Raw genomic sequence first — 115343 nt, forward strand, 5'->3', positions numbered from 1 at the left:
CACCCGTTCGCCACTGATCAGACCAAGCAAGCTTGATCGTCACCGTTCGACTTGCATGTGTTAAGCACGCCGCCAGCGTTCGTCCTGAGCCAGGATCAAACTCTCCGTTGATGTTTGTTCAACCCACGAAGGGTAAAAATGATCCAGGCTGAGCCGAACAACCAGCAAAAATACTGATCGTCGTTGTCAACCAAAGAAATATAATCATCCAAGAAACCAGCCACCCGCACCCATGATGAGCACGAGCAACGCCGGCCCCTCGAGACGAGGTATTGGCATCGATTTTTGACACGCTGTTGAGTTCTCAAGCATCAGACACACACCATCAACCACACCCACCAACGCGGGCCCGGCCTCCGGGGCAACCCTTCAAACTTACCCGCTCGCTCGGTCTCGGTCAACTCGGGCGGCGCTCCGTGGAGCGGCTGCTCGAGCCCCACCGAACCGGGCTGGGGCGAGGCGGACGAACGACCATCGAGTGGCCGTGGACCCGCCTGACGTCAACCTCGGGACCGGCCAACTTCGCGATCGATTCACTCGACCGCCGTGGCGTCCGTTCCTCCCTGTCGGGCTGACGAAGAGAACAGTAGCCCGGGCCCCGCGAGAAACACAAATCCCGGCCCCCGCAGACGCAGAAACGGCCGGATCCCGTTGCACCACAACGGAATCCGGCCGTTCATCTGCCTTGAGAGCCCCAAAGGGGCGCTCGGGCACGCACGGAGGGGCGTCAGCCCGAGCGTCGCGCCGCCGCCAGGTTGCGCCGGCCCCGCTTGAGGACGGCCACCTCGCCGTGGAGGAAGTCCCCCTCGGTGAGCACGAGCTCGGGGTCGCTGACCTTGGCGTTGTTGAGCGAGGCTCCCCCGTCGGCGATCGCCCGACGGGCTGCATTGCGCGACTCGACCAGGCCGACCGCCACGAGCGCGTCGACGAACGACCCGCCGACCGCGACGTCGGCGCCCGGCAGCTCGGAGGTGGCGTCCTTGAGCGTCGAGGCGTCGAGGACGCCGAGGTCGCCCTTGCCGAAGAGCGCCTCCGAGGCCGCCTGCACCGACTCGGTGGCAGCCGGACCGTGGACGAGCGTCGTGACGTCGGCGGCCAGGGCACGCTGGGCCGCCCGCCGGAACGGCTGCTCGGCCACCTGCCGCTCGAGCTCGCCGATCTCCTCGCGGGAACGGTCGGACAACGCCTTGAGCATCCCGACGACCGAGGCGTCCTCGACGTTGAGGAAGTACTGGTAGAAGGCGTACGGGCTCGTCATGTCGGCGCTGAGCCACACCGCGTTGCCCTCCGACTTGCCGAACTTGCGCCCGGTCGAGTCGACGAGCAGCGGCGTCGCCAGGGCGTGCACCGACCGTCCCTCGGCCCGGTGCACGAGGTCGACGCCGGCCGTGATGTTGCCCCACTGGTCGCTGCCACCGATCTGGAGCACGCACCCCCGGTTGCGGAACAGCTCGAGGTAGTCGAGCGCCTGGAGCATCTGGTAGCTGAACTCGGTGTACGAGATGCCCTGGTCGCTCTCGAGGCGCCGCGCCACGGCCTCCTTGCGGATCATCTGGTTGACCCGGAAGTGCCGGCCGACGTCGCGCAGGAAGTCGATGGCGCTCATCGGCGCCGTCCAGTCGAGGTTGTTGACGAGCACGGCCGGGTTGTCGCCCTCGAAGTCGAGCAGCGGCCCCACGAGCTGCTGGATGCGCGCCACCGACGCCGCGATCGTGTCCTTGTCCTGCAGGACGCGCTCGGAGTCGGGCTTGGGGTCTCCGATGAGGCCGGTGGACCCGCCGACGAGGCAGATGACGCGGTGTCCCGCCGCCTGCATCCGCCGCATGACCGACAGCTGGACGAAGTTGCCGAAGTGCAGCGAGGGCGCGCTCGGGTCGAAGCCGCAATACAGCGTGATCGGCCCGTCGGCGAGTGCCTCGCGCAGCGCCGCCTCGTCGGTGGTCTGCGCCACCAGGCCGCGCCACTGCAGCTCGTCGAAGATGTCGGTCACGGGTATCGGTTCCTCTCGGTCGCCTGAGTCGGTGCGGGCCGGGTGCCCACGCGCACAGCCTGCCCTACGCCGACCGGCCTCGGCCAACGGGTTGCCGGTCGTCCCACATCACGGCCGACGCCGCCGCACCACGCCGGGTCGGTACGCCGACACCGTCGGCTCCCCCTCCAGCCAGAAGCGCCACGGGAACACGGCCCCGTCACCACCCGGTCCGCTGACGCCGACGCGCGGGCCCGTGCGCACGCGGGCGACGTCGGGGGGACCGTCGGGAGCGCGGACGACGAGGTCGACGGGGTCACCGACCGGGGGCCGGCAGAAGTCGCGACCAGTCTCGGACGCCCCGAGCGCCAGCACCTGCCCCAGCCGACCCGGGCCCCGGGCCCAGTCGCGCTCCCGCTGCCCGACGCGTCGCGCCGCGGCGACGTCGTGGCCGTCGACGACCTCCCCGCCACGCAGCAGCACGGCAGACGCGCTGCCCTCCTCGCCCGCGACGAGGTTGGCGCACCAGTGGTGGCCGTAGGTGAAGTACACGTAGAGGAACCCGGCGGGGCCGAACATGACCCGGGTGCGCGGCGTCGGGCCCCGGAAGGCGTGCGAGCCCGGGTCGACCTCACCGGCGTAGGCCTCGACCTCGGTGAGGCGCAGCGTCACGCCCCCGTGCGTGACGGTGCAGCCGAGCAGGTCGGGGGCGACCTCGAGGACGGGACGGGCGAAGAACGCGCGGGGCAGCCGCTCCCCCGCCGACGGGTCGGGCCCGTCGGCGGGCATCGGGGCGACGGCGTCGGTCACCCGTCAGACGCTAGCGGCCGTCCACTCGCGCGCGGCGGCGAGGCGCCCGCGTGCCGCCTCGAGCTGCTCGGCGACCCGGACCGGCGCGGTCCCGCCGGCGGCGTCGCGCGAGGCGAGCGAGCCCTCGACCGAGAGGACCGACCGGACGCCGGGCGTCAGGTGCTCGCTGATCGCCGCGAAGTCGTCGTCGGTGAGGTCCCACAGCTCGATGTCGCGCGACTCGCAGACCCGCACGCACTCCCCGGCCACCTCGTGGGCGACGCGGAACGGCACGCCCTCGCGGACGAGCCACTCGGCGACGTCGGTGGCGAGGGCGAAGCCCTGCGGCGCGAGCGAGGCCAGGCGCTCGGTGTGGAAGGTCAGGGTGGCGACCATCCCGGAGAACGCCGGCAGCAGCACCTCGAGGGTGTCGACCGCGTCGAAGACCGGTTCCTTGTCCTCCTGCAGGTCGCGGTTGTACGCGAGCGGCAGCGCCTTGAGCGTCGTCAGCAGCCCGGCGAGGTCGCCGACGAGACGGCCGGCCTTGCCGCGGGCCAGCTCGGCGACGTCGGGGTTCTTCTTCTGCGGCATGATGCTCGACCCGGTCGAGTACGAGTCGTGCAGCGTGACGAAGGAGAACTCCTTCGTCGCCCAGATGACGACTTCCTCGGCGATCCGGGAGACGTCGACGGCCGTCATGGCGGCGACGAAGGCGAACTCGGCGACGAAGTCGCGCGAGGCCGTGCCGTCGATGGAGTTCTCGACGGCGCGGCTGAAGCCGAGGTCGCGGGCGACGGCCTCGGGGTCGAGCCCGAGCGAGGAGCCGGCGAGCGCGCCGGACCCGTACGGCGAGGCGTCCGTGCGGGCGTCCCAGTCGCGGAGCCGGTCGACGTCGCGCAGCAGCGCCCACGCGTGGGCGAGCAGGTGGTGGCCGAGGAGCACAGGCTGGGCGTGCTGCAGGTGGGTGCGCCCCGGCATCGGCACCCCGTGGTGGCGCTCGGCCTGGGTCACGAGCGCGTCGACGACGTCGAGGACGAGGCCGCCGACGACGCGGGCGTGCTTGCGCAGGTACATCCGGAACAGCGTCGCGACCTGGTCGTTGCGGGAGCGGCCGGCTCGCAGGCGGCCACCGAGGTCGGGGCCGACGCGGTCGATGAGGCCGCGCTCGAGGGCCGTGTGGACGTCCTCGTCGTCCTCCGCCGGCACGAACGCCCCGCTCAGCACGTCGGCCTCGAGCCGGTCCAGGCCATCGAGCATCCCGGAGAGGTGCTCGTCGGACAGCAGCCCCGCCGTGGCGAGGACGCGGGCGTGGGCCCGGGAGCCGGCGATGTCGTGCGGCGCGAGCCGCCAGTCGAAGTGGGTGCTCTTGCTCAGGGCGGCGAGGGCCTGGTCGGGCCCGCCGCTGAACCGTCCGCCCCAGAGGCTGACGCGGCCCTCGCCGGCCTCGCCCTGCTCGACGCCGGGCTCCGGCGTGGTGGGGGTGGCGTCGGTCGGCATCGGGTCCTCCTGGAGGTGGCGGGGGTGCGGTGGGGACGTGCTGTGGGGACGTGCGGGGGCGTCACTCGCGGGTGCCGGCGAGCGCGAGGAGGCGGTCGGCGACCGCGACGGCGCGCTCGGGCCCGTCGGTGACGATCATGATCGTGTCGTCGCCGGCGATGGTGCCCACGACGTCGGGGTCGCGCGTCTGGTCGATGGCGGACGCGAGGTAGTTGGCCGCGCCGGGCGGCGTGCGCAGGACGACGAGCTGCCCGGCGGCCGTGGCCGACACGAGCAGCTCCTCGCACGTGCGGCGCAGGCGGGCCGACGCGGAGTCGCCGAGCGAGCCGACGGCGGCGACCTCCCCGCCCTCGCCCGGCACGGCGTAGACGAGCGCGCGGTCGCGGCGCACCTTGACGGCACCGACCTCGACGAGGTCGCGCGAGAGCGTCGCCTGGGTGACCTCGATGCCGTCGGCGACGAGGAGGTCGGCCAGCTCGCCCTGGCTGTGCACCGGGTGCTGGCCGAGCAGCTCGACGATGCGGCGCTGGCGCTGGGTGCGGCTCACGGCGTGCCCGCCCCGAGGTCGCGGGCGGCCGACAGGATCGCCGGCAGGTCGCCGAGGAAGCCCTGCAGCTCGGCTTCGGTGATGACGAGGGGCGGTGCGAGGCGCAGCGCCGTCGGCGTGACGGCGTTGACGATGTAGCCCGCCTCCCGCGCTGCCGCCATCGCGGCGGCCGACGGGACGCCGTCGAGCTCGATCGCGCGCAGCAGCCCACGACCGCGGGTGCCGCTGACCCCCGGCACGTCGAGGGTGTCGAGCAGGGCGCCGACGCGTCGGACGTTGCCGAGCAGGTCGTCGCGCTCGATGGTGTCGAGCACCGCGAGCCCGGCCGCGCACGCGAGCGGGTTGCCGCCGAAGGTCGTGCCGTGCTGGCCGGCCGAGAGCATCGTCGTGACGTCGGGGCCGAACGTCACGAGGGCCCCGATCGGCACGCCGCCGCCGAGGCCCTTGGCGAGCGTCATGGCGTCGGGGACGATGCCCGAGCGCTGGTGGGCGAACCAGTCGCCGGTGCGCCCGATGCCGCTCTGGATCTCGTCGAGCACGAGCAGCGCGCCGTGCGCGGACGTCAGCTCCCGGGCCAGGCGCAGGTAGTCGTCCGGCAGCTCGCGGACGCCCGCCTCGCCCTGGACGGGCTCGAGGACCACCGCGGCCGTCTGCTCGTCGACGACCGCGCGCAGGGCGTCGGCGTCGCCCGCGGGCACGAACACGACCTCGGGGATGAGCGGCTCGAAGGGTGCCCGGTAGGCCTCCTTGTGCGTCAGCGCGAGGGCGCCCGTGGACCGGCCGTGGAAGGCGCCCTCGAGGGCGACGATGCGGGTGCGACCGGTGCGGCGCGACAGCTTGATCGCCGCCTCGGTGGCCTCGGTGCCGGAGTTGGCGAAGAAGACGCCCGAGCCCGCGGGGGCCTTCGCGAGCGACAGGAGCCGCTCGGCGAGCAGGATCGCCGGCTCGGAGGTGAAGAAGTTGGACACGTGGATCGCCTGCTCGGCCTGCTTGGCCACGGCCTGCACGAGGGCAGGGTGGCCGTGCCCCAGGGCGTTGACGGCGATGCCCGAGAGCAGGTCGAGGTAGCGGTTGCCGTCGACGTCGGTGACCCAGCAGCCGTGGCCCGAGGCGAGGACGAGCTGCGGCGTGCCGAAGACCTGCACGAGCGAGCCGGCGTACCGGTCGAGCAGCTGCTGCCCTGTCGCGTGCGGGGCGGAGGTGCCGGTCGTCATGCGGGGCTCCCGTCGGCGTCGAAGGTCGGGCGGATGTCGGGCAGGACCATGGTGCCGATCCCCTCGTCGGTGAAGATCTCGAGCAGGATCGAGTGCGGTGCGCGCCCGTCGACGACGTGCGTCTGCGGGACGCCGCCCTCGACGGCGCGGATGCACGCCTCGAGCTTGGGGACCATCCCCGCGTCGACGCGGGTCAGCAGCTCGCGCGCGGCGGTGAGGTCGATCGTCGACAGCAGCGAGCTGCGGTCGGGCCAGGAGGCGTAGATGCCCTCGACGTCGGTGAGCACGACGAGCTTCTCGGCCTGCAGCGCCACGGCGATCGCGGCGGCGGCCGAGTCGGCGTTGACGTTGAGCACCTGGCCGTCGACGTCGAGGTCGGGGGCCACCGTCGAGACGACGGGGACGCGGCCGGCGTCGAGGATGTCGAGGATCGCCGACGGGTTGACGCTCTCGACGTCGCCGACGAGGCCGAGGTCGACCTCCTCGCCGTCGACGAGCGTGCTGCGGCGTCGGGCGCCGAGCAGCGACGCGTCCTCACCCGAGAGCCCCACGGCGATCGGGCCGTGCTGGTTGAGCAGCCCGACGAGCTCGCGGCCGACCTGGCCGGTGAGGACCATCCGGACGACGTCCATGACCTCGGGCGTCGTGACCCGCAGCCCGCCCCGGAACTCGCTCTCGAGGCCGACGCGGTCGAGCATCGCCTTGATCTGCGGCCCGCCGCCGTGGACGACGACGGGGCGCAGGCCGGCGTACCGCAGGAAGGCGACGTCCTCGGCGAAGGCCTTCTTCAGCCCCTCGTCGACCATCGCGTTGCCGCCGTACTTGACGACGACGAGCGCGCCGCGGAAGCGCTCGAGCCACGGCAGCGCCTCGACGAGCGTCGCGGCCTTGCTGGCGGCGACGCGGATCGAGGCGGCGTCGATGAGCCCGCGCAGGTTGCGCTGGGTCGGGTTGACGGGGCTGGTGCGGGTCATGTGCTGTAGGCCGAGTTCTCGTGGACGTAGTCGTGGGTCAGGTCGTTGGTCCAGACCGTCGCGGTCTCTGCGCCGGCGTGGAGGTCGACGAGCACGTGGACCTCGCGGGCGGTGAGGTCGACGAGCGAGCGGTCCTGGCCGACACCGCCCGCCCGGCACACCTGGACGCCGTTCATGGCGACGTCGAGGACGGCGGGGTCGAAGGCGGCGCGAGTGGTGCCGACGGCGGCGAGCACCCGGCCCCAGTTGGGGTCGTTGCCGAAGACGGCGCACTTGAAGAGGTTGTTGCGGGCCACGGCCCGGGCCACCTCGAGCGCGTCGTCGACCGACGCCGCGCCGCGCACCTCGATGGCAATGTCGTGGCTCGCGCCCTCGGCGTCGCCGATGAGCTGCCGGGCCAGGTCGGCGCTGACGGCGGTGAGCACGTCGGTCAGCTCGGCGGCCCCGACGCGGACGCCCGAGGCCCCCGAGGCGAGCACGACGACGGTGTCGTTCGTCGACATGCACGCGTCGGAGTCGATGCGGTCGAACGAGACGCTCGTCGCGGCGCGCAGGGCGGCGTCGAGCTCGGCGGGGTCGACCACGGCGTCGGTCGTGAGCACGACGAGCATCGTCGCGAGCGCGGGGGCGAGCATGCCGGCGCCCTTGGCCATCCCCGAGACGCTCCAGCCCTCCCCCGGGTACGTGGCGACCTTGCGGACGGTGTCGGTGGTCATGATCGCGACGGCAGCGTCCTCGTGGCCGTCGGGGCTCAGCGCGGTCGCCGCGGCGTCGACGCCGGCGAGCAGCCGGTCCATCGGGAGCAGCTCGCCGATGAGCCCGGTGGAGCAGACGACGACGTCGCCGGCCGACGTGCCGACGACCTCGGCGACGTGCTCGGCGGTGCGGTGCGTGTCGAGGAAGCCCTGCGCGCCGGTGCAGGCGTTGGCGCCACCGGAGTTGAGGACGACCGCGTCGACGCGCCGGTCGGCGACGACCTGGCGTGACCACGTGACCGGCGCCGCCTCGACCCGGTTGCTCGTGAAGACGGCGGCAGCGTGGTGGTCGGGCCCGTCGTTGACGACGAGCGCCACGTCGGGCCGGCCGCTGGCCTTGAGACCGGCGGTGACGCCGGCGGCGCGGAACCCCTTCGGCAGGCGGACGGCGGGCCGGGTGGACTCGGTGCTCACAGGGCTCACGGGGCTCACGGGGCCACCCCCGCGACCGGCAGGCCGAGGGTCTCGTCGAGACCGAGGGCGAGGTTGGCGCACTGGACGGCGGCCCCGGCCGTGCCCTTGGTGAGGTTGTCGACGGCCGAGACGACGACGACGCGGCCGAGCCGCTCGTCGATGGCGACCTGGACCAGGACGTTGTTGCTGCCGACGACGCTGCCGGTCGAGGGCCAGCTGCCCTCGGGCAGGACGTGGACGAAGGGCTCGGACGCGTAGGCCTTCTCCCACGCCTCGCGGACCGCGGCCGGGTCGGTGCCGGGCACGAGCCGGGCCGTGCACGTCGCGAGGATGCCGCGCGGCATCGGGGCGAGCGTCGGGGTGAACGAGACGGTCACCGGGGCACCGCCCGCGCGGCCCAGGTTCTGCTCGATCTCCGGGGTGTGCCGGTGCCCGCCGCCGACGCCGTAGGGCGACATCGCGCCCATGACCTCGGCGCCGAGCAGGTGGGGCTTGAGCGACTTGCCGGCGCCCGAGGTGCCGGACGCCGCGACGACGACGACGTCGTCGGGCTCGAGGATGCCGGCCGCGAAGCCGGGCGCGAGCGCGAGCGAGACGCCGGTCGGGTAGCACCCGGGCACCGCGATGCGCGTCGCACCGGCGAGCGCCTCGCGCTGCGTGCCGGTGGCGAGCGGGAGCTCGGGCAGGCCGTAGGGCCAGGACCCGGCGTGCGGCGTGTCGTAGAAGGTGGTCCACGCCTCGGCGGACTCGAGCCGGAAGTCGGCGCCGCAGTCGATGACGACGACGTCGTCACCGAGGGCCGCCGCGATGGCGGCCGAGTGGCCGTGCGGCAGGGCGAGGAAGACGACGTCGTGGCCCGCGAGGGTCTCGGCGGTGGTCGGCTCGAGGACCCGGTCCGCGAGCGGGGTCAGGTGCGGGTGAACGCCCCCGAGCCGTCCACCCGCACTGCTGGCCGCCGTGACGGCCCCGACCTCGATCTGCGGGTGGGCGAGCAGCAGCCGGAGGATCTCTCCTCCGGCGTAGCCGCTCGCTCCCGCCACTGCTGCCCTGGTCACGATGCATGACTATACACGCCTATGCATACTTCTGCATGGGGCGACCGGGTCGCGTCTCAGCGCTGGACGGCCCCCGTGGCTTCGGCGGCCGAGGCCACCGCGGCGTCGCGGAAGGCGTTGACCTCGTCGGTGGTCAGCGTCCGGTCGGCGGCCCGGAAGGTGAGCCGGTAGGCGAGGGACCGGTGCCCGGCCTCGACGCGCTCCCCCTCGTAGACGTCGAAGAGCGTGATCGACTCGAGCGCCTCGCCCGCCCCGGCCCGCAGGGCCCGCTCGACGTCGGCGGCGGCCACGTCGCTCGCGACGAGGAGCGCGACGTCGGTCAGGGCCGGCGGGAACGTCGAGAACGCGGTGGCCTGGACCGGCTCCTCGCTCGCGGCGATGAGCACGTCGACGTCGAACTCGGCCGCGACGGTGCGCGCCGGCAGCTCGAGGGCCGCGAGGGCCTTCGGGTGCAGCTCTCCCGCGTGGCCGACGAGGGTGCCGTCGGGCAGGCTGATGCGCGCGCACCGGCCCGGGTGCCACGGGGCGTGGTCGGCGTCGGCCGTGACGACGACCGGCACCGCGAGCGCCGCCGCGACGCCCTGGACCGCCGCGACCATGTCGCTCCAGTCGGCGGCGCGCCCGGGGCCCCACCAGCCGGCGGGCTCGGCTTGGCCGGTGGCCACGAGGGCCGCCCGGCGCGGCTGCGGCGGGACGGCGGCGTAGAGGTCCTCGAGCGTCGCGTCGTCGGGGCGCTGACCGACGCCGGGGACCGGGGCCTTGGCCAGCGGACCGCCTGGGCGGAACACGAGACCGACCTCGTAGAGCGCGACGTCCTTGTGGCCGCGGGCGACGTTGCGCCGCAGGACGTCGACGAGGCTGGCCAGCACCGTGGTGCGCAGCAGCGGACGCTCCTCCGACAGCGGGTTGGCGACCCGGACCGCCTGGCGGCGGTCGTCGTCGGCGGGCAGCCCGAGCTGGTCGGAGAGCTCCTCGGCGACGAACGGGTAGCTGAGCACCTCGGTGTAGCCCGCGCCGGCGAGGGCGTCGGCCACGAGCCGCCGGGTGCGCTGGGCGTGCGTCAGGCCGCGGCCCTGGGAGGGGGTCGGGATGACCGACGGGATGTTGTTGTACCCGTCGATCCGCGCGACCTCCTCGGCGTAGTCAGGCGCGTCGACGAGGTCGGGGCGCCACGACGGCGGCGTGACGAGGACGTGCCCGGCGTCGGTGCCGGTGCCCTGTTCGTCGACGGTGCAGCCGAGGTCGCGCAGGATCTGCAGGACGCGCTCACGCGGGTAGTCGATGCCGATGATGCGGCCCGGCTCGGTGACGTCGAGCAGGTAGGCCTGGCGGTCGGTGGTGGCGTCGAGGTCGGTGACGCCGGGGTCGACGGTGCCGCCGCCGAACTCGACGAGCAGGTCGACGGCGAGCTGGGCGGCCGCCGGGGTGACCTCGGGGTCGACACCGCGCTCGAAGCGCTTGGACGCCTCGGTGACGAGGCGGTGCCGGCGCGAGGAGCGCGCCACCGTCGTCGGGTCGAAGTGCGCCGCCTCGACGAGGACGTCGGTGGTGGCGTCGTCGACCTCGGAGGACGCGCCGCCCATGACACCGGCGATGGCGAGGGGTCGCTCACCGGAGTCGGTGATGAGGAGGTCCTCGGTGGACAGGGTGCGCTCGACGTCGTCGAGGGTGGTCAGCGACTCCCCCGCCCGCGCCCGGCGCACGACGATCGGGCCGTCGAGCTTGGCCAGGTCGTAGGCGTGCAGGGGCTGCCCGACGGCGAGCATGACGTAGTTCGTCACGTCGACGGCGAGGGAGATCGGGCGCATGCCCATCTGGGTCAGGCGCTTCTGCATCCACGACGGGGACGGACGCGTCGGGTCGATGCCGCGCACGACGCGCGCCACGAACCGGTCGCAGCCGATGACGCCCTCGAGCGGCTCGTCGTCCTCGACGCGGACCGGGTGGCCGGCCTCGTTGGCCGCCGGCACGTCGACGGCGGCGGGGTCGCGGAAGCCGCCGGCCGGGCTGCCCTGGCTGTGCCAGTACTCGCGGGCCAGGCCGCGGACCGAGAAGCAGTAGCCGCGGTCGGGCGTCACGTTCGTCTCGACGGTCTCCTCGGCGAGGCCGAGCAGGGCGATGGCGTCGTCGCCGGGGCGCACCTCGGCGGCCTTCTCGGCGCCGAGCAGGCGCTCGAGCACGATGATGCCGCTGTGGTCGTGGCCGATGCCGAGCTCGTCCTCGGCGCAGATCATGCCGTTGGACACATGGCCGTAGGTCTTGCGGGCGGCGATGTGGAAGCCGCCGGGCAGCGTCGCCCCGGGCAGCACGACGACGACGAGGTCGCCGACCGCGAAGTTGTCGGCACCGCAGACGATCTCCTGGGGCTTGCCCTCGGAGACCATCTGGCCGTTCTCGCCGACGTCGACGGTGCACCAGCGGATCGTCTTGCCGTTCTTCTGCGGCTCCTCGACGAACTCGAGGACGCGGCCGACGACGAGCGGGCCGGTGATGTCGCCGCCGTGGAGGTCCTCCTCCTCGAGGCCGACGCTCACGAGACCGGCCGCGACGTCGGCGCCGGTGGCGCCCGCGGGCAGGTCGGTGTACTCGGCGAGCCAGGTCAGTGGCATGCGCATCGGGTCAGGCCCCCATTCCGAACTGCTGCGAGAAGCGGACGTCGCCCTCGACCATCTCGTGCATCCCCTGCACCCCGTGGCGCAGCATGAGCGCGCGCTCGATGCCGAGGCCGAACGCGAAGCCGGAGTAGACGTCGGGGTCGATCCCGCACGTGCGCAGCACCTTGCGGTTGACCATGCCCGAGCCACCGAGCTCGATCCACCCCGAGCCGCCGCACGTGCGGCACTGCTCCGGCGTGCCCCACGTCTCGGCGCCGTGGCAGGCGAAGCAGAGGAAGTCGGTCTCCATGCTCGGCTCGGTGAACGGGAAGTAGTTGGCGCGCACCCGGGTGCGGGTGTCCTCGCCGAACATGATGCGCACGAACGCGTCGAGCGCGCCGCGCAGGTGGGCCATCGTCAGGCCCTTGTCGATGGCGAGGCACTCGATCTGGTGGAAGACCGGGGTGTGCGTGGCGTCGAGGTCGTCGGTGCGGAACACCTTGCCCGGCGCGACGATGTAGATCGGCGGCTCCTTCTCGAGCATCGTGCGGATCTGCACCGGGGAGGTCTGGGTGCGCAGCACGAGGCCGGAGTCGACCGGGTCGAGGAAGAAGGTGTCCTGCATCTGCCGGGCAGGGTGGTCCGGGCCGAGGTTGAGGGCGTCGAAGTTGAGCCACTCGCTCTCGAGCTCGGGGCCCTCGGCGACCTCCCAGCCCATCCCGACGAAGGCGTCGACGAGGCGCTGGGCCGTCAGCTCGATGGGGTGGCGCGACCCGAGGGGCCGGCGGTCGACCGGGACCGTGACGTCGACGCGCTCCTCGACGAGGATGCGCTCGTCGCGCTCGGCCTCGAGCTGCACCTGTCGCGCGGCGACGGCCTGGCCGACGCGTCCGCGCGCCTGGCCGACCCGCTTGCCGGCCTCGGCCTTGGCGCTCGGGGGCAGGGCGCCGATCTCGCGGTTGGCGAGGGCCAGGGCGCTTTTCTCGCCCTGGTGGGCGGTGCGCACGGCCTTGAGGTCGTCGAGGGAGGTGGCGGCCGCGATCGCGGCGAGGGCCTCCTCGACGGCGGCGTCGATCTGTGCCGGGTCGAGGGCGGAGACCTCGACCGGGTCGTAGTTCGTGTTGGGTCCGGACATCGGCGTGCGTGGCTGCTCTCGCTCGGGTGCGGGTCGGTTCTGGGCAGCCAGTCTAGGGGCGGCGTCGAACCGGTTTCCGCGGCGTCCCGCCGACCCGCCTGCTCGCGGCGTCAGGGGTCGACGACCGCCGGCAGGCCCGCGGGCAGGCGCACGACGAAGCGGGCGCCCCCGGCCTCGTTGTCGGAGACGTGGACCGTGCCGCCGTGCGCCTCGACGAGCCCGCGCACGACGTAGAGCCCCAGGCCGGTGCTCGCGTTCGACGGTCCGTGCCAGAACCGGCCGAACACCTTGTCGCGGTCCGCGGGCGCGATGCCGTCACCCTCGTCGTCGACGTGGACGACGACCGACTCGACGCCGGACGCCTCGCGCGACCCCTGGCGGGCGCCGTCGCGCTCGAGGGTCACGGTGACCGGGCCATCGCCGTGCTGGAGGGCGTTCTCGATGAGGTTGAAGAAGATCTGCTCGAGACGGTCGGTGTCGGCCCACATCTCCGGCAGCCCGCGGGCGCCGGCCACGGGCCCGAGCCGCAGGGCGACCGCGCCCGGCGCCCGACCCACCTCGTACCGGGCGACGTGACCGGCGAGCATCGCGTGCAGGTCGACGGGGCCGAGGCGCAGGTTGAGGCTGTCGGAGTCGAGGCGCGAGATGTCGAGCAGCTCGGTGATGAGCCGCGTCAGGCGCGTCGCGTCGGACTCGATGGTCTCGATCATGAGGCGCTTCTGGTCGTCGGTGAATCGGTCCCACCGCCGCAGCAGGCTGCTCGTGAAGCCGGTGACCGACGTCAGGGGCGCCCGCAGCTCGTGGGCGACGGTCGAGAGCACCGTCGCCTGCTCGCGCTCGGCGCGCTGGCGGGCCTCGGCGTCGCGCAGGCCGAGCATGATCCGTTCGACGCCGCCGTCGTCGCCGCGGACGTACCGGGCCGTGACGAGGACGTCCTGCCCCGCCGGCGCCACGAGCAGCTTCTCGCGGTGACCACGGCTCGAGGGGAGGCCGCCCCACGGGTCGGTGTGCTCCCACCACGCCCGGCCGTACTTGTCGGTGAAGGGCAGGCCCTCGTCGAGGGGGCGGCCGACGAGCTCCTCGGCCGTGCAGGTGAGGATGCGCGCCGCCTCGCCGTTGACGAAGCGGATGCGACGGTCGGGGCCGACGACGACGAGACCGTCGGGCAGCAGCTCGCCCATCATCGCCACGGGAGCCACGGCGTCCGCGGACCGGGGCAGGTGGTCGCCGGAACCGTCGACGCGGGTCATGGAGCGAGGATAGCCACGCCCCGGGGCGCCGCGCCTCGGCAGGGCGGGGCGAGCAGGTGGGTCAGCGCCCCGTCCGGCGTGCCTCGGCCGAGGCGTAGAGGCACACGGTCGCGGCCATGGCGAGGTTGAGCGACTCGGCGGCGCCGTAGATCGGGACCCGCACGACGTCGTCGCAGGCCTCGCGGATCTCCGCCGGCAGACCCCACGCCTCGTTGCCCATCACCCAGGCGTGCGTGCGGTGCAGGTCGGCGTCGTGCAGCAGCGTCGTGCCCGCGCCGTCGGCGGCGAGCAGCGCGACGCCGCGGGCGCGCAGGGCGGCGAGGATCTCCGGCACGGGCACGCCGACGACGACCGGCAGGTGCCAGAGCGAACCGACGGTCGAGCGGACCACCTTGGCGTTGTAGACGTCGACGCTGGCGTCGCTGACGACGACGGCGTCGGCCCCGGCGGCGTCGGCACCCCGGATGACGGTGCCGGCGTTGCCGGGGTCGCGCACGTTGGTCAGGACGCAGACGAACCCGCCCTCGGGGACGCGGTCGAGCGCGTCGTCGAGCGGGACGTCGACGGTCCGGCAGACGGCGGCCAGGCCCTGCGGGGACTCGGTGTCGCACATCGCGGCGAGCACCTCGGGGCTCACCGCGTGCACCCACAGGTCGGCCGCGCGGGCCGCGTCGAGGATGGCCGCGTGCCGCTGCGCCGCCTCGGGGGTCACGTAGACGTCGCGGACGGCGTCGGGCCGGTGGGCCACCGCCTCGCGGACCGCCTGGGGCCCTTCGGCCAGGAACTGGCCGGTGCGTTCACGCACGGAGCGCCGGGACAGCGCCCGTACCACCTTGACCCGATCGGATCGGGGGTTGGTCAGCACGGGGTGTCCCGGCGCTCGGGTGCGCTGCGGGGGACGCTCAGGCGGCGTCGCCGGCCTTGTCGGCCGCGGCGGGGACGTTGGCCCGCGAGAGCTCGACGAGGGTGGCGAAGGCCGGCGCGTCGTTGACGGCGAGGTCGGCGAGGATCTTGCGGTCGACCTCGACACCGGCGGCCTTGAGGCCCTGCATGAACCGGTTGTAGGTCATGCCGTTGGCGCGGGCCGCGGCGTTGATGCGCTGGATCCAGAGGCGACGGAAGTCACCCTTCTTGGCGCGACGGTCACGGTAGGCGTAGCCCAGCGAGTGGGTGACCTGCTCCTTGGCCTTGCGGTAGAGACGCGACCGCTGACCGCGGTAACCGCTCGCGCGCTCGAGAACGACGCGACGCTTCTTCTGGGCGTTGACCGCCCGCTTCACGCGTGCCACGTGAACACTCCTTCTTTACTGAAACACACTGAGGTGTTGCTGGCCTGACCGAGACGTCCCGGCTGCTCAGCGGATGCTGTGGGGGTCTCGGCTCACTTGCCGAGGAGCTTCTTGACCTTCTTGGCGTCCGGGGCGGAGACCTGGACGTCGTTCGCGATGGAACGCATCTTCTTGCTCGACTTGTGCTCGAGCAGGTGGCGGCCGCCGGCCTGCTCGCGCATGACCTTGCCCTTGCCGGTCAGGCGGAAGCGCTTCTTCGCACCGCTGTGCGTCTTCATCTTCGGCATGGTGGCCGATCTCCTTCGTGTTGCGTGCGTACGTGTGGCGTACGTCGTCCGTGGTCCGACGGGCTCGGGGAGCCCGCCGGGAGTCCGGACCGCCGGTCACTCGGCGGCGGCGGTCTCGGTGGTCTGTGCGGGGGTCTGCTCGGTCGCCTGCTCGCCGGCCTGCTCGGCCTGCGGGGCGACCTCACCCTCGGGGGCCCCCGGGGTGGTGGCACGGGCGCGGCGCTGCTCGGCGCGGGCCTCGGCCTTCTTCTTGGTCGGGCCGATCACCATGATCATGTTGCGGCCGTCCTGCTTCGGCGCCGACTCGACGTAGCCGAGCTCGGCGATGTCGTCGGCGAGACGCTCGAGCAGTCGGCGGCCGAGCTCGGGACGGCTCTGCTCGCGACCGCGGAACATGATCGTCACCTTGACCTTGTCACCGGCCTTGAGGAACCGCTCGACGTGCCCCTTCTTGGTGCCGTAGTCGTGCGGGTCGATCTTCGGACGGAGCTTGATCTCCTTGATGACCGTGTTGACCTGGTTCTTGCGGGCTTCCCGTGCCTTCATGGCGGCTTCGTACTTGAACTTGCCGAAGTCCATGAGCTTGGCGACCGGCGGCTTGGCCATGGGGGCCACCTCGACGAGGTCGAGGTTCGCCTCCTCGGCCAGACGCAGCGCGTCCTCGACGCGCACGATGCCGACCTGCTCACCGTTGGGGCCAACCAAACGCACTTCCGGGACCCGGATGCGCTCGTTGATGCGAGGCTCGCTGATGTGGTGCTCCTAAGTTCGATGACTGGTGTGACCTGCAGGAACTGCTCTGCCGGCGGGCGACCCGGAACGAGAAAAAGGCTCCTCGTGAGTGCACGAGGAGCCCTGGGTTGACGCGTTCGGGGACGTCACCGACACCGAACACGGCTCGTCGGCGCCCACCGCACTCACGTGCGGTGATGTTCCGTCGAGCAGACCGGGGACCCGGCGACCTGCTGGTCGACGCGGGTGGAAGCGAGCTTCTCTTGCACGTCGCCCGCGCTCCGGCCCGGGGGCTGAGGCGTGGACGACTGGTCAGTGCTCAAGGGTAGCAGCCGGAGCCCCGGGGACCGAATCGAGGCCGGGAGCGAGGGCTGCGGGCTCGAGCCGGGCGCCGCCACCGGGGCGGCCGCGCCGGCGTCCGCGGGGCGCGAGGGCCCCGGCGAGCGCGACGACGACCCCGATGGCCGAGACGACGAGGAAGCCCCACTGCCAGCCGCCGCGGTCGATGGCGAACCCGGCGATCGGGGCGCCCAGGGCGGACCCGGCCGTCATCGCCGACCCGTGCCAGCCCATCATCTCGCCACGGTGCCTCTCGGGAACGAGCCGGCTCAGCTGCTCGACGGTGGCCGTGACGGTGGGGGCGCAGAGCAGGCCGCACACGGTGACGAGCACGGCGAAGCTCGGCACGCCGGCGGCGAGGGCGACCGGTGCGGTGGTGGCCGCGAGCCCGGTGAGGAGCCAGAAGACGGAGATGGAGCGGTGCCAGGCGCCGTAGACGAGGCCGCCGACGAGGGAGCCCAGGCCCCAGAGGGCGAGCACCCAACCGATCGAGCCGGTGGCGCCGAAGCTGCGCAGCGCGGCGACGACCGACACGTCGGTGCCGGACAGCACGAGCGTCGAGCACGCCGCCGCGAGCAGCACGGCCGCGACCGGCAGGGTGACGAGCCCGTGGATCGCCCGGCGCGGCGCCGGCGCAGCGGTGTCGAGGTCCTCGGCGTCGGGCGCAGCGGTGGCGTCGGCGGCCTCGGCGGCCTCGGCGGCCTCGGCGGCCTCGGCGTCGGCTCCCCCGGCGGGGGCCGTCGTCAGTGGCGGGTTGACGAGCCACAGGACGAGCCCGGCGGCGACGGCGGCCATCTCGCAGACGAACAGCGCCCACCCGGTCTGCCAGGACGTCGCGAGCCAGACGCCGATCGCCGGCCCGGCCATGAACGACAGCTCGGTGGCCGAGGAGTCGAGCGACAGGGCGGTGCGCCGCTGCTCGCTCGGCACCGACCGGATGATGACCTGGCGCAGGATCGAGAACGTCGGCACGACGAAGAGGCCGGCGAGCGCCGCCAGCCCGATGAGCGGCGCGTAGCCGACCCAGGGCGCGATCGACCAGCAGACGACCTGGACGACGAGCGAGGGACCGACGGTGCGGCGCAGGCCGATCCGGTCGAGGAGCCGGCCGCGCCACGGGCCGGAGATCGCGACGGCGACCGTGGAGGCGGCCGAGACGAGGCCGGCCGCGCCGTAGCTGCGCCCGAGGCTGGTGACGACGTGCAGCGTCAGGATGACCCCACCGGCCCACATCGGCACGCGGATGAAGAAGCCGAGCAGCAGCGCGCGTCGGGTGTCGCGGTTCGCGAGCACCGGCCCGTACTTCCGGAGGTCCATGGACCAAGCCAACCACCCGCCGCCGACACGTCGCACCCGTGTTTCGCTCCCGCGTCCCGCGGCGCTCGGCAGGCTCGTGGGGCATTCCCTTGTGGGCGCCGGGCTGGAGGAGAAAGGTGGGGTCATGGCAAAGACGCCCGGCAGATCAGACCTTCCTGCGGCCCCCAGCCCCGCCTCGCCGCAGGACATCCGCAACGTCGTCCTCGTCGGCCCCGGCGGCGCCGGCAAGACGGCCCTCTTCGAGGCCCTGCTCGCGGCGCGCGTGCCGGGCCAGCGCACCGGCGGACCGGGGACCACGGACCACGTGCGCACGACGACCCTCACCACGGCCTCCTTCGACAGCGGGGGCGTCGCCCTCAACCTGCTCGACACCCCCGGCTACCCCGACTTCGTCGGCGAGCTCCGGGCCGGCCTGCGAGCGGCCGACGCGGCGGTGTTCGTCGTGTCCGGCGCCGACGACATCGACCGGCCGGTCTCGCTGCTCTGGCGCGAGTGCGCGGCGGTCGGCATGCCACGGGCCGTCGTCGTCACGCACCTCGACCAGCCGCGGGCCGACTTCGCCACGACCGTCGAGACGTGCCGCCGCACCTTCGGCGACGCCCGCGCCACGCACTGGCCGGTCCTCGAGGGCGGCGTGGTGACCGGCGTCGTCGGCCTGCTCACCGGCGAGACGTCGGACGAGCACGAGGAGGCCCGCAGCGCCCTCATCGAGTCGGTCATCGAGGAGTCCGAGGACGCGACGCTGCTCGACCGCTACCTCGAGGGCGAGACGCTCGACACCGCGTCGCTGCTCGCCGACCTGCGCACCGCGGTCGAGCTCGGCTCGTTCTTCCCGATCCTGCCGGTCTCGCCCCTCACCGGCGCCGGCGTCGAGGAGCTGCTCGGGATCATCGAGCGCGCCTTCCCCGACCCCACCGTGCACCCCCTGCCGATGGTGACCTCGCCGGCGGGCGGCCAGGTCTCCGGCGTCACCTGCGACCCCGACGCGCCCCTCGTGGCCGAGGTCGTCCGCACGACGACCGACCCGTACGTCGGGCGCCTCTCCCTCGTGCGCATCTTCTCCGGGACGCTCCGCGTCGACGACACCGTGCACGTCTCGGGCCACCTGGGCGACTTCGTCGGTCACGACGTGGCCGGCCACCCGGCGCACGACGACGACGAGCGCGTCGGGCCCCTCGCCTCGCCGTTCGGCGACGCCCACCGCCCGCGCGGCAACGCCATCGCCGGCGAGCTCGTGCTCGTCTCCAAGCTGACCCGGGCCGAGACCTCCGACACCCTCTCCTCCCCCGACCGCCCCGCGGTCGTCGCCCCGTGGCTGCTGCCCGAGCCGCAGCTGCCCGTCGCGATCCGCGCCGCCACGAAGTCCGACGAGGACAAGCTCGCCGGTGCGCTGCAGCGGATCGTCGCCGAGGACGTCACGGTGCGCCTCGACCACTCCGCCGAGACCGACCAGGTCGTCCTCTGGACGATGGGCCAGGCCCACGTCGACGACCTCATCGGCCGACTGGCCGACCGCTACGGCGTCACCGTCGAGGCCGAGCCGTACCGCACCGCGCTGCGCGAGACGTTCGTGCGCACCTGCTCGGTGCAGGGACGCCACGTCAAGCAGTCCGGCGGCCACGGGCAGTACGCCGTGTGCTCGATCAGGATCGAGCCGCTCCCCCGCGGCTCCGGCTTCGAGTTCGTCGACAAGGTCGTCGGCGGGTCGGTGCCGCGGCAGTTCATCCCGTCGGTCGAGAAGGGGGCCCGGCACCAGCTGGAGAAGGGGCTGCTCACCGGGCACCCGGTCGTCGACGTGCGGGTGACGCTCGTCGACGGCAAGGCGCACTCGGTCGACTCCTCCGACGTCGCGTTCCAGACCGCGGCCGCCCTCGCGCTGAAGGAGGCGGCCAACGAGTCGACGATGGCGCTGCTCGAGCCGATCGACCGCGTCGACATCACCATCGCCGACGAGTACCTCGGCGCCGTCATGTCCGACCTGCGGGGTCGACGCGGCCAGGTGCTCGGCACCGAGCCCGCCGACGCCGTCGGCGACGACGGCGGGTGGACCGTCGTGCACGCGGAGGTGCCGGCGGCCGAGCTGTCGCGCTACCCCATCGACCTGAGGTCGGTGTCGCACGGCACCGGCTCGTTCACGCGCGAGCCGGCGCGCCACGACCTCCTGCCGGCGGACAAGGCCAAGGACCTGCTCCGGGGCTGAGCCACGAACGCCCTCCGGGCCTGCCTCGCGAACGGGCACCGGGTCAGGAATCGAGAAGCGCCCCAGTCCTGCTCGTGTCTACCGTGGGATCGCCCCGGGCCGCCTACGCTCGGGGCGGGCCGCAGCGGCGGGCACCGATGAGCACCGACGAGCACGGACGACGACGGGGAGACACGATGGCCAAGGGCACGACGACCGACGAACGCATGACGGGAGCCGCGGCCGCGGGCGGGCACGCCGCCGACAGCCACGACCTCATCCGCGTCCAGGGCGCCCGCGAGAACAACCTCAAGGACGTCAGCGTCGAGATCCCGAAGCGACGCCTGACGGTGTTCACGGGCGTGTCGGGCTCGGGCAAGAGCTCGCTCGTGTTCAGCACCATCGCCGCCGAGTCGCAGCGGATGATCAACGAGACCTACAGCACCTTCGTGCAGGGCTTCATGCCCACGCTGGCCCGCCCCGAGGTCGACGTCATCGAGGGCATCACGACGGCGATCCTCGTGGACCAGGAGCGGATGGGCGCCAACGTCCGCTCGACGGTCGGCACCGCCACCGACGCGAACGCGATGCTCCGGGTCCTCTTCAGCCGCATCGGCGAGCCGTTCGTCGGCCCGCCCACCGCGTTCGCCTTCAACGTCCCGACGCGCAAGGCGAGCGGCATCATGACCTCGGACACCGGCGAGAAGCGCATCGCGCGCAACGTCGTGTACCTCGGTGGCATGTGCCCGCAGTGCGAGGGCCGGGGCAGCGTCTCCGACCTCGACCTCACGGCGATCGTCGACGAGAGCAAGTCGCTCGTCGAGGGCGCCATCCTCGTGCCGGGCTACACCGCCGACGGGTGGATGGTCGCGGCGTACAAGGTGGCGGTGCCGCCGGACGTGCCGATCAAGGACTTCACGCCGGAGCAGCGCGAGGACTTCCTCTACGCCGAGCCGCGCAAGGTCAAGGTCGAGAAGATCAACATCACCTACGAGGGGCTCATCCCCAAGATCCGCAAGTCGATGTTCAGCAAGGACGTCGACTCGCTCCAGCCGCACATCAAGGCCTTCGTCGAGCGCGCCGCCGTCTTCGCGCCGTGCTCGGCGTGCGAGGGCACCCGCCTCAACGAGGCCGCGCGCTCGTCGAAGATCAACGGCAAGGGCATCGCCGAGGTCTGCGCGATGCAGATCACCGACGCCGCCGAGTGGGTGCGCGGGGTCAAGGACACCTCCGTCGGGCCGCTCATCGGCAACCTGCTGCACCTGTTCGACTCGTTCGTCGAGATCGGGCTCGGCTACCTCTCGCTCGACCGGCCCGCGGGGACGCTCTCGGGCGGAGAGGCCCAGCGCACCAAGATGATCCGCCACCTCGGCTCGGCGCTGACCGACGTCACGTACGTCTTCGACGAGCCGACGATCGGCCTGCACCCGCACGACATCCAGCGGATGAACAACCTCCTGCTCGAGCTGCGCGACAAGGGCAACACCGTGCTCGTCGTCGAGCACAAGCCCGAGACGATCGTCATCGGCGACCACGTCGTCGACCTCGGCCCGGGCGCCGGCACCGGCGGCGGCACCATCTGCTTCGAGGGCGACGTCGCCGGGCTGGAGGCGTCCGACACCCTCACCGGGCGGCACCTGCACTACCGGGCGCAGCTCAAGGGCGACGTGCGAGAGGCCAAGGGCGCCATCGAGATCCGCGGGGCGTCCACCCACAACCTCAAGGACGTCGACGTCGACGTGCCACTCGGGGTGCTCTGCGTCGTCACCGGCGTCGCCGGGTCGGGCAAGAGCTCGCTGATCCACGGGTCGATGGCCGGCCGCGAGGAGGTCGTCGTCATCGACCAGGGCGCGATCAAGGGCTCGCGGCGCAGCAACCCGGCCACCTACACCGGGCTGCTCGAGCCGATCCGCAAGGCGTTCGCCAAGGCCAACGGCGTCAAGCCGGCGCTCTTCAGCGCGAACTCCGAGGGTGCCTGCGAGAGCTGCAACGGCAACGGGATGATCTACACCGAGCTCGGCTTCATGGAGACCGTCGCGACGCTGTGCGAGGAGTGCGGCGGCAAGCGGTTCCAGGCGTCGGTGCTCGAGCTGACCTTCGGCGGCCTCGACATCGCGCAGGTGCTCGACCTGCCGGTCGCGGAGGCGCACGCGTTCTTCGCCGAGGGAGAGGCGAAGACCCCGGCGGCCGCCTCGATCCTGCAGCGGATGGAGGACGTCGGCCTGGGCTACCTCAAGCTGGGCCAGCCGCTCAACACCCTCTCCGGCGGCGAGCGCCAGCGCCTCAAGCTCGCGATGCGGATGGGCGAGAAGGGCGGCGTGTACGTCCTCGACGAGCCGACGACCGGCCTGCACCTCGCCGACGTCGAGAACCTGCTCCGGCTGCTCGACCGCCTCGTCGACGCCGGCAAGTCGGTCGTGGTCATCGAGCACCACCAGGCGGTCATGGCGCACGCCGACTGGATCATCGACCTCGGTCCCGGCGCGGGGCACGACGGTGGCACGGTCGTCTTCGAGGGGACTCCCGCCGACCTCGTGGCCTCCCGCTCGACGCTCACCGGGCAGCACCTGGCCGACTACGTCGGCGCCTGAGGCGCCCCCTCGCCGACGCGTCGGCGCCAGGCTCCGGACGCACGAACGGCCGGCCGGGAAGCCCCGGTCGACCGTTCGTGCTGCAGCGTGACGACGCGCGCGCGTCGTCAGCTGGCCTGCGCGTGCCCGGCGTGCTCGTCGTGCCCGAGGACGACGTTGCGACCGGCGGCGCGGGCCCGACGCGCGTCGAGGTCGACCGGGCCGGTGGGCTCGGTGTGGCGGGCGGGCGCCGTCGAGCGGTCCGCGGCGGGGTCGGCCTGGCTGAGGTAGAGCAGGTCGGAGGAGATGCGGTCGAGGTCGCGGTCGGCCGCGGGCCGCAGCAGCCCGGCGAGGTGGCCGCGGCGGCGGGTGGCGGCCAGCGCGCGGAGCGAGGAGATCGAGGAGTGCAGGCGTGTCGTCATGCCTCCATGATCCAACTCTTGACTATTCAGCACAAGCGATGTTTCCTTCACGACCCTTAAGTATGACTGTATTGTGAAGACATGCTCGACACCCACCGCATCCGCGTCTTCCGGTCGGTCATGGCCAGCGGCTCGATCCAGGCCGCCGCCGACAATCTCGGCTTCACGCCCTCGGCCATCAGCCAGCAGATCTCGGCGCTGCAGAAGGAGACCGGCCTGACCCTCTTCGCCCGCGAGGGACGGGGCCTGACGCCCACCGCCGCAGCGCAGGCGCTCGTCGCGAACACGAACGAGCTGATGGGGCAGCTGACCCGCCTCGACGGCGTCATGGCCGACCTGCGCGAGGGGCGCTCGGACCGCCTGACGATCGGCTACTTCGCCTCGGCCGGCGCCGAGTGGATGCCGACCCTCGCGCGTCGCCTCACCACCGAGCTGCCCGACCTCACCCTCGAGCTCGTCCTCACCGAGGCGCCCGACCACCGCGGCCCGACGCCCGACCTCGACATCGTCGTCGACGTCGCCGGCGCCTCCGACCCGCAGGGCTCGCGACGCGTGCAGCTCGCCGTCGACCCGTACGTCGCCGTGCTGCCCGCCGACCACCCGCTCGCCGGCGAGGAGGAGGTCGGCCTCGCGCAGCTCGCGAGCGACACGTGGATCCGCAACGACCTGCCCAACACGGCCTGCTCGCGGATCCTGTCCAGCGCGTGCGAGGCCGCGGGCTTCCGGCCGCGCTTCGCGGTGCAGGCCCAGGACCACTACACGGCCATCGCGTTCGTCAAGGCGGGCGTCGGCATCACCGTCGTGCCGCAGCTGGCCGCACACGTCGTCCCGACCGAGGTCGCCGTGCTGCCGGTGGCCGCTCCCCGACCGGTCCGACGCATCGCCGCCGTCGTGCGCGACCCCGCCGGCAACGCGGCCGCGGGTCGTGCGGTCGAGCTGCTCCAGGAGCTCATCGGCTGACGGGACGCGCGAGGGCCCGACGCGTCGGTGCGACGCGCCGGGCCCTCGCCTGCTGCTCGGCCCGTCAGAGGCGGACGAGCATCTTGCCGGTGTTCTCGCCCCGGAGGACGCCGAGGAAGGCGTCGACGGCGTGGTCGATGCCGTCGACGAAGGTCTCGCGGGTCGTCAGCGTGCCGTCGGCGAGCCAGCCCGCGGCCTTCTGGGCGTACTCGCCCGCGAGGTCCCAGTGGTCGCCGACGAGGAAGCCGGTGAGGGTGCCGCGGGTCTGGATGAGGCGGGCGAGGTTGCGCGGCCCGGGGGCCGGCTCGGTGTTGTTGTAGACCGAGATCGCGCCGCAGACCGCGATGCGCCCGCCGAGTCGGAGCGATCCGATCGCGGCCTCGAGGTGGTCACCGCCCACGTTGTCGAAGTAGACGTCGATGCCCTCGGGGGCGGCCTCGCGCAGCAGGTCCGAGACGCGTCCGTCCTTGTAGTTGAACGCGGCGTCGAAGCCGAGGTCGTCGATGAGGTGGCGCACCTTCTCCTCGGAGCCGGCGCTGCCGATGACGCGGCTCGCGCCGAGCGCCTTGGCGACCTGGCCGACGACGCTGCCGACGGCACCGGCCGCGCCCGAGACGAAGACGACGTCACCCTCCTTGAGGCCCGCCACGCGCGTCAGTCCCGCGTACGCGGTGAGGCCGGTCATGCCGAGGACGCCGAGGTAGGCGGATGCCGGGGCGATGGCCGTGTCGACGACGCGGCAGGCCGAGGCGTCGAGCACGGCGGCCTCGCGCCAGCCCAGCCCGTGGAGCACGTGGTCGCCGACGGCGACGCCCTCGGCCCGCGACTGCTCGACGACGCCGACCGCTCCCCCGTGCATGGCCTCGCCGAGCGCGTACGGCTCGGCGTAGGACTTGGCATCGCTCATCCGGCCGCGCATGTACGGGTCGACCGACATGACGACGTTGCGCACGCGGACCTGGCCCTCGCCGACCTCTGGCAGGTCGCTCGCGACGACCTCGAAGTTCTCGGGCGTCGGCCAGCCGACGGGTCGGGACACGAGGCGCACCTCGCGGGGCGCGTCGGTGGTGCCGGTGGAGGGCGTGGCGGGTGTGGTGGTGCTGTCGGTCATCGGATCTCCTTGTCGTGCAGTGGAACTGGTGGAGGGGCGGTTCGGGTCAGCTGACGCGCAGCTCGACCGGGATGTTGCCGCGGGTCGCGTTGCTGTAGGGGCACACCTCGTGGGCGCGCTCGACGAGCTCACGGCCGAGGTCGGCGTCGAGGCCGTCGGGCAGCTCGACGTCGAGGACGACGCCGAGCGAGAACCCCTGGCCGGGCGTGCCGGAGAGGCTGACGTCGGCGGTGACCGCGGCGTCGAAGCCCTCGACCCGACGCTGGCGGGCCACGAGGCCGAGCGCGCTCGCGAAGCACGCGGCGTAGCCGGCGGCGAACAGCTGCTCGGGGTTGGTGCCCTCGCCGCTGCCGCCGAGCTCGCGCGGCGCCGCGAGGGTGACGTCGAGGCGTCCGTCGGAGGTGACGGCGCGGCCCTCGCGGCCGGACGCGGTGGCGGAGGCGAGGTAGCGGGCCTGCTGGGCGGTGGTGCTCATGGGAGTCCTTCGGTCGGCTTCAGATTGTCAGCAATTCTATTGTGCGCAATTGAATAGTAGACTGGATCCATGGCACGCACCACTCCGGCCCCCGTCGACGACCTCCGTCTCGAGCAGCAGATCTGCTACGCCATGCACACGACGGTGCGCGCCTTCGACGCCGTCTACCGCGCCCTCCTCGCCGAGCACGGCCTGTCCTACCCGCAGTACATCGCCCTGATGGCCCTCGGCGAGCACGGCCCGGTGACGGTCGGCGACCTCGGCCGGCTCATGCGCCTCGACTCCGGCACCCTCTCCCCCCTGCTCAAGCGGATGCAGGCCGCGGGCCTCGTCGTGCGCGAGCGCGACCCGGAGGACGAGCGACGCGTCGTCGTCGGCCTCACCGCCACCGGCCGCGAGCGCCTCGACGCCCTGACCGGGCTGCCGACGACGATCGCCGAGCGCAGCGGCCTGAGCCACGCCGAGATGCTCGAGCTGCACCGGGTGCTGCGCACCGTCTCCGAGCGCCTCGACGCCGTCGCGGCCGAGGCGTCGGCGGCCGCTTCCGTCAGGGGATGAGCACCGACACGGCGTGGATGAGCATGCCGATGAGGCCGCCCACGAGGGTGCCGTTGATCCGGATGAACTGGAGGTCGCGCCCCACCTGGAGCTCGACGCGCTCGGCGGTCTCCTTGCCGTCCCAACGGTCGATGGTGGCGCTGATCACCTGCGTGACCTCGGTGCCATAGCGCTCGACGGCGTAGACCGTCGCGTCGCAGATCCGGGCGTCGACGCGGTCGCGGACGTCCTTGTCGGCGAGCAGACGCTCGGCGAGCCCCGTGACCTCCTTGACGGCACGGGTGCGCACCGGCCCGTCCTCGTCCTCGAGCGCCGCGACGACGACCGAGCGCAGCGAGGACCACAGCGCCATCGCGGTGTCGGGCACCTGCGGGTGCGACAGGAGCCGCTCCTTGAGCCGCTCGGCCTTGGCCTGCGTGACGGGGTCGTGCTGGAGGTCGTCGGCGAGGTCGACGAGCAGCTTGTCGAGGGCCTGGCGGACGTCGTGGCGGGGGTCGTTGCGGACGTCCGCGAGCCACTTGAGCGCCTCGGTGTGGACCTTGCGGGCCACGAGGTCGTTGATCGCGTCGGGCACCCAGGCGGGGGCCCGCTGCGTGATGAGCGACTCGAAGAGGTCCTCGTTGTCGACGAGCCAGACCCGCAGCTCGTCGAGGGCGAGGTCGACGAGGGCCACGTGGGCCTCGTCGCGCACGACCTGGTCGAGCAGGCCCCCGGCGAGCGAGCTGATCGGCTCCTGCTTGAGCCGGGGCAGGACGGCCTGCTCGATGACGGCGCGCACGTCGGCGTCGGGGATCCGGTGCAGGGCGTGCACCGTGACCGTCGCGACCTCGTCGACGAGGCGCTTGGCGTGGCCCGGGCCGAGGACCCACTCGGCGGCCCGACGCGTCGGCTCGGCGTCGAGCACGCGCTCGCGGATGATGTCCTCGCGCATGAAGTTCTCGCTGACGAACTCCTCGAGGCTCCTGCCGATCATCTCCTTCTTGCGCGGGATGAGGGCCGTGTGCGGGATCGGCAGGCCGAGGGGATGGCGGAAGAGCGCCGTGACGGCGAACCAGTCGGCGCACGCACCGACCATCGAGGCCTCGGCTCCGGCGTTGACGAAGCCGAGCAGGCCGTCGTCGTGGCCGCGCGTCAGCAGGTAGACGATCGCGGCGAGCACGAGCAGGCCGGTGGCGACCAGCCGCATCTGCCGCAGGTCGCGGCGGCGCTGGGCGTCGAGGGCGGGGTCGACGATGAAACCCAGGGGTCCGCTCGGGCTCTTCACGCGTCCGGGCACCGGCGCTCCCTTCGTCGTGGTCGGGCCTTCTGCCTGCGACGCCTCGCTCAGCCGGCGGGCTCCAGCGAGAACGTCAGCGCATCGATCCTCGCACGCGTCTCGCCGTCGGTGGCGATGCGCTCGCCGATGCGCGTCGCGACGGCCCCGACCTCGTCGGCGCCGAGGCCCGGGCGCAGCGCGAGGACGACCCGCAGGACGCCGGCCCCGGCGGGCTCCCCCGCCTCGAGTCGGTGGCCCGCGACGTCGTCCTCCGCCGCGACGGCGGCCGCCACGGCGGCGGCCACGTGCGCGTCGGCGTGGCTCGGCACCCACGGACGCTGCTGGGCCAGCGCCCAGAGCATGCTCGGGCGCAGCACCGTGGCGCGCGGCGAGGCCACGTCGACGACGAGCACCTGGCACTCCTCGGTGATCGCCGCCCGCGCGGCCGAGGACGCCGGTACCGGCACCGGGCGCGCCGTGGGATCCCACTCCGCGAGGCTGGCGAGCGAGGAGAACATCGGCAGGGCCCGCGAGCCGTCCGGGGCCGTCAGGGTCACCGCGGCCATGTCGCTGCGGGTGTCGGCCGCGTGCACGCCCGACTCGTCGACCTCCGTGGCGACGGCGACGACGGGCACGAGCCAGCGCGCCGCCGCGACCGCGGCCACGAGCGCCTCCTCGGCCTCGGGCGTCGGGTCGGAGTGCAGGGCCTCGACCGCGGCGAGCACCGTGGCGTCGGCCTCCCCCGTGTCGCCGGAGAAGCCGTGGCTCGGGATCGACTTGCCCTCCCAGGCCTGACCGGCCGAGTCGGCCGGGCGGCCCTCGGCGTCGTGGAAGGCGCCGGGAACCTCGCTCACGAGCGGGGCTCCGGGCGACCCGCGACCTCGAGCGCCTCCGGGAGCGTGAACGCACCCCGGTAGAGGGCCGAGCCGACGATGGCGCCCTCGACCCCGAGACCGACGAGGCCGCGGATCGCGGCGATGTCCTCGAGCGTCGACACGCCACCGCTCGCGACGACCGGGCGCTCGGTGCGGGCGCAGACCTCCTGGAGCAGGTCGGTGTTGGGGCCCTGGAGCATGCCGTCCTTCTGGACGTCGGTGACGACGTACCGGGCGCAGCCCTCGCGGTCGAGCCGGTCGAGGACGTCCCAGAGGTCGCCGCCGTCGCGGGTCCAGCCCCGGGCGGCGAGCGTCGTGCCGCGCACGTCGAGCCCGATGGCGACGCGGTCGCCGTGCTCGGCGATGACCGAGGCCGTCCACTCCGGGTCCTCCAGCGCCGCCGTGCCGATGTTGACGCGCCGGCAGCCGGTGGCGAGGGCGGCCTCGAGGGTGGCCGTGTCGCGGATGCCGCCGGACAGCTCGACGCGCAGGTCGAGGCGCCCCACGATCGAGGCGATGAGGTCGCGGTTGCTGCCCCGGCCGAAGGCGGCGTCGAGGTCGACGAGGTGGATCCACTCGGCGCCCTGGTCCTGCCAGGCCCTCGCGGCCTCCCACGGGTCGCCGAACTCGCCACCGCTGCCGGCGACGCCCTGGACGAGCTGGACGGCCCGGCCGCCCGCTATGTCGACGGCGGGGAGCAGCTCGAGGCGCGGCTCGGCGTTCGGTGCGGTCATCGGGTCACGGGCTCCTCGGGTGTCGTCACGGGCCCCTCGAGTATGCCGTGGGGGCCGGCCGCCCCGGCGGGCGGTCCGCGGGCCGGAGACCGAGGCGCCGGCTCAGGCCCGGCGCGTCGCGAGGTCGTCGACGACGTCGGCGAGCGCCTGCATGCCGGCCGCCCGACTCATGCTGGTCGCGACGCGTCCCGCGGCCTGCCGGTAGCGGGGGTCGCGCAGCACCTCGCGCACCGCCTTGCCGACGGCCTCCGGCGTCGGCGCCTCGGTGGCGAGCCGGCGCCCGACCCCGGACCAGGCGACGCGTGCGGCGACCTCGGGCTTGTCCTCGTGGCCGCTCGTCGTGACGATCGGCACCCCGTAGCGCAGGGCGTACTGGACCCCGCCGTAGCCACCGTTGGTGACGTACACGGCCGTTCGGGGCAGCAGCTCGTCGTAGGGCAGGTACCGGGCCGCGCGCGCGTTGGCCGGCAGGGGCGGCAGCGTGTCCAGGGGGCGGCCGCCGGTGGAGACGACGACGAGGACGTCGTCGCCGGCCAGGCCCTCGAGAGCCGGCGCGATGACCTGGCCGTAGTCGCGGTTGGCGATCGTGCCCTGCGTGACGTGCACGACCGGGCGCGACCCGTCGAGCTCGTCCCACCACGGCGGGAGCGGGGCCTGCGAGCCGGTCGCGGAGATCGGCCCGGCGAAGGAGAGGGTGGCCGGCGCGTCGGAGCGCGGGTACTCGAACTCGGGCACGGTGAACTGGACGATGCGCTCCGCGTGGCGTGGCCAGTCCAGCACCGGGTACCCCACCGGGCGGCCGTGCAGCTCGTGGTGCACCTCGTCGGCCAGCCGGGCGGCCTCGGCGAACACGGTGCGCTCGGCCACCGCGCGGAGGGCGGCGTTGCGCAGCCGACCGACGGGCCCCGGCAGGGGTCGCAGCCCCATCCCGTACGGAGCGGTGTCGCGGCTGGCGATCATGAGCGGGATGACGCCGCACACGACGACCGGCGGTCGGGCGGCCCGGTCGTGCCCGAGCACGAGCGCGCCTCCGGTGAGCGCCGGGTCGGTCAGGACGACGTCGGCGGGCTCCTCCGCGTGCTCGGCCATGATCGTGTCGTGCTGCCCGCGCCCGGGCTGCACGAAGACGTTGACGATGTCGAAGGCGATCGCCTTGGACCCCTTGAGCGCCGCCCGCTCCGGGAAGGAATCGCCGAGGTCGGCCGTGTCGTCGAAGTCGGCGTCGGCCGGCAGCCGCACGTGCCGGGCGCCGGTGTCCTCGACGGCCCCGGCGAAGCGCGCCCCGGTGACGAACCGGACGCGGTCGCCGCGGGCCACGAGGTGGCGGGCGACGGCGAGCAGCGGGGTGACGTGCCCGTGGATGGGAACGGTGGCGATGATGATCGAGGACATGCGCCCGCCTCTCCGACGGCGGCTCCTCGGCGGGAGCGCTCGCACCAGTATCGTCCGGAGTCCGCGGACGCGTGGGGCAAAGGCGAGCCCGCAGCCTAGGCCGTCGGTGGTGTCGTCGGCGGGTTCGGCGGGGTCGGCGGCGTCGGCTCGGCACCCTCGGTGCCTGGGGAGCCGCCCGGGGCCTGCGCCGCGGCGGTGAGCTCGGCCCGGTGGCGCCACAGCACGTAACCGAGCCCGAGGACGACCACGACGACGAGCAGGCCGATGCGGGCCGGCCACGACAGGTCGAGCAGGGTGGTCACGGCGAGCGTGCCGAGGGCGGCGCCGACCGTCGTCGGCAGTCCCGGGCGGGCGCGCCGGCGCGTCGTGCGGGTCGTCCGCCTGCGGGTCCTGCTGCTCGTCGTTCGCTTCGGCGTCTTCCTCGTCGCCACGGTGGACCTCCTCGTCCGCCCGGTTCGGGTCACAGGCTCCTGACCCAGTTCTCCAGCAGGTGGGCTCCGGCGTCGCCGGACTTCTCGGGGTGGAACTGGGTGGCGCAGAGCGGACCGTTCTCGACGGCCGCGACGAACCGGGCGCCGTGCTCGGCCCACGTGACGTGCGGCGCGACCCGCTCGAAGGCACCGGTGGCCTCGAGCGTCCAGCGTTGCACGGCGTAGGAGTGCACGAAGTAGAAGCGCTCGTGCTCGACGCCCGCGAAGAGCCGGGTGCCCTCGGCGGCCTCGACCGTGGACCAGCCCATGTGGGGCACGACGTCGGCCGGGAGACGCTCGACGGTGCCCGGCCACTCCCCCAGTCCCTCGACGGGCGCCTCGGACGGCTCGACCGAGCCGTCGAAGAGCACCTGCATCCCGACGCAGACGCCGAGGACGGGACGCCCGCCGCTGATGCGTCGGCCGATGACCCGCGGGCCGTGCGCGGCGGCGAGGCCCTTCATGCACGCGTGGAAGTTGCCGACGCCGGGCACGAAGAGGCCGTCGGCCTCGAGCGCGGCGACGGGGTCGGCGGTCAGGGTGACCGTGGCGCCGACGCGCTCGAGGGCGCGCACGGCCGAGCGGACGTTGCCGCTGCCGTAGTCGAGGACGACGACGCCGCGGCCGCCAGCGGTCACAGGGCTCCCTTGGCGCTCGGGATGCCGACGACGCGCGGGTCGCGGGCCACCGCGGCGCGCAGGGCGCGGGCCACGGCCTTGAACTGCGCCTCGACGATGTGGTGCGGGTCGCGACCGGCGAGGACGCGCACGTGCAGGCACAGGCCGGCGTTGAAGGCGAACGACTCGAGGACGTGTCGCGTCATCGACCCGGTGAAGTGGCCGCCGATGAGCGCGTACTGCTGCCCCTCGGGCTCGCCCTCGTGGACGACGTACGGCCGGCCGGCGACGTCGACGACGGCGTGCGCGAGCGCCTCGTCGAGGGGCACGGTGGCGTCGCCGAAGCGGGAGATGCCGGCCTTGTCGCCGAGCGCCTCGCGCAGGGCCTGGCCCAGGACGATCGCGGTGTCCTCGACGGTGTGGTGCACGTCGACGTCGACGTCACCCGTGGCCTTGACGGTGAGGTCGATGAGCGAGTGCTTGGCGAGCGAGGCGAGCATGTGGTCGTAGAACGGGACGCCGGTCGAGACGTCGGCGACACCGGTGCCGTCGAGGTCGAGGGTGAGCTCGACGGAGGACTCGGACGTCGAGCGGCTGATCGTCGCGGTGCGGTTCATGCGGGCTGCTCCTGGTTCGGGGCGGTGCTCGTGGTGGTCAGGTGGGTCGGGGCGAGGCGGGCGAAGGCGTCGAGGAACGCGGTGGTCTCGTCGGGGTCGCCGGCCGTGACGCGCAGGTGGTGGGGGATGCCGACGTCGCGGACGAGGACGCCGGCCTCGAGCAGCGCCTGCCACGTGGCCCTCTCGTCGGCCAGGCCCCCGAAGAGGACGAAGTTGCTGTCGCTGGCCACCGGCGTCGCGCCGAGCTCGGTGAGCCGGTCGACGATGCGGTCGCGCTGGTGCTTGATGACCTCGACGGTTCCGAGCATGACGTCGGCGTGCTCGAGGGCGACGCGCGCGATCGTCTGGGTCGGCGTGGACAGGTGGTAGGGCAGCCGCACCAGCCGCAGCGCGTCGACGACCTCGGGGGCCGCGACGAGGTAGCCGAGGCGGCCGCCGGCGAACGCGAAGGCCTTGCTCATGGTGCGCGTGACGACCAGACGCGGGTGGTCGGCCAAGAGCGTCAGCGCGGATCGCGTTCCGGGACGGGCGAACTCGGCGTAGGCCTCGTCGACGACGACGATCGCGTCGGGAGCGGCGTCGAGCACGGCACCGATGACCTCGAAGGGCAGCGCCGTGCCGGTCGGGTTGTTCGGCGAGCAGAGGAAGACCACCGACGGGTGATGCCGCCGGGCCTGCTCGGCGGCCGACTCGGGGGTGAGGTCGAAGGTGCCGGTGCCGCGCAGGCCGTCGACCCACGTGGAGCCGAGGGTCTCGCTGATGATCGGGTGCATCGAGTAGCTCGGCGTGAACCCGAGCGCCACGCGGCCGGGCCCTCCGAAGGCCTGCACGACGTGCGAGAGCACCTCGTTGGACCCGTTGCCCGCCCAGACCTGCTCGGGCGTGACCGTGACCCCGGACTGCTTCTGCAGGTAGGCGGTCAGCGCCTTGCGCAGGTCGGTGAAGTCGCGGTCGGGGTAGCGGTTGAGGTCGCGGACGTCGGCCGCGAGCGCCGCGACGATCGCCTCGACGACGGCCTCGGGGACCGGGTAGGAGTTCTCGTTCGTGTTGAGCCGCACCGGCACGTCGAGCTGCGGCGCGCCGTAGGCCGTGCGCCCGCGCAGGTCGGGACGCAGCAGCCGGGCGACCTCCTCACCCGCTGCTGACGCGTCGGCGGCGGCCTGGGCGTCGTCGGTCACCGGGGAACCTCGTCGCCGAACCGGGCGGTGACGGCCTCTCCGTGCGCCGGCAGGTCCTCGGCCTGGGCGAGCGTCACGACGTGGGCCGCGATGCCGCGCAGGGCTGCCTCGTCGTAGTCGACGACGTGGATGCCACGCAGGAACGACTGCACGGACAGGCCGCTCGAGTGCGTGGCGCAGCCCGCCGTGGGCAGCACGTGGTTGGACCCGGCGGCGTAGTCGCCGAGGCTGACCGGCGCCCACGGACCGACGAACACCGCACCGGCGTTGCGCACCCGCGCGGCGACCGCCGACGCGTCGCGCGTCTGGATCTCGAGGTGCTCGGCGGCGTAGGCGTTGACGACGTCGAGACCGGCGTCGACGTCGTCGACGAGGACGATCCGCGACTGGGTGCCCTCGAGCGCCTCGGTGACGCGCTCGGCGTGCTTCGTGGCGGGCACGCGGCGCGTGAGCGCGGCACGGGTGGCCTCGGCGAGTTGCTCGCTGTCGGTGACGAGCACCGACGCGGCGAGCGGGTCGTGCTCGGCCTGGCTGACGAGGTCGGCGGCGACGTGCTCGGGGTCGGCGGAGTCGTCGGCGAGCACGGCGATCTCGGTGGGTCCGGCCTCGGCGTCGATGCCGATGAGCCCCTTGAGGAGGCGCTTGGCCGCGACGACCCAGATGTTGCCGGGGCCGGTGACCATCGACACCGGGTCGCACGTGACGGTGCCACCCTCGGGCGTCTCCTCGACGAAGCCGTAGGCGAACATCGCGACGGCCTGGGCGCCGCCGACGGCGTAGACCTCCTCGACGCCGAGCAGGGCGCACGTCGCGAGGATCGTGGGGTTCGGGTAGCCGGCGAACTCGCCGGTGTTCTCGCGCTGCGGCGGGGACGCGACGGCGAGCGAGCCGACGCCGGCCAGCTGCGCGGGCACGACGTTCATGACGACGCTGCTCGGGTAGACCGCGAGGCCACCGGGCACGTAGAGACCGACGCGGTCGACCGGCACCCAGCGCTCGGTGACGGTGCCGCCGGGCACGACGCGCGTCGTCGTGTCGGTGCGGCGCTGGTCGGCGTGGACGACGCGGGCGCGCCGGATCGACTCCTCGAGCGCCGCGCGCAGGTCGGGCTCGAGGCCGTCGAGGGCGGCCCGGAGCACGGCGGTCGGCACCCGCAGGTGCGTCGGGCGGACGCCGTCGAACCGCTCACCCAGGTCGCGCAGGGCCGCGGCGCCCCGATGCTCGACGTCCTCGCAGATCGGCCGCACCTGCTCGAGGGCGGCCGAGACGTCGAACTCGGCTCGGGGAAGGGCGCCGCGCAGGAAGCGCACGTCGAGGGTGCGTCCGCGCAGGTCGAGGGTGGACATCATGGGTCACCAGTCTAGGAGGCGCGTTCACGTGCCCCTGCAGCGTCTCAGCGTGCGGGTGGCAGGCCGCGCCGGCGTCCGGCGCGGCTGTCCAATCCTGAACCGCCGCTGACCAAGGCCAGACCGCCGCCAGACCCGCGGCCCACCGGGGCTCCGCCACGCTCGGAGCGGTCCCGGCCGGGTGCCCACGACCTCCTGGTCAGCTCTTCCTCCGAGTCGTCCACGCGAGCATCCGGCCGGGCCGCGACCCACCCCGTTCGCACCCTCCACCGCTGTCCCACGCCCTCCCACCCCCAGAGGAGTACCCGTGCCCGTCGTTCTCAGCAGGCGCCGGATCGGCGCCGTCCTGCTCGGCCTGTCCGTCGGCGTCGTCCCGCCCTCCCTCGCACTCACGGCCGCCTCGAGCGCGTCCGGGGCCCCCGCGTCGGGGACGCCGCGCGTCGTCGCCGCGCCCGCCTCGGCCGGCCTCGCCGCGGCCGCACCGCTCACCGTCTCGCAGGCCGTCTCGACGCAGGACGGACGCTCGGCGACCGTCCGCGGCTTCGTCGTGGGCCAGCCGACCGCGACGAGCACCGTCGTGCGCTCCGGCTTCCCCAACGACTACGCGCTGGCGATCGCCGACAGCGCCTCGGAGACCGGCACGAGCCGGATGCTCTACGTGCAGATCCCCTCGTCGTTCCGGTCCCAGTGGGGCCTGCAGACCAACCCATCGCTCATGGGGAAGCAGATCGACGTCACCGGCGCGCTCGCGGCCTACTTCTCGCACCCCGGGATGACCGGCACGACGGCATTCGCCTTCAGCGGCAGCTCGACGACGACGCCCCCGCCGACGACGACCACGACCTCCCCCAGCCCCACCGGCACGACGGGCCCGTACGACTCGACGTACTACGCGTCGGCGATCGGCAAGACCGGCTCGGCACTGCACACCGAGCTGCACCGGATCATCTCCAGCGGCGTGACGACCCTGACCTACGACCAGGTGTGGACGGCGCTCAAGGACACCGACCAGGACCCGAACAACGCCAACAACGTCGTCGAGGTCTACTCGGGACGCTCGATCGCCAAGACCGACAACGGCGGCGGCGTCGACCAGTGGAACCGTGAGCACGTCTGGGCCAAGAGCCACGGCGACTTCGGCACGGTCAACGGCCCCGGCACCGACGTGCACCACCTGCGCCCGGAGGACGTCACGGTCAACAGCACCCGCGGCAACCTCGACTTCGACAACGGCGGCTCACCGGTGGCCCAGTGCACCGGCTGCCTCAGCGACGGCGACTCGTTCCAGCCGCGCGACGCGGTCAAGGGCGACGTGGCCCGGATGATCCTCTACATGGCGGTCCGCTGGGACGGCGGCGACGGCTTCGCCGACCTCGAGCCCAACGACCTCGTGGGCAACGGCACAGCCCCGGCCATCGGACGCCTGTCGGTGCTCAAGCAGTGGAACCTGCAGGACCCGCCCGACGCCTTCGAGAAGCGCCGCAACCAGGTCATCTACGACACCTGGCAGCACAACCGGAACCCCTTCATCGACCACCCGGAGTGGGTCACCGCGATCTGGGGCTCCTGAGCCTCGAGGGCGCGGCCGTGCTCACGACGTCTGGTCGATGAGCACGGCCGTCTCCCAGGCCCACTGGCGCCACGTGTCGTAGCGGCCGGAGCGGCCCCCGTGGCCGGCGACCATCTCGGTGCGGAAGAGGACCTGCGGGGCCGCGGTGCCGGAGGGCAGCCGGGCGTCGGCGTGCCGGATGGCGGCGACCCACTTGGCCGGCTCGGTGACGTAGACGCGGGTGTCGTTGAGGCTTGTGGTGACGAGCAGGCTCGGGTGTGCACCGGGCCGGACGTTCTCGTACGGCGTGTAGCCCTTCATGAGGGCGTACGCGGCAGGGTCCTCGAGCGGGTTGCCCCACTCCTCCCACTCGACGACGGTCAGCGGCAGGCTCGGGTCGAGGACCGTGGTCAGCGCGTCGACGAACGGCACCTGCGCGTGGACGAACCGGAAGCGCTCCGGCGCCTGGTTCACGACGGCGCCGATCAGCAGCCCTCCGGCCGAACCACCCTCTGCCGCAAGCCGGTCGGGCGCCACGATCCCGGACTCGACGAGGTGGTCGGCGCACGCGACGAAGTCGGTGAACGTGTTCGGCTTGGCCTCGAGCTTGCCGTCGTCGTACCAGGACCGCCCCATCTCCGAGCCGCCCCGCACGTGCGCGACGGCGAAGACCCAGCCGCGGTCGAGCAGCGACAGGCGCAGCACCGAGAACCACGGGTCGCTCGGGATGCCGTAGGCGCCGTAGGCGTGGAGCAGGCCGGGCGCCGTGCCGTCGGCCGCGACGTCGTGGCGGTGCACGACCGAGATCGGCACGCGCGTGCCGTCGGGGGCCGTGGCCCACTCCCGACGCTGCCGGTACCGCGTCAGGTCGACGTCGCCGCGCACGTGCTGCTGCTTGAGCAGGGTGAAGCGTCGGGTGCGCACGTCGTAGTCCTCGACCGTGCGCGGCGTGACGAGCGACTCGTGCACGACCTGCAGGGTCGGCGTGGCCGACTCGGGGTTGGCCCCGACGACGAGCGTGCCGATCGGCTCCCCGACCGCGATGTCGTGCGCCTCGCCGAGGCCGTTGGGGGCGTCGGGGTCGCGCAGCACGACGCGCACGCCGGTGCCGCCCTCGCGGCGCAGCGACACGGCGATGAAGTCGTCGAATCCCTCCGCGCCCGTGACGTACTCGTCCTCCGTCGTGAGGTCTAGCGGCACCCACTCGTCGGCTGACGCACACGTGACCGGCGCGACCGCCAGCTCGAAGTTGACGCGTCGGGCGTTGTGCACGACGAGCAGCTGCTCGCCCCACGGCTCGACGTCGTACTCGACGCCGTGGCGCCGCTCGGCGACGACCCGCGGTTCGTCGAGGGGGCTCGCGGCGTCGAGCAGACGGAACTCGCTCGTCGTCTTGGAGCCGATGGCGATGATGACCCACCGGTCGTCACGCGAGGCGCCGACGCCGATGTAGAAGTGCTCGTCGGTCTCCTCGTGCACGAGCACGTCACCGGCGGCGTCGGTGCCGACCTCGTGGCGCCACACCTGGTGGGGGCGCCACGCGTCGTCGACCCGCGTGTAGAACAGGTAGCGGCCGTCGAGCGACCACGCGAGCGAGCCACCCGTCTGCCGGACGGCCTCGTCGAGCAGCGTGCCGTCCTCGATGCGCCGCACCCGCACGTCGTAGCGCTCGTCACCGGCGAGGTCGACGGCCCACGCGAGCAGGTCGCCCGCGGGTGACACCTCGCTGGCGCCGACGCCGTAGAACTCGTGACCCCGCGCCTCCGCGTTGCCGTCGAGCAGCACCTGCTCCCCCGCCGGCGGCGCGCCGTGGTCGAGGGCGGGTCGCTGCGGGTGGTCGGCCACCGCGACCCGGGCGTCGACGGCGTACTGCTCGCCCTCGATGGTGCGCGAGTAGTACCACCAGCGGTCGTGCCTCACCGGCACCGACAGGTCGGTCTCCTCGATGCGCGAGCGGAACTCCTCGAACACCTGGTCGGCGAGCGGCCGCAGGTGCTCGGTGCGCGCGGTGGCCCAGGCGTTCTCGGCGACGAGCAGCTCGCGCAGCTCGTCGCCGTCGCGGTCGGCCATCCAGGCGTAGGGGTCCTCGAAGGTGTCACCGTGGTGGACGCGGGCCACCGGGTCGCGCCGGGCGGTCGGAGGGTGCTGCATTCCGCGCAGTCTACGGGCGCACGCGCGAGCGCCCCGGAGCCGTATGCTCCGGGGCGCTCGTGTCGGGTGCCGGTGATCCGGCGCTGGTCAGTGGACCTTGACCTGGCCCTGGACCCGCTGGGTGCCGCTGTCGTAGACGACCGCGCCGGACGCGTCACGCACGACGACGCGCAGCGTGTCGGTCGCGGCGTCGGTGGCCGTCACCTCGAAGCGGTAGCCGGACGCGCCGCCGACGGTGGCCGGACCCGCGAGGCGGGCGGTGTCACCGGTGACGACGAGCCAGTCGAGGCGCGTCGAGGCGAGCGCCAGCCCGGGCGTCGCCAGGGTGAACGAGCCGTCGGGACGGCTCGCGCCCGTGGCGTACTTCGCCGAGACGGCGAACTGCGCCTTGCCGGTGGCCGACGGGTCGCCGGCCACGGCCCCCTTGGGCGAGGTGAACCAGCCGCTGCCCGTGAGGAACCCGGCCGCACGGTCGTACACGACGACGGTCGTCGTGCCGGTGGCGCTGTGGCCCCACTCGTCTCGGACCGTGACCGTGACGGTGTAGACGCCGGCCGCCGTGTACACGTGGTCGCCGGAGACGCTGCCGCCGCTGACCGTGCCGGCCGTCGTCGAGCCGTCGCCCCACGCGATGGTGGCCGTGTGGGTGTCGAGGGCGTCGGCGTCGGTGAACGAGGCCGAGACAGCCGCCATGGCACCGACCGAGGTGGCCTCGGACGGGCCGGTCACCGACGTCACGACGGGGGCCGCGTTGGTCAGGTCGAGGCCGACGACGACCGGGTCGTGGTCGGAGATGCGGAACTGGTCCGGGCTGTAGAGGCTCGTGACCTGGTTCGCCGACTTGAACTCGGTGTTGTAGTCGAGCACCGACGGCTCGTCGGCGTTGACGTGCCAGTCGCCGACGCCGGTGACCTGGCGGCCGAGCGAGGCCGAGCCGAGCGCGTGGTCGAGGTAGCCCCACTGGCCGTCGAAGACGTAGGAGTAGGCCTCGGCGCCGTTGCGGGCCGCGATGAGGTTGGTGAACCCCTTGCTCTCGAACATCGCGATCGGGTCCTCCTTGGCGTAGGAGTTCATGTCGCCGAGGAGCAGCACGTCGTCGTCACCGGTGCGGGTCGGGTCGGTCGCGAGCCAGTCGGACAGCAGCTGCGCCGCCTTGGTGCGCACGGCGGCGCAGTTGCCCTGGCCGTCGCCCGTGTCGGGGCTGTCGCACGCGGAGCCCTTCGACTTCAGGTGGTTCGCGACGGCGACGAAGACGCCACCGGTGCCGTTGTCACGGAACGCCTGCGCGAGCGAGGGACGGTTGCGCGGAGCGCTGTCGCCACCCGTCACGAACGCGTCGGTGTTGAGCGCCGCCGTCGTGCCGACCGGCGTCACCGCCGCCGGCTTGTAGAGCATGCCGACCTTGATGGCGTCGGTGCCCATGGCGTCGACCTGACCGGTGCGGGCGTCGGCGTCGATGAACGCCCACGTGCCCGCGCCGTCCTTCTCGTTGAGCCGGTCGACGAGGAAGCGCTCGGCGCTGTCCGTGCCGTAGCCGTCGTTCTCCATCTCCATGAACGCGACGACGTCGGCGCCGGTGCCGCTCACCGCTGCGACCGTCTTGTGCCACTGGCGGTCGAACTCGGTGGCCGTGTTGGCGCCGCGGCAGTCCATGACCGCCCCGGCCGTGCCACCGCGGCAGTTGTTGCCCGTCGTGTCGAGGGTGTTGAAGAAGTTGAGCAGGTTCATGCCGACGACGCGGACGTGGCCGCCGACGGCGGGCGCCGTGGCCGGACGGGCGTTGACCGCCTCGAAGCGGGCCTGCCCGCCGAGGGCGCCCACGGGCCGGATCCGGTAGGCGTTCGGGCTCGCGGCGTTGCCGCCCCACGTGTAGTTGAGCACGCCGGTCAGGTTCGTCACCGTGTCACCGCCGCGCAGCGTGTTGGCGGCCGTCAGCGGCTGCTCCCCACGGGCGAAGACGATCGGGTCGGGGTTCTGGGCCTGGGTGGCGTCGTCGAGGACGATCTTGCGCAGGTTGTTCTGCGCCTGCAGCGCCGCCGCGTCGGCGCCCGGGGCGACGACGTTGGTCGGCTGGGCGAGGCGCCCGTTCGCCGAGAGGGTGACCTGGCCGAAGCGGCCGAGCTGGAAGTGCTCGGTGACGCTCATCGGCTGGGGGACGCGGACGAGCATGCCCTCGTAGCGCTCGAGCGTCGTGTCGTCGGCGACGGGGAAGGCGACGTCGGTCGGGGTGACCGTCTGGTCGCTCGCACACACGGTGACGGTGCCGACGCTGATCTGCGACTGGCCCTGGTTCTCGGCGGCCGTGCCGGTGACGGTGACGAGGTCACCGAGCTTGACGGCGTTGGCGTTGCTGCCCTCGAAGACGAAGATGCCGTCGGAGGTGGCGGGGTCGCCGTCGCCGACGGGGTCCTGCAGGAAGAAGCCGCGCAGGTTCGGCGAGGCGCCCTCGTAGTCGCCCACGACGACGCCGCGGGTCGTGACGGTGCCGGTGCGCGCGACGGTCGCGCCACTGCCCTGGATCGCCGGGATCGGCGTGATCGGGGCCTCGCACGGGTTGGCCGCGGCGGTGGAGAAGCGGACGACCTTGTCGGCGGCCATCGTGTCGGGCGGGTCGACGGCGTCGACGTCCGAGACCGCGGCGGCGCTGACCGTCAGCGTGCAGGCGTCACCGGCCGCGAGCGGCGCGGTGGGCGTGAGCGTCCAGGCGGTCGGGCCACCGGTGACGGTCAGTGCGCGGGTGCCGCCGGTCGTGCAGACCAGGGAGAAGGCGCCGGCGCCGGCGGTGACCGGCTCCGAGAACGTCACCGACAGGGGCGCGGTGGGGGCGATGCCCGACGCGGCGTCGGCCGGCGTCGTGGCCGTGACCGTCGGGGCGGCGTCGGGGGCCGGGCCGCTGTCGACCGAGTGCGCGCCGAGCCCGTCGACGGTGTCGACGGCGTAGCCGTCCCACTCGACCGAGGGGTCGAACGCGTCGGACCCGTTGCCGTCGCCCACCTGGACCGAGGCCTTGCGGCGCAGCGTGTTGTCCATGGTGGAGGTGAGGCCGGTGCCCCACTCGGTGCCGGGGTCGAACCCGACCTGGCCGAGCACGTCGAGCACCGTGCTGCCCTTGCGCAGCACGACCGCGTCGTTGCCGTTCCAGTTCGCCGAACCGGACAGCTGGTCGGCCGCGGCCTTGATGGCAGCGTTGGCCGAGCTGTTGCCCAGCACGAAGACGTCGCCGTTCGCGACGGTGCCGGACAGCAGGATCTGCGAGCCGGTGGTCCCGCCGTTGGCGAAGACCTGGACGTTGTAGCCCCCGGCGGCGAGGTCGACGGGCGCCCCGGTGCCGTTGAAGATCTCGAGGGCCTTGTTGTTGCTCGTGCCCTCGACGTACTCGCTGATGAACAGCTCGGTCGGGGCCGCCGACGCGCTCGGCGCGACGACGAACGGGACGACACCGACGGCGAGCGCGGTGGCGGTGGCCCCAGCGACCCGACGCACGGTCGGTCGTGATGACAGCATGTGATTCCTCCCTGGGGACCGGCTCCTCCGCACGGTCCGGGGTCACCCTAGACCGGCCGGGGCCCTTCGGCGCGTCGAGCGAGGCGTCCGATTCGTGAACGTCGGGAGTCCGTTCGAGGGTGGCCGTTCGGGGGCCCGTTGAGGGGGCCGTTCAGGGGGCCGTCGGCGGGCCTGCCGGGAGGTCCGGCCAGGCCCCCGGCCACGCCTCGAGCCGGCGTCGCGTGACGAAGCGGCGGGGCGTGCCGTCGACCGGGTCGGCGAACTCCAGCACCGCGGCGAGCAGCTGCAGCGGCGAGCCGAAGTCGTCGGCGGCGACGTCGACCTCGACCGGGTAGAGCGGGTCGTGCTGGATCGGGATGCCGAGCCCGGACAGCTGGCAGCGCAGCTGGTGGGTGCGGCCGGTGCGGGGCACGAGTCGGTAGAGGCCGAGCCCGTCGACGGAGTCGAGCAGCTCGACGAGGGTCTCGGCGTTCGGGGCGCCGTCGGCCACTTCGCGCGCCTGGTGGGTGCCGTGCTCCTTGACCAGGTGCGTGCGCCGGACGAACGACGTGGGCAGGTCGGGCCGCACCGGGGCCACGGCGAGGTACTCCTTGTGCGCGAGGCCCGCGGCGAAGACCTGCTGGTAGGCGCCGCGCCAGCGCTGCTCGGTGGTGAGGAGCAGGACGCCGGCGGTCGGCCGGTCGAGCCGGTGTGCCGGCGTGAGCCGCGGCAGGCCGGTGAGCACGCGGGTGCGGGCCAGGGCGCTCTGCACGACGTGTCGGCCACGCGGCATCGTCGAGACGAAGTGCGGCTTGTCGACGACGACGACGCGCTCGTCGCGGTGCAGCACCCCGATGTCGAAGGGCACCGGGACCTCGTCGGGCAGGTCGCGGTGGGTCCAGACCACCGAGCGCGGCACGAAGGGGGCGTCCGGCGCCACCGGGGCACCCGACGCGTCGACGACCTCCCCCTCCGCGAGCTTGCGGTCGACCTCCTGCTCGGACAGGCCCGGGGCCAGCCGCTCGACGAGGTGCTCGCGCACGGTCGGCCACGAGCCCGACTGCGGCATCCGGATGCGCTGGGCGTCGACGCCGTGGCGCGGGGGCAGCGGCGAGGGCGGCACGCCTCCGCGCGCCACTCAGCCCTGCCCGGGGCCGTCGAGGATCCTGACCTCGACGTCGGTGCCGGCGAATCGCCCGTACTCCCCTGCCGCACGGTCGAGCCCGCGTCGGGTGGTGGCCGACAGGGGCCCGAACGGGCTCACCTCGAGCACCGTGCGCCGGCCGGAGCCGGCCCGCCGCCACGTGCCGGCGACCTCGCCGTCGACGACGAGCGTCGGCTTGAAGACCATGTTGCGACCGGGCACGACACGGTGGAAGTGCTCCGGCGGCAGCGTGACGTCGCGCGACTTGTAGCCCAGGAGGAACTCGTCCCACTGGGGCAGCAGGTGCACGCCGGCGTGCCCGTCGGGCTGCGGCGCGTCGACGTGGCTGATCCACACCTGCCCGTCGACCTCCTCGCGCACGAGCCGGTCCTCGACGAGCGCCAGCGCCTCGCGCGTCAGGCCGAGCGGCTTGAGCAGCCAGCCGGCGAGGTCCTTCTCGGTGACGGGTCCGTGACCGCGCACGTAGCGCTCGGCCATCGTGCACAACGCCTCCTCGCGGGAGGGCCTGCGCGAGTGCGGGACCCAACTGTCGATGAGGACGAAGCTGGGCTGCTTCCCGATGAGCGGGCCCTGGCACAGCAGACCGGTCATGCAGTGGTGGCCGACGAGGTGGTAGGCGCGCTGGTCGGTGGGGTCGATGCCGTGCTCGACGAGCAACGCGATGACATCGGGCCGGCTCATCGGCTCGGTCAGGTGCTCGGCGAAGAGCCGCCCGGCCTGCTCGATGTGGGCGTCGGTGATGCCGAGCTGGGCATATCGCGTGGCGAGGGCGCCCCGTGGGGCGCCGAGCAGCTCGCACATCCAGCGGGCGTCTTCGGCCGGCACCCAGTGGATGGTGCCGCGCATCGGCCACGTGCGCACGACCTCGCGGTCGCGGACCGCCTGCTCGACCTGCTCGAGGGTCAGCCCCGACCGCACCCCGAGCGACCACGCCCCGCTGGCGTAGTCCTGGGCCTGCAGCGCGCCGAGGTGACGGGTCACCTCGAGCGCGCTCACCGGCGTCGACGCGTCGCCCAGCGCCGGTGCCAGGCCGAGCGCGACGAGCCGGGTGCGCCGCATGCGGCGCCGGTCCGTGACCTTCACCCCCTGGTCCCCCCGTCGCCCGTCCGGTGCCTCAGCCCAGGCACGCCGGGCCGAGGAGCGCCTTGAGGTCGCCGAAGAGCGCGGAGGTCGCGGTGACGCGCAGCGAGTCGTCGAGCGACATGAGCACCGAGCGCCCGGGCTGGGTCAGCTTGACCTGGACCTCGGTGGCGCCCGGGTGCTCGCCGAGGACGCGCTTGAGGCTCTCGGCCACGGCCGGGGTGGCCCGCCCGAGCGGGAGGGTGACGACGACGGGGCCGCGCGGGCCCTCCTTGATGTCGGGGATCGTCAGCTCCTGGGCGAAGATCGAGATCGAGTCGTCGCGCGCGCTGACCCGGCCCTTGACGGCGCACACGGTGTCCTGGGCCAGCATCGTCGAGTAGGTCATGTACGACGACGGGAAGAAGAGGCACTCGATGGCGCCGTCGAGGTCCTCGACGGTGGCGATGGCCCAGAGGTCGCCCTTCTTCGTGCGCTTGAGCTGCAGGCTCGTGATGAGCCCGGCGACGGTCACCGGGGTGCCGTCGGGCTTGGCGTCCTCGCCGAGGAGCGAGGCGATCGGGGTGTCGGCGTGCGCCGAGAGGATGTGCTCGATGCCGAAGAGCGGGTGGTCGGACACGTAGAGGCCGAGCATCTCGCGCTCGTAGGACAGCAGCACCGACTTGTCCCACTCGCTCGGCGGCACCGGCGGCAGCCCCGCGAACGGGTCGACGCCGGAGGCGTCGCCGTCGCCGTCGCCGAAACCGAAGGAGGCGAACAGGCTGTCCTGGCCGATGGCCTGCTGCTTCTTGACGTCGACGAGCGCGTCGACGTACCGCTCGTGCACCTCGACGAGGCCGCGGCGGCTCTCGCCGAGCGAGTCGAACGCGCCGCCCTTGATGAGCGACTCGATGGTGCGCTTGTTGCACACGACGGCGTCGACCTTGTCGAGGAAGTCCTTGAACGAGGCGAAGGCGCCCTTCTTCTCGCGGGCCTCGACGATCTTGTCGACGACGTTGGCCCCGACGTTGCGGATGGCGGCCAGGCCGAAGCGGATGTCGGTGCCGACGGCGGCGAAGTTGGCCACCGACTCGTTGACGTCGGGCGGCAGCACCTTGATGCCCATGTGCCGGCACTCGTTGAGGTAGAGCGCCGACTTGTCCTTGTCGTCGCGCACGCTCGTGAGCAGCGCGGCCATGTACTCGGCCGGGTAGTTGGCCTTGAGGTAGCCGGTCCAGTACGAGACGAGGCCGTACGCGGCGGTGTGGGCCTTGTTGAACGCGTAGTCGGAGAACGGGACGAGCACGCCCCACAGCGCGGCGATCGAGGCCTCGTTGAACCCCTTGGCCTTCATGCCCTCGGAGAAGGGGACGTACTCGGCGTCGAGCACCTCCTTCTTCTTCTTGCCCATGGCACGACGGAGCAGGTCGGCGTTGCCGAGCGTGTAGCCGGCGAGCTTCTGGGCGATCTCCATGACCTGCTCCTGGTAGATGACCAGGCCGTAGGTCATCCCGAGGATCGGGTCGAGGGCCTCGATCATCTCCTGCTGGAGCTTGCCCTTCAGCTGCGGGTCGAGCGGGATGAGCTCCTGCTTGCCGTTCTTGCGCAGCGCGAAGTTGGTGTGAGCGTTGACGCCCATCGGACCGGGCCGGTAGAGCGCGAGGGCGGCCGAGATGTCCTCGAAGTTGTCCGGCTGCATGAGGCGCAGCAGCGCCCGCATGCCGCCGCCGTCGAGCTGGAAGACGCCGAGGGTGTCACCGCGACCGAGCAGCTCGTAGGTGGCCTTGTCGGTCATGTCCTTGGACAGGGCGTCGAGGTCGATGTCCTCGTCGCGGTTGGCCTTGATGTTCTCGATGGCGTCGTCGAGGATCGTGAGGTTGCGCAGGCCGAGGAAGTCCATCTTGACCAGGCCGAGCGACTCGCAGCTCGGGTAGTCGAACTGGGTGATGACCTGGCCGTCCTGCAACCGCTTCATGATCGGGATGACGTCGATGAGCGGCTCGCTGCTCATGATGACGCCGGCGGCGTGCACGCCCCACTGGCGCTTCAGGCCCTCGAGGCCCTTGGCGGTGTCGACGACCTCCTGGAAGTGCGACTCGGTCTGCACGAGGGCCCGGAAGTCGACGCCCTCGTTGTACCGCTTGTGCTCCGGGTTGTAGATCTCCGAGAGCGGCACGCCCTTGCCCATGACGTCCGGCGGCATCGCCTTGGTCAGCTGCTCGCCGACGCTGAACGGGTGGCCCATGACGCGGGCGGCGTCCTTGACGGCCTGCTTGGCCTTGATGGTGCCGTAGGTGACGATCTGCGCGACGCGCTCGGAGCCGTACTTCTCGGTGACGTACTTGATGACCTCACCGCGCCGGCGCTCGTCGAAGTCGACGTCGAAGTCGGGCATCGACATGCGCTCGGGGTTGAGGAACCGCTCGAAGATGAGGCCGTGCGGCACCGGGTCGAGGTCGGTGATGCCCATGGCGTAGGCGCACATCGAGCCGGCACCGGAGCCACGGCCCGGACCGACGCGGATGCCGTTGCGCTTGGCCCAGTTGATGAAGTCGGCGACGACGAGGAAGTAGCCCGGGTAGCCCTTGGAGACGATGACGTCCTCCTCGAAGGCCGCCTGCTTGCGGGCGTAGTCGGGCACCCCCTCGGGGAACCGCCGCTGCAGGCCGGTCTCGACCTCCTTGATGAACCAGGAGGTCTCGTCCTCGCCCTCGGGCACCGGGAAGCGCGGCATGTAGCGGCCCTCCCCCTCGGTGAAGGAGACCTCGCAGCGCTCGGCGATGAGCAGCGTGTTGTCGCAGGCCTCGGGCAGCTCGCGCCACAGGTGGCGCATCTCCTGGGCGGACTTGAGGTAGAAGTCGTCGGCGTCGAACTTGAACCGGTTGGGGTCCATGAGGGTCGAGCCGGACTGCACGCAGAGCAGGGCCGCGTGCGCCTTGGCGTCCTCGGCACGGGTGTAATGCAGGTCGTTGGTGGCCACGAGCGGCAGCTTGAGGTCGCGGGCCAGGCGGATGAGGTCCTTCTGGGTGCGCCGCTCGATGTCGAGGCCGTGGTCCATGAGCTCGACGTAGACGTTGTCGTTGCCGAAGATGTCGCGCAGCTCGCCGGCGACCTCGCGGGCCTCGTCGTACATCCCGAACCGCAGCTTGGTCTGGATCTCGCTCGAGGGGCAGCCGGTGGTGACGATGAGGCCCTTGCCGTAGGTCGACAGCAGCTCGCGGTCGATACGCGGCCACTTCGTGTACACCTGGTCGAGGCTCGCGATCGAGGTCATGCGGAAGAGGTTGTGCATGCCCTCGTTGTTCTCGGCGAGCATCGTCATGTGCGTGTACGCACCGCTGCCGGAGATGTCGTCGCGCCCACCGTCGCCCCAGCTGACCTTGGTGCGGTCGGTGCGGTGCGTGCCCGGCGTGATGTAGGCCTCGACGCCGATGATCGGCTTGACGCCGGTGCCCTGTGCCTTCTTCCAGAACTCGTAGGCCCCGAAGGTGTAGCCGTGGTCGGTGGTGGCGAGGGCCGGCATGCCCATGCGCGCCGCCTCGCTGAACAGGTCGCCGATGCGGGCGGCCCCGTCGAGCATCGAGTACTCCGTGTGCACGTGGAGGTGCACGAAGTTCTGGTCGTTACGCGGGGCGGGCTGGCTCGACATCGTGGACGAGTCTAAGCCCGGCCACCGACGCCCCACGGCGTGTCGTCGCGGGTGTCGCGGCGGGTGTCGCGGGTGGTGTCGCGGCGGGTGTCGCGGCCGGTGTCGCGGCCGGTGCCGGGAACCGGTCGGGGCGCTGCGGTGTAGTGGACGCGTCGGGGCGCGACGATGGTGTCGACGGCACCCGACGCGTCAGCGACGCGCGGCGGAGGGAGGCAGGGATCAGCGCGATCGACCGCACGACCGACCGCTCCGGCGAGCCCGGCGAGCCCAGCCAGCCCGGCCAGCCCGGTGAGCCCGGCGAGCCCGGCGGGGCGCTCGTCGACGACGCCGTGGCCCTGGCCCGCGTGCGCGCCGGCGACCCGACCGCGTACGCCGTGCTCGTCGCGCGGCACGCCCCGATCGCCAAGCGGCTCGCGGTGCTGTCGGGGGCGGGCCACGAGGCCGACGACGTCGTCCAGGAGGCGTTCGTCAAGGCCTACGCCGCGCTGCCCCGCTTCCGGGCTGGGTCCGGGTTCCGGCCGTGGCTGCTGCGCATCGTCGTCAACGAGACCCGCAACGCCCTGCGGGGCCGGTCGCGGCGCACGCTGCGCGAGCTGCGCGTGGCCGCCCGCGAGGTCGCCGAGGGAGGCCGCGGCGATCGGGGCGAGCGCGCCGACCCCGCCGACGCCGCCGTCGTCGCCGACCGCCGAGCGGGACTGCTCCGGGCGCTGGACGACCTGCCCACCGACCTGCGCGAGGTCGTCACGTGCCGCTACCTGCTCGAGCTGTCCGAGGCCGAGACCGCCACCGTCCTCGACCTGCCCGCGGGCACCGTCAAGTCGCGGCTGCACCGCGCCCTCGTCACCCTCCGGGAGGTGCTCACCGATGGCTGACCTCGTCCCCCGTCCCGGGCCCGACGCCGGCTCCGACCTCGAGCGCGAGCTCGTCGCGCTCGGCCGGCTGCTCGTGACCGAGCCGCCCCGCGACGACGTCGCCGTGTCGGTCCTGGCCCGGATCACGGCGGCCACGACCCCGGCCCGGCCGGCCCGGGCGCCGCGGTCGGCACGACGCGTCGGGTGGGCCGTGGCCGCCGCCGTCGCACTGGCCCTCGCCCTCGTGCCGCCGGTGCGCGCCGCCGTCCTCGAGCTGCTCCACCTCGGCGGCGTCGTCGTGCGCGAAGAACCCCGACCCGGGACGTCCTCGCCGGCCCTGTCCCCCACGCTCCCGCGCACCGCACCGTCCGCGCCGTCCGCACCCTCCGCGTCGGCCACGCCGATGACGCTCGCGGAGGCCGAGCGACGGATCGGCGCGTCGGTCGCGGTGCCGTCGACCCTCGGGCCGCCCGACGCCGTCGTGCTCGCCCACGGCGGACGCGTCGTCGAGCTGTCGTGGGGCCCGCGGGCGGCGACGAACGGGTCACCGACGCGTCTGGACGTCTTCGTCGGGTCGCTGTCGTGGGGCTACGTCAAGACCGTGTGGGACGCCGTGACCCCGACGCGGGTGTCAGGTCACGACGCGCTGTGGTTCGGGGCGCCGCACCGCATCGAGTGGGTCGACCGCTCGGGCGCCACCCACGCCGAGGAGCCGCGCCTCGCCGGCCCGACCCTCGTGTGGGTGCTGCCCTCGGCCGCCGGCGAGGTGACCTACCGGCTCGAGGGCCCGGCCGACCTCGACGCCGCGTTGCGCGTCGCCGGCTCTGCCCGCTGACCGCGACGTGCGTACCGGGCCCGCCGAACCGACCCGGGCCCGGCGGTGTTGACGCACCGACGCCCGGACGCCGCCGGGCCCGTCCCCGAGGAGGTCGCCGTGCGCAGATCCCGCTCCCTGGCCCTGCTGTCCGCCGCCGTCGCCGCCGGCCTGGCGCTGCTCGTCGGGGCCGCGCCCCCGGCGTCGGCCGGTGGTCCGACGTCGGTGCTCGTCGTCGACTACGACGGCTCCCGGGCCGGCGCAGCCCTCACCGGCAGCGCGGCCTACGCCGACCTCGAGAAGGCGCTCTCGCCCTACGACCCGCCGAGCGGCGACCGCACGGCTCCCGCGTCCTTCATGGGGACGAACCTGCGCCTGACGTGGATGATCCACGACGTGACGCCGTGGCGCATCGACGCGGTCACGGTCGACCGGACCGACGTGTGGGTCGAGACGACGATGAGCGTCGACGGCAGCACCGACCTCTTCTCGGCCCCCTCGGTGCGGCACCGCGCCACCGACGCCGCCCTGCTGCTGCGCACGCTGCGCTCGCTCGGCGTCCTCGACGGGGCCCGACCGGTCGTGCCCGGCTCCGTGGCCGCGCCGGCGGCACGGTCAGCGGCAGCCGCCTCGGCGGCCCCCTCCGCCCGCGGCCCCGTCGCGACCGCGGCCTCGGGACCGCCCTGGCCGGTGACGGCCGGCGTCGCGGGGCTGGCACTCGTCGTCGGCGTCGTCACCGGACTCGTGGCGGGACCGCGCGTGCGCAGACCTTCACCCTCAGGTCGAACCTGAGGGCCTCAGAACGTCCCGGCGACGTCGAGGGCGTGCTGCAGGTCGTCCGGGTACTGGCTCTCGAAGTGGACGTACTCCCCCGTGCCCGGGTGCTCGAACCCGAGCCCGACGGCGTGCAGCCACTGGCGGTCCAGGCCGAGCCGCGCCGCGAGCGTCGGGTCGGCGCCGTAGAGCGGGTCGCCGCAGCACGGGTGGTGCAGCGCCGCCATGTGCACGCGGATCTGGTGGGTGCGGCCGGTCTCGAGGTGGATCTCGAGCAGGCTCGCGTACCGGAACGCCTCGAGCACCTCGTAGTGGGTCACCGACGGCTTGCCGGTGCTCATGACGGCGAACTTGAACTCGGCGCCCGGGCGCCGACCGATGGGCGCGTCGACGGTGCCGACGAGCGGGTCGGGCAGGCCCTGGACGAGCGCGTGGTAGGTCTTGTCGACCTGGCGGCTGCGGAACAGGTGCTTGAGCCGGCTGTAGGCGTACTCGCTCTTGGCCACGACCATGAGGCCGGAGGTGCCCACGTCGAGCCGGCTGACGATGCCCTGTCGCTCGGGGGCCCCGGAGGTGGAGATGCGGTAACCGGCCGCGGCGAGGCCGCCGACGACGTCGGGCCCGGTCCAGTTGAGGCTCGGGTGCGCGGCGACGCCGACGGGCTTGTCGACCACGACGAGGTCGTCGTCGTCGTGGATGATCCGCATGCCCGGCACCGGCTCGGCCACGACCTGCAGGCTCGGGCTGGCCTCGGCGCGCGGCAGCGACACCTCGAGCATCGCACCGGCGACGAGCCGCTCGGACTTGCCGACGGGCCGGCCGCCCTGCGCCACGTGACCGGCCGCGGCGAGCTCGGCGGCCTTGGTGCGCGAGACCCCGAAGAGGCGTGAGACGCCGGAGTCGACGCGCTCGCCCTCGAGGCCGTCGGGGACCAGGACGGTACGGGCCTCGCCCGCGTGGACCGGCTCAGTCATCGCTGCGCTCCCCACCGTCGGTGGCCGACGCCTCGGCGGCGCGCTTGTCGCGGTCGCGCAGGCCGTCGACACCGATGCCGACCATCGCGAGGACGACGACGAGGCAGGCCGCCCCGACGATCCAGATGTCGGCGACGTTGCCGATGAACCACCGGTAGTCGATGAAGTCGACGACGTGCCCCTGGCCGCCGCCCGGGGGTCGCACGAACCGGTCGGTGAGGTTGCCGAGGGCGGCGCCGAGGAGCAGGCCCAGGGCCAGGGCCCAGGCGCGCGAACCGAGGTTGCGGGCCACGACGACGATCGCGACGAGCACCGCGAGCGCGATGCCGGTCATGACCCACGTGTTGCTCGCCCCGAGGGACAGCGCGGCGCCGGGGTTGCCGATGAGCTTGAAGCGGATGAGGTCGCCGATGAACGGGCGCGGGCTGCCGTCGGACAGCGTCGCGAGCGCGACGGCCTTGGTGACCTGGTCACTGGCGTAGGCGAGGACGGCGACGACGGCGAGCAACGCGAACAGCCGCCTGCGCCGGGTCGGGGACGGACGCTCGGACGTAGTCCTCGCGGTGGGCGGTGCGCTGTTCTCGGTACTCACGGTCTCTCGGTCGGACGCGGCGCCGCTCCCCCCGAACGGGGTGGGAGTCGGCGCCGCGTCCCGGGTTGGTGCGTCGGCGCGTCTGGGCGCGCCGGCGGCGTCGTTCAGTGGCGGTCCTGCTTCTCCTGGCATGACATGCACAGGGTCGCACGCGGACGGGCCTGGAGTCGAAGCTTGCCGATCGGGTTGCCGCAGTTCTCGCACACCCCGTACGTGCCGGCCTCGAGCTGCTCGAGGGCGTGCTCGGCCTGCAGGAGGCCGGCGCGGGCGTTCGCCGCCACCGACATCTCGTGCTCGCGCTCGGCCGTCTTGGCGCCGGCGTCGGCCTGGTCGTCGCCTGCGCCGTCGCCCGAGGAGCGCAGGAAGCTGTCGAGCTCGTCCTCGGCGATCTTCAGCTCGGCGCGGTGCTGGTCGATCTCCTCGAGCAGGACGCCGCGGACCTCCGCGATCTCCTCCTCGCTCCAAGGGCTCTCGTCGTCCTTGACGCGCAGGGTCTCGGCGATCTTCTTCGCGCTCGTGCGCGAGGTACCGGTCCGAGCCCGGCTGCTGGCGCTCGTCGCGCTCCGGGTACCGGTGGTGCCGGTGGTGGGGCTGGTCGTCGTCACTGCTGCCTTCTCGGGTCGTGCGGCCGCCGCCTTCGCGGTGGTCGGCCTGGTGGTCCTCGTGCGCGGGGGCGCCGTGGTGGTCGCAGACGCCTTCGTCGCCGTCGTCGTGGTCTTCCGGGTCTTCGGAGCCGTGGCGGCCTTCGGGCCGGCCTTCGTCGCCGAAGGCCTGACCGCAGTCTTCTTCACCGCGGACTTCTTCACCGCGGTTTTCGCGGATGCGGCCGTCTTCGTCGTGGCCTTCGCGGCCTTCGTCGGGCTCTTCGTCGGGCTCTTCGTCGGGCTCTTCGTCGCGGCCTTCTTCGCCGGCGTCGGTGCTGCCTTCTTCGCCGGCGCGGTCTTCTTCGCAGTCGTCTTTGCAGTCGACTTCGCAGTCGACTTCGCGGCCGTCTTGGTCGCCGTCGACCGTGGCACGCTCTTGACCGGAGCGCTCTTGGCCGCCTTTGCGGTCGAGGTCTTCGAGGTCTTCGAGGTCTTCGAGGGCGCGGCCTTGGTCGCACTCTTCGACGGCGCAGGCTTCGTCGCGGTCCTCGCGGTCTTGGTGGGGGTCGCCTTCGTCGCGGCGGCCCTGGCCGTGCGACCCACTGCCGTCACCGCCCGCTTCGCTGCGGTCGTCACCGCCGCCGTCCTCTTCGCCGCCATGGCGTCACCTCCGTCGCTCGTGCCGTCGACGCTGCAAGTGCGGCTGACAATAGGCCCCGCACGGGTCCCGCACAAACACGAAACGCGCACGGGCGCAAAGAGTCACCCAGCACATACAACGCGGGCCGCCCGGGATGGTTCCCGGGCGGCCCGCGTGCGTCTGTCTGCGTGTCTCGCGAGGTAGGGCGGAGGGTGCGCTCTCAGCCCTGGTTGTCACCGGCGCCGGCGTGCGCCGGCTCCTGGACGTTGGTGTCGAGGTCCTGCAGCGCGCCCTCGATGTAGGACTTGAGGTTGCTGCGGTAGTTCTTCTCGAAGCCGCGCAGCTCGCTGATCTTGCGGTCGAGCAGCGACTTCTGCTTGTCGAGCTCCTCGAGCAGCTGGGCCTTGCGCTGCTGCGCCTCGGCGACCATGCCGGTCGAGCGCTCGCGCGCCTCGGTCAGCATCTCGTCGCGCTTGGTCGCGGCGTCGGCGAGCATCCGGTCGCGCTGCGAGGTGGCCTCGGCGAGCATCTGGTCGCGCTGGGCGGTCGCGGCGGCCGAGATCTGCTCGGCCTGGCGGGTCGCCTCCTCGTGGCGGGCCTGACCGGCGTTGATGAGCTCGTCGTGCTTGGTCTGACCGGTGCTGACGAGGTCGCGGTGGCGGTTCTCGGCCTCGGAGATGAGCTCGTTGCGACGCGTCTCGCCGGCGGCGACGTGCTCGTCGTGCAGGCGCTGGGCCAGCGCGATGACCCCGGCGGCGTCGGCGCTGCCCGCCGGAGCCGCAGCGGCAGCAGCCGCGGCGGGCTGGATGCGGGCGGCGGCCTCGGCGTCGGCGTTGGCACGGGCGGCGCGCTCCTCGGCGGCCCGGGCGTTCTCCTGCGACTTGGCGAGGCGGGCCTCGATGTCGCGGGCGCTCTCCTGGGACTTGGCCAGGCGCGACTCGGCGTCGGCGACCTTGGTGTTGAGGTCGTTGAGCTTGGCCTGGGCGTCGTTCAGGGCCTTGGAGTCGACCGCGGACTTCGCGGCGGTCTCGGCCCGCTCGGCCTCGGCCCGGGCCCGCTCGATGCGCTCCTTGGCGGTGCGCTCGGCGTTGTCCGCCTCGGCCTTGGCCTTGGCGGCGCGGTCCTGGGCGGCCTTGAACGCGCGCTCGGCGTCCTGGATCTTGGCCGTCAGCCCGCCGAGCTTCGCGTCGTCACCGGGACGGCCCACCGCCGGCATCGCGGCCGTGGCACCGTCGGCGCGCACCGCCGACTGGTTCTTGGACGCGCGGCAGTCGTTGAGCTGCTTCAGGTAGTCGTCGCGCTGCTCGATGAGCGATCGCATCTCCGCGACGATCTCGTCGAGGAAGTCGTCGACGTCCCGCTCCTCGTAGCCCCGGCGGAACTGCGTGGTTTGGAAGTGCTTGTTGAGCACCTGTTCCGGCGTAAGCGCCATGTCTCACCTCGATGCAGACGTAGTGGTTCGGGTCCAAGGTATCTAACGTTCCGGTCACGAACCAAAGCCGTGCCCGGCGCGGTGCGTGTCGTACCCCACGTGCCACCCGGCGGCGACCCCGGGTCCCCCCTCGTCCCCGTGCGGGGGTCGGGAGGCCGGCGCTGCTAGAAGAAGCTGGGGACGTTGAGCGCCAGCGACGTGAGCAGCATGAGGACGAGGAAGCTGAGGTCCAGCCGGACCCCGCCGAGGTTCGGCGACGGGATCACCTTGCGCAGCGCCTTGAGCGGAGGGTCGGTCACCGTGTACACGGCCTCGGCGAGGACGAGCACGATGCCCGTGGGGTGCCAGGACCGCGCGAGCATCTGCACCCAGTCGAGGACGAAGCGTCCGATGAGGGCGATGAAGAAGGTGAAGACGACCACTCCGTAGATCGTCCAGAACGCGTCCATGAGGTCAGTGTCGCCGATGCGGCCGCGTCCCGGGCAATCGGGGTGCTGTGGGGTCGCTGTGCAGCCGCGTCCGTGGGGGTCCGGGCCGGGTCAGCTCTGGTTGAAGAAGCCGCGGGTGGACGGCGACGGCGCCTCGGGCTCGTCGGCCGCGATCTCGACGTGGGCCGGCGAGAGGAGGAAGACCTTGGAGGTGACCCGCTCGATCGTGCCGTGCAGGCCGAAGACGAGGCCCGCCGCGAAGTCGACGAGGCGCTTGGCGTCGGCGTCGTCCATGTCGGACAGGTTCATGATGACCGGCACCTGGTCACGGAACCACTCGCCGATGTTCTTGGCCTCGTTGTACGTGCGCGGGTGGATCGTCGTGATGCGGTTGAGGCCCCCGACCTCGGGCTCGCGGACGACGGCGGCCACGGGGCGGCGCGTCGGCAGCTGCGTGACGGCCGCGGTGTGCTCCGGCTCGTCGTCGTAGCGGTCGGACTCGTCGTACGCCTCGTAGTCGTCGTACCGCTCGTGACGCTGGTCCTCCTCGCTCAGTCCGAGGTACACCATCGTCTTGCGCAGTGCCCCTGCCATGGCCGGCTCCCAACGTTCGGATCGTGCTGAATCGCTGCCGACGTTACAGAAGTGACGGGCGTGAACCGAGGATTGCCGTTCCGACACGCAGGTGTGTCGCGCCGTGGCGCAGCGCCGCCTCGAGGTCGCCGCTCATCCCGGCCGAGAGCCAGCTCGCCCCGGGATGGCGCTCGCGCAGGTCACGGGCGAGGTGGTGCAAGCTCGCGAACGCGTCGTCGGGGTCGGCCCCGAGCGGCGCGACGGCCATGAGGCCGCGGAGCCGGAGCGCCGGCTGCGCCTCCACGGCCGCGGCGAGGGCGGCCAGGTCCTCGGGCAGCGCTCCCCCGCGGGAGGTGTCGCCGTCGAGGCTGACCTGCAGGAGCACCTCGAGGTCGCCCTCGGGGCGCCCGGCCCGGCGGGCCCCCTTGGCCAGGCCGTCGACGAGCTTGGCGCGGTCGAGGCTCTCGACGACGTCGGCGTAGTGCGCCACGTGGGCGGCCTTGTTGCCCTGCAGCCGCCCGATGAAGTGCAGGACGGGCGGCTCGGCGGCCGGTCCCGCGGCGTCGACCGACTGCCGCACCAGCGCGAACTTCTCGGCCGCCTCCTGGTCGCGGTTCTCCCCGAAGCTGCGGACCCCGAGCTGGTGCAGGAGCAGCACGTCCGAGGCCGGGAAGAACTTCGTCACGACGACGAGCGTCACCTCGGCCGGATCGCGTCCGGCGTCGGCGCAGGCCCGCTCGATGCGTCCGTGCACGGCGGCGAGCGAGGCGCGCAGCTGCTCGCGGCGCGCGTCGGGGTGGACGCCGGCCGGTCCCGTGGCACTCACGCGCGCACCTCCCGGCGCACGACGACACCGGCGAACCGGCCCGTCGTGCCGTCACGGCGGTAGGAGTAGAGGTCGGCGTGCTCGCGGGTGCAGCCGGCGACCCAGTCGACCCCGACGCCGGCCCCGGCCAGCTGCTCGACGACCCCGGCGGCGACGTCGACGGCGGGAGTGCCCTGCCACGAGCGAGCGGCGGCGGCGGGGGTGATGCCGGCTGCGTCGCGGGCCATGTCGGCGGGCACCTCGTAGCAGCGGCCGCAGACCGAGGGCCCGACGGTGGCGCGGACCCGGCGGGCGCCGAGGTCGCGCATCGCGTCGACGGCCCTCGGCACGATCCCGGCGACCATCCCCGGGCGACCCGCGTGGACCGCCCCGACGACACCGGCGTCGGCGTCGTGCAGCAGCACCGGGACGCAGTCGGCCACGAGGACCGCGAGCGCGAGCCCCGTTGCCCGCGTGACGATCCCGTCGGCCTCGGGGGGCTCGCCGGACCACGGACTGCTGACCTCGACGATCTCGGTGCCGTGCACCTGGTTCATGAACAGGAGCCGCTCCCGGGGCACGCCGACCTCCAGGGCCAGGGCCACCCGGTTGGCCTCGACGAGGGCGGGCTCGTCGCCGACGTGGCCGCCGAGGTTGAGGCCGCGGTACGGCTCACGGCCGGCCCCGGCCGACCGGCCGGTGAAGGCGAGGTCGATGGTGGCGGCCGGATCGTCGGTCGGCTCGTCGGTCGGCTCGTTGGCAGGGGGTCCGGATCGCCAGAAGAACACGGGCCCAACCTATCCGTCAGGTCCGGGAACGCCGACGGGAGGCGCCGCGTGGGCACCTCCCGTCGGGTCGTCGCGTGCTTACTTGAGGAAGTCGGGCACGTCGAGCTCGTCGCTGTCCTCGAACGTCACCTGTCGCGGCGGCTGCTGCGCGGGACGCGGGGCCACCGGCGACTGCTGGGCCGGCGGGGCCTGGTGCTGCGGCGCCGGCTGCTGCGTGGGCAGCTGCTGGGGGGCCGCCGGCTGCTGCTGGTGCACCGGCTGCTGGACGGGCTGCTGGTGGACCGGCTGCTGCTGGACCGGCTGCGCGGCGGGCTGGGCCGCCGGCACGCCGTTGCTGTGCTGGGCCGGACGCTGCTGCGCCTGGTGGTTGGCCTGGTGGGACGGCGCGGGCGCGGCCGCGGAGGTGGACCGCCCCATGACCTGGCCGAGGGCGCGGTCGTCGTCGCGACGCGTCGGGCCGCCGCCGTCGAAGCCGGCCGCGATGACCGTGACGCGGACCTCGTCGCCGAGGGCGTCGTCGATGACCGCACCGAAGATGATGTTGGCCTCGGGGTGCGCGGCCTCCTGGACGAGGCGCGCGGCCTCGTTGATCTCGAAGAGGCCGAGGTCGCTGCCGCCCTGGATCGAGAGCAGGACGCCGTGCGCGCCGTCGATGGAGGCCTCGAGCAGCGGGCTGCTGATGGCCAGCTCGGCGGCCTGGACGGCGCGGTCCTCGCCGCGGGCCGACCCGATGCCCATGAGGGCCGAGCCGGCGCCCTGCATGACCGACTTGACGTCGGCGAAGTCGAGGTTGATGAGGCCGGGCGTCGTGATGAGGTCGGTGATGCCCTGGACACCGGAGAGGAGGACCTGGTCGGCGGACCGGAAGGCGTCCATCATCGAGACGTTGCGGTCGCTGATCGACAGCAGTCGGTCGTTGGGGATGACGATCAGGGTGTCGACCTCCTCGCGGAGGCTGCCGATGCCGGACTCGGCCTGGTTGGCGCGGCGCCGGCCCTCGAAGGTGAACGGGCGCGTGACGACGCCGATCGTCAGGGCGCCGAGCCCGCGTGCGATGCGGGCCACGACGGGCGCGCCGCCGGTGCCGGTGCCGCCGCCCTCGCCGGCGGTGACGAAGACCATGTCGGCCCCCTTGAGGACCTCCTCGATCTCCTCGGCATGGTCCTCGGCGGCCTTCTTGCCGACCTCGGGGTCGGCGCCGGCGCCGAGGCCGCGCGTGAGCTCGCGGCCGACGTCGAGCTTGACGTCGGCATCGCTCATGAGCAGCGCCTGGGCGTCGGTGTTGATGGCGATGAACTCGACGCCCTTGAGGCCCACCTCGATCATCCGGTTGATGGCATTGACGCCGCCGCCGCCGATGCCGACGACCTTGATGACGGCCAGGTAGTTCTGCGGTGCTGCTGCCACGGGAGTGGGCCTTCCTGAGTGGTGGTGCCGGTACTGCGGAGTTCGCGGGTCGTCCGGTGGGTGCGGCTGGGAGGTGGCTTCGGGTGGTGCTGTGGCCCAACCTTAAAGGTCGACCTGAAGGTTACGGTTTGGTCACGGAACCAGTGCCCCGACGGTATGCCGTGACCCTTGGTCGATCAACCCAACTCGCGGCGTGTCGTGGCGCCGGTTCCCCCATTTCCCAAGGGAACTGCACACCGGCCACAGCCGCACCATGGGTCACGCGGGCCCCAGGTGTCGCGCACACTGTCCCATGCCGGGCAGGCGGGCGCGCGCCGGGGTCGGCGGCCCCGGCCCGCGGCGGCCTCAGCGGGTCACCGGCGAGTCGGGGACGCTGACGTCGATGGTGTCGCCCGGCTCGCCGAGCAGGACCGTGACGAGCCTGGCCTTGCGGGCGCCGTCGCCGGCGCCGCCCCACACGACGGTCTTGCGCTTGGACGTCGAGGAGACGGTGAAGCTGACCTGGTCGGCCGCCGACACGCTGACTCCCGAGACGTCGCCACGCACCGACGCGGGCAGCGAGGTGAGCGCCTGGAGCGCGGCGGCGACACCGGACTTCGTCACCGTGTCGGTGCTCGACCGTACGAGGGGTACGCCGTCCGGCGCCGCGGACAGGGTGCGGAACGCGAAGCCCTCGGCGTCGACGAGGTCGACGCTCCCCTCCGGGGTGCGCACCGCGAGGACGGCCCGACGCGGCGACACCTCGATGACCACGGTGTGCGGCAGGCTCCGCGAGACGGTGACGTCGTCCCACGCCTTGCCCGCGACGAGGCGCTGCTCGGCGGCCCCGGTGTCGACCCGCATGAGCGGGCCGCCCAGCGGCACCGCGGCCACCCGGCGCACCTCCGCCGCGGCCGTGCCGGTGACCCCGTGCACCTGGACCTCGGTGGCCGTGAGCACCCCGCTGAACCAGCCGAGCCAGGCGACGAGACCGAGGACGAGCAGCAGGACGACGCCGACGGCGGCCACGACCCGCGGGCGCCGGCGCGCGACCGCGGCCCGGCGCTCGAAGCGGGCGCGCGAGGACGACAGACCGCGTCCGGCGACCTGGCGTCCGTGCGACCCGTCGTGCATCACGCCTCCTCGTCACCCAGGGCGAGCAGGACCTCCGGGCCGATCATCGTGACGTCGCCGGCCCCGACCGTGAGGACGAGGTCGCCGGGACGCGCGAGCTCGGCGACGCGTCCGGCCACCTCCGCCCACGAGGGCACGTAGTGCACCTCGGCCCCGGGGCGGGCCTCGAGGACGGCGTCGACGACGAGACGGCCGGTGACCCCGGGCACGGGGTCCTCGCGCGCGGCGTAGACGTCCATGACGACGACGACGTCGGCCGGGGCGAGACCGGCGCCGAGCTCGGTGGCGAAGTCGCGGGTGCGGCTGTAGAGGTGCGGCTGGAAGACGACGACGAGCCGCCCGGTGCCGGCCACGAGCCGGGCCGCGGTCTCGACGACGGCCGCCACCTTGCCGGCGTTGTGGGCGTAGTCGTCGACGACGACGACCCCGGCGGCCTCACCCTTGGGCTCGAACCGGCGACGCGTGCCGGTGAAGGAGGCGAGGCCGGCGAGGACCCGCTCGGGGTCCTGGCCCAGCCCGTGGACCGCGGCCGCGTAGGCCGCGGCGGCGTTGAGGGCGTTGTGCCGGCCGGGGACCGCGAGCGTCATGGCGTGCTCGGCGCCCGCGTCGGTGAGCCGGACCGAGGCCGTGAGGCCGTCCTGCTCGTGCTCGGCCAGGACGACGTCGGCACCGGCGGAGAAGCCGTAGGTGACGACGCGGGTGCCGGCGGCCCGGGCCCGGTCGGCGAGCGCGGCGGAGCCGGCGTCGTCGAGGCAGGTGACGAGCAGGCCCCCGGGGCGGATCGTCGCGACGAAGGCGTCGTAGGCGGCCTGGACCACCTCGAAGCTCTCGTAGAAGTCGAGGTGGTCGGGCTGCACGTTCGTGACGACCGCAACCTCGGGGTGGTAGACGACGAACGAGCCGTCGCTCTCGTCGGCCTCGACGACGAAGACGTCGTCGGCGCCGTCGTGGGCGTTCGTGCCGTGCTTGGCCAGCTCTCCCCCGACGGCGAAGGACGGGTCGAGGCCGCAGCCCTGCAGGGCGACGGTGAGCATCGAGGTGGTCGTCGTCTTGCCGTTGGCGCCGGCCACGGCCACCGCGCGACGCCCGTGCATGAGGGAGGCGAGCCCCTGGGCCCGGTGCAGGACCGGGACCCCGCGCTCGCGCGCGGCGACGAGCTCGACGTTGTCCTCGCGGATCGAGCTGCTCATGACGACGGCGTCGGCGCGCTCCTGGTGGGCGGGGTGGAACCCGACCCACACGTGCGCGCCCTCGCTCTCGAGCGCCTTGAGGACCGGGACGTCCTTGGCGTCGCTGCCGGTGACGGCGACGCCGCGGGCGAGCATGATCCGGGCGACGCCGGACATCCCGGCCCCGCCGATGGCGAGGAAGTGGACGCGTCCGAGGTCGGCGGCGTCGGGCACCGGCGCGGTGAAGTCGAAGCGCGCGGCGGCGAAGGGGTCGGTGACCGAGGGGGTCATCGGCGCACCCCCGCCCGGGTCGAGGCCGCCGCGGCGTCGTCGACCATGTCGGCGAGGCGCTCGTCGGCGGCGCGCTCGCCCAGCGCAGCGGCGGCCGCGGCCATCCGCTCGAGGCGCGGTCGGTCGGTGGCGAGGGCGAGGACCTGCGAGCCGACGTACTCCGGCGTCAGGTCGGCGTCGTCGACGAGCAGGCCACCACCGGTGGCGACGACGTCGGCGGCGTTGAGCCGCTGCTCGCCGTTGCCGACGGGCAGCGGCACGTACACGGCGGGCAGGCCGACGGCGGTCAGCTCGCACACGGTGTTGGCCCCGGCGCGCGCGACGACGAGGTCGGCGGCGGCGTAGGCGAGCTCCATGCGGTCGGCGTACGGCACGACGACGTAGGGCGCACCGCCCTCGGGCACCGTGGCGTCGAACTCCTTGCCGAGCCCGGTGACGTGCAGCACCTGGACGCCGGCCGCGCTGAGCCGCTCGACGTTGGCGCGGAAGGCGTCGTTGAGGCGCTGGGCACCGAGCGAGCCGCCGGTGACGAGCACGGTCGGGTACGACGCGTCGAGGCCGAAGAGGGCCAGGGCCTCGGCACGGCGGCCCGGGCGGTCGAGCGTCGATACCTCCCGGCGCAGGGGCATGCCGATGCGCGTCGCGTTCGGCAGCGAGGTGACCGCGAAGGTCGTGGCGACGTGGGCGGCGAAGCGCGCCCCCAGCCGGTTGGCCAGGCCCGCCCGGGCGTTCTGCTCGTGGATGACCACCGGGACGCCGCGGCGGCGGGCCGCGAGGTAGGCGGGCGTGCTGACGTAGCCGCCGAACCCGACGACCACCTGGGCACCGGTGTCGTCGATCGCCGCGCCCGCGGCGTCGACGGCGGCCTTGAGCCGGCCGGGCAGCCGCAGCAGGTCGCCGCTCGGGCGGCGCGGCAGCGGCACCTTCGGCACGACGCGCAGGTCGAGGCCGTGCGCCGGCACGAGCCGCGCCTCGAGGCCCTCGGAGGTGCCGAGGGCGGTGACGCGTACGTCGGGGTGCCGGCGGCGGAGCGCGTCGGCGAGGGAGAGCAGCGGCGACACGTGGCCGGCCGACCCCCCACCGGCGAGCAGGACGGAGGTGGGCGAGGACAGGTGGATCACCGACTTCTGCGAGATGAGCGGGAGGACAGCGCGCGGGTGCGCGAGGGCAGCACCGCGAGCGACCGTCTGATCATCCCGCGTCGGGACTCGAGCAGTGCACGGCACCCCGGCTCGTTGCGGGCGAAGGACAGCAGGACGCCCAGGGCCAGCAGGGTGGTGACGAGCGAGGAGCCACCGGCGGACACGAGCGGCAGGGGCACGCCGATGACGGGGAACAGGCCGATGACGGCGCCGATGTTGATGATCGCCTGGCCGATGAGCCAGGCCATGATCCCCGAGCCGGCGATGCGCACGAAGCGGTCCTGGGTGCGGCTCACGAGGCGGAAGCAGGCCCAGGCGAGGATGCCGAACAGGAGCAGGATCATGAGCGTGCCGGGCAGGCCGAGCTCCTCGCCGATGATGGCGAAGATGAAGTCGTTGTGGGCCTCCGACAGCCAGGCCCACTTCTCCTTGGAGGCCCCGAGCCCGACGCCCCACCAGCCGCCGTCGGCGAGGGCGTACATGCCGTGCACCGCCTGGCCGCACCAGCCGTCGGGGTTGGTGTTGCAGGCCGGGTCGAGGAAGTCGGTGATGCGCTTGACGCGGTTGCCACTCGTGGCGACGAGGGCCGCGACGCCGACCGCCCCGAGCAGGCCGCCGACGACGAAGACCCGCAGCGGGGCGCCGGCGACCGCGAGGACCGCGGCGATGATGACGAGGAAGACGAGGGCGGTGCCGAGGTCGTGGCCGGCGAGGATCAGGGCGAGCACGACGGCGCTGATCGGCACGAGGAACGGCAGCAGGACGTGCAGGACGCTCGACATGCGCGAGGCCTTGTTCGCGTAGATCGCCGCCCCGGCCAGCACGATGCCGATCTTGGCCAGCTCGGAGGGCTGGAACTGCACGGGCCCGAGCGCGAGCCAGTTGCGGTTGCCGTTGACGTCGACGCCGAGCGGGATGACCGCGGCGAGCAGCACGACCGACGCGACGAGGCCCGGCATCGCCAGGCGCTTCCACCGTCGCACGTCGAGACGGCTCGCGACGGCGGCCGCGACCCCGCCGAGCACGGCGAACATCAGCTGGCGCGCGAAGACGGTGTAGGAGGCCTTGTCCTGCAGCAGCTGCTCGACGCTCGAGGCGCTGAACACCATGATGAGGCCGATGACGACGAGGGTCGTCGTGGCCCCGAGGATGAGGTAGTAGGTCGTCAGCGGCGACTCGAGCTTGGCGATGATCGGCAGCGACCGGGCCCGGCCGGGCCGGCTCGCCTCGTCGGCGTGCGCCTCCGCGCGGGCGCGGGCCCGCTCCTTGGCCGCCTGCGCCGCCCGGGCGCGCTGGGCTGCCGACCCGCGTGCCGGCGTCCCCTTGGACGCCGAGCCCCCCGAGCCCCCCGAACGGCCCGAGCGGGTCGAGGTCGTCGTGCTCACCCCGTGCTCACCCCCGTGCTCACCCTTCGCCCCCGCTCGCCCTGGCGTGCCGGCGGACCGCCTCCTCGAAGGCGTCGCCGCGCGCACCGTAGTTGGTGAACATGTCCATGGACGCCGCGGCCGGCGCGAGCAGCACGACGTCGCCCGGCTGGGCGAGGCGCGCGGCCTGCTTCACGACGCGGTCCATGACATCAGTGTCGGTCTCGGGCACGTCGACGACGGGGACATCCGGCGCGTGTCGGGAAAGGGCCTGGGCGATCTGGTCGCGGTCGGCGCCGATGAGCACGACGCCGCGCAGGCGCGAGGCGACGTCCTCGACGAGCGCGTCGACGTCGGCGCCCTTGAGCAGGCCACCGGCCACCCAGACGACGGAGTCGAAGGAGCGCAGGGCCGCGGCCGCCGCGTGCGGGTTGGTCGCCTTGGAGTCGTTGACGAACCGGACGCCGCGGACCGTGGCCACCTCGGCGATGCGGTGCCGGTCGGGCCGGAAGGCCCGCAGGCCGTCGCGCACGGCGATGGGCCCGACGCCGTACGCGCGGGCCAGGGCCGCCGCCGCGAGCGCGTTGGCGACGTAGTGCGGTGGCGGGGGCGGGCCGTCGCCCTGGAGGTCGGCCAGCGTGCACAGCTCGGCGGCCGAGCGCTGGCGCTGCTCGACGAAGGCGCGGTCGGCGAGGACGTCCTCGACGATGCCGACCATCGAGGGCGCCGGGATGCCGAGCGTGAAGCCGACGGCGCGGCACCCCTCGACGACGTCGGCCTCCATGACGAGCTGCTCGGTCTGGATGTCGGCGACGTTGTAGATGCAGGCCAGGTGGGTGTTCTGGTAGATCCGGCCCTTGGCGCGCAGGTACTCGGCGTAGCCGCCGTGCCAGTCGATGTGGTCGGGCGCGACGTTGAGGACGGCCGAGGCGACCGCCGACACCGAGCGCTGCCAGTGGAGCTGGAAGCTGCTCAGCTCGACGGCGAGGACGTCGTAGGGCTCGGGGTGCAGGACGGCCTCGAGCAGTGGCGTTCCGATGTTGCCGGCCGCCGTGGCCCGCAGGCCCGCGTGCTGCAGGATCGAGGCGAGCATCTGGACGGTCGTCGTCTTGCCGTTCGTGCCGGTGACGGTGAGCCACGGCGCGGCGCCCTCCTCGGCGCGCATCCGCCACGCGAGCTCGACCTCGCCCCACACCGGGATGCCGGCCGTGGCCGCGGCGAGCATCAGCGGGTCGTGCGGTGGGACGCCCGGTGAGGTGACGACGAGCTCGGTGCCCTCCGGGGGCGCCACGACGTGCTCGGGCCCGAGGCGCACGTCGACGCCGAGGATCTCCAGGATCGTGGCCCGCTCGCGGATGACGTCGGTGGCGTCGCGCGAGACGGCGGTGACGCGCGCGCCCCGCTCGGCGAGGGCGTCGGCGGCGGCGAAGCCGGACACCCCGAGGCCGACGACGAGCACGGCGATGCCGCTCCAGTCGGCGTCGCGGTGGGTCAGGCCGGGGCGCGGCTCGTAGGTCGGGTCGAACGTCACTGGGACCCCACCACCCACTCGGCGTAGAAGAGGCCGAGACCGAAGGCGACGAAGAGCCCGGCGATGATCCAGAAGCGGACGACGACGGTCACCTCGTTCCAGCCGACCATCTCGAAGTGGTGGTGCAGCGGCGCCATCCGCAGCACCCGTTTGCCGGTCAGCTTGAACGAGGCCACCTGCGCGACGACCGAGAGGGTCTCGAGGACGAACATGCCGCCGAGGATGATGAGGAGCAGCTCGGTGCGCGTCGTGATCGCGAGGCCGGCGAGCGCGCCACCGAGGGCGAGCGAGCCGGTGTCGCCCATGAAGATCTTCGCCGGCGTCGCGTTCCACCAGAGGAACCCGAAGCAGGCGCCCATGCCCGCGGCCGCGACGAGGGCGAGGTCGTGGGAGTCGCGCACCTCGTAGCACTTGATGCCCGGGTTGGTCTGGCAGTTCTGGTTGAAGGTCCAGATGCTGATGAGGACGTAGGCGCCGAAGACCATCGTCGAGACGCCCGTGGCGAGGCCGTCGAGGCCGTCGGTGAGGTTCACGCCGTTGGAGGCGCCGGCGATCATGACGTTGGCGAAGATGACGAAGAGGACGACGCCGACGACCGAGCTGCCCCCGAGGGCCAGGCTGATGTTCGTCTCGCGGACGAACGAGACGAGCAGCGAGGCCGGGGTGCGGTACTGCTCGTTCGGGAACTGCACCGCGAGCACCGCGAAGATGACGCCGACGAGGGTCTGCCCGATCAGCTTCTCCTTGGAACGCAGCCCGAGGCTGCGCTGCTTGCTGATCTTGATGAAGTCGTCGAGGAAGCCGACGAAGCCGAGCCCGCCCATGAGGAACAGGACGAGCAGACCCGAGGCCGTGGGCGGGTTGAGCGTCAGCAGGTGCGCGACGAGGTAGGCCCCGAAGGTCGCGGCGATGATGACGGCGCCGCCCATGGTCGGGGTGCCGCGCTTGGTGTGGTGCGAGGTGGGTCCGTCGTCGCGGATGAACTGGCCGTAGCCGCGCTTGACGAGGAACTTGATGAACAGCGGGGTGCCGAACAGCGAGATGAGCAGCGAGAACGACGCCGCGAGGAGGACGCCCTTCACCGCGCCACCCCCTGCGCCGCCGACGCGGCAGGGGTCTCGGGCACCGGCACGCCGGCGAGCCGGTCGCCGAGCCACCGCAGCCCGCTGTCGCGGCTCGACTTGAGCAGGACGACGTCGCCGGACGCGAGCTGCTCGTCGAGCAGCGCGTACGCGGCGTCGGTGTCGGGCACCCACGTCGCGGCGGGGAACGCCGCGGCGATCGGCCGGGCGCCCTCCCCCACCGCGACGACACGGTCGACGCCGCGGTCGGCGGCGTACCCACCGACGGCGGTGTGCTCGGCGTCGCTGTCGGCACCGAGCTCGAGCATCCCGCCGAGGACGGCCCAGCGACGGCCGGTGGTGGCCATCGCCGCCAGGGCGTCGAGCGCGGCGCGCATCGAGTCGGGGTTGGCGTTGTACGCGTCGTTGACGACGACGACGCCGTCGGGCCGCTCGGTGATCTCCATCCGCCAGCGGCTCACGGCCTCGGCTGCCCGCAGCCCGGCGACGACCTGGTCGAGCGTCAGGCCCAGCTCGAGCGCGGCGGCGGCGACGGAGAGGGAGTTGCCGACGTGGTGGGCACCGCTCTGCCGCAGGGAGACCCGTGCGGAACCCTTCGGCGTGACGAGCGTGTACGTGGGGCGTCCGCGGTCGTCGAGCTCGACGTCCTCGGCCCGGACGTCGGCGTCGGGCGCGAGCCCGACCAGCACGACGCGAGAGGCGAGACCCTCGGACATGGCGCGCACGAGCGGGTCGTCGGCGTTGAGGACGCTGACGCCCTCGGCCGGGACCGCCTGCGGCAGCTCGGACTTGGCCAAAGCGATGTTCTCCTTGGAGCCGAACTCGCCGACGTGGGCCGAGCCGACGTTGAGCACGATCGCCACCTGGGGCGGCGCGATGCGGGTCAGGTACTCGATGTGCCCGACGCCCCGGGCGCCCATCTCGGCGACGAGGAAGCGGGTGGTCGGCGCGACCCGGCAGACCGTGAGCGGCACGCCGATCTCGCCGTTGAGCGAGTTGACCGGCGCGACCGTCTCGGCGACGGTCGACAGGACCGAGGCGAGGAGGTCCTTGGCGCTCGTCTTGCCGGAGGAGCCGGTGATGCCGACGACGCGCAGCTCGGGCGCCCGGTCGACGACGCCGCGGGCGACCTGCCCGAAGGCGGTCTGGACGTCGTCGACGACGACGCACGGCACGCCGTCGACGACGCGCGAGGTGAGCGCCGCGACGGCGCCGGCCGCGACGGCCGCGTCGACGTAGGCGTGCCCGTCGGCGTGCTCGCCGACGCGGGCGACGTAGAGGCTGCCGGCACCGCACTCGCGCGAGTCGGTGCTGACGGGGCCGTCGACGACGACGGCGTCGGGCGCGTCGGTGCCGTGGACGGTCCCGCCGGTGAGGTCACGGACCTCGGCGAGGGTCAGGGGGATCACGCGGTCACCTCCGGGCGCGCCGTCGCGCGGCGCGTCGAGGTGACGGCGGCGAGGGCGGCGCGGACGGCGTCGCGGTCGTCGAACGGGTGCTTCACTCCGAGGATCTCCTGGCCCTTCTCGTGTCCCTTGCCGAGCACGACGACGGTGTCGACGCGCCCTTCCTGCTCCCCCTGGTCCCCCGGCTCCCCCGAACCGACCACCGCGAGCGCGATGGCCTCGGCGATGGCGCTCGAACGCGCGCCCCCGTCGATGACCTGGACGGCGGTGGCGGCACCGCCGGCGACCTCGCTGCGGGCGCCCTCGGCGACCGCGGCGCGGATCGTCGCGGGGTCCTCGCTGCGCGGGTTGTCGTCGGTGACGACGACGACGTCGGCGCGACGGGCCGCGGCGGCCCCCATGGCCGGACGCTTCCCGCTGTCGCGGTCGCCACCGGCACCGAGGACGGCGATGAGGCGACCCTGCGTGCTCGGACGCAGCGCTGCGAGGGCGGCGTCGACGGCGTCGGGCGTGTGCGCGAAGTCGACGACGCACCGCGGGGTGCCGTCTCCTCCCGGCGCGACGACCTCCATCCGGCCCGGCACGTCGGGCGCGGCGGCCATCGCGGCCTCGACCTCGGCGTCGGTCAGGCCGGTGGCGAGCAGCGCCAGCGCGGCGAGGGCGGTGTTGGCGACGTTGAAGTGGCCGGGCAGGTGCGAGACGAGCGCCAGGCCGCGACCCGTGGCGCGCTCGCGCAGCGTGAACGCGCCGGCGTCGCCCTCCTCGACGGTCCAGTCGGTGCCGTCGGTGGCGTCGGTGCCGTCGGAGATCGCGGTCGTCGAGAGCGTCGTCACCGGCACCCCTGCCTCGCGCGCCAGGCGCGCGCCCCACGCGTCGTCGACGCAGACGACGCCGGCGCGGGAGCGCTCGGGCGTGAAGAGCGAGGCCTTGGCCGCGAAGTAGGCCTCCATCGACGGGTGGAAGTCGAGGTGGTCCTGGGAGAGGTTGGTGAAGAGCGCGACGTCGTAGACGACGCCGTCGACCCGGTGCAGCTCGAGGGCGTGGCTGGAGACCTCCATGACGCACGCGTCGGTGCCGCGCTCGCGCATGACGCCGAGCAGGGCGTGCAGGTCGGTGGCCTCGGGGGTCGTGCGCACCGACTCGACGCGGTCCTCGCCGATGCGGGTCTCGACGGTGCCGATGAGCCCGGTGCGCGAGCCGTGCGCCCGCAGCGCCGACTCGACGAGGTAGGCGGTGGTCGTCTTGCCGTTGGTGCCGGTGACGCCGATCATCGTCAGCCCCTCCGAGGGCCGGCCGTAGACGGTGGCGGCGGCCTCGCCGAGCACGGCCCGCGGGTCGGCGGCGACGAGCACCGGCACGGCGCCCAGGCCCTCGCGCGCGACGGCGTCCTCGACGAGGGCGAGCCCCTCGGCGTCGGTGAGGACGGCGACGGCTCCGGAGCGGACGGCGTCGGCGGCGAAGCGCGCCCCGTGCACGTTGAAGCCGGGCAGGGCGGCGTAGAGGTCGCCGGGCAGGACGCTGCGGCTGTCGAGGGTGACGCCGGTGACGAGGGCCTCGTCGTCGGGCCGGGATGCCGGCTGCGACGTGCCTCCCGTCCGGCTCGTCAGGTCGCCGAGGGCGCCCAGCACAGCGAGGGGCACGCCCGACGTGGCGGGTCGAACGGTGGAAGGTGACACGTCATCCCAACTTACAGGCCATCCCGCTGGGCCCGCGCGTTGCTGATGACCGTGGGGTCGTTCGCGGACAGCGGCTTGTCGGCCCAGACGTGGTAGTCGAGGGTCGACTTCGGGCTCGGCGGGGCACCGGTGCGCTCGAGGATGTAGGTCATGATCTGGTTGAAGACCGGTCCGGCCAGCATGCCGCCGAACATGCCCGCCGACGGCTTCTGGATGAAGACCGCGACGACGTACTTCGGCGCCTCGGCCGGCGCGTAGCCGATGAACGAGGCCGTGAAGCCGTTGTAGCGGCCGAGCTTCTCGTCGTAGCGGTCGGCCGTGCCGGTCTTGCCGGCGACGCGGTAGCCCTTGATGCGGGCGGCGCTGGCCGTGCCGTTCTGGCCGGTGACCTCCTCCATCATCCGCGAGAGCTTGACCGCAGTGTCCTGGGTGACGACGCGCGACGGGGTCGTCGGCGCCGACGGGATGAAGGTGCCGCTGTCGTTGTAGACGCCCTCGACGAGCGAGGGCGGCACGCGCACGCCCTTGTTCGCGATCGTCTGGAAGACGCCGGCCTGCTGGATCGCCGTGACGGCGTAGCCCTGGCCGAAGAGGATCGTGTAGCGGCGGCTCGACACCCAGTCCTTGGCCCCCGCGAGGAGGCCGGCCGACTCGCCGGGGAACGCGACCGGCGTCTTCTGGCCGACGCCGAACTTGCGGTAGTAGGACTCCATGACGGTCGGGGACACCCGCTCGCCGATGAGCATCGTGCCCATGTTCGAGGACTTGGCGAGCACCCCGGTGGCCGTCATGTTCTCGACGCCGTGCGGCTCGTTGTCCTTGAACCGGACGCCGGCGCGGGGCAGGCGCTCCGGGACGATGACGCCGGTGTCGGGCGTGATGACGCCCTCCTCGAGCGCGGCAGCCATCGTCATGAGCTTGCCGGTCGAGCCGGGCTCGAACGCGACGTTGAAGGCCTGGTTCTCGAGGTTGGAGGACTTGGCGTCGGCGAGGTCGTTGGGGTCGAAGGTCGGGTAGCTGGCGGCGGCCCGGACCTTGCCGGTGGCGACCTCCATGACGACGGCGGTGCCCGACTCGGCGCCGACCGCCGTGACCTGCTTGGCCAGGGCGTTCTGGGCGTACCACTGCAGGTCGGCGTCGATGGTCAGGCGGACGTTGCGCCCGTTGACGACGGGGGTGTCGACGCGTGTCGAGCCGGGGATGAGGTAGCCGTCGCGGGCGCGCTCGGCCACCGACCTGCCGGGTGTGCCGGCGAGCGTCTTGTCGAGCATCTGCTCGACGCCGCCGGCGCCGGTCTGGTCCGACGGGAGCACGTAGCCGACGAGCTGGCCCAGGGCCATCGAGGTCGGGTACACGCGCTGGGCGGTGCGCTCGCCGGTGATGCCGGGCACGCCGAGCGCGCGGATCTCGCGGTAGACGGCGGGGTCGATGTTGCGGGCGAGCACGACGTACCGCGTCTTCTGGCGGTTCAGCAGGGGCGTCAGGTCAGCGACGCTGCGCTGCAGCAGCGGCGAGAGCGCGGCGGCCGCCTTGGCGACGCCGTCGGACGTGCACTCCCCCGCGACCTTGACGAAGCAGCCGATGATCGTCGGGTCGGCCGCGACCGTGTAGCGGTCGACGGACTGGGCCAGCACCTGGCCCTTGGTGTCGAGGATCTCGCCGCGCATGGCGGGCGTGGTCTGGCTGACGAGCCGCTTGTTGAGCGCGGCGGTCTGGGTGGCCGAGGCGTCGAAGGCCTGGATCCGGAGCAGCTGCCCGGCGAAGATCGTGAAGACGAAGAGCGTGGCGACGAACATGACCCGCGCCCTGCGGCGCGGGTTGACCTTCGACAGGCGCAGGGGTCGACGCGCCGGGCGCCGCGGTGCGGCGGCCGCGGCGGCGCGACGCGGGGCCGGGCCCCGACCGCTGCCCGGCGCGGCGCCCTGGCGCTGACCCTGGCGCTGCCCCTGACGCTGACCCTGGCGCGGCGCCGTTCGGCCACCAGCCCCCGCGGCGCGCGAGGTCGACGAGGTCGACGCCGCCGACCCCGTGGACGCTGCCCGTCCCGGCGCCTTGGGCGACGCCGAGGAGCCCGCACGCGGTGCTCGCGTGCGGGCGCTGCCGGCCGGCGGTGCCTCGCGCCCCGGCGTCCGGGTCGCGGTCCTCGACGGTGCGGCCCCGCGGCCGGTGCGCCGAGGGTCGCCGCCTCGGGTCTGCGTCACCGAGTCACCTCGTGTCACCTCGTGGTCGTCGGGGCCGCGCCCTGGCTCGGCTGCTGGCTCGGCTGCTGCGTCGTGCCCAGTGTGGAGCCAGAGGTGGCCGAGTCCGTCGCACCCTGCGTCGTCGGCGTGGCGCCGGCACCGGTGGCCTTGGCCGCGGCCGCTGCCTTCTCCTCGGCCGTCGCGACCTTCGTCGCCTTGGCGAGGACGCTGCTGACCTTCTTGGTCACCGTCGGGGGCGTCGGGCTCGTGACGATGGGGAACGCGTTCTGCTTCGTCGCCGCCTCGGGCTGGCCGGTGACCGTGCCCGTGCGCAGGTCGATGTAGCCGCGGGTGTTCATCCGGACCATGCCGAGCTCGGACGCGCTGCGCGCGAGGGCGCCGGTGGCCGAGGCGGCGTCGATCTGCTCGTGCAGGTTGCTCGCCGAGTCGTCGAGGCGGGCCGACTCCCGCTGGAGGTCACCGAGGGCGAGGGACCCCTGCGCCAGCGCCGTGTTGAGCAGGAGCAGGGCGATGAGGCCACCGACGAGGAGCGCGATGCACAGCGCCGCGAACGCGCCGTTGCCGGTGCGGGCGATCGAGGACGGGATGACGCGGAGCGGGGCGGGCGCCGGTGCGCGTCGGGGGGCGCGGAGCGGCCGGGCCGTCGCGGTCATCTGGCTCATCGGGTGGGTCCCTTCCTGGTGGTGCTGCGGGCGGAGTGCGTGGAGGTGTCGCGCACGCGCTCGGCGACGCGGAGACGGGCCGAGGCGGCCCGCGGGTTCGTGGCGACCTCGTCGGCCGAGGGCTCCTCGGCGCCCCGGGTCACGAGGGACAGGTAGGGGGCGTGCTCGGGCAGCTCGACGGGCAGGTCCGGCGGGGCGCTCGAGGTGGCACCGGCAGCGAAGGCCCGCTTCGTCGTGCGGTCCTCCAGCGAGTGGTAGGACAGCACCGCGATGCGGCCGCCGACGGCGAGCACCTCGACGGCCTCCTCGATGGCCCGGCGCCACACGGCCAGCTCGTCGTTGACCTCGATGCGCAGGGCCTGGAAGGTGCGCTTGGCCGGGTGACCGCTCTGGCGCTGCGACGCCGCGGGGATGACGCGCCGGAGCATCTCGACGAGGCGGCCGGAGGTCGTGTACGGCTCGATGGCGCGGTCCTGGACGACGGCCCGGGCGATCTTGCGGGCGAAGCGCTCCTCGCCGTACTCGCGCAGGATCCGCGTGAGGTCCTGCTCGGTGTATGTGTTGAGGACGTCGGCGGCGGTGAGGCCGGTCGACTGGTCCATGCGCATGTCGAGGGGCGCGTCGACGCGGTAGGCGAACCCGCGGTCGGTCTCGTCGAGCTGCAGCGAGCTGACGCCGAGGTCGAAGAGGATGCCCTCGACGGCCGTCAGCCCGAGGCCGGCGACGACGTCGCGGATCTCGTCGTACACGGCGTGGACGGGGCGGAACCGGTCGCCGAAGCGCGAGAGCCGCTCCCCCGCCAGCGCCAGGGCCTCGTGGTCGCGGTCGATGCCGACGACCGTGCATTCGGGGAAGCGCTCGAGGACGCCCTCCGCGTGCCCGCCCATGCCCAGGGTCCCGTCGACGTGCACCGCACCGGGCCGCTCGAGGGCCGGGGCGAGCAGGTCGAGGATCCGGTCGCGCATCACGGGCACGTGTCGTGCCTGCGCCGGTCCTCGGTCGGTCATGTGCGTCCCTCTCACGCGTGGTGCGGATGTGCTTGGTGTGGCCTGTGGTGCTGGTGGTGCTGGTGTGACGCGGAGAAGGTCAAACGTCTGCCGAGTCGGTCGGTCGGAGGTGGTGGGCAGTGGTGGGTGGTGCCTGTCGGTGTCGGGTCGACCAGGTGGAGGGAACTGGTCGTGACCGTCGCCGTCGGTTGTCGTCGCCGTGGTGGACACCTGGGGACTGGTCCCCATCCGCTGCCTCGCCCGGGACGGGGGAAGTCGTCCCGGGATCGGAGCGGCTGGAGGCCGGTTCTCAGGTGTGCTCGTGCGGTGGGCCTAGAAGCGGTGGGCCTAGAAGCGGTGGGCCTAGAAGAGGCCGGGGATCACCTCCTCGGCCGTGTCGGCGAACGCCTGCTCGGTCCGCTCGAGGTAGTCGTTCCAGACCGTGCTGTCCCAGACCTCGAGGCGCGAGCCGGCACCGATGACGGTGACGTCGCGGTCGAGGCCCGCGTACTGGCGCAGGTTGGCCGGGATGGTGAAGCGGCCCTGCTTGTCCGGGATCTCGTCGGAGGCGCCGGACAGGAAGACGCGCATGTAGTCGCGGGCGGCCCGGCTCGTCGTCGGCGCCTGGCGCATCTGCTCGGCGACCGTGACGAACTCGTCCATGGGGTAGATGAACAGGCACCGCTCCTGGCCCCGGGTGACGACGAGCCCCCCGGCCATCCGGTCGCGGTACTTGGCCGGCAGGAAGATGCGGCCCTTGTCGTCGAGACGAGGCGTGTGCGTTCCGAGAAACACGGTCCGCCACCTCCCCTTTTCGACCCGCGGGCGACCCCATTCCCTACCTTGTTGCTCCACAGTACTCCACTTCACTCCACCGTCAACGACGTTTGGGCGAAACTCACCCCCGGCGCGTCGCGTTTGCGCAGGTCAGCAGGGGTGGTGCGAAGTGGAGGGGAGCACTCCCCCTCCGGCATCGACCGCCTGTCCCCGGCCCGGCACCGGCCCGACACGTGCCTGACACCTGGCGCGGTCCGGCCTCGGTCGTGCTCAGGAGGGGCTCGGGCAGGCCCGTGGAACGAACCAACGAGGCCCGTTCGTCGTCCCCGTGGAGGAGAGTGGAGGACACCGGACGCGCGTCTCCTTCCGGTCACGGGCGCGTCGGTCACCACCGGCACTACCGTCTGCACCGTCCATGGGAGAAGATCACCTGACGGAGTGCGTCGGCCGCCACGAGCGGACCGGCGCATCGACATGGGGAAGAAAGCGGGGAACAGTGACGACGACGCAGACCGGACTCGACACCACGGCCGGTGCCGGGGGGACCGACCTCGAGCTCGTCCACGACGTGGCCGACCGGCTCGTCACGGCCATGACGAGCGTCATCGAGGGCAAGCCCGAGGTCGTGCGCACGACCGTCACGGTGCTGTTCGCCGGCGGCCACCTGCTCATCGAGGACGTGCCCGGTGTCGGCAAGACGATGCTGGCCAAGGCCCTCGCCCGCTCGATCGACGCGACGGTGCGGCGCATCCAGTTCACGCCGGACCTGCTGCCGAGCGACGTCACCGGCGTCAGCGTCTTCAACCAGGACGCCCGACGCTTCGAGTTCCGTCCCGGCGCCATCTTCGCCAACGTCGTCGTCGGCGACGAGATCAACCGGGCCTCGCCCAAGACCCAGTCGGCGCTGCTCGAGTCGATGGAGGAGCGCCAGGTCACCGTCGACGGCACGACGTACACGCTGCAGGCGCCGTTCATCGTCATGGCCACCCAGAACCCCATCGAGATGGAGGGCACCTACCCCCTCCCCGAGGCCCAGCGCGACCGCTTCATGGCCCGGATCTCGATGGGCTACCCGTCGGCCCAGGCCGAGCTCGAGCTGCTCGAGACCCACGGCGCCAGCTCGCCGCTCGAGGGGCTGGCCCCCGTCACCGACGCCGACACCATCAACCGCGTCGTCGAGGCGGTGACCCGCGTCCACGCCAGCCCGGCGGTGCGCCAGTACATCGTCGACCTCGTCGCGCGCACCCGCGCCACGACGGCGCTGCGCCTCGGCGCGTCCCCCCGGGCCGCGCTCCAGCTGCTCCGCGCCGCCCGCGCGCACGCCGCCCTCGAGGGCCGCGACCACGTCATCCCCGACGACGTGCAGCTGCTCGCCTCCCCGGTGCTCGCCCACCGGCTCATGCCCTCGAGCGAGACCCAGCTGGCCCGCCGCACCACCGCCGACGTCGTCGTCGACCTCCTGCGCCAGGTGCCGGTCCCGCCGGCCGCACGCTGAGGCGGGAGGCCACCCGTGCGCGCCCTGCGCAGCGTCCTCACGACCCGGGGCAGGGCCTTCTTCGGCTCCGGCATCGTCCTCGTGCTGGCCGGGATCGTCTTCGGCTTCCGCGACATCACGCGGTTCGGCGTGCTGCTCGTCGCCCTGCCGGTCATCTCCTCCGCACTCGTGCGCACCCGCCGCACCCGGATGCGCATCGAGCGGCACGCGCACCCCGAGCGGATCAGCGTCGGGCAGGACGCCCACGTGACGCTCTCCTTCGAGAACGTGTCCGGCTCGACGACGCCGATCTTCCTGGCCGAGGAGCGCCTCGACTACGTGCTCGGTGACCGGCCGCGCTTCGTCGTCGGGCGCATCCCGCCCGGACGCGTCCGCGCCATCGACTACGGGGTGCGCTCGCACCTGCGTGGCCGCCATCACCTCGGCCCGCTCGGCGTGCAGGTGCAGGACCCGTTCGGGCTGGCCAACCGCCACGCGGTGCTCGAGGGCACGAGCGACCTCGTCATCCTGCCGCAGGTGCACCCGCTCGGCTCGAGCCGGCACCCGAGCGCCGGCGTCGGCTCCGAGGGCGAGCAGGCCCACCTCATCGCGCTGCACGGCGAGGACGACGTGACGATCCGCGAGTACCGCGACGGCGACGACCTCCGCCGCATCCACTGGCCGGCCACGGCCCGCACCGGCGACCTCATGGTGCGCCAGGAGGACCGTCCGGCCCAGCGGCGTGCGCTCGTGCTGCTCGACCCGCGCCCGTCGGCCCACGGCGGTTCGGGGGCCACCGGGTCCTTCGAGTGGTGCGTCACCGCGGCGGCCTCGGTCGCCGTGCACCTGGCCGAGTCCGGCTACGCCGTGCACCTCGTGTGCGCCGAGACCGTCGACAGCGGGCGTGCGGCCGAGCCGATGCCCGTCGACGAGATCCTCGACGCCCTCGCCGTCACCCAGCTGCGCGACGACAGCGGCGAGGACGAGATCCTCCGCGCCGCCCAGGCCCTCGCCGCCGCGGGCGGTCTCGTCGTGGCCATCGTCGGCCCCTTCGACCCCGACGTCACCTCGCGCGTGGCCAGCCTGCGCCAGCCGGGCACGACGGGCCTGGCGCTCGTCGTCGACGCCCGCTCGTTCGGCACCACCGACGCCGACGACGCCCTGGGCCACGTCGACGCCCTGCGGATGGCCGGCTGGCGCGCCGTGACGGCCTCCCGCGAGGACGACGTCGCCCACGCATGGGCCGTGCTCACCGCCGCGACCGTGGGAGGCAGCCGATGACCCGTCGACGCTGGCGCATCACGCTGCTCGGCGCCCTCGCGGTGCTCACGGCGTGCTTCCCGGTGACCAGCCTCTTCCTCGAGACGTCGTGGTTCGGCCAGGCGGTCCTCGTCGTCGCGCTCACCGCGGCGGTCGGGCTCGTCATGCGGGGCCTGACCCGATCGCGCCCGCTCGTCGTCGCGGTGCAGGTGCTCGTGCTCGCGGCCTTCCTCGTCGTGCGGTTCGCCGGTGGCACCTTCGCCTACCTCGTGCTGCCGACGCTCGACACGCTCGAGCTGCTCAACGGCCTCGGCCTGCAGGCCCTCGAGACGGTCCAGCGCTACAGCGCGCCCGCGCCGCTCAACGACGGCGTCACCTTCTGCCTGCTCGTCATCGTCGCGATCGTCGCGATCAGCGTGGACGCTGCGGCCGCCACGTGGCGCAGCCCCGCGGCGTCGGGGCTGCCGTTGCTCGCCGCCTACCTCGTCACCGCCGCCAACGGCGACTCCGCCCTCGAGCTGCGCTACTTCGTGCTGCCCGTCATCGTGTGGCTGCTCATGGTGCACACGACCGCCCGCGCCCAGTTCGGGCGCTGGGGAACGGCGCGGCCGGCCGAGCACAGCGAGATCGACGAGGCGGCGCACGACCGCGCCGCGCTCCGCTCGTTCTCGGGCGCGGCGGTCCGCGTCGGTGCCGTCGGCGTCGTGCTGGCCCTGCTCGTGCCGGCCGTCGTGCCCCACTTCCCGCCGCGCTACCTCACCGACGGGCTCGGGCGTTCCGGCGGGGGCGGCGAGGGCTCGGTCGGCTTCAACAACACCCTCGACCTCAGCCGCAGCCTCAACGACACCGACCAGACGCCGGTGCTGCGGTACACGACGACGGGGTTCACGCGGCCGCCGCTGCGGGTCCTCGCGACCTCGTACTACTCGCGGGGCCAGTGGCAGGAAGCCGGCTCGAACCAGGGCCCCTCCGAGCCGATGCCCCTGCCGCCGCCCTCGCAGCGGCGCGACTACGTCATCACGGTCACCGGCAACACGCTGTCGGCGCCCCGCGTCGCCGCGCCGTTCCCCGTCGTGGCCGTCTCGATGCCGGGCACGCGCTGGCGGATCGACCCGATCACCCGCGACGTCCGCGTCGACACCGCCGTGTCCGACTACCGGGTCACCTACGCCGACGTCGCCCCCAACGCGGCCCAGCTGCGCGACTCCGGCACCCCCGACTCCCCCGACATCACCGACGACGACCTGACGATCCCGGACCGCTCGCGCGCCCTCATCGAGCGCTGGTCGAGCGAGGTCACGGCGGGTGCCGACAACCCGCTCGACAAGGCCATCGCCATCCAGAACCACCTGCGCGACACCTCGCGCTACACCTACACCCTCGACCTCGGCGAGCCGCTGCGCGACGAGGCGGGCCGGCTCCTCGAGCCGATCGAGAACTTCTACAAGACCAGGCGCGGGTACTGCGTGCAGTTCGCCACGGCGATGATCATGATGGCTCGGGCGCAGGGGATCCCGGCGCGGATGGCCATCGGGTTCCTGCCGGGCAACCGCTCCGGCGACGAGTACGTCGTCAGGGCCTCCGACGCCCACGCGTGGCCCGAGCTGTACTTCCAGGGGTTCGGCTGGCTGCGTTTCGAGCCGACGCCCGGTGCCCGTTCCGGCACCCCGCCCCCCTATGCCGTCCTCGGCGCCGACTCCGGCGGCACCGGCGGCGGCCGCTCCGTCGACGACACCGCGTCCGGCAGCGCGGCAACACCGAAGGCGACGCCCACGACGACGGCCACCGTGGCCCCGGTGCCGGTGCAGCCCTCGTTCACCGACACGCTCGCCTCGGTGTTCAGCCTGCGCAACGTCGTCGTCGTCCTCGCCGTCATCGTCGGCCTGCTCGCGGCGTTCGTCATGCCGCTGACCGCGTGGCTGCTCCGGGTACGCCGGCGCCGGGCCGCGGTCACCCGACAGGACCTCATCGAGGCGGAGTGGGACGCGCTCACCTCCCACCTCGGCGACCTCGGGCTCGACGCCCCGGCGGGGGTGACGCTGCGCCAGCTGCGCCAGCGGTACGTCACCGAGGGTCACCTCGACCCCGACGAGGCCTCCGCGATGGGACGCGTCACCGCGACGCTCGAGAAGGCGCGCTACGACCGGCCCGAGCGAACGACGCCGCAGGAGGCGATCCGCCTGCACAGCGACATCCGGGAGATCCGCCGGACCATCGGGCGCACGCGCGCGTGGCAGACGCGGCTGCGCTCGTTCATCTGGCCGACAGCCGGGGTCGACTGGTGGCGGGGGCTGCCCGACCGGTTCGGCCCCCGCCGCCGCTGAGCCGCCGAGGCGCGGTCGAGTCGCGCTCGAGTCGCGGTCGAGGTCCCTGACACGCGAAGAGCAGCTCGCCCCTCTGGGACGAGCTGCTCTTCGCGTGACGGTGTCGCGTCAGTCGAGGTAGTCGCGCAGGACCTGCGAGCGGCTCGGGTGACGCAGCTTGCTCATCGTCTTGGACTCGATCTGGCGGATCCGCTCACGCGTCACGCCGTAGACCTTGCCGATCTCGTCGAGCGTCTTCGGCTGGCCGTCGGTCAGGCCGAAACGCATCGACACGACGCCGGCCTCGCGCTCGGAGAGCGTGTCGAGGACGGAGTGCAGCTGCTCCTGCAGGAGCGTGAAGCTGACGGCGTCGGCCGGGACGATGGCCTCGGAGTCCTCGATGAGGTCGCCGAACTCGCTGTCGCCGTCCTCGCCGAGCGGGGTGTGCAGCGAGATGGGCTCGCGACCGTACTTCTGGACCTCGACGACCTTCTCGGGCGTCATGTCCAGCTCCTTGGCCAGCTCCTCCGGGGTGGGCTCGCGCCCGAGGTCCTGGAGCATCTGGCGCTGGACACGGGCCAGCTTGTTGATGACCTCGACCATGTGCACCGGGATGCGGATGGTGCGGGCCTGGTCGGCCATGGCGCGGGTGATCGCCTGGCGGATCCACCAGGTGGCGTACGTGGAGAACTTGTAGCCCTTGGTGTAGTCGAACTTCTCGACCGCACGGATGAGGCCGAGGTTGCCCTCCTGGATGAGGTCGAGGAAGAGCATGCCTCGGCCGGTGTAGCGCTTGGCCAGCGAGACGACGAGACGCAGGTTGGCCTCGAGCAGGTGGTTCTTGGCCTTCTTGCCGTCCTGGGCGATCCACCACAGCTCGCGCTTGAGCTTCATGTCGATCTTGTCGCCGGAGTTGAGCTTCTCCTCGGCGAACAGGCCGGCCTCGATGCGCTTGGCGAGCTCGACCTCCTGCTCGGCGTTGAGGAGGGCGACCTTGCCGATCTGCTTGAGGTAGTCCTTGACCGGGTCGGCCGTGGCACCGGCCGTGACGACCTGCTGGGCCGGGGCGTCGTCCTCGTCGTCGTCGCGGATGACGAAGCCGGACTCCTCGGCCTCCTCCGGCTTGGCGGCGCCCTGGGCGGCCGGGGCCGCCTCGTCGCCGTCCTCGGACTCCTCGCCCTCGGCGGCCTCGTCGGCCTCGTCGGCGGTGTCCTCGTCGGTGACCTCGACGTCCTCGAGCTCGCTCTCGTCGGCGTCCTCGGGTTCGCTGTCGTCGTCGACCTCGTCGGCGTCGGTCGCGCCGGCCGCGGTCTTCTTCGCCGCGGTCTTCTTGGCCGCGGTCTTCTTCGTCGCCGCCTTCTTGGCGGCCGGCTTGGCGGCAGCCTTGGCGACGCCGGCGTTGGTGGCGGCCTTCTTGGCCGCCGCCTTCTTGGCCGGGGTCTGCTCGGCCTCGTCGGCGGCGTCGGTCTTCGTCGTCGTGACGGCGGCCTTCTTGGCCGTCGTCTTGGCCGTCGTGGTCCTCTTGGCAGTCGTCGTCGCAGCAGCGGTGGTGGAACGTGCGGTGGCCACAGTGCCTCCCTTGGTCCCGGAGCGGGTTCGCTTCTTCGTGTCAATGTGCGGCGCGTCGACGACGATCTCGATGTCGTGGGCCTCGAGCGTGACGAGGACCGGCTTCATCTGCTTCAGGTCGAGGGCTGCCTCGGCCTGCGCTCGTGCGATCTCGGTGCCGGTGATGCTTCCGTTGGTGCTGCCTCTGACCAGGAGCTGCATGATCGCCTCGTGCTGGAAAACCTTGGGCAGGGTCTTAGGGGTTCCAGCGGGTGTTGCCTTCGGCACGGATGCAGTCGCCTTTCATCGCGGGTCTCGTGTGACGCGGGCCGACGCAGGGCACGCGGGCATGCCACATCACAACGAACGAGAATGGGGGTTCGTGCCGGAAGAGCGTGGCCTGTCGGAGTCGGGTCCCTCGGACGATCTCGCGGTGTGCCTCATGCGATCCGGTACTCGGACATTATAAAACGCCCGATGGCGTACGAGCGAACGCATCGGCCCGGACGGCCGCGTCATCGGTGTGATCCGCGTCCCGGCGAGGCTCCGAGCAGGCCCGTCACGGCGGCGGAGCGCCGCCGGTGAGAGGTCGGGTCGACCGGCTCAGCCGGCCTTGACCGCCAGCACCGGACAGGAGGCGTCGAGCAGGATCCGCTGCGCGTTCGAGCCGAGGATCAGCTTGCCGACCGGGCTGCGGCGACGCAGGCCGATGACGATGAAGTCGGCGTTCTCCTCCTCGGCGACGCTGATGAGGTCCTCGGCCGGGTCGTTGCCACGGACGAGCTGGCGCACCTCGTGCTCGAGGCCCTTGTCGGCCAGCAGGCTCTTGACGCGCGTGAGCTCGGCCTCGAACGCGGCGGCCTCGTCGGCGTCGAAGTCCTTCCCACCACGGTGGGAGCTGATGACGACCAGCTTGGTGCCACGGAGGACGCACTCCTCGGCGGCTCGCTTGAGCGCCGCGCGTCCCTCCTTGGTGGCGACGTATCCGACGACGATGGCCACTTCCCGGACCTCCTTGGTACGGCAACAAACCGGTGGTCGCACCGTACCCGAAATGGGTCAGCGGGGCACCGGCACCGACAGACTGTCCGAGCGCGTGTGACGGATCGGGTCAGCGGGGCCGGCGCCGGGCGAGCGCGTCGCGGACGACCGACCCGACCTGCGCCTCCTCGATGAGGAAGCCGTCGTGGCCGTAGGCGGAGGTGATCGAGACGCGGGTGGCCCCGGGCAGCGCGGCGTGGAGCTCGTCGGACAGCCGCGGCGGGTAGAGGCGGTCGGTGTCGACGGACACGACGGTGCAGTCGGCGGTGACGCGCGCCAGGGCCGCCTCGAGGCCGCCGCGGTCGCGACCGACGTCGTGGGAGTTCATCGCCTCGGTGAGCACGACGTAGGAGTTGGCGTCGAAGCGCCGGGCCAGCTTGCCGGCGTGGTGGTCGAGGTAGGACTCGACGGCGAATCGCCCTCTGCCGGCGGCGCGCTCACCGACGCTGAACGGGTCCTCGCCCAGCTGTGCCTCGCGACCGAAGCGGTCGCCGAGCTCGGCCTCGGTGCGGTAGGTGACGTGCGCGATGCGCCGCGCGAGCCCGAGCCCGGTGTCGGGCCGGTGCGCGGACTCGTAGTAGTCGCCACCGGCGAAGTGCGGGTCGGTGCGGATCGCGAGCAGCTGCGGCTGGCACCAGGCGATCTGGTCGGCGGTGGCGTAAGGCGTCGAGGCGAGCACGACGCAGCGCTCGACGGCGTCGGGGTGGCTGACCGCCCACTCGAGGGCGCGCATGCCACCCATCGACCCGCCGATGACGGCGGCGACACGGGTGATGCCGAGCCGCTCCAGCAGGGCACGCTCGGCGGCGACCTGGTCGCGGACGGTGACGTACGGGAAGCGGCTGCCCCACGCCCGGCCGTCGGGGGCCGGGCTCGCGGGACCGGTGGTGCCCTGGCAGCCGCCGAGGACGTTGGCGGCCACGACGAACCAGCCGTCGGGGTCGACCGCCTGCCCGGGCCCGATGAGGCTGTTCCACCAACCCGGTGAGGGGTGGCCCTCCCCGGCCTCGCCGACGACGTGGCTGTCGCCGGTCAGGGCGTGCTCGACGAGGACGACGTTGTCGCGGGCCTCGTTGAGCCGACCCCACGTCTCGTAGGCGACGCGGACGTCGGGCAGCACTCCCCCACGCTCGAGCTCGAGCTCGCCGAGGTCGACGAACTGGCGGCGGCCGACGGGGTCGCCGTCGCGCCACACGCCGTCACCGTGCGGGTCGGGCGTCCGGTCGTCAGCGCCGTCGGGCCCCTGCGGTCGACGGACCGGGCGGCGCGTGACCTGGCCCGGACGGTGCGTCACAGTCATGCGGAAAGCTCCTCGGGTGTTCGCGCTTGCCGCATCCGGTACCGGTGCGGCCTGGTCCTCACCCGGGGCACCCCACCGCGACGGAGGGTTGCCGGCCAGCGAGCCGGGGCTTGGCGCTGGCACTCATGACCTGCCCCAACCATACGCGAACGGGTGCCGGCGCACCGTGGGCCGGTCCAGCCCGTGGACCGGCCCACCGACCGTGGCGTACCGCCTCCGTCAGGCGCACCGGGGCGGGTGGATGCCGCTCTCGAGGGCGGCCCGCACGAGCGTCGCCAGACGGTGACCCGGGTCGGCGAGCAGGGCGCGGTCGGCGGCGAACGAGGCGTGCGCGCCGTCGCCCAGCCACCACGCGTACGCGGCGACGACGGCGAGGACGGGGGCGGCGCACGTCTCGGGCGTGGAGCGGCACAGCTGCTCGAGGCGTGCCAGCAGGAGGCGTCCCGCCCGGGCGTCGGCGTCGCTGTCGACCTCGGCGACGGCCTCGGCGTCGAGGACCCGACGCAGTCGGGTGGCGAGCTGGGCGGGCACGTGGTCGCCCGGGAAGTCGCCCCGGGACAGCCACGAGACGACGAGGTCGCGCACGTGCAGGTCGACGAGCGACCCCACGAGGGGCGCGAGGTCGCGGGGGTGCGGGTCGGGGTCGAGCCCGTGGCGCGCGAGCCGCACCCACGCTCCGAGGGCCTCGTCGAGGAGCTCACCGCGAGCCCGGCGGTCGGCGACCGACCGCCCCGCGCGGGCCGCGGCGTGCCGGCGCACCCAGTCCTCGACCGCGGCGGCGTGCGGATCGTGCCGGGGGTGCTCGCGCGGGAGCGGCTCGACCAGGCGCGCCAGCTCGTCGCGGCTGCCGAGGACGGCGGCGCCCATCGCGACGTACTCGGCGACCCCGGGCACGTCGGCGGCCTCGAGCAGCAGCCGTCCCGGGGGCGGGCAGCAGTCGCAGTCGAGCCCGAACCAGCGTCCGTCGCGGACCACGAGGCGCTCGGCGACGGGCACGCCCTCGGCGCGCAGACCCCGCCGGAGCGCGTCGAGCAGCGGCATCGGGTCATCCGTCCCGCCCGCCTCGTTCGTCTCGTCGCCCGCTCCGGCGAAGCCGACGAGGACGACGCGACCCGGGCGCTGCCGGACGAGCGCCGGTACGGTCAGCTCGGCCGCGCGCGGCGCGTCGTCGGGCCCGACGACGTCGAGTCGTGCGACGAGCCCGAGGCGCACGCCGTGAAAGCAGGCGACGACGACGCTGCGCTCGGGCCGGAACCCGAGGTGGAAGGGCAGGACCGTCAGCAGCTCGGCCGGCCCGGACAGGGAGATCTTCGGCATGCCGGCAGGCTGCCTGCCCGCGGCCGGCGGCGGCAGCCCCACCGGCCGTGGCTGTGGACGCGGCCCGGTCCGCCCGAGGGGATGTGGACGAAGGGGCCGGGCCTCAGCGCTCGAGACGCTTGCGGACCGACTCGAGCACGTAGTCGGTGGCGGCCTGGCGCGCGCCCTCGGGCAGCCCGACGCGTCCGGCGGCTCCGGCGTCGGACGCGGCGGGCGGGGAGGACGGGGAGGACGGTCGAGGGGCGGGCGGGGCCGCCGGCACGTGAGGACCGGTCGACACAGCGGACGCCTGGCGCACGCCCCGGCCGATCTCCCAGGCGATGAACCGGTCGGTCTCCTCGAAGAACGCCCGGACCACCCACGTCAGCACGACGGCGTCGTCGAGCGCCCCGACCACGGGCAGGATGGCCTCGGGCACGAGGTCGATCGGCGAGGCGACGTAGGCGACCGCGGCCGCGACGAGCCCGAGGCGGCGCAGGGACGTCCCGGCGTAGGTGTGGTCGAGGGTCGCCCGCACGAGGCGCGGCACGGCCTGGACGCGCTCGCCCACCCCGGGGGCGCCGGGTCGGGTCGAGGCGCGCACGAGGGTCGCGACGGTCGCGGCGAGCTTGATCCGTGAGGCGGTCTTCATGCCCGGCCCAACGATCGGCCGGGGGCCGGGATTCCCATGGCCATGGTGTCCGGGCCGGCTCAGCGTCCGAACGTCGCCACGGGCGGGAACTCCTTGGCCGCCTGCTTGCCGATGCGCCCGAGCATGTAGACGTCGACGAGGGCCCCGAGGGCGCCGCCGACGACCGGCACGGCCCGGCCGAGGCGCGCGAAGGTGCCCTGGCCGATCCGGGCGAGGAGGCGGAAGCCGACGGCCTTGTTGAGGACCATGACGGCGGGCGCCGGCAGCCGGTCGAGGGCGAGCGCGGACAGCTTGCCGCCGGCCGCGTGCAGGCCGGCCTTCCGCAGCATGTCGTCGCTGTCGGCGCCGACGAGGGTCAGCAGGATCGCCGAGCGGATCTCGGGCTGGTCGATGTCGTACCCGCGGACCTTCGCGGTGGCGGCGGTCAGGCGCGTGGCGAGCAGGTAGAACTCGAGGACGTTGGCCGGCAGGGACACGGGCATCGTGAAGAAGCCACCGAGCCCGGTGATGAATCCGCCTGCCGCGCCGAGCTGCCGGTGGTCGCGCGCGATGATGCGCAGGGCCTGGTCGGCGTCGCCGTGCGCGTCGCGCAGGGCCTTGGCTGCCACCACGTGGGCGGCGTCGAAGGGGCCCTTGCCGTCGATGCCGATGTCGAGGAGGCGCTCGACGAGGCGTGTGGCGGCCCCCGTGAGGCCGCCCTCGGCGACGAGGTCGACCGACGCCGGTGCAGCGCCGTGCGCCACCGCCCGGGCCTGCTGCGCCGCGCTGTCCGACGCCTTGACGGCCTCGGCCCTGTCCCAACCGAAGAAGCCCACCGGCTCTCACCCCTTGAACGAGTCGTGTCTTCCGCCGCGCCCCGCGGCCTCCCCCGTCACCGTATGACGAGACGGGTCGCGGGTGCGCTCCAAGGTGTCTCCGATCTGCGGTCCACGCACGGTCGGCGGCGTCTCGTAGGGTCGTGCCATGCCCGGACCGATCCTCGGCGCGTCGCTCGACGAGCTGCGCCGCGACCGCACGAGCGTCAAGTGGCGGCGCTACGACCCCGACGTCCTGCCGCTGTGGATCGCCGAGATGGACGCGCGACCCTGCCCGGCCGTCGTCGAGGCCGTCGGCGCGGCTGTCCGCCGCGGCGACACCGGCTACGCCTGGACCGGCGTGTACGCCGAGGCCTTCGCCGAGCACGCGGAGGCGACGTGGGGCTGGCGGCCCGACCCGGCCGCGACGGTGCGGGTCACGGACGTGCTCACCGGCATCACGCACCTGCTCGGCCTGCTCACCGACCCGGGCGGCCCCGTCGTGCTCACGACACCGGTCTACAACGCGTTCTTCGAGGTCGTCGAGGCGGCGGGGCGACGCGTCGTCGAGGCGCCGCTCGGTGCCGACCACCGGCTCGACCTCGACTCTCTGGCAAAGGCTTTCGGCACGGCCACGGCCGGTGGCTCCCGCGCGGTGCTGCTCCTGTCCAACCCGCACAACCCCACGGGCACGGTGCACACCGCCGAGGAGCTGCAGGCCCTGGCGCGCCTCGCCGACGAGCACGGCGTGCGCGTCGTGTCCGACGAGATCCACGGCGCCCTCGTGTACGGCTCCAGCACGTTCACCCCGTACCTGGCGGTTCCGGGCACCGGACGCGGCATCGTCGTGTCGTCGGCCTCCAAGGCGTGGAACCTCGCGGGGCTCAAGGCCGCCATCATCGCCCCCGGCCCCGACGCCGCGTCCGACGTGCGCCGCCTGCACCCCTTCGTGACCTTCGGCGCGAGCCACCTCGGCGTCGTCGCCCACGTGGCCGCGTGGCGCGACGGACGCGAGTGGCTCGCGCGGCTCGTCAGCGAGCTCGACGCCAACCGCGCGCTCCTCGCGCGGCTCGTCGCCGACCGCCTGCCCGAGGCACGGCTCGTCGTGCCCGAGGCCACCTACCTCGCGTGGCTCGACCTGCGCGGGCTCGGCCTCGGCGACCGGCCGGCCACCCGCCTGGTCGACATCGCCCGGGTCGCTCTCTCGGACGGCCCGGCCTTCGGCTCCGTCGGGGCCGGCCACGCCCGGCTCAACTTCGCCACCTCCCCCGAGATCCTCACCGAGGCGATCGACCGGATCGCGGGATCCCTTGCCTGACAGTCCGGTCCAGCTCGTCGCGCTCGTCGTCGGACCCACCTCAGGTCTCCTGCTGGGCGCAGGCGTCGACGAGCACGTACCACTCGACGACCTCGTGGAGAGGGTCGCCGCCGTCACGGCCACGACGCGCCCGCGGTGGGTCGTGTGGTCGGCCGCCTCGACGCTGCGTCCGGTCGTGGCCGCCGGCGTCGACGTGCCGCGCACGTGGGACCTCGCCGAGGCGCACCGCCTCGTCAACGGCGGCTGGTGGGCCACGCCGGGGCACGTCGTCGCCGCCTGCCGCGGGCTGCCCGAGGCCGACGTGCCACGGGCGCGCGCGCCCCGCCTCAGCGGGTTCGACGGCGACCTGTTCGACGTCGTCGCCGGGGACGACCCGTCGCTGTGGACCCCCGACGGTCACCTGCGCGCGGACGCCCTCGCCTGGGCGAGTACTCCCGCACGCCTGCGCGAGCTGGCCGAGCTCGCGCTGGAATGCCAGGCGGCGCAACGGGACTCGCTCGGACCGATCGGCGGGCCCGACGTCGCCCGGCTCGAGCGAACGGTCTGGTCCGAGTCGGCCGCGGCCGTGCTGTGCCTCGAGCTGGAGCGCGACGGCCTGCCCGTCGACCGGCCCGCCGCCGAGGACCTCATCGCGGCGGCCGCCGGTCCCCGCCCGGCCGACGACGCCGACGCCGCGCGGATCCGGGCGCACCGTGACCGTGACGTGCTGCGGCACGCGCCGGGCCGGCCGGGCGCCGACCTGCGCAACCCGGGGCAGGTGCGTGAGCTGCTGCTCTCGGTCGGGGTCGACGTGCCGAACACCCGGGCGTTCGTCCTCGAGCCGTACCGGCTGACGCACCCCTTCGTCGACGCGCTGCTGCGGTGGCGCAAGGACGAGCGCATCGCGACGACCTACGGGTACCGGTGGCTCGACGACCACGTCGGGGCCGACGACCGGCTGCGCGGCGGCTGGACCGCCTGCGACGGCGCGGCGGGGCGGATGACCGCCCAGAACGGCCTGCACAACCTCCCCGCTCCCCTGCGCCCGGCGGTCGCCGCCGCACCCGGCCACGTCTTCGTGCGGGCCGACCTCGGCCAGGTCGAGCCACGGGTCCTCGCCGTCGTCAGCGCGGACCGCGTCTTCGCCGAGGCCACCCGCGACGACGACCTCTACGCCCCCGTGGCCGCCAAGCTCGGCGCCGACCGGCCCACGGCCAAGATCGCGGTGCTGGCCGCCATGTACGGCCAGCGCTCCGGGCCGGCCGGGGAGGCGCTCAAGGACCTCGAGCGGGCCTACCCCGTGGCCATGGGACTGCTCGACCGGGCCTACGCCGACGGCGTGGCCCGGCGGCCGGTGCGCACGTACGGCGGCCGGCTCATCCGCTTCGGGGCCCCCGGGGTGGCGCCGCAGGGGCTCGAGCCGGGCGAGGACGAGCTGGCCCGTGGCGCGTCGACGGCTGCCGCCGACGCCGGGCGGGGTCGCTACGCCCGCAACGCCATCATCCAGGGCTCGGCCGCCGAGCTGTTCAAGGCCTGGGCCGCCACGGTGCGCCACGCGGTGGCCCCGCTCGGTGGCCAGATCGTGCTGTGCCTGCACGACGAGCTGCTCGTGCACGTGCCCGAGCAGCACGCCGACGCCGCCGCCGCCGCGGTCGGCACCGCGCTGACGAGCGCCGCCCGCACGTGGGCCGGGACCGACGCCGTGCGGTTCGTGTCCGACACCTCCGTGGTGCGGCGCTGGAGCGAGGCGAAGGGCTGAGGCCCTCAGCTGTCGGGGTCGTCCTCGGCCACGTCCTTGAGGAACGCCTCGAACTCGGCGCCGATCTCGTCGGCCGTCGGCAGGTCGGACAGGTCGGTGGCGAGCAGGCTGCGCTGGCGACGCCCCTCCAGGAAGGTGTCGTACTGCTGCTCGAGCGCCTTGACGACCGCCGTGATCTCGTCGGACTCCTCCATCTGCCGGGCGATCTCGGCCCGGTTGAGGCCGGCGGTGGCGGCGAGCTCGCGGGTGTCGAGGTCGAGTCCGGTGGCGTTGCGCACGCGGTCGAGGCCGAGGAGCGCGGCGTCGGCGTACTCGGACTGGCCGAGGTAGTGCGGCACGTGGACGGCGAAGCCGATGGCGTCGCGGCCCTGCTCGCCGAGACGCAGCTCGAGCAGCGAGGAGAAGCTGGCGGGCACCTGCACGGTGCCGAAGGCCTGCTCGTTGGCGGGCACGAGGCTCGGGTTGGTGCCGTGCGCCGTGACGCCGAGCGGGCGGGTGTGCGGGACGGCCATGGGGATGCCGTGGACGCTGACGGCGAGGTCGACGCCGAACGCGTCCATGAGCGTCGTCGTGGCCTCGACCATGCGGGCCCACTGGTAGTCGGGCTCGGGCCCGACGAGCAGGAGGAAGGGCACTCCCTCCTTGTCGACGACACGGTGCAGCAGCAGGCTCGGGTCGTCGTAGCTGCTCCAGTGGTCGCGGTCGAAGACCATGACCGGGCGGCGACCGCGGTAGTCGAGCAGCTGGTCGACGTCGAAGGAGGCGACGACGCGCGACTCGTGCGCGGCGAGGAGGTGGTCGGCGAGCAGCTTCTGCGTGCTGCCGGCGTCGATGAACCCGTCGAGGGCGACGACGAGAACCGAGGCCTGCAGCTCCTCGAGCATGCTCGGCGAGGTGTCGCTCTCGAACTGGAAGAGCTCGGTCGGGTCCTGCACGGGTCTGGCCTTTCGTGTGGCGGTCGATGGGTCCAACGCCCCACCGGCGTCACGGATTCCCGTGCGCCCGCAGGGCGGACCGTCAGTCCCGGGCGGCCACCGACACGACGTGGTCGAGGACCGCGGGGACGCACCCGGAGACGTGCCCACCGGGGAACACGTGCAGCCGCGCCCCCACCCGCGTCAACGACTCGCCGAACGGGCGGAAGGGGTCCTCGGACCCGACGAAGACGTCGAGCGGCACGGCGAGGTCCTCGAGGCGCACGCCCCACGGTTCGCCCCAGATGACGAGCGCCTCCGCGGTCCACGCGTCGGGCTGGAGCGACCCCTCCTCCGCGGCCGCCTCGAGGACGCGTCGCACCTCGGGCCGCTCGAGGACGGCGGCGTCGGTGGGGTCGAGGCCGCGCCGGCGGACGGCCTCGGCCACCCGGCCGAGCAGGTCGGTGCCACGGCGCTGGGTGAGGCCGCCGAGGCGGCGGAACAGCCACGGCCTGCTGCGCGCCAGGCGCATCGGCCCCGACACCGACGCCGGGAGCAGGGCGAGCACGTCGGGCTCGGCCGGCGGGCCGGCGTTGACGACCACCGCGTGCCGCACGAGGTCGGGAGCTGCCGCGGCGAGGACGAGGGCGTGGCTGCCGCCCCCGGACAGGCCGACGACGCCGACGCGCCCGGTGTCGAGCACGTCGAGGACCGCGCGGGCGTCGTCGACGACGTCGCGCATCGTGCGCCCCTGCTGCGCCGGCGAGCGCCCCGAGCCCGGGCGGTCCCAGCAGACCATCCGCACACCCCGGGCGCGCGCGGCCTCGTCGTAGAGCTCGACCTCGAGGCGCGAGCTGCCCGTGCCGTGCAGGTAGACGACGGACCGGCCGGTCGGGTCGCCGACCTCGCAGAGCGCGAGGCTGCGCCCGCCGGGCAGCGTCACCGGCGGCAGGTCGCGCAGGCTCACGCGAGCACCTTCCCCGGGTTGAAGAGGTAGAGCGGGTCCAGGGCGTCCTTGACGGCACGCTGCATCGCGACGGCGAGCGGGTCGAGCTCGCGGAGCAGGCCGTCACGCTTGAGCAGCCCGACGCCGTGCTCCCCGGTGACGGTGCCGCCGAGCGCGATCGCCGCGTCGAGCATCTCCTCGAAGGCGTGCTGGGCCGCCTCGCGGGCGGCGTCGTCGCCCGGGGGCGTCAGCAGGAGGGGGTGCAGGTTGCCGTCGCCGGCGTGGGCGATCGTGGCCATCCGGACGCCGTGGCGTCCGGCGATGTCGACGAGCGAGGCCAGCATCGCCGGCACCTGCGAGCGCGGCACGCAGACGTCCTCGGTCAGCACCGGGCCGAGCCGCTCGAGCGCCGGGTAGGCGATGCGTCGGGCGGCGAAGAGCGCCTCGGCCTCGTCGTCGTCGCTCGACACGACCGCCCAGAGCGGGTCGCCGTCGCCGAACGCCTCGACGACGGCCTGCGCCTCGGCGGCGCCGCCCTCCCCCGGCGTGTCGACGCGTGCCAGCAGCAGCGCCTCGGCGTCGGCCTCGATGCCGAGGTGCTTCCACTCCTCGACGGCCGTCAGGCACGCCCGGTCGAGCAGCTCGAGCGCGGCCGGGGTCAGGCCGCTGCGGGTGACCGACGCGACGGCGCGGCCGGCGCTGACGAGGTCGGGGAAGGCGCCGACGACGGTGCGGGGCGTGCCGCGCAGGGCCGGCCGCAGCCGGAGCGTCACCTCCGTGACGACGCCGAGGGTCCCCTCCGAGCCGACCATGAGGCCGGTGAGGTCGTAGCCGGCCACGCCCTTGGCCGTGTGCCGGCCGAGGCGCACGACGCTGCCGTAGCCGGCCGGCCCGCCGACGACGGCCCGCATCCCGAGCACGTAGTCGCGGGTGACGCCGTACTTGAGGCAGCACAGCCCGCCGGCGTTCGTGGCGACGTTGCCGCCGATCGTCGACCACGGCGCGCTGGCCGGGTCGGGCGGGTACCAGAGCCCGTGCTCGGCGACGGCCGCCTTGAGGTCGTCGTTGACGACGCCGGGCTCGACGCGGCAGGTGAGGTCGTCGGGGTCGATCTCGACGACGCGGTTCATCCGCGACAGGTCCAGCACGAGGCACCCGTCGACGGCGTTGGCGCCGCCGGACAGCCCCGTGCCCGCGCCGCGCGGGACGACCGGCACGCGCAGGTCGGCGCAGACGCGCACGGCCTCGGCCACCTCGGCCTCGGACCGGGGTCGCAGCGCGGCGAGGGCGCGCCCGACCGGAGCCCACTCGGCGTCGTCGGACGACAGGCTCGCGACGACGTCGCGGTCGGAGACGACGCGCTCGACGGGCAGCACCCGCCCCAGGGCCGTGACGAGCCGGCGCGAGGCCATGGCGTGCGCGTCCGGGGCGGCGTGGGCTCCGGCGGGGCCGTGCGACCCGGCCTGCGGGGTGTCGTCGGTGGAGTGGCTCGTCACGCCACAGCCTCTCTCACGAGGTCGGCGACGAGCCGGGCGCCCTCGGGGCCCATGATCGTGCCGGCATGGTCGGTCTGCCGCGCCGCGACGACGCGGACGCAGCGGGCCGCCCGTTGCTCGACGACCGGGAGCGGGTAGGCCGGCGGGCTGCCGGCGCCGACGCTCCACTCGGCGTGCAGGAAGCGTACCGGCGCGCGCACGGCGTCCCAGGGGTGGTCGGCGAAGAAGACGTCGGCGGCGTCCTCGACGAGCGCCTGCCCGCTGAGCCGCACCGTCCCCTCCGGGGTGAGGTCGTGGGCCAGGTACCGGAGCAGCACCGGGTCGTCGGGACGCAGGAGAGGCGCCGTGCTCGAGCAGAAGTACGCGGCGTACTCCTCGACGCCGGAGAAACGGCGCTCGAGACGTCCGACGCGGTCGGCGAAGGCGGTGGCGACGTTCGCGCGCGTCAGTCCCGGCGGCGGGTCCATCGGGATGCCGCCGTCGACGAGGACGAGGCTCTCGACACGCTCCGGGTACCGGGCGGCGAGGTGCACTGCGACGAAGCCGCCCATCGACATGCCGACGACGTGCACCCGGTCGAGGCCGGCGTCGTCGAGCACCCGCACGAGGTCGTCGGCGTGGACGTCCATCGAGAACGGGCCGGGCACGGCGACGCTGTCGCCGCGGCCCCGCAGGTCGGGCGCCAGCAGGCTCACGCCCGGGGCCGTCCCGGCGAGGGCGTCGGCGAGCCACAGCCACAGCCGGCGCTGGCTCGAGACGCCGTGGACCGCGAGCACCGTCGGCGCGTCCGCGGAGGCCGGACCGGACGCGTCGAGGACCTCGTACGCGAGGGTGCCCCCGGGGACCTGCACCCTCCGGACGCCGTCTATGGCGGAGCCTGCGCTCATGCGTCCCACGCTATTACGGCCGGTGGACGCGGTGGCCGTGGCGGGCCGAACGGCTCCTCAGGTGGAGACCTTGGCGATCGCCTTGAGGACACGCTGCGGCGACACGGAGTAGGCCGTGCCGAGGGTCTGGGCGAAGAGCGAGACCCGCAGCTCCTCGATCATCCAGCCGATGTCGACGACCTCGCGGGCCCCGCGCTGGGCCGGGCGCAGCGTCTCGAGCAGGTCGGCGTAGCGACCCTCGACGAGGTCGACCTGGTCGAGGGACTGCGCGTCGCGCGCGAGGTTGGCCGGTGCCTTCTCGAGGCGGTGCTCGGCGGCGCGCAGGTAGCGCTCGAGGTCGGGCAGCCGGGCCAGGCCGGTGTCGGCGACGAACCCCGGCCGCACGAGCTCGCGCAGCTGGGCGCGGACGTCGGCGAGCACCGGGCGCAGCGCGGGGCTCGCGGAGCGGTCGAGCTCGGCCAGGCGGTTGGTCAGGGCCAGGTGGCGGGCCAGGACCGGCTCGACGAGCCCCACGACCTGCACGACGCGGGCCGTCGTGTGGGTGCGCACCGCCGACAGGGCCCACTCGAAGTCCTCGCGGGTACGCACCGTGTGGTCGACGCGTCCGGCGCCCGGCCCCTGCCCCCCTGCCGTGTCGGCGCTGATGGCGTCGACCGCGCAGGCGAGGCAGTCCTCGAGCAGGGCCGGCACGCTGCCGTGCGGGTTGTGCCCGAGCGCGAGCTTCTGGGTGTTGGTGAGGCGGGCCAGGACCTGCTTCCACGGTGGGGTGATGCCGAGCAGGAGCAGCCGGCGCACGCCGAGGCGGTGCTCGGCCTCGGCCTCGCCGCGCGTCGGCAGGACGCGCAGGTCGACGGCGGACCCGGTGTCGACGAGGGCCGGGAAGCCCTGCACGCCGTCGGCGCTCTCGAAGGTCTCGGGAACGCCCTCGTCGGGGAAGGCGGTCAGCCCGGTGCGCTCGAGGCTCGAGCCGGCGCGCCGGACCTGTCGACGCAGCTGTGGCGTGGCCGCCTCCCGCACGGCCTCGAGGTCCTTGCCGGTGGCCACGGGCCGCCCGTCGGGGCCGTCGACCGAGAAGGTGACCCGCAGGTGGTCCGGCACCCGCGCCCAGTCGAAGTCGGCGGGCGAGACGGCGGCCCCGGCGCGCCGGCGCAGCACCGTCGCGAGTGCCGGCAGCAGCGGGCCCGAGGTCGGGTCGAGCTCGGGCAGCACGGCCCGGGCGTGGTCGGGCGCCGGCACGATGAGGCGGCGGACCTGCTTGGGCAGCGAGCGGATCAGGGCGGTCACGAGCTCCTCGCGGAAGCCCGGAACCTGCCAGTCGAACCCGTCGGCACTCACTTGGTTGAGGCGGTCGACGGGGACGTGCACCGTGACGCCGTCGTCGGGCGCGCCCGGCTCGAACCGGTACGTGACGGGCAGGACGTTCTCGCCCTGGGTCCACGTGGTCGGGTGGTCGGCGTCGGCGATGCTGCCGGCGCTCTCGCGCAGCAGGAGCTCCTCGGTGAACGTCAGCAGGTCCTGCTCGGTGCGCCGCGCCTTCTTCCACCACGAGTCGAAGTGCCGGCCCGAGACCACCTCGGCCGGGACCCGCTTGTCGTAGAAGGCGATCAGAGTGCTGTCGTCGACGACGATGTCGCGGCGTCGAGTGCGCGCCTCGAGCTCGCCGAGCCGCTCGACGAGGGCGGCGTTCTCGCGCAGGAACGCGTGCTCGGTGCTCCAGTCACCCTCGACGAGGGCGTGCCGGATGAACAGGTCACGGGCCAGCTCGGGGTCGACCCGTCCCAGGCCGACGGTGCGCCCGACGACGATCGGCACGCCGTAGAGCGTCACCCGCTCCGTGGCGATCGCCGAGCCGCGCCGACCCGACCAGCGCGGCTCGGAGTACTGGCGCTTGACGAGGTGGGCGCCGAGGTCCTCGGCCCACTGCGGGTCGATGCGGGCCGTGGTGCGCGCCCAGAGGCGGGTGGTCTCGACGAGCTCCTCGGCCATGACGAACTGCGGCTGTTTGCGGAACAGCGCCGAACCGGGGCTGATCGCGAACCGGGTGCCGCGCGCCCCGGCGTACTCGCGGCGCTGCTCGTCGCGGACGCCGACGTGCGAGAGCAGGCCCGCGAGCAGCGACTGGTGGATGGCGTCGGTGTCGTACTCGCCGTGGACGCTGCCGCGGGTGACGTCGAGGCCGGCCTGCTTGGCGGCCTGGCGCACCTGGCTGTGCAAGTCCTGCCACTCGCGCACCCGGAGGTAGTGGAGGTACTCGGCCTTGCACATCCGGCGGAAGGCGCTGCTGCTCAGCTCCTTCTGCTGCTCCTTGAGGTAGGACCAGAGGTTGAGCCACGAGACGAAGTCGCTCGTGTCGTCGGCGAACCGCTTGTGCGACGCGTTCGCGAGCTCCTGCTTGTCCTGCGGACGCTCCCGCGGGTCCTGGATCGACAGCGCCGCGACGACGACGAGCACCTCGCGCAGCACCCCCCGCTTGTCCGCCTCGAGCACCATCCGCGCGTGCCGGGGGTCGATGGGCAGGGTTGCGATGGTGCGTCCCATGGAGGTCAGGCGCCGCCCGGGTCGACGACGCCCTCCGGTTGCTGCGTCGTCGTCGGGCGCGAACGCCTGCAGCTCCTCGAGGAGCCGGACGCCGTCGGTGACCTGGCGCGAGTCGGGCGGGTCGACGAAGGGGAACCTCGCGATGTCGCCGAGGCCGAGGCTCGTCATCTGCAGGATCACCGAGGCGAGGTTGGTGCGCAGGATCTCGGGGTCGGTGAACTCGGGACGGCTGTCGAAGTCGTCCTCGGAGTAGAGGCGGATCGCGATGCCCTCGGCGACGCGCCCGCACCGGCCGCTGCGCTGGTTCGCGCTCGCCTGGCTCACCGGCTCGATGGGCAGGCGCTGCACCTTGGTCCGCTGGCTGTAGCGGCTGATGCGCGCCGTGCCGGTGTCGATGACGTACCGGATCCCCGGGACGGTGAGGGAGGTCTCGGCGACGTTGGTGGCCAGCACGATCCGCCGGCCGGTGTGCGAGGAGAAGACGCGGTGCTGCTCGGCCGCCGACAGCCTGCCGTAGAGGGGGACGACCTCGGTGACGGGCAGCTTCATGCCGTTGAGCGCGTCGGCAGCGTCGCGGATCTCGCGCTCGCCGGAGAAGAACACGAGGATGTCGCTGCTCGTGCCCGAGTGCCGTTCGGTCCACAGCTCCTCGACGGCCTCGCAGACGCCGGTGACCATGTCCCGCTCCTCGGCGTCGGGACGGTCAGGGTCGACGAGCGGGCGGTAGCGGATCTCGACCGGGTAGGTGCGGCCGGACACCTCGATGATCGGGGCGGGCTCCCCCGACGTCGGGTCGGCGAAGTGCCGGGCGAACTTCTCGGGGTCGATCGTCGCCGACGTGATGACGACCTTGAGGTCGGGCCGGCGCGGCAGCAGCTGCTTGAGGTAGCCGAGGATGAAGTCGATGTTGAGGCTGCGCTCGTGGGCCTCGTCGATGATGATCGTGTCGTAGCGGCGCAGCTCGCGGTCGCGCTGCATCTCGGCGAGCAGGATGCCGTCGGTCATGACCTTGACGAGCGTGTCGCGGGTGGCGTGGTCGGTGAACCGGACCTGGTAGCCGACCGCCTGCCCCAGCTCGACGTCGAGCTCCTCGGCGAGCCGCTCGGCCACGGCGCGGGCGGCGATGCGACGTGGCTGCGTGTGGCCGATCTGCCCGTCGAGCCCGCGCCCGAGCTCGAGGCAGATCTTCGGGATCTGGGTCGTCTTGCCCGAGCCGGTCTCGCCGGCGATGACGACGACCTGGTGGTCGCGGATCGCGGCGGCGATGTCGTCGCGTCGGTCGACGACCGGCAGGTGCTCGGGATAGGTGATCGGCGGCACCGTGGCCGCGCGCGCTGCCCGACGCGCCTCGCGCTGCTCCGGCGTCGGTCCGCGCCCGGCCGTCCGGCCCTGGCCGCCGCCGCGTCCTCGGCGCCGCGGTGGCCGCGAGCGCGCAGGAGCGTTCGCGGGCTGGTCGGACATGACCGACAGCCTAGGCGGGCCACGGGGTGCCGGTCGCACGGGTTTCCGCCAGCGGCCGCGGCGGCGGGAACCGCGGGCGGACACGCGGCCTCTCACCGGCGACCACCGCGGCGCGCCCACCTCTGCTTGGATGAGCCGTCACCGATTCAGGGGGAACGAACGTCGTGACCGACACGCCACAGCGCCCGGACGCGCTCTCGCCGCAGTACGAGCCCGGCGGGCCGCCGCTCGACCCGACGGCGCCCGTCCTGCCGGCTCCCGAGCCGCAGGCGACGCCGGACCCGTCGTCGGACCGGTTCTCGGCGTTCGACGAACCGGCCGCCAGGCCACCGTCGCCTCCCCCGGTCGCGCACGCCGCTCCGGCCCCACCCGGCCAGGCCTCACCGCAAGCCTCGTCGTCGGTCTCGTCGTCGGTCTCGTCGTCGGCCGAGGCGCGGGCCGCGCGTGCCCGACGCGTCATCCTCCGCCTCAGCGTCTTCGCCGGCATCGTCATCGTGCTGCTGGTCGTCCTGGTCGTCGTGGCCGCCCCGCGCTCGTCGGACTCCGGCAGCTCGAGCACCTCGGCCGGCCGACAGGACGACGACACGGCACTGCCGGTGACGCCGGTGTCGGTCGCACCCTCGGAGGTGCCGTCGGTGCCCCAGCACCCGACGCAGGTGCGTGTCGAGTTCCATGGCACCGGACGCGTCGTCGACCTGCGTCTCTACAGCAGCGGCGGCCGCACCACGCAGCTGACCGGTGTGACGCTGCCGTACGCCGCCGAGCTCTCGGTCGACCCGGACGACGCGTACTTCTCCTTCAGCGCCGACGACTACGGCTACCGCGGCACCCAGGCGATGAGCTGCAGCGTGACCATCAGCGGCGTCGAGCTGTCCCGGTCGGTGGGCATGCAGTCCGTCGACTGCAAGGTCTCGGACGGCTCGTGGCGGAACAGCCGACCGTGAACGACGCCGACCGGACGATGCAGCCGAACCCCGACCATGACCGCCACGTCGCCTTCCCCGACCTCGACGACATCCCGACGCGTCGGGCGACCGCCGGCCCGCCGACGATCCGGAGTCGACCCCAGCTGTCGCACACCACCGCCTTCCCGGGCGGGCGACCCGTCCGCCGGCCCGCCACCCCGGTCCGCCCTCCGGGCGCCGGACGCCGATGGGGCCTGTGGGTGGCCGGTGCCGCCGCACTCGCGCTGATGCTCGGGGTCGGCGGCGGGGTGCACGTGGGCGTCGGCGGCGGGTCGACCTCGGTGTCGGTCGGCGCCGAGCCGGAGTACGGCTACGACCCCGGATACGACTCCGGACTCGGGGACGGCTCTGACTCCGGGGGCGACCCGGCACCCTTCAGCTCGTGGACCGAGCTCGGTGACCCCGCACCGCTCGGGGGTGTCGATCCCCTGCCGGCGGGGCGGCGGACCGTCCGATCGGTCCCGGCCGGTGCGCAGCAGCTGCGGGTCGAGGTCGTCGGAGCGGGGCCCGTCGTGGCGTCCGTGGTCGTGACCGTCGGTGGGGCGGACGTCCTCGGGACGCCGGTCGCCGCGCTGCCCTGGGTGGCCGAGGCCCCCGTCGACGCAGGCTCCGGTCCCGACCACTCCACCACGGTCGAGGTCACGGTCGACCAGACCTCCGGGACGGGCACGCTGGAGTGCCGCATCTACGCCGCGGGCACCCTGGTGTCGGTCGAGACCCAGGACGGGCCCGTCACCTGCACGGCGACCCTGCCGGCCCGGTCCCGCTGAGACCGGGCTGCGGCCGGCTCAGATGTCGGCGTCGTCGGCCGAGGCCCGGGCCGCCTTGCGGCGCTTGTTGATCGCGATCCGCAGAGCCATCGCGCGCTGGAAGGCGGTGTGCCAGAACCGGCTGATGACGAGCTCGCGCTCGCCCACCATCTCGCGCACGTCGGCGCCCGCGCCGAGCTTGAAGAGCAGCAGGCCGGTCAGCGGGCTCGTCGCTCCCAGCGAGGTGTTGAAGCCGCGGAAGTCGTAGGCCTCACAGCCCTGCTCGAGGGCGTCCTGCATGGCCTGCCACTGCAGGGCGTTGGACGCACGCGCGTCGCGGTTGCGCTCGGTGGACCCGCCGTAGAGGTAGGAGAAGGTCGGGCCGAAACGGATCATCAGGGCCGAGGCGAGCACGTCGCCGTCGACGTGCGCCTCGTAGAACCAGGCGTGCGGTCGCGACTCGGCGTCGGCGCCCTCCTGCATGAACGAACGGGCCATCGTCTCGAAGTAGGGCTTGGGGCGCGGCAGGAAGTTGTCGCGCTCGGCCGACTCGACGTAGAGGTCGTGGAAGGTGTCGAGGCCCTCGAGCCCGACGGCCCGCACCTGCACCCCCGACTTCGCGGCCTTCTTGACGTTGCGCCGCCACTGCTGGTTCATGCCCTTGTTCAGCTCGTCGACGGTGCGGCCCCGCAGGTCGACGACGCAGAGCAGCCGCGGCTGGCCGACGGCGACGCCGTCACCACCGATGGGCAGCCATTTGTTGCGGCCGAGCCAGGCCTCGAGCGAACGGGCCACCGGGTTGTCGACGGCCGGCTCGAGCGTCGTGAAGCTGAGCAGGCCGCCCTCGGCCACCTGCTTCTTGACCGGCTCGCGGTCCCACACCCGCGACACGACGGGGAAGCCGAGCCGCAGGGCGAACGCGCCGGTGCCCTTCGCCCACGCGACGAGCGGGTCCATCCACGCAGCCGGGTCGGCGGCCACGGCCTCCCACGGCAGCCCTGGCCCCTCGGGCAGGTAGGCGTAGGTGCGCCGCAGCCGCGGGATGCTGCGCGACAGGACCATCCCGGCCCCGACACGGGTGCCGTCGGCGTCGAACCAGCCGAGCGGCGTCCGGCGCCAGCCGGCCTTGGCCCGCCCCCACGCGGGCGTCTGCAGGAAGCTGCCGCCGACGGCGTGGAGCGTGTCGAGCTCCTCGTCGGGGCTGATCTCACGGACGGTGAAGGGGCCGGTGAACGGTCCGGTCCCGGTCGCGGCGGCGGCAGCGGGCTGCGAAGTCATGGCCGCAACCCTAGCGGCGAGCGGCCGACGCTCCGTCCTCGCCGTCACCGGCCCGCGCGGTGTGGTGGATCCACCACAGGCCGACGATCGGGAGCACCAGCGGCACGTAGCCGTAGCCGGCTCCGAAGTGCGACCACACGGTCTTGTCGGGGAAGGCCGAGGGCACGACGTAGGACAGCGTGCCGACGACGAGCACGCCGAGCAGCTCGACGCTCAGCGCCACGGTGGCGAGACGCACCGACGTGCGGTCGCCGCGGGCCAGGCCGATCGTGGCGACGAGGTAGATGACGGCCGCGAGCGCCGACAGGACGTAGGACACCGGTGCCCGGTCGAAGTACTCGCTGATCTGCAGGATCGAGCGGCCCGTCGCGGCGAGGGCGAGCAGCCCGTACACGGCGACGAGCACGCGGCCGAAGCCGTGCCCGGTGTGCGGGGTCTCGTGCTGCTGTGGCTGCTCGGGCGAGGTGTCGTGCGGCTCAGGCGGCATGGAGGCTCCAGACCTGTTGGAGGCGGGCGACGAGGATCGCCACGACGAAGGCCCCGCCGAGCACGACGCCCATGGCCCACTGCGTCTTCTCCTTGATGGCGATGACGACGGTGGCCGGCGGCACGAGCAGGACGGTGAAGAGGTAGGCGATGAACGTGGCGCGCTCGGCGCCGTCGCCGATCGCCGAGGCCTTCGTCAGGCCGACGACGAGCTGCACGAGCAGCGCGACCTCGAGGACGAGGGCTGTGATGACGACGGGGTCATCGACGAGCCGGCGGCGCAGGAGGTGGTGGGCCGCGAGCAGGGCGAGCACGCCGCTGCCGACGAGCAGCACGACGGTGAGCGGTTGGAGCACGCGGCGAGCCTACTGCGTGGGTGGGGCCCGGTCCCCGACCGGTAGGTTTCCCCTGAGGTGGCGCGCGGGCGTCCACCTGACCTGCCGTGAACACCGAGGAGTCCCCGTGCCGATCCGCCCCATCGCGGTCGACCGTGCCGCCGGCGTCCTGCTCGGGCAGGCGTGCGGCGACGCCCTCGGGGTGCCGTACGAGATGGCGGCCCCGCCGGTCGGCGAGGCCGTCATGAAGGGCGGCGGCCTCGGCCCGTACGGGCCCGGCGAGTGGAGCGACGACACCCAGATGACGCTCTGCGTCGCACGGGTGTCCGCGCTCGGGCTCGACCTCACCTCGCCCCGCGGTCTCGACGAGGTCGCCGACGCGTTCACCGCCTGGCTGGACGGCGGCGCCACCGACGTCGGCACCCAGACCCGGGCCGTGCTCACCGAGGCCCGCGCCCTCGAGGGCCGCCCGCACGAGCGCCTGGCGCGCGCCAGCGAGAACCTCCACGCCCGGACCGGGCTGACCGCCGGCAACGGCGCCCTGATGCGCACCTCCGTCGTCGGGCTCTCGGCCCTGACCGACCGGCACGCGACGGCCCGGGCCGCGCGCGCCGTCGCCGAGCTGACCCACGCCGACCAGCTCGCCGGCGACTCGGCGGTGCTGTGGTCCGAGGCGATCCGCGTCGCCGTCACCGAGGGCCGCCTCGACCTCACCGCCGGGCTCGACCTCGTCAGCGCCGCGCACGCCGGCCACTGGGGCGACTGGATCGAGGCGGCCACCGGCGCCGACCCGGGAGCCTTCGGCGACAACGGCTTCACCGTGACCGCCCTGCAGGACGCGTGGGCCGCCATCACCTCGACCGACCGTGGCGACGGATCGGCGATGCACCTGCAGCGCGGGCTGCAGGCCGCCGTCCGGGCCGGGCACGACACCGACACCGTCGCCGCCATCGCCGGGTCGCTGCTCGGTGCCCGCTACGGCGCCTCCGCCGTGCCGACGCAGTGGCGCCGGATGGTGCACGGCTGGCCGGGCCTGCGCGCCCACGACCTCGTCGAGCTCGCGGTGTCGACCTCGATCGGCGGGCGGCGCCACGGCGAGTGGCCCTCCGTCGAGACGGTGGCCGACCCCGCCGTGCCCCCGCTGGCCCAGCCGCACCCCATCGACCCGGACATCCTGCTCGGCAGCATCACCGACCTCGGCCGGGTCCGCGAGCTCGGCGTGCAGGCAGTCGTGTCGCTGTGCCCGCTCGGGCTGCGCGACATCCCCGCGGAGGGCATGTCGGCCCGCGACCACATCGAGTTCTGGATCAACGAGCACGACGACCAGGAGCTCAACCCGCACCTCGACTTCGTCCTCGACGACGCCTCGTCGGCGCTGCGGCAGTTCCGCGCCGAGGGCAAGCGCGTCCTCGTGCACTGCCACCACGGCGGTGACCGTGCCCCGGCCGTCGCCCTGCGCTACGCCGTCGACCTCGGGATCGCGCCCGAGCTGGCCGAGCGTTCGATCCGGGCCGCCCTGCCGGGCATCCGCGGCGAGGGGCGCCTCTGGCACGTGGCGGCCCACGGCGCCTAGGTTGCGTCCATGACCGACCTCGACCACCGGCGCCTCGGCGTCGACCTCTACAACGCGACGTGGGACCTGCTCGAGCGCACCGACCGGGCGCCGGAGGACGACGACGAGATGCTCGCGCGCGCCCACGCGTCGATGTACCACTGGCTGCGGTTCGAGGGCGTGCGCCCGGAGAACGTCGGCCGCGGGCACTGGCTCGTCTCCCGCGTCCACGCCGTCCTCGGTCAGGCCGACGCGGCGGCCTACCACGCGTCGCGGTACGTGACGATCGCCCGGGGCGGCGCCGGTGAGGGCTGGGACCTCGCGGCCGCGCTCGAGGCCTCGGCCCGGGCCGCCGCGGTCGGCGGCGACTTCGACGCCGCGGAGCGCTACGAGGCCGAGGCCCGTGACGTGCTCGCGTCGCTGACCGACCCCGAGGACCGGGAGGTCGTCGAGGCCGACCTCGGCACGCTCCCCCGCCGGGCCTGAGGCGGCCTCAAACGGCCTTGGCCTCGTCGACGAACCGGCACAGGGCGTTGACGGCGCGCAGCTCCTCGGGCGTGTGCACCTCGGCGTCGAGCAGCAGCGGCGACCCGACGACGACGGCCATGGCCTTGGCCCGCGAGATCGCGACGTTGAGGCGGTGCAGGTCGTAGAGGAACGGCACCCCGCGCGGCGCCAGGGCGGCGGTGGTGCTCGCCATCGAGTACACGACGACGGCCGCCTGCTGGCCCTGGAAGCGGTCGACGGTGCCGACGCGCACGCCCTCGGGCAGCACGTGCGCGAGCGTGGCGACGTGGGCGTTGTACGGCGCGACGACGAGGACGTCCTCGGGGCCGACCGGGTGGGCGTGGCCGTCGGCGGAGGTCCACGTGCCCCGGAGGAGGTCGGCGACGAGGTCGCGAACGACCGCGGCCTCCTCCGTGCTGCTCTGCTCGGACGGCTGCGTGTGCGTGACGGCGACCCAGCGCAGGCCGTCTCCCGACAGAGCCCCTGGGGCGTCGACGGCGAGACGCTCACGCCCGGGCGCGGACTCGAGGCGGCCCTCGTAGGCCAGCTCGGACACGAACGCCGTGAGGCTCGGGTGCATCCGGTGCGTGCGGTCGAGGAAGATGCCGCGGTCGGCGGGGATGACGTCGTGGACGAGGGCCTCGTGCCCGCCGCTCTCGCCGTCGCCCTCGGTGCGCAGGTGGTCGAGGGCCGACACCCCCGAGCCGAACGGGTGCACGGCCTTGGTCGGCTGGGTCAGCTGCTGCGGGTCGCCGAGCAGCACGAGCGAGCGGGCGGCCGGTGCGACGGCGACGGCGTTGGCGAGCGAGAACTGCCCGGCCTCGTCGATGACGAGCACGTCGACGGCGTCGACGAGGTCCTCGCGCGCCCAGAGCCAGGCGGTGCCCCCGACGAGCCGGGCCTCCCCCGACCGGATCGCGGCGACGACCTCGGCGTTGTCGGTGGTGTGCCGCACGAGGGACGGCGGCTCGGCCTGCTCGGCCCCCTCCTCGGCGTTGGTGCCGTCCTTGTGCCACGCCGGCCGGTCGACCTCGTGGAGCAGGTTGAGCACGACGGCGTGCGACTGCGCGGTGACCCCGACCGTGAGGCCCGCGTCGAGCAGCTCGCGCACGAGCGCCGAGCCGGCGAAGGTCTTGCCCGTGCCCGGCGGCCCCTGGACGGCCAGCACCTCGCCCGCCAGGCCGGAGCCGACGCGGACGACGGCGTCCTTGGGCGACTCGCCCGGTCGGACCGCGAGCACCTCGGCCGCCGGCACGACCCGGTCGAGCAGGCGCGTCGCGAGGTTGGCACCGCCGGTGAGGGCGAGCTCGCCGGTGCGCGCGATCGACTGGCGCAGGACGGCGTCCATGATCGGCCCCGGGCCGCCGATGCCACGTGGCCGCGGCGGCTCGAGGGTGCGGCTCATCGACAGCTCGACCCAGCCCTCGACGGGGTCGACGGCGACGACCTTGCCGACCGGCGCGTGGGTGTCGACGTCGGGCACGTACTTGCCGACCGAGACCTTGCAGTCCTGGGGCGGGAACGGGTAGCGCCAGACGCGCGAGCGCTTGACCTGCCCCACCTCGACGGGCTCGCCGAGGTCGCCGATCGCCGTGGCGTCCTCGACGAGCTCGGCGGTGTCGAGGTCCTTGTAGCGGAAGAAGTCCCACCACTCGGGGCGCTTCTCGCGGCGGTGCCAGCCGACGCAGCCGGCGAGCAGCTCGTGGCCTGCCTCGACGAGGCGCTCGGTGAGGTCGATCTCGGCGCGCTCCTCGTCGGAGACCTCCTTGAGCTCCTCGGGCAGCGGCCGGGCCAGCACGTGGCCGCCGGCCTCGAGCTCGTGGCGCCGCTGCTCGAGCCAGTCGTGCAGGGCGAGGGTGGAGCGGACGTCCTCCTCGTTGTAGCGCCGGATGTCGGCGAGGATCGCGGGGTCCGCCGTGCCGTCGCCGCGCCCGGCGAGCCACCGCTCGTACTCCACGACCGAGGAGAGCCCGTCGGCGACGCCGTCGCCCTCGGCCGAGCGGGTGTGGCCCCAGTAGAACTCCTCGAGCTTCTTGATCGAGTAGGAGCCCTTGCTGATGCGCACGCCCTGGCGGACGACGGCGTAGAGGTCGACGAAGACCTCGTGGCGCAGCAGCTGGTCGAGCTGTGCCTCACGGGTGGCGTGCTGGCCGACGAGCCGCTTGAGCGCGGTGGTCTCGTAGGGCGCGTAGTGGTAGACGTGCATGCCCGGGTGCCGCTGCCAGCGATCGGTGAGCCAGTCGACGAGCTCGGTGGTGAGCCGGCCCTCCTCGGCGAAGTCGTGGGCCCAGAAGTCGACGAACTCGCCCTCGCGGGTCCAGATGCCGGCGAGGTACTCGCGCCCGGCGCCGCCCTCGGCCCAGGGGTCGCCCTCGAAGTCGAGGTAGACGTCGCCCTCGTCGGGCTCGGGGAGCATCTGCAGCCCGCGGCCCGGCTCGGGGTCGAGCAGCTCGAACTGGGCCCGGCCGGTCTCGCGCTCGGCGAGCTGGAGCCGTGCCTGCTGCAGCAGGCGCCGCCGCGTCGTGGCCGACAGGGCCGGGGCCAGCTGCTCCTCGGTGGAGTCGGCGAGGGCGCGCAGCGTCGGGATGCCGAGCTGCACCAGGGTGGCGCGGTGGTCGGCGCGCATGCCCGCCACCTGGACGAGGTCGTCGCGGTCGAGCCACTCCTGGGCGCACCGCTCCTTCCACCGGCACTGGCCGCAGTGCTGCACGCGGGCCGACTCGGTGGGCCGGGGCCGCTCGATGGCATCGAGCAGCTCCTCCCGGCGGCGTCGGGCGTACGGTGCGACGTCGACGAGTCGCCACGGGTGCTGCTCCTGGTCGCCGGTGACGACGGTGAGCCACTGCGGCGCGACCCCCTGGAGGGTCTCGAGGCGCGCGGCGTACGTGGCCATCTGCAGCAGCGCCGGCACCTTGAGCCGACGAGCGAGCTTGGTGTCGGCGATGTCGTAGCGCCACGGGCCGAAGGCGCTCAGCTCGCCCTCGGGCAGCTCGGCCCGCAGGAGGAAGTCGGCCAGGCCCACCCAGTGGCCGTCGTAGAAGGTGGCCTGGTAGACGACGTCGACGCCGCGGCGCATGGCCTCGACCGTGGCCTCCTCGGCCGCAGCTCCGTGCAGCCCGAGGGCCGCGACGTCGAGGACCTCACGGCCCTCGGCCCGCAGCCGGTCGAGGTAGGCGTGCTCGTGCTCGAGGCCCTTGGCGAAGACGAGGTTGAGCGAGTCGTCCGGTGCGACGCGCGCCGCGCGGGCCCCTCGGGCGGCCCCCGCCGGGCCCAGCGCCTCGAGGTCGAGCGTCGTGATGTGCGCGCAGGCGACGTGCTTGGTGAGGTCCGTCGGGGACAGGACCAGGTGGCCGTCGATGCGCTGCATGCCCCGAGTATGCCGACGCCCTCCGACAGCCCGACATGTCGGGCAGATGACGAGCTGTCCCGTTGGCGCGCGCACACCCCCCTTCGTCGGATAGGTTGCCCCCGGCGTGGCAGGCAAGGTTCGGGGGCGAGCGCCCCTGCGCACGGGGTGCCCGAGCGGGGCTTCGTGCGGACGGAGCCGCGCAAGGAGGATGGGTGTCGATCAACTCTCGGGGGCCGCGACGTCGTCGCGGTCTGGTTGGCACGGTGAGCGCAGGAGCCGCAACGGCCCTCGTCGCCGCGACCCTCGGTGTGACGCCGGCCGGCGCCACCCCTCACGCGACGGTCAAGCACCGGAGCGACAAGCAGCTGCCGAGCACCGTCAAGGGAGCCGGATCCCTCGGCCTCGGCACGCAGCGCACCGGCGGCGACCGGGTCGACCCGGACCTGCGCCGGGCCACGGGCCCCGTCGACGTCATGCTCGAGCTCGACGCCGCCCCGGCGGTGCGGGCCTTCGGCCTGGCCCGCGGTCGGGGCCTCGCCGCCGCCAAGAGCGCCGCCCGGAGCCAGACCTCCGCGGTCAAGCAGGCGCAGCGGGCCGTGGAGAGCCGGTTCGGCTCGAGCGCGACGCGCGCCCGCACGCTCTACCGCGCCCACGCCGCGTACGCCGGCATCGCCGTCCAGACCGACGCGAGCCGCCTCGCCGCGCTCGCGGCGATCCCCGGCGTCAAGGCGATCCACCGGCTGACCCCGAAGTCGACGTCGAACAGCTCCTCGGTCCCCCTCATCGGGGCGCCGGAGGTGTGGGCCGGCAGGGACGACACCGGCGGGGGCATCCGCGTCGGGATCATCGACACCGGCATCGACTACACGCACGCCGACTTCGGCGGCGAGGGCACGACGGCCGCCTTCGAGGCCGCCAAGGCCTCCACCACCTTCCTCGGCACCCCGAAGGTCGTCGGCGGCTACGACTTCGCCGGCGACGCCTACGACGGCGCCGACCCCGCGTCCGTGCCGGTCCCCGACACGAACCCGCTCGACTGCGAGGGGCACGGCTCGCACGTCGCCGGCACGACGGCCGGTCTCGGCGTCGCGGCCGACGGCTCCCCGTGGTCCGGCGGGTACGCCGACCCGATCGACCCCGCGCAGGTCCGCATCGGCCCGGGCGTGGCGCCCGGCGCGAGCCTCTACGCGCTCAAGGTCTTCGGCTGCGACGGGTCGACGAACCTCGTCGGGCAGGCGCTCGACTGGGCCGCCGACCCGAACGGCGACGGCGACGTCTCCGACCACCTCGACGTCGTCAACATGTCGCTCGGCAGCTCCTACGGCTCGCCGCAGGACCCCGACTCGGTCGCCTCGGACAACCTCGCCGCCCTCGGCACGGTCGTCGTCGCCTCGATCGGCAACTCCGGCGACGTGTACGAGGTCGGCGGCTCGCCGGGCAACGCCCGCCGGGTCCTCGGGGTCGCGGCCTCCGACGACGGCAACGACGTCGTCGACGGCCTCAAGGTCGACTCCCCCACCGGCATCGAGCCCGCCGACACCATCGACGGCGACCAGGACGACGTGTTCGCCGCCCTGCGCTCGGACAGCTACGACTGGGCCGGCAAGCCGGGTGTCACCGACACCCCGGTCGTCACGATCGGCGACTGGTCCCAGCCCGTCGGCGCGTCCAACGACATCGACGGCTGCGACCCGTACTCCACGGCCGACGCGTCGACGGTGGCCGGCAAGGTCGTCATGCTCTGGTGGCTCGACGGCAACGGCCGCCGGTGCGGCTCCAAGGTGCGGGCCGACGCGGCCCTCGCCGCGGGTGCCGCGGGCGTCATCTACGGCAGCGACTCCAACGCCTTCTCGGCCGGCGTCGCCGGCAACGCCGGCCTCCCGGCGATGCTGCTCGTCAAGCAGGGGCGCGACGCGGTCAAGGCGCAGCTCGACGCGTCCACCGAGGTCCGCGTCACCATGACGAACGCCCTCCGCAACGCCGTCACGGTCCGCAACCCCGGCGCGGTCGACCAGCTCGCCGGCTTCTCCTCGCGCGGCGTCGGCGTGGCCGGCGGCGTCAAGCCCGACGTCGCGGCGCCGGGCGTCACGACGTTCTCGGTCGCGGTCGGCACCGGCGACGAGGGCATCGCCGAGTCCGGCACCTCGATGGCCTCCCCGCACGTGGCCGGCGAGGCCGCCCTCGTGCGCGCCGCCCACCCGTCGTGGACCGTCGAGGAGGTCAAGGCGGCCATCATGAACACGGCCACCCAGGACGTCTTCGTCGGCCCGGACCACACCGGCGAGGTCTACGGGCCCGAGCGCGTCGGGTCCGGACGCGTCGTCGCCGACGCCGCGGTCGACACCGCGACGCTCGCCTACGTCACCGACGACCCCGGCGCCGTCAGCGTGTCCTTCGGGCCGGTGGCGGTCAGCACGGCGACGCGGACGCTGACGAAGACGGTCCGCATCGTCAACAAGCGACCGACCCAGGACGCGCGCTACACGCTGTCGTACGCGGCGGCGCACGAGACGCCGGGGGTCACCTACACCCTGACGCCGAGCCAGGTCAGCGTCCCCGCCCGCGGATCGGTCGACGTCCTGGTCACCGCGACCTTCACCCGCTCGGCGCTGCGTGCGGTCACCGACCCGACGACCTCCTCGGACCCCGCGGAGGCCGGCATCACGCGCAACCATCGCACCGACGCCAGCGGGCGGATCGTCCTGTCGCCGGTCGGCGGCACGTCCGGCGGCGACCTCCGCGTGCCGGTGTGGTCGGCTCCGCGTCCCGCCTCGAGCATGAGGGCGGCCGCGAGCACGACGGTCACCGGCTCCGGTCGGGTCCAGTACGCGTCGCTGCCGCTCACCGGTTCCGGGGTGGACAACGCCGACGACCCGCAGAACCCGGGTCCGGAGGACTACGAGTCCACGGTCTCCACCTTCCAGCTGCAGGCCACGAGCCCGCGCATCCCGGACTGCTCGCCGTCCCGGGTGCTCGACTGCCTCGGCACCGCCGACGACCGCGGGGCCGACCTGCGCTACGTCGGGTCGGCCTCCGACTGGGCCGCCTGGGACAACCCCTCGGACGCCCTGCTGACCTTCGGGATCAGCACGCACGGCCAGTGGCGCACCCCCGCCAGCGAGGTGGAGTTCGACGTCAACCTCGACACGAACGGCGACGGCACCGCCGACGCCGTCGCGTACACGACCCGCATCGCGACCTCGACCGACGACTACGACTACTTCCTCACCGAGCTGCTCGACCTGCGTCCCGGGCATGTCGGCGACGTCCTCGACGACCAGTTGACCAACGGCGTCGACGGCTCGTTCGACACCGACCTGTTCAACAGCGACTCGCTGGCGATGCCGGTGTCGGTCGGCGCGCTCATGGACGCCGGTCTCGTGTCCGGCGCCTCGCCGCGGGTGCGGTACTGGGTCACGACGTACAGCCAGAGCGGGCAGGTCGACACCGTCGGCAGCCCGGCCGCCCCGCTGACGGTGAGCCTGGCCTCGCCCGGCCTGTCCGCCTTCGGCGACTACACGACGCTGCTCAACACCGACCTGCCGGGGGCGACGCTCGACGTCTACCGCGACGCGTCGAACGCCGCGGTCGACAAGCCGCAGGGCCTGCTCCTGCTGCACCACCTCAACACCGACGGCTCGCGTGCGCAGGTCGTCACCGTCAAGCGGGCCTCGGGCACGAAGCTCGCGGCCAGCCCGACGTCGATCACCTACGGCGGTCGCACGACGCTGACGGCGACGGTGACGCCGTCGGACGCCACCGGCACGGTGACGTTCGGCTACAACGGCAGGGCGCTGCGCACGGTGAAGGTGTCCGGCGGCAAGGCGGTCCTGCCCGTCACCGGGCTGCCGCGCGGCACCGCGTCGTTCACGGCGGCCTACTCCGGCGACGCCTCGACGGTCGCGAGCCGTTCGGGCACCGTCACGGTCGCCGTCAAGGGGCTGGCGAGCCGCACGGCCCTGTCGGCCAACGTCACGAGCTACCGCTACGGCGGTCGTCCGGTGCTCACCGCGAGCCTGTCGCCCTCGAGCGCCACGGGCACGGTGACCTTCCGCGACGGCTCGCGGGTCCTCGGCACGAGCACCGTGCGCTCGGGCCGGGCGACGCTCTGGGCGCCGGTGCTGTCCAGGGGCACCCACCGCGTCACCGCCACCTACTCCGGGTCGAAGGCCTACAACCCCTCGACGTCGGGAGCGGTGACGCTCACGGTCCGCTGACGCGAAAGGTCCGCTGACGCGACGCGAGTGCCGCCCGGGTCCACCGGGCGGCGCTCGTGCGTGCGGGCCGCTTCGCCCCGACCCCCGGACGCCGTGGGCGCCCGCCGGTACCGTCGCTCCATGGCGACCGCGACGTACAAGGACCTCTGCATCGACGCCAGCGACGCCCACGCGCTGGCGCGCTTCTGGGGCCCCGTGCTCGACCTCGACGTCAACCTCCACGACGACGGCGACGCCGACCTGCGGCGTGCCGGTGAGGTGCTCGTCTGGGTCAACACGGTGCCCGAGCCCAAGACGGTCAAGAACCGGCTGCACCTCGACGTCCACGCGGCCTCGCTCGACCGTGTCCTCGCCGCCGGGGCGCGCGTCGTCGACGAGCAGCCGCGCTGGACCGTGCTCGCCGACCCCGACGGGCAGGAGTTCTGCGTCTTCGTCCGGCAGGCCGGCGACGAGCGGCTCCGCACTCCCCTCTACGAGCTGGTGCAGGACGTCACGGGCGATGCCGACGACGCACACGGGTTGGCCGTGTGGTGGGGCGACCTGCTCGGTGCCACGGCGGTGCGCGACGACGGCTTCAGCCACCTCGAGCACGTCGCCGGTCTGCCGTGCGAGAGCCTCGTGTTCCAGCCGGTGCCCGAGGCCAAGACGGCCAAGAACCGCGTCCACGTCGACGTCACGACCCGCGACGTCGGGGCCGTGGTGGCTGCCGGTGCCGTGGTGCTGCGTCCGCGTGGCGAGGACGGCCTGGGCTGGACGGTGCTCGCAGACCCCCACGGCAACGAGTTCTGCGCGTTCACCGTCGGCTGAGGCCCCCGGCACGCGCGGGAGGCGGCCCTCCCTACGGGGAGGACCGCCTCGCTGGCGGGGTTCTCGGCCCTGATGCTGGCTGGACCGGTCCCGCGTGGTGGGGGGCGAGTGGCCCGCCCACCGCCTCGCTCACCGCAGGAAGCCGTTACCGACCTTACGGCCCCACCACTTGCCCAGGCCCCACGTGTCCCCGGCGTAGGTCGCCGCGAGAACCGCGATGCCCAGTGCCTCGATCCAGTGGCTGTCGACGAGCGGGTTGGTCATGCCCGACTGCCCGAGCGGGAACTCGGCCAGGTACATGAGGGCGAGGAGGAGTGCACCGGTCCAGGCCGCGATCTTCAGGCCTGCGCCGGCGATGAGGGCGATGCCGATCCCGAGGAGGCCGGTCATGAACACCCAGTCGGCCCACGGGCCGGAGATGTTCTTGAAGAAGGTCGCGAACGGGCCCTCGGCGTGCGTCATGAAGCCCTGGGCCGGGGTGCCGCCGTGGATCCATGCCTTCGCAGAGGGGGTGGCGTAGCCGAGGCCGAAGAGCTTGTCGAGGAAGGGCCAGAGGAAGGTGAACCCGAGGACGAGACGCAGGCCGGCGAGCAGCTTGCGAGCGATGTCCGAACGGACGACCTCCTCCTGGAACGTGACGACGCCCTTGGTCGGGTCGTGCGTCGGGGTGCCAGCGGTGCCCGAGTCGCCGCTGACTGGGGTGTCACGGTGGATGGTGGCCATGGTGCTCAACTCCAGAACTTCGAGGTGTTCCGGCAGCTACTCTGTCGGTACTACAAACGGTAGTAGTAGGCCACGACCGGCGACAGGGAAACGGTGTGTGATCCGTGGAACAGCCGTGCGGAGGCTGTGGGTCGGCGTCGGGCGCGGATCAGCGTCGGGCGCAGATCAGCGTCGGGCGCGGATCAGCGTCGGCACCTCGAGCTCGCCCGGGGCCTCGGCCAGCTCGCGGACGAGGTCGGCCACGGCGTCGAGCGAGGCGCTCACCCCGGCGTAGGAGCCGTCGAGGCGGATCGGCCGGCACAGGATGCGCGTGCCGGCGTTGCGGATCACCATCTCGGAGTCGGGCGAGCGGGCCGCGTTGCAGTGCACGAGCAGGCCGGTGGGCAGGCCCATCGCCGTCGTGTACGCCACGAGGTCGACGTAGTCGCGCGAGGCGAGGTAGCCGTCGGCGCCCATCGAGTACTTCGCGTCGCCGACGAGCACGACCTCGCTCCCGCGGCGCACGACGAGGTCGGGCACCATCGTCACGGCCCGGCCCTCGTCGAGCCAGACGTCCGACTCGGTCTCGATGCGCAGGTCCGGCGCCAGGCGCTGGTCGAGCTCCTGGACCATCCACCGCTTGAAGAGGTCGTCCATGTCGACCATGAGGCTGTTGGCCTGCTGGTCGCCGCTCTGGTGCGACAGCGACATGGCCTGCAGCACGAGGCGCGAGAGGCGCATCGCGTCGTCGTAGTGCTCGTTGAGGCGCGTGACCGGCACGGGCACGGCGTGAAGGGTGGCCGGGGTGTCGCTGACGCCCTCGAAGCGGCCGAGCACCCGCAGGGCCTCGCGACGCACCTGCGGCGCCAGCTGCGGCCAGCTGAGCATCGCCTGCAGGGTGCAGCGGAAGAGCTGGTTCTCGCGGATGTCGTTGGTGAAGTCGTCGTAGCGGCACTGCGGCTCGGCGGCGTTCCACGGTCGGCGCGCGAACTCCTCGACGAGCAGGCGCCCCCGGATGGTGCGCATCCGCTCCTCGCGGCCGACGTAGCCGTGCACGAGACCACGCATCGTCGAGCTGTCGATGAGGCGGATCGCGAAGAAGGCGACGCCGTCGATGAGCTCGTCGGTGTCGCTCCACGTCACGTGCTCGTGGTCGAAGGCGTCGGGCGAGACGCCGGCGCCGAGCATCGCGAAGAAGTTCGTCACCGACACCCGCGGCGTGACGCGGACGACGAGCCCGGGCACCGCGAGCGCCCCGACCCAGCTCGTGGCCCCGATCGTCACGACGTCGGGGTCGGCGGTCGCGTGGATGACGAGCCGCTCCCCCGCCGCGTTGACGAGCGCGGCGCGGGTCTCGCGGTCGAGCCGGACCGGCCCCGAGCGTCCGTGCTCGGGGATCGGGGGCAGCTCGATGGTCACGGCCTGCTGAGGTCGAGCTGGCCGTAGCGGGCGAGGACGTTCTCCCAGCGGAACTGCGCGAGCTCGTGCTCGCGACCGTACAGCTGGTCCTCGATGAACGGGTAGACGTTGTAGTCCCAGATGCGGCGCAGCGCCGACGCGTCGTCGAGGCCCGGGCGCATGAAGTAGCTGTGCCCGATCTGCAGGTGCGGACCCCGGAGGGCACGGCGCAGGTCCTCGTTGACGCGGTCGACGAGGTCGGCCACCCACACGGGACCGTCGTTGGCCTCGAGCCACCGACGGAGCAGACCCTCCATGGGTCCGTCGTGGGGCATGAACGGCACGAAGTCGAAGCGTCGGCGCAGGGCGGCGTCGACGAGCGCGATGGAGCGATCGGCGGTGTTCATGGTGCCGATGAAGTAGAGGTTCGGCGGCAGCTCGAAACCCTCGTCGGGCCGGTAGCTCGTCTTGACCGAGTGCGAGCGGTACTCGAGCAGGAAGAGCAGCTCGCCGAACACCCGCGGCAGGTTCGCGCGGTTGATCTCGTCGATGATCATGATGTGCGGCGTCAGAGGGTCGGCCTCGGCCGCCTCGGCGAGGAGCGCGAGCGGACCCTTGCGCAGCTCGTAGACCATCTGGCCCTGGTGGTCGATCTGCGGGCGGAAGCCCTCGAAGAAGTCCTCGTAGCTGCTGCTCGGGTGGAACTGCACGATGTCGCGCTTGGCCGGGTCGGGCTGCAGGGCCTGGGCGAACCGCTGCGCCAGGTAGGTCTTGCCGGTGCCGGGAGGCCCGTAGAAGATGACCTGCTTCTTCTCCTCGAGCAGCGCCCGGATCTCGCGGAGGAACGACTCCTCGATGAGCAGCTCCTGGGCCGCCTCGCCGATGGCGTCGTGGTCGGGCACGAGCGCCTTGTCGGAGCGGCGCATCAGCCAGTGCGCGAGCTGGGCCTGGCCCCACGGGTCGTCGGGCAGCAGCGGGTCGAGGGTCTGCTTGAGCAGGGCGTTGGTCTCGACGTGGGTGCGCCCGCGCGACTTGCCCTCGGTCCAGCGGGCCGGACCGCCGAGCCGCTTGAGCATCGCGACCTTGCCGGAGTCGCCGCCGAGGGCGAAGAGCGGCAGCCAGTGCTCGGGGTGGGCGATGGCGAACAGCTTGAGCACGACGCTCTCGCCGAAGCCCTGGACGGGGAGGTCCTCCGAGCCGAGGACGCGGTTGATCCGCTCCTCGTCGCGGCCCTCGCCCCAGAGCAGCTCGCGGACCATGAGGCGCAGCTGGTCGATGCCGGCGGCGTCGAGGGCGTTGATCGAGCTGATGAGCACCGACTGCGCGCCGATGTCGCCGTAGCCGCGCGTCGACACGATGCGCTTGAAGGTCGGCAGGTCGAAGTCCTCGAGCCCCTCCTTGGACAGGCACGCGGCGAAGACGCGGCGCTGCTCCTGGTGCCAGGCGTCGCGCTCGTTCGGGTAGGGCCGCTCGGCGCGGAAGATCTCGACCTCGCTCTCGAGGTCGACCATGGCGGCCAGCTCGAGCTCGGGGTCGTCGACGGTGCCGCGCTGGCTCGAGTTGAGGAAGCGCAGCAGCGGCGTCAGGGCGCGGGCGGTCGTGACGATGTCGTCGGCGAAGTCGGCCCGGCCGAGGGCCTCCTCGCCCTTCCACCAGCGACCCGCGAACACCTCGCCGGACGCGTACTCGCGCCCGAGTGGCTCGAGCCGGTCGGGCCGGCCGTCCTCGTGGACGCGGACGAACGCCAGGCCGCGCGGCAGGTGCTCCTGCACGAGCGTCGCGACCTCGCGCAGCTGCTCGTCGCCCTCGCCCTCCCAGCCGCCGTGAAGGCCGAAGGCGACGCCGGAGGGGGTGACCCAGAGCCGGAACCCGGGCGCGCCGGCGCCACCGACGAGGATCCACGACGCATAGAGGTCGGAGCGGTAGGCGGAGTCCTCGCCCGCGTGCTGCTGCAGCGCGAGGGTCGGCGCCTCGAGGTAGAGGCCGGTCTCGGTGGAG

General features: G+C 73.4%; 92 protein-coding genes, 1 rRNA gene and 1 riboswitch (1 of these 94 running past the window's edge). Of the genes, 20 read left to right on the top strand and 73 right to left on the bottom strand.

The window, feature by feature from the left end; genetic code table 11:
• From BIV28_RS01685 to BIV28_RS01765, 17 genes are all read right to left on the bottom strand, one after another.
• A 16S ribosomal RNA gene (locus BIV28_RS01685) occupies positions 1–111 on the bottom strand; the annotation flags it as partial.
• Positions 112–727: 616 nt separating this feature from the next.
• Positions 728–1990, bottom strand: coding sequence for a tyrosine--tRNA ligase (tyrS, locus tag BIV28_RS01690; protein WP_076258764.1), 1263 nt, complete (start codon positions 1988–1990; stop codon positions 728–730).
• A gap of 108 nt (positions 1991–2098) precedes the next feature.
• On the bottom strand, positions 2099–2758 hold the full coding sequence (locus BIV28_RS01695; protein ID WP_076259383.1) for a DNA-3-methyladenine glycosylase: 660 nt from the start codon (positions 2756–2758) through the stop codon (positions 2099–2101).
• A 24-nt stretch (positions 2759–2782) separates the two neighbouring features.
• Positions 2783–4255, bottom strand: a complete 1473-nt coding sequence (gene argH / locus BIV28_RS01700) for an argininosuccinate lyase (RefSeq protein WP_076258766.1) — start codon at positions 4253–4255, stop codon at positions 2783–2785.
• Between the two features lie 61 nt (positions 4256–4316).
• Positions 4317–4802: an arginine repressor gene (gene argR, locus BIV28_RS01705; protein WP_076258767.1), complete on the bottom strand. Its 486-nt coding sequence runs from the start codon at positions 4800–4802 to the stop codon at positions 4317–4319.
• A complete protein-coding gene (locus BIV28_RS01710; RefSeq protein ID WP_076258769.1) occupies positions 4799–6016 on the bottom strand; it encodes an acetylornithine transaminase in 1218 nt (405 codons plus the stop codon). Before BIV28_RS01710 ends, argR begins: the two co-directional genes overlap by 4 nt.
• On the bottom strand, positions 6013–6990 hold the full coding sequence (argB, locus tag BIV28_RS01715) for an acetylglutamate kinase (RefSeq protein ID WP_076258771.1): 978 nt from the start codon (positions 6988–6990) through the stop codon (positions 6013–6015). The genes BIV28_RS01710 and argB overlap by 4 nt, the downstream gene beginning before the upstream one ends.
• Positions 6987–8168: a bifunctional glutamate N-acetyltransferase/amino-acid acetyltransferase ArgJ gene (gene argJ, locus BIV28_RS01720; protein ID WP_242652718.1), complete on the bottom strand. Its 1182-nt coding sequence runs from the start codon at positions 8166–8168 to the stop codon at positions 6987–6989. The genes argB and argJ overlap by 4 nt, the downstream gene beginning before the upstream one ends.
• A 5-nt stretch (positions 8169–8173) precedes the next feature.
• Positions 8174–9214, bottom strand: coding sequence for an N-acetyl-gamma-glutamyl-phosphate reductase (gene argC / locus BIV28_RS01725; RefSeq protein ID WP_076258775.1), 1041 nt, complete (start codon positions 9212–9214; stop codon positions 8174–8176).
• 56 nt (positions 9215–9270) lie between these two features.
• Positions 9271–11829: a phenylalanine--tRNA ligase subunit beta gene (gene pheT, locus BIV28_RS01730; protein ID WP_076258777.1), complete on the bottom strand. Its 2559-nt coding sequence runs from the start codon at positions 11827–11829 to the stop codon at positions 9271–9273.
• A 4-nt stretch (positions 11830–11833) separates the two neighbouring features.
• Positions 11834–12943 (bottom strand): phenylalanine--tRNA ligase subunit alpha, encoded by a 1110-nt coding sequence (pheS, locus tag BIV28_RS01735; RefSeq protein ID WP_076258778.1) that lies wholly within the window; start codon positions 12941–12943, stop codon positions 11834–11836.
• A 110-nt stretch (positions 12944–13053) separates the two neighbouring features.
• Complete coding sequence (locus tag BIV28_RS01740; RefSeq protein WP_076258780.1) at positions 13054–14193, bottom strand: sensor histidine kinase; 1140 nt, start codon at positions 14191–14193, stop codon at positions 13054–13056.
• 61 nt (positions 14194–14254) lie between these two features.
• Positions 14255–15058 (bottom strand): TrmH family RNA methyltransferase, encoded by an 804-nt coding sequence (locus tag BIV28_RS01745; protein WP_076258781.1) that lies wholly within the window; start codon positions 15056–15058, stop codon positions 14255–14257.
• Positions 15059–15095: 37 nt separating this feature from the next.
• Positions 15096–15482, bottom strand: coding sequence for a 50S ribosomal protein L20 (gene rplT, locus BIV28_RS01750; RefSeq protein ID WP_076258783.1), 387 nt, complete (start codon positions 15480–15482; stop codon positions 15096–15098).
• 92 nt (positions 15483–15574) lie between these two features.
• Positions 15575–15769 carry a 50S ribosomal protein L35 gene (gene rpmI / locus BIV28_RS01755; RefSeq protein WP_076258785.1) on the bottom strand — a complete coding sequence of 65 codons (195 nt, stop codon included), beginning with the start codon at positions 15767–15769 and terminating at the stop codon, positions 15575–15577.
• Between the two features lie 96 nt (positions 15770–15865).
• Positions 15866–16522, bottom strand: coding sequence for a translation initiation factor IF-3 (infC, locus tag BIV28_RS01760; protein WP_076258787.1), 657 nt, complete (start codon positions 16520–16522; stop codon positions 15866–15868).
• 291 nt (positions 16523–16813) lie between these two features.
• Positions 16814–18157 carry an MFS transporter gene (locus BIV28_RS01765; protein ID WP_076258789.1) on the bottom strand — a complete coding sequence of 448 codons (1344 nt, stop codon included), beginning with the start codon at positions 18155–18157 and terminating at the stop codon, positions 16814–16816.
• A 124-nt stretch (positions 18158–18281) separates the two neighbouring features.
• Between BIV28_RS01765 and BIV28_RS01770 the strand changes: the two genes are divergently transcribed.
• Together BIV28_RS01770 and BIV28_RS01775 are read left to right on the top strand one after the other, a co-directional pair.
• Entirely contained in the window at positions 18282–20357 is a 2076-nt protein-coding gene (locus BIV28_RS01770; protein ID WP_076258791.1) for an elongation factor G-like protein EF-G2, read from the top strand.
• A gap of 176 nt (positions 20358–20533) precedes the next feature.
• Positions 20534–22927 carry an ATP-binding cassette domain-containing protein gene (locus BIV28_RS01775; protein ID WP_076258792.1) on the top strand — a complete coding sequence of 798 codons (2394 nt, stop codon included), beginning with the start codon at positions 20534–20536 and terminating at the stop codon, positions 22925–22927.
• A 107-nt stretch (positions 22928–23034) separates the two neighbouring features.
• On the opposite strand, the gene BIV28_RS01780 is transcribed toward BIV28_RS01775, so the two are convergent.
• Entirely contained in the window at positions 23035–23328 is a 294-nt protein-coding gene (locus tag BIV28_RS01780) for a hypothetical protein (RefSeq protein ID WP_076258794.1), read from the bottom strand.
• A gap of 81 nt (positions 23329–23409) precedes the next feature.
• Here BIV28_RS01780 and BIV28_RS01785 point away from each other — a divergent pair, with 81 nt between their 5' ends.
• On the top strand, positions 23410–24288 hold the full coding sequence (locus BIV28_RS01785; RefSeq protein WP_076258796.1) for a LysR family transcriptional regulator: 879 nt from the start codon (positions 23410–23412) through the stop codon (positions 24286–24288).
• 64 nt (positions 24289–24352) lie between these two features.
• Here the strand turns inward: BIV28_RS01785 and BIV28_RS01790 are convergent, their stop codons facing one another.
• A complete protein-coding gene (locus tag BIV28_RS01790; protein ID WP_076258798.1) occupies positions 24353–25399 on the bottom strand; it encodes an NADP-dependent oxidoreductase in 1047 nt (348 codons plus the stop codon).
• A 46-nt stretch (positions 25400–25445) separates the two neighbouring features.
• On the bottom strand, positions 25446–25874 hold the full coding sequence (locus BIV28_RS01795) for an organic hydroperoxide resistance protein (RefSeq protein WP_076258800.1): 429 nt from the start codon (positions 25872–25874) through the stop codon (positions 25446–25448).
• 69 nt (positions 25875–25943) lie between these two features.
• On the opposite strand from BIV28_RS01795, the gene BIV28_RS01800 reads away from it, so the two are divergent.
• Entirely contained in the window at positions 25944–26432 is a 489-nt protein-coding gene (locus BIV28_RS01800) for a MarR family winged helix-turn-helix transcriptional regulator (RefSeq protein ID WP_076258802.1), read from the top strand.
• Here BIV28_RS01800 and BIV28_RS01805 read toward each other — a convergent pair.
• The 9 genes from BIV28_RS01805 to hisD all read right to left on the bottom strand — a co-directional run bounded on the left by BIV28_RS01805 (position 26422) and on the right by hisD (position 34919).
• Complete coding sequence (locus BIV28_RS01805; protein WP_242652719.1) at positions 26422–27708, bottom strand: DUF445 domain-containing protein; 1287 nt, start codon at positions 27706–27708, stop codon at positions 26422–26424. The two genes, BIV28_RS01800 and BIV28_RS01805, sit on opposite strands and share 11 nt — an antisense overlap.
• A gap of 47 nt (positions 27709–27755) precedes the next feature.
• Positions 27756–28541, bottom strand: a complete 786-nt coding sequence (locus BIV28_RS01810) for an SseB family protein (RefSeq protein ID WP_076258805.1) — start codon at positions 28539–28541, stop codon at positions 27756–27758.
• Positions 28538–29296: a bifunctional 1-(5-phosphoribosyl)-5-((5-phosphoribosylamino)methylideneamino)imidazole-4-carboxamide isomerase/phosphoribosylanthranilate isomerase PriA gene (priA, locus tag BIV28_RS01815; protein ID WP_076258807.1), complete on the bottom strand. Its 759-nt coding sequence runs from the start codon at positions 29294–29296 to the stop codon at positions 28538–28540. The genes BIV28_RS01810 and priA overlap by 4 nt, the downstream gene beginning before the upstream one ends.
• A 102-nt stretch (positions 29297–29398) precedes the next feature.
• Positions 29399–30688, bottom strand: a complete 1290-nt coding sequence (locus BIV28_RS01820) for a glycosyltransferase (RefSeq protein WP_076258809.1) — start codon at positions 30686–30688, stop codon at positions 29399–29401.
• Between the two features lie 95 nt (positions 30689–30783).
• Positions 30784–31119, bottom strand: a complete 336-nt coding sequence (locus BIV28_RS19840) for a hypothetical protein (RefSeq protein WP_207555706.1) — start codon at positions 31117–31119, stop codon at positions 30784–30786.
• 29 nt (positions 31120–31148) lie between these two features.
• Positions 31149–31796 (bottom strand): imidazole glycerol phosphate synthase subunit HisH, encoded by a 648-nt coding sequence (hisH, locus tag BIV28_RS01835; protein WP_076258815.1) that lies wholly within the window; start codon positions 31794–31796, stop codon positions 31149–31151.
• Positions 31793–32392 (bottom strand): imidazoleglycerol-phosphate dehydratase HisB, encoded by a 600-nt coding sequence (gene hisB / locus BIV28_RS01840; RefSeq protein WP_076258817.1) that lies wholly within the window; start codon positions 32390–32392, stop codon positions 31793–31795. The genes hisH and hisB overlap by 4 nt, the downstream gene beginning before the upstream one ends.
• Positions 32389–33570, bottom strand: coding sequence for a histidinol-phosphate transaminase (locus BIV28_RS01845; RefSeq protein ID WP_076258819.1), 1182 nt, complete (start codon positions 33568–33570; stop codon positions 32389–32391). The genes hisB and BIV28_RS01845 overlap by 4 nt, the downstream gene beginning before the upstream one ends.
• A complete protein-coding gene (hisD, locus tag BIV28_RS01850) occupies positions 33567–34919 on the bottom strand; it encodes a histidinol dehydrogenase (protein ID WP_076258821.1) in 1353 nt (450 codons plus the stop codon). Before hisD ends, BIV28_RS01845 begins: the two co-directional genes overlap by 4 nt.
• A 304-nt stretch (positions 34920–35223) precedes the next feature.
• Here hisD and BIV28_RS01855 point away from each other — a divergent pair, with 304 nt between their 5' ends.
• Entirely contained in the window at positions 35224–36486 is a 1263-nt protein-coding gene (locus tag BIV28_RS01855; protein ID WP_076258823.1) for an endonuclease, read from the top strand.
• A 21-nt stretch (positions 36487–36507) separates the two neighbouring features.
• Here the strand turns inward: BIV28_RS01855 and BIV28_RS01860 are convergent, their stop codons facing one another.
• The 5 genes from BIV28_RS01860 to dnaE all read right to left on the bottom strand — a co-directional run bounded on the left by BIV28_RS01860 (position 36508) and on the right by dnaE (position 47972).
• A complete protein-coding gene (locus BIV28_RS01860) occupies positions 36508–38616 on the bottom strand; it encodes a S9 family peptidase (RefSeq protein ID WP_076258825.1) in 2109 nt (702 codons plus the stop codon).
• An 87-nt stretch (positions 38617–38703) separates the two neighbouring features.
• Positions 38704–42120 (bottom strand): ExeM/NucH family extracellular endonuclease, encoded by a 3417-nt coding sequence (locus BIV28_RS01865; protein ID WP_076258827.1) that lies wholly within the window; start codon positions 42118–42120, stop codon positions 38704–38706.
• Positions 42121–42271: 151 nt separating this feature from the next.
• Positions 42272–43237, bottom strand: coding sequence for a pseudouridine synthase (locus BIV28_RS01870; protein WP_242652720.1), 966 nt, complete (start codon positions 43235–43237; stop codon positions 42272–42274).
• A complete protein-coding gene (locus tag BIV28_RS01875; RefSeq protein ID WP_242652721.1) occupies positions 43238–44347 on the bottom strand; it encodes a winged helix DNA-binding domain-containing protein in 1110 nt (369 codons plus the stop codon).
• A 31-nt stretch (positions 44348–44378) separates the two neighbouring features.
• A complete protein-coding gene (gene dnaE, locus BIV28_RS01880) occupies positions 44379–47972 on the bottom strand; it encodes a DNA polymerase III subunit alpha (RefSeq protein WP_076258828.1) in 3594 nt (1197 codons plus the stop codon).
• 143 nt (positions 47973–48115) lie between these two features.
• On the opposite strand from dnaE, the gene BIV28_RS01885 reads away from it, so the two are divergent.
• From BIV28_RS01885 to BIV28_RS01895, 3 genes are all read left to right on the top strand, one after another.
• On the top strand, positions 48116–48844 hold the full coding sequence (locus BIV28_RS01885) for an RNA polymerase sigma factor (RefSeq protein ID WP_242652722.1): 729 nt from the start codon (positions 48116–48118) through the stop codon (positions 48842–48844).
• Positions 48837–49658, top strand: coding sequence for a hypothetical protein (locus BIV28_RS01890; RefSeq protein ID WP_076258830.1), 822 nt, complete (start codon positions 48837–48839; stop codon positions 49656–49658). The genes BIV28_RS01885 and BIV28_RS01890 overlap by 8 nt, the downstream gene beginning before the upstream one ends.
• Positions 49659–49757: 99 nt before the next feature.
• On the top strand, positions 49758–50429 hold the full coding sequence (locus tag BIV28_RS01895) for a hypothetical protein (protein WP_207555707.1): 672 nt from the start codon (positions 49758–49760) through the stop codon (positions 50427–50429).
• Between the two features lie 5 nt (positions 50430–50434).
• On the opposite strand, the gene BIV28_RS01900 is transcribed toward BIV28_RS01895, so the two are convergent.
• The 3 genes from BIV28_RS01900 to BIV28_RS01910 form a co-directional block, all read right to left on the bottom strand.
• A complete protein-coding gene (locus BIV28_RS01900) occupies positions 50435–51385 on the bottom strand; it encodes an RluA family pseudouridine synthase (RefSeq protein ID WP_076258834.1) in 951 nt (316 codons plus the stop codon).
• The gene (locus BIV28_RS01905) at positions 51378–51977 is read right to left on the bottom strand and encodes a signal peptidase II (protein ID WP_076258836.1); all 600 of its coding nucleotides are present in this window, start codon (positions 51975–51977) and stop codon (positions 51378–51380) included. Before BIV28_RS01905 ends, BIV28_RS01900 begins: the two co-directional genes overlap by 8 nt.
• Before the next feature lie 104 nt (positions 51978–52081).
• Positions 52082–52582, bottom strand: a complete 501-nt coding sequence (locus BIV28_RS01910) for a TraR/DksA family transcriptional regulator (RefSeq protein WP_076258838.1) — start codon at positions 52580–52582, stop codon at positions 52082–52084.
• Here BIV28_RS01910 and BIV28_RS01915 point away from each other — a divergent pair.
• Entirely contained in the window at positions 52563–53405 is an 843-nt protein-coding gene (locus tag BIV28_RS01915) for a hypothetical protein (RefSeq protein WP_076258839.1), read from the top strand. The genes BIV28_RS01910 and BIV28_RS01915 overlap by 20 nt on opposite strands.
• A 16-nt stretch (positions 53406–53421) precedes the next feature.
• Here the strand turns inward: BIV28_RS01915 and BIV28_RS01920 are convergent, their stop codons facing one another.
• The 18 genes from BIV28_RS01920 to mraZ form a co-directional block, all read right to left on the bottom strand.
• Positions 53422–54633 carry a DivIVA domain-containing protein gene (locus tag BIV28_RS01920; RefSeq protein ID WP_076258841.1) on the bottom strand — a complete coding sequence of 404 codons (1212 nt, stop codon included), beginning with the start codon at positions 54631–54633 and terminating at the stop codon, positions 53422–53424.
• 164 nt (positions 54634–54797) lie between these two features.
• Positions 54798–55082 (bottom strand): YggT family protein, encoded by a 285-nt coding sequence (locus tag BIV28_RS01925; RefSeq protein ID WP_076258843.1) that lies wholly within the window; start codon positions 55080–55082, stop codon positions 54798–54800.
• A gap of 90 nt (positions 55083–55172) precedes the next feature.
• Entirely contained in the window at positions 55173–55655 is a 483-nt protein-coding gene (locus BIV28_RS01930; RefSeq protein WP_076258845.1) for a cell division protein SepF, read from the bottom strand.
• A gap of 43 nt (positions 55656–55698) precedes the next feature.
• Complete coding sequence (locus BIV28_RS01935) at positions 55699–56460, bottom strand: YggS family pyridoxal phosphate-dependent enzyme (RefSeq protein WP_076258847.1); 762 nt, start codon at positions 56458–56460, stop codon at positions 55699–55701.
• Entirely contained in the window at positions 56457–57227 is a 771-nt protein-coding gene (gene pgeF / locus BIV28_RS01940) for a peptidoglycan editing factor PgeF (RefSeq protein ID WP_083706956.1), read from the bottom strand. The genes BIV28_RS01935 and pgeF overlap by 4 nt, the downstream gene beginning before the upstream one ends.
• A gap of 78 nt (positions 57228–57305) precedes the next feature.
• The gene (gene ftsZ, locus BIV28_RS01945) at positions 57306–58634 is read right to left on the bottom strand and encodes a cell division protein FtsZ (RefSeq protein WP_076258849.1); all 1329 of its coding nucleotides are present in this window, start codon (positions 58632–58634) and stop codon (positions 57306–57308) included.
• A gap of 345 nt (positions 58635–58979) precedes the next feature.
• Positions 58980–59747: a cell division protein FtsQ/DivIB gene (locus BIV28_RS01950; protein ID WP_076258850.1), complete on the bottom strand. Its 768-nt coding sequence runs from the start codon at positions 59745–59747 to the stop codon at positions 58980–58982.
• Positions 59747–61207 carry a UDP-N-acetylmuramate--L-alanine ligase gene (gene murC, locus BIV28_RS01955; RefSeq protein ID WP_076258851.1) on the bottom strand — a complete coding sequence of 487 codons (1461 nt, stop codon included), beginning with the start codon at positions 61205–61207 and terminating at the stop codon, positions 59747–59749. Before murC ends, BIV28_RS01950 begins: the two co-directional genes overlap by 1 nt.
• A complete protein-coding gene (murG, locus tag BIV28_RS01960) occupies positions 61204–62328 on the bottom strand; it encodes an undecaprenyldiphospho-muramoylpentapeptide beta-N-acetylglucosaminyltransferase (RefSeq protein WP_076258853.1) in 1125 nt (374 codons plus the stop codon). Before murG ends, murC begins: the two co-directional genes overlap by 4 nt.
• Positions 62325–63734 (bottom strand): putative lipid II flippase FtsW, encoded by a 1410-nt coding sequence (gene ftsW, locus BIV28_RS01965; protein ID WP_242652723.1) that lies wholly within the window; start codon positions 63732–63734, stop codon positions 62325–62327. The genes murG and ftsW overlap by 4 nt, the downstream gene beginning before the upstream one ends.
• Before the next feature lie 19 nt (positions 63735–63753).
• Positions 63754–65244, bottom strand: coding sequence for a UDP-N-acetylmuramoyl-L-alanine--D-glutamate ligase (gene murD, locus BIV28_RS01970; protein WP_076258854.1), 1491 nt, complete (start codon positions 65242–65244; stop codon positions 63754–63756).
• Positions 65241–66326: a phospho-N-acetylmuramoyl-pentapeptide-transferase gene (gene mraY, locus BIV28_RS01975; RefSeq protein WP_076258856.1), complete on the bottom strand. Its 1086-nt coding sequence runs from the start codon at positions 66324–66326 to the stop codon at positions 65241–65243. Before mraY ends, murD begins: the two co-directional genes overlap by 4 nt.
• Complete coding sequence (locus tag BIV28_RS01980) at positions 66323–67735, bottom strand: UDP-N-acetylmuramoyl-tripeptide--D-alanyl-D-alanine ligase (protein WP_076258858.1); 1413 nt, start codon at positions 67733–67735, stop codon at positions 66323–66325. Before BIV28_RS01980 ends, mraY begins: the two co-directional genes overlap by 4 nt.
• On the bottom strand, positions 67732–69372 hold the full coding sequence (locus tag BIV28_RS01985) for a UDP-N-acetylmuramoyl-L-alanyl-D-glutamate--2,6-diaminopimelate ligase (RefSeq protein ID WP_242652724.1): 1641 nt from the start codon (positions 69370–69372) through the stop codon (positions 67732–67734). Before BIV28_RS01985 ends, BIV28_RS01980 begins: the two co-directional genes overlap by 4 nt.
• Before the next feature lie 47 nt (positions 69373–69419).
• Positions 69420–71204: a peptidoglycan D,D-transpeptidase FtsI family protein gene (locus BIV28_RS19845; RefSeq protein ID WP_076258862.1), complete on the bottom strand. Its 1785-nt coding sequence runs from the start codon at positions 71202–71204 to the stop codon at positions 69420–69422.
• A 419-nt stretch (positions 71205–71623) separates the two neighbouring features.
• The gene (gene ftsL, locus BIV28_RS01995; RefSeq protein ID WP_076258863.1) at positions 71624–72271 is read right to left on the bottom strand and encodes a cell division protein FtsL; all 648 of its coding nucleotides are present in this window, start codon (positions 72269–72271) and stop codon (positions 71624–71626) included.
• Entirely contained in the window at positions 72268–73278 is a 1011-nt protein-coding gene (gene rsmH, locus BIV28_RS02000; RefSeq protein ID WP_076258865.1) for a 16S rRNA (cytosine(1402)-N(4))-methyltransferase RsmH, read from the bottom strand. The genes ftsL and rsmH overlap by 4 nt, the downstream gene beginning before the upstream one ends.
• Positions 73279–73620: 342 nt before the next feature.
• The gene (gene mraZ / locus BIV28_RS02005) at positions 73621–74052 is read right to left on the bottom strand and encodes a division/cell wall cluster transcriptional repressor MraZ (RefSeq protein WP_076258867.1); all 432 of its coding nucleotides are present in this window, start codon (positions 74050–74052) and stop codon (positions 73621–73623) included.
• 478 nt (positions 74053–74530) lie between these two features.
• Here mraZ and BIV28_RS02010 point away from each other — a divergent pair, with 478 nt between their 5' ends.
• Genes BIV28_RS02010 through BIV28_RS02020 form a run of 3 tightly spaced genes read left to right on the top strand, consistent with a single transcriptional unit; the run spans position 74531 to position 79092 of the window.
• On the top strand, positions 74531–75529 hold the full coding sequence (locus BIV28_RS02010) for an AAA family ATPase (RefSeq protein ID WP_076258869.1): 999 nt from the start codon (positions 74531–74533) through the stop codon (positions 75527–75529).
• Between the two features lie 15 nt (positions 75530–75544).
• A complete protein-coding gene (locus BIV28_RS02015) occupies positions 75545–76789 on the top strand; it encodes a DUF58 domain-containing protein (RefSeq protein ID WP_076258870.1) in 1245 nt (414 codons plus the stop codon).
• A complete protein-coding gene (locus BIV28_RS02020; RefSeq protein WP_076259392.1) occupies positions 76786–79092 on the top strand; it encodes a transglutaminase TgpA family protein in 2307 nt (768 codons plus the stop codon). The genes BIV28_RS02015 and BIV28_RS02020 overlap by 4 nt, the downstream gene beginning before the upstream one ends.
• Positions 79093–79200: 108 nt before the next feature.
• On the opposite strand, the gene BIV28_RS02025 is transcribed toward BIV28_RS02020, so the two are convergent.
• The 6 genes from BIV28_RS02025 to BIV28_RS02050 all read right to left on the bottom strand — a co-directional run bounded on the left by BIV28_RS02025 (position 79201) and on the right by BIV28_RS02050 (position 85723).
• Complete coding sequence (locus BIV28_RS02025; RefSeq protein ID WP_076258873.1) at positions 79201–80841, bottom strand: RNA polymerase sigma factor; 1641 nt, start codon at positions 80839–80841, stop codon at positions 79201–79203.
• Between the two features lie 381 nt (positions 80842–81222).
• Positions 81223–81621 carry a universal stress protein gene (locus BIV28_RS02030; protein WP_076258875.1) on the bottom strand — a complete coding sequence of 133 codons (399 nt, stop codon included), beginning with the start codon at positions 81619–81621 and terminating at the stop codon, positions 81223–81225.
• Between the two features lie 109 nt (positions 81622–81730).
• Positions 81731–82960, bottom strand: a complete 1230-nt coding sequence (gene metX / locus BIV28_RS02035) for a homoserine O-acetyltransferase MetX (protein WP_083706958.1) — start codon at positions 82958–82960, stop codon at positions 81731–81733.
• Positions 82961–82977: 17 nt separating this feature from the next.
• Positions 82978–83091: riboswitch (SAM riboswitch) on the bottom strand.
• An 88-nt stretch (positions 83092–83179) separates the two neighbouring features.
• On the bottom strand, positions 83180–84277 hold the full coding sequence (locus BIV28_RS02040; protein ID WP_207555708.1) for a DUF4192 domain-containing protein: 1098 nt from the start codon (positions 84275–84277) through the stop codon (positions 83180–83182).
• Between the two features lie 103 nt (positions 84278–84380).
• On the bottom strand, positions 84381–84908 hold the full coding sequence (locus BIV28_RS02045) for a YkvA family protein (protein ID WP_076258879.1): 528 nt from the start codon (positions 84906–84908) through the stop codon (positions 84381–84383).
• Between the two features lie 59 nt (positions 84909–84967).
• The gene (locus BIV28_RS02050) at positions 84968–85723 is read right to left on the bottom strand and encodes an EcsC family protein (RefSeq protein WP_083706959.1); all 756 of its coding nucleotides are present in this window, start codon (positions 85721–85723) and stop codon (positions 84968–84970) included.
• A gap of 148 nt (positions 85724–85871) precedes the next feature.
• Here BIV28_RS02050 and BIV28_RS02055 point away from each other — a divergent pair, with 148 nt between their 5' ends.
• Positions 85872–87020 (top strand): MalY/PatB family protein, encoded by a 1149-nt coding sequence (locus tag BIV28_RS02055; RefSeq protein WP_076258881.1) that lies wholly within the window; start codon positions 85872–85874, stop codon positions 87018–87020.
• On the top strand, positions 87013–88758 hold the full coding sequence (locus BIV28_RS02060; RefSeq protein ID WP_076258882.1) for a DNA polymerase: 1746 nt from the start codon (positions 87013–87015) through the stop codon (positions 88756–88758). The genes BIV28_RS02055 and BIV28_RS02060 overlap by 8 nt, the downstream gene beginning before the upstream one ends.
• A gap of 5 nt (positions 88759–88763) precedes the next feature.
• Here BIV28_RS02060 and BIV28_RS02065 read toward each other — a convergent pair whose 3' ends face one another.
• The 5 genes from BIV28_RS02065 to hrpA all read right to left on the bottom strand — a co-directional run bounded on the left by BIV28_RS02065 (position 88764) and on the right by hrpA (position 97000).
• A complete protein-coding gene (locus BIV28_RS02065; RefSeq protein ID WP_076258884.1) occupies positions 88764–89693 on the bottom strand; it encodes a proteasome assembly chaperone family protein in 930 nt (309 codons plus the stop codon).
• Between the two features lie 82 nt (positions 89694–89775).
• The gene (locus BIV28_RS02070; protein ID WP_076258885.1) at positions 89776–90639 is read right to left on the bottom strand and encodes an alpha/beta fold hydrolase; all 864 of its coding nucleotides are present in this window, start codon (positions 90637–90639) and stop codon (positions 89776–89778) included.
• Positions 90636–92114 (bottom strand): FAD-binding oxidoreductase, encoded by a 1479-nt coding sequence (locus BIV28_RS02075; protein WP_242652725.1) that lies wholly within the window; start codon positions 92112–92114, stop codon positions 90636–90638. The genes BIV28_RS02070 and BIV28_RS02075 overlap by 4 nt, the downstream gene beginning before the upstream one ends.
• A complete protein-coding gene (locus BIV28_RS02080; RefSeq protein ID WP_076258887.1) occupies positions 92111–93001 on the bottom strand; it encodes an alpha/beta fold hydrolase in 891 nt (296 codons plus the stop codon). Before BIV28_RS02080 ends, BIV28_RS02075 begins: the two co-directional genes overlap by 4 nt.
• A gap of 57 nt (positions 93002–93058) precedes the next feature.
• Positions 93059–97000: an ATP-dependent RNA helicase HrpA gene (gene hrpA, locus BIV28_RS02085; RefSeq protein ID WP_076258889.1), complete on the bottom strand. Its 3942-nt coding sequence runs from the start codon at positions 96998–97000 to the stop codon at positions 93059–93061.
• 164 nt (positions 97001–97164) lie between these two features.
• On the opposite strand from hrpA, the gene BIV28_RS02090 reads away from it, so the two are divergent.
• Together BIV28_RS02090 and BIV28_RS02095 are read left to right on the top strand one after the other, a co-directional pair.
• The gene (locus BIV28_RS02090; RefSeq protein WP_076258891.1) at positions 97165–97944 is read left to right on the top strand and encodes a hypothetical protein; all 780 of its coding nucleotides are present in this window, start codon (positions 97165–97167) and stop codon (positions 97942–97944) included.
• The gene (locus tag BIV28_RS02095; RefSeq protein WP_076258892.1) at positions 97941–98735 is read left to right on the top strand and encodes a hypothetical protein; all 795 of its coding nucleotides are present in this window, start codon (positions 97941–97943) and stop codon (positions 98733–98735) included. The genes BIV28_RS02090 and BIV28_RS02095 overlap by 4 nt, the downstream gene beginning before the upstream one ends.
• Before the next feature lie 18 nt (positions 98736–98753).
• Here BIV28_RS02095 and BIV28_RS02100 read toward each other — a convergent pair whose 3' ends face one another.
• The 3 genes from BIV28_RS02100 to BIV28_RS02110 are packed head-to-tail and all read right to left on the bottom strand — an operon-like array spanning position 98754 to position 100834.
• A complete protein-coding gene (locus BIV28_RS02100; RefSeq protein ID WP_076258894.1) occupies positions 98754–99992 on the bottom strand; it encodes a lipid II:glycine glycyltransferase FemX in 1239 nt (412 codons plus the stop codon).
• A 10-nt stretch (positions 99993–100002) separates the two neighbouring features.
• Entirely contained in the window at positions 100003–100479 is a 477-nt protein-coding gene (locus BIV28_RS02105; RefSeq protein ID WP_076258896.1) for a hypothetical protein, read from the bottom strand.
• Positions 100469–100834, bottom strand: coding sequence for a hypothetical protein (locus BIV28_RS02110; RefSeq protein WP_076258897.1), 366 nt, complete (start codon positions 100832–100834; stop codon positions 100469–100471). Before BIV28_RS02110 ends, BIV28_RS02105 begins: the two co-directional genes overlap by 11 nt.
• A 106-nt stretch (positions 100835–100940) precedes the next feature.
• Between BIV28_RS02110 and BIV28_RS02115 the strand changes: the two genes are divergently transcribed.
• Positions 100941–102386, top strand: coding sequence for an ADP-ribosylglycohydrolase family protein (locus BIV28_RS02115; protein WP_076258899.1), 1446 nt, complete (start codon positions 100941–100943; stop codon positions 102384–102386).
• A gap of 9 nt (positions 102387–102395) precedes the next feature.
• Complete coding sequence (locus BIV28_RS02120; protein WP_076258901.1) at positions 102396–102851, top strand: hypothetical protein; 456 nt, start codon at positions 102396–102398, stop codon at positions 102849–102851.
• A gap of 7 nt (positions 102852–102858) precedes the next feature.
• Here the strand turns inward: BIV28_RS02120 and BIV28_RS02125 are convergent, their stop codons facing one another.
• Positions 102859–106239 (bottom strand): TM0106 family RecB-like putative nuclease, encoded by a 3381-nt coding sequence (locus BIV28_RS02125; RefSeq protein WP_076258902.1) that lies wholly within the window; start codon positions 106237–106239, stop codon positions 102859–102861.
• Positions 106240–106484: 245 nt separating this feature from the next.
• Here BIV28_RS02125 and BIV28_RS02130 point away from each other — a divergent pair, with 245 nt between their 5' ends.
• Positions 106485–110438 (top strand): S8 family serine peptidase, encoded by a 3954-nt coding sequence (locus BIV28_RS02130; RefSeq protein WP_207555709.1) that lies wholly within the window; start codon positions 106485–106487, stop codon positions 110436–110438.
• A gap of 120 nt (positions 110439–110558) precedes the next feature.
• Entirely contained in the window at positions 110559–111245 is a 687-nt protein-coding gene (locus tag BIV28_RS02135) for a VOC family protein (RefSeq protein WP_076258905.1), read from the top strand.
• 129 nt (positions 111246–111374) lie between these two features.
• Here BIV28_RS02135 and BIV28_RS02140 read toward each other — a convergent pair whose 3' ends face one another.
• The 3 genes from BIV28_RS02140 to BIV28_RS02150 all read right to left on the bottom strand — a co-directional run.
• On the bottom strand, positions 111375–111968 hold the full coding sequence (locus tag BIV28_RS02140) for a DoxX family protein (protein WP_076258907.1): 594 nt from the start codon (positions 111966–111968) through the stop codon (positions 111375–111377).
• A 165-nt stretch (positions 111969–112133) separates the two neighbouring features.
• Entirely contained in the window at positions 112134–113366 is a 1233-nt protein-coding gene (locus tag BIV28_RS02145; RefSeq protein WP_076258909.1) for an McrC family protein, read from the bottom strand.
• On the bottom strand, positions 113363–115343 hold the 3' portion of the coding sequence (locus BIV28_RS02150) for an AAA family ATPase (protein ID WP_076258911.1). 833 nt of this gene lie beyond the right edge of the window; only the last 1981 of its 2814 coding nucleotides appear in the window; the start codon falls outside the window, past its right edge — the gene reads right to left on this strand; its stop codon occupies positions 113363–113365. Before BIV28_RS02150 ends, BIV28_RS02145 begins: the two co-directional genes overlap by 4 nt.

Origin of the sequence: Intrasporangium flavum, from assembly GCF_001956915.1 — a bacterium.
GTDB classification, from domain to species: Bacteria; Actinomycetota; Actinomycetes; order Actinomycetales; family Dermatophilaceae; genus Monashia; species Monashia flava.

Bases quoted from the DNA above. Each gene is read 5' to 3' on its own strand.
- BIV28_RS02120 (WP_076258901.1), top strand. From the start codon at position 102,396: ATGACCGACCTCGACCACCGGCGCCTCGGCGTCGACCTCTACAACGCG.
- metX (WP_083706958.1), bottom strand. From the start codon at position 82,960: ATGACTGTGACGCACCGTCCGGGCCAGGTCACGCGCCGCCCGGTCCGT.
- BIV28_RS01925 (WP_076258843.1), bottom strand. From the start codon at position 55,082: ATGGACGCGTTCTGGACGATCTACGGAGTGGTCGTCTTCACCTTCTTC.
- BIV28_RS01765 (WP_076258789.1), bottom strand. From the start codon at position 18,157: ATGGACCTCCGGAAGTACGGGCCGGTGCTCGCGAACCGCGACACCCGA.
- BIV28_RS02045 (WP_076258879.1), bottom strand. From the start codon at position 84,908: ATGAAGACCGCCTCACGGATCAAGCTCGCCGCGACCGTCGCGACCCTC.
- BIV28_RS01710 (WP_076258769.1), bottom strand. From the start codon at position 6,016: ATGACGACCGGCACCTCCGCCCCGCACGCGACAGGGCAGCAGCTGCTC.
- BIV28_RS01780 (WP_076258794.1), bottom strand. From the start codon at position 23,328: ATGACGACACGCCTGCACTCCTCGATCTCCTCGCTCCGCGCGCTGGCC.
- BIV28_RS02125 (WP_076258902.1), bottom strand. From the start codon at position 106,239: ATGCAGCGCATCGACGGCCACCTGGTCCTGTCCCCGACGGACCTCACC.
- BIV28_RS02020 (WP_076259392.1), top strand. From the start codon at position 76,786: ATGACCCGTCGACGCTGGCGCATCACGCTGCTCGGCGCCCTCGCGGTG.
- pheT (WP_076258777.1), bottom strand. From the start codon at position 11,829: ATGCGCATGCCACTGACCTGGCTCGCCGAGTACACCGACCTGCCCGCG.
- BIV28_RS01775 (WP_076258792.1), top strand. From the start codon at position 20,534: ATGGCCAAGGGCACGACGACCGACGAACGCATGACGGGAGCCGCGGCC.
- BIV28_RS02140 (WP_076258907.1), bottom strand. From the start codon at position 111,968: ATGGCCACCATCCACCGTGACACCCCAGTCAGCGGCGACTCGGGCACC.
- BIV28_RS01740 (WP_076258780.1), bottom strand. From the start codon at position 14,193: ATGACCCGCGTCGACGGTTCCGGCGACCACCTGCCCCGGTCCGCGGAC.
- hrpA (WP_076258889.1), bottom strand. From the start codon at position 97,000: ATGTCCGACCAGCCCGCGAACGCTCCTGCGCGCTCGCGGCCACCGCGG.
- BIV28_RS01785 (WP_076258796.1), top strand. From the start codon at position 23,410: ATGCTCGACACCCACCGCATCCGCGTCTTCCGGTCGGTCATGGCCAGC.
- BIV28_RS01900 (WP_076258834.1), bottom strand. From the start codon at position 51,385: ATGACTGAGCCGGTCCACGCGGGCGAGGCCCGTACCGTCCTGGTCCCC.
- BIV28_RS01865 (WP_076258827.1), bottom strand. From the start codon at position 42,120: ATGCTGTCATCACGACCGACCGTGCGTCGGGTCGCTGGGGCCACCGCC.
- BIV28_RS01950 (WP_076258850.1), bottom strand. From the start codon at position 59,747: ATGCACGACGGGTCGCACGGACGCCAGGTCGCCGGACGCGGTCTGTCG.
- BIV28_RS01930 (WP_076258845.1), bottom strand. From the start codon at position 55,655: ATGGCAGGGGCACTGCGCAAGACGATGGTGTACCTCGGACTGAGCGAG.
- BIV28_RS01860 (WP_076258825.1), bottom strand. From the start codon at position 38,616: ATGCAGCACCCTCCGACCGCCCGGCGCGACCCGGTGGCCCGCGTCCAC.
- BIV28_RS01800 (WP_076258802.1), top strand. From the start codon at position 25,944: ATGGCACGCACCACTCCGGCCCCCGTCGACGACCTCCGTCTCGAGCAG.
- pheS (WP_076258778.1), bottom strand. From the start codon at position 12,943: ATGTCCGGACCCAACACGAACTACGACCCGGTCGAGGTCTCCGCCCTC.
- rpmI (WP_076258785.1), bottom strand. From the start codon at position 15,769: ATGCCGAAGATGAAGACGCACAGCGGTGCGAAGAAGCGCTTCCGCCTG.
- BIV28_RS02100 (WP_076258894.1), bottom strand. From the start codon at position 99,992: ATGACTTCGCAGCCCGCTGCCGCCGCCGCGACCGGGACCGGACCGTTC.
- dnaE (WP_076258828.1), bottom strand. From the start codon at position 47,972: ATGTCGAGCCAGCCCGCCCCGCGTAACGACCAGAACTTCGTGCACCTC.
- BIV28_RS02135 (WP_076258905.1), top strand. From the start codon at position 110,559: ATGGCGACCGCGACGTACAAGGACCTCTGCATCGACGCCAGCGACGCC.
- hisD (WP_076258821.1), bottom strand. From the start codon at position 34,919: ATGATGTCCACCCTCGACCTGCGCGGACGCACCCTCGACGTGCGCTTC.
- BIV28_RS02025 (WP_076258873.1), bottom strand. From the start codon at position 80,841: ATGCAGCTCCTGGTCAGAGGCAGCACCAACGGAAGCATCACCGGCACC.
- BIV28_RS02040 (WP_207555708.1), bottom strand. From the start codon at position 84,277: ATGCCGAAGATCTCCCTGTCCGGGCCGGCCGAGCTGCTGACGGTCCTG.
- BIV28_RS02105 (WP_076258896.1), bottom strand. From the start codon at position 100,479: ATGCCGCCTGAGCCGCACGACACCTCGCCCGAGCAGCCACAGCAGCAC.
- ftsL (WP_076258863.1), bottom strand. From the start codon at position 72,271: ATGAGCCAGATGACCGCGACGGCCCGGCCGCTCCGCGCCCCCCGACGC.
- BIV28_RS01820 (WP_076258809.1), bottom strand. From the start codon at position 30,688: ATGTCCTCGATCATCATCGCCACCGTTCCCATCCACGGGCACGTCACC.
- BIV28_RS01695 (WP_076259383.1), bottom strand. From the start codon at position 2,758: ATGCCCGCCGACGGGCCCGACCCGTCGGCGGGGGAGCGGCTGCCCCGC.
- BIV28_RS02080 (WP_076258887.1), bottom strand. From the start codon at position 93,001: ATGAGCGCAGGCTCCGCCATAGACGGCGTCCGGAGGGTGCAGGTCCCC.
- BIV28_RS01795 (WP_076258800.1), bottom strand. From the start codon at position 25,874: ATGAGCACCACCGCCCAGCAGGCCCGCTACCTCGCCTCCGCCACCGCG.
- BIV28_RS01770 (WP_076258791.1), top strand. From the start codon at position 18,282: ATGGCAAAGACGCCCGGCAGATCAGACCTTCCTGCGGCCCCCAGCCCC.
- argH (WP_076258766.1), bottom strand. From the start codon at position 4,255: ATGCCGACCGACGCCACCCCCACCACGCCGGAGCCCGGCGTCGAGCAG.
- BIV28_RS01890 (WP_076258830.1), top strand. From the start codon at position 48,837: ATGGCTGACCTCGTCCCCCGTCCCGGGCCCGACGCCGGCTCCGACCTC.
- murC (WP_076258851.1), bottom strand. From the start codon at position 61,207: ATGACCCCCTCGGTCACCGACCCCTTCGCCGCCGCGCGCTTCGACTTC.
- BIV28_RS19845 (WP_076258862.1), bottom strand. From the start codon at position 71,204: ATGTTCGTCGCCACGCTCTTCGTCTTCACGATCTTCGCCGGGCAGCTG.
- hisB (WP_076258817.1), bottom strand. From the start codon at position 32,392: ATGAACCGCACCGCGACGATCAGCCGCTCGACGTCCGAGTCCTCCGTC.
- argB (WP_076258771.1), bottom strand. From the start codon at position 6,990: ATGACCCGCACCAGCCCCGTCAACCCGACCCAGCGCAACCTGCGCGGG.
- rsmH (WP_076258865.1), bottom strand. From the start codon at position 73,278: ATGACCGACCGAGGACCGGCGCAGGCACGACACGTGCCCGTGATGCGC.
- BIV28_RS02055 (WP_076258881.1), top strand. From the start codon at position 85,872: ATGCCCGGACCGATCCTCGGCGCGTCGCTCGACGAGCTGCGCCGCGAC.
- priA (WP_076258807.1), bottom strand. From the start codon at position 29,296: ATGACCGCACCGAACGCCGAGCCGCGCCTCGAGCTGCTCCCCGCCGTC.
- BIV28_RS01790 (WP_076258798.1), bottom strand. From the start codon at position 25,399: ATGACCGACAGCACCACCACACCCGCCACGCCCTCCACCGGCACCACC.
- BIV28_RS01920 (WP_076258841.1), bottom strand. From the start codon at position 54,633: ATGGCGCTTACGCCGGAACAGGTGCTCAACAAGCACTTCCAAACCACG.